Annotated in this window: 95 protein-coding genes and 2 tRNA genes (1 of these 97 cut by a window edge); 42 read left to right on the top strand and 55 right to left on the bottom strand. The window is 52.8% G+C overall.

Translation table 11 applies throughout. The features are described from left to right. The 4 genes from pepA to ACF2G4_RS16855 form a co-directional block, all read left to right on the top strand. Positions 1-522, top strand: the 3' portion of a protein-coding gene (gene pepA / locus ACF2G4_RS16870; protein WP_243078689.1) for a leucyl aminopeptidase. Its footprint begins 990 nt before the window's first position; the window shows 522 of its 1,512 coding nt (coding positions 991-1,512); its start codon lies off the left edge, out of view; the stop codon is at positions 520-522. Positions 523-588: 66 nt separating this feature from the next. Further along, complete coding sequence (locus ACF2G4_RS16865) at positions 589-1,047, top strand: DNA polymerase III subunit chi (RefSeq protein ID WP_215847767.1); 459 nt, start codon at positions 589-591, stop codon at positions 1,045-1,047. 6 nt (positions 1,048-1,053) lie between these two features. Beyond that, on the top strand, positions 1,054-3,909 hold the full coding sequence (locus tag ACF2G4_RS16860; protein WP_332626682.1) for a valine--tRNA ligase: 2,856 nt from the start codon (positions 1,054-1,056) through the stop codon (positions 3,907-3,909). Positions 3,910-3,992: 83 nt separating this feature from the next. Beyond that, positions 3,993-4,499, top strand: a complete 507-nt coding sequence (locus ACF2G4_RS16855) for a GNAT family N-acetyltransferase (protein WP_409075984.1) — start codon at positions 3,993-3,995, stop codon at positions 4,497-4,499. A 40-nt stretch (positions 4,500-4,539) separates the two neighbouring features. Here ACF2G4_RS16855 and miaE read toward each other — a convergent pair whose 3' ends face one another. Beyond that, the gene (gene miaE / locus ACF2G4_RS16850) at positions 4,540-5,301 is read right to left on the bottom strand and encodes a tRNA isopentenyl-2-thiomethyl-A-37 hydroxylase MiaE (protein ID WP_409075182.1); all 762 of its coding nucleotides are present in this window, start codon (positions 5,299-5,301) and stop codon (positions 4,540-4,542) included. Positions 5,302-5,355: 54 nt separating this feature from the next. Then, positions 5,356-5,772, bottom strand: coding sequence for a ribonuclease E inhibitor RraB (gene rraB / locus ACF2G4_RS16845; RefSeq protein ID WP_215847770.1), 417 nt, complete (start codon positions 5,770-5,772; stop codon positions 5,356-5,358). Between the two features lie 162 nt (positions 5,773-5,934). On the opposite strand from rraB, the gene argF reads away from it, so the two are divergent. The 4 genes from argF to ridA all read left to right on the top strand — a co-directional run bounded on the left by argF (position 5,935) and on the right by ridA (position 9,059). Beyond that, entirely contained in the window at positions 5,935-6,942 is a 1,008-nt protein-coding gene (gene argF, locus ACF2G4_RS16840) for an ornithine carbamoyltransferase (protein WP_332626680.1), read from the top strand. A gap of 242 nt (positions 6,943-7,184) precedes the next feature. Beyond that, complete coding sequence (gene pyrB / locus ACF2G4_RS16835; protein WP_409075181.1) at positions 7,185-8,120, top strand: aspartate carbamoyltransferase; 936 nt, start codon at positions 7,185-7,187, stop codon at positions 8,118-8,120. A gap of 12 nt (positions 8,121-8,132) precedes the next feature. Then, on the top strand, positions 8,133-8,597 hold the full coding sequence (gene pyrI, locus ACF2G4_RS16830; protein ID WP_215847772.1) for an aspartate carbamoyltransferase regulatory subunit: 465 nt from the start codon (positions 8,133-8,135) through the stop codon (positions 8,595-8,597). A gap of 75 nt (positions 8,598-8,672) precedes the next feature. After that, positions 8,673-9,059 (top strand): 2-iminobutanoate/2-iminopropanoate deaminase, encoded by a 387-nt coding sequence (gene ridA, locus ACF2G4_RS16825; protein WP_215847773.1) that lies wholly within the window; start codon positions 8,673-8,675, stop codon positions 9,057-9,059. Positions 9,060-9,208: 149 nt separating this feature from the next. On the opposite strand, the gene lplT is transcribed toward ridA, so the two are convergent. From lplT to ACF2G4_RS16770, 11 genes are all read right to left on the bottom strand, one after another. Then, entirely contained in the window at positions 9,209-10,405 is a 1,197-nt protein-coding gene (gene lplT / locus ACF2G4_RS16820) for a lysophospholipid transporter LplT (protein WP_409075180.1), read from the bottom strand. Continuing rightward, positions 10,402-12,552, bottom strand: a complete 2,151-nt coding sequence (aas, locus tag ACF2G4_RS16815) for a bifunctional acyl-ACP--phospholipid O-acyltransferase/long-chain-fatty-acid--ACP ligase (RefSeq protein ID WP_409075179.1) — start codon at positions 12,550-12,552, stop codon at positions 10,402-10,404. Before aas ends, lplT begins: the two co-directional genes overlap by 4 nt. Positions 12,553-12,615: 63 nt before the next feature. Beyond that, complete coding sequence (locus ACF2G4_RS16810) at positions 12,616-14,013, bottom strand: efflux transporter outer membrane subunit (protein WP_215847774.1); 1,398 nt, start codon at positions 14,011-14,013, stop codon at positions 12,616-12,618. Positions 14,014-14,016: 3 nt separating this feature from the next. Next, positions 14,017-17,118 carry an efflux RND transporter permease subunit gene (locus ACF2G4_RS16805; protein ID WP_409075178.1) on the bottom strand — a complete coding sequence of 1,034 codons (3,102 nt, stop codon included), beginning with the start codon at positions 17,116-17,118 and terminating at the stop codon, positions 14,017-14,019. After that, positions 17,115-20,327, bottom strand: a complete 3,213-nt coding sequence (locus ACF2G4_RS16800) for an efflux RND transporter permease subunit (RefSeq protein ID WP_409075177.1) — start codon at positions 20,325-20,327, stop codon at positions 17,115-17,117. Before ACF2G4_RS16800 ends, ACF2G4_RS16805 begins: the two co-directional genes overlap by 4 nt. Next, positions 20,324-21,550 (bottom strand): MdtA/MuxA family multidrug efflux RND transporter periplasmic adaptor subunit, encoded by a 1,227-nt coding sequence (locus tag ACF2G4_RS16795; RefSeq protein ID WP_332626671.1) that lies wholly within the window; start codon positions 21,548-21,550, stop codon positions 20,324-20,326. The genes ACF2G4_RS16800 and ACF2G4_RS16795 overlap by 4 nt, the downstream gene beginning before the upstream one ends. A 436-nt stretch (positions 21,551-21,986) precedes the next feature. Further along, positions 21,987-23,393, bottom strand: coding sequence for an efflux transporter outer membrane subunit (locus tag ACF2G4_RS16790; protein ID WP_409075176.1), 1,407 nt, complete (start codon positions 23,391-23,393; stop codon positions 21,987-21,989). Continuing rightward, the gene (locus tag ACF2G4_RS16785) at positions 23,383-26,511 is read right to left on the bottom strand and encodes an efflux RND transporter permease subunit (RefSeq protein WP_243078699.1); all 3,129 of its coding nucleotides are present in this window, start codon (positions 26,509-26,511) and stop codon (positions 23,383-23,385) included. Before ACF2G4_RS16785 ends, ACF2G4_RS16790 begins: the two co-directional genes overlap by 11 nt. Positions 26,512-26,520: 9 nt before the next feature. After that, entirely contained in the window at positions 26,521-27,657 is a 1,137-nt protein-coding gene (locus ACF2G4_RS16780) for an efflux RND transporter periplasmic adaptor subunit (RefSeq protein WP_243078700.1), read from the bottom strand. A 563-nt stretch (positions 27,658-28,220) separates the two neighbouring features. Next, positions 28,221-29,948 carry a penicillin-binding transpeptidase domain-containing protein gene (locus ACF2G4_RS16775; protein WP_215847777.1) on the bottom strand — a complete coding sequence of 576 codons (1,728 nt, stop codon included), beginning with the start codon at positions 29,946-29,948 and terminating at the stop codon, positions 28,221-28,223. 404 nt (positions 29,949-30,352) lie between these two features. Then, positions 30,353-32,626, bottom strand: a complete 2,274-nt coding sequence (locus ACF2G4_RS16770; protein ID WP_215847778.1) for a molybdopterin guanine dinucleotide-containing S/N-oxide reductase — start codon at positions 32,624-32,626, stop codon at positions 30,353-30,355. A gap of 191 nt (positions 32,627-32,817) precedes the next feature. Here ACF2G4_RS16770 and galR point away from each other — a divergent pair, with 191 nt between their 5' ends. Continuing rightward, the gene (gene galR / locus ACF2G4_RS16765; protein WP_243078701.1) at positions 32,818-33,819 is read left to right on the top strand and encodes an HTH-type transcriptional regulator GalR; all 1,002 of its coding nucleotides are present in this window, start codon (positions 32,818-32,820) and stop codon (positions 33,817-33,819) included. Between the two features lie 114 nt (positions 33,820-33,933). On the opposite strand, the gene ACF2G4_RS16760 is transcribed toward galR, so the two are convergent. Next, positions 33,934-36,309: a beta-N-acetylhexosaminidase gene (locus tag ACF2G4_RS16760; protein ID WP_409075175.1), complete on the bottom strand. Its 2,376-nt coding sequence runs from the start codon at positions 36,307-36,309 to the stop codon at positions 33,934-33,936. Positions 36,310-36,556: 247 nt separating this feature from the next. Here ACF2G4_RS16760 and nrdD point away from each other — a divergent pair, with 247 nt between their 5' ends. After that, positions 36,557-38,695, top strand: coding sequence for an anaerobic ribonucleoside-triphosphate reductase (nrdD, locus tag ACF2G4_RS16755; protein ID WP_215847780.1), 2,139 nt, complete (start codon positions 36,557-36,559; stop codon positions 38,693-38,695). Further along, a complete protein-coding gene (gene nrdG, locus ACF2G4_RS16750; protein ID WP_409075983.1) occupies positions 38,695-39,159 on the top strand; it encodes an anaerobic ribonucleoside-triphosphate reductase-activating protein in 465 nt (154 codons plus the stop codon). Before nrdD ends, nrdG begins: the two co-directional genes overlap by 1 nt. Here the strand turns inward: nrdG and ACF2G4_RS16745 are convergent. Continuing rightward, complete coding sequence (locus ACF2G4_RS16745; RefSeq protein WP_215847782.1) at positions 39,151-39,786, bottom strand: NAD-dependent epimerase/dehydratase family protein; 636 nt, start codon at positions 39,784-39,786, stop codon at positions 39,151-39,153. The genes nrdG and ACF2G4_RS16745 overlap by 9 nt on opposite strands. A gap of 202 nt (positions 39,787-39,988) precedes the next feature. On the opposite strand from ACF2G4_RS16745, the gene ACF2G4_RS16740 reads away from it, so the two are divergent. Next, positions 39,989-40,510: a type 1 glutamine amidotransferase domain-containing protein gene (locus tag ACF2G4_RS16740; protein WP_215847783.1), complete on the top strand. Its 522-nt coding sequence runs from the start codon at positions 39,989-39,991 to the stop codon at positions 40,508-40,510. Positions 40,511-40,545: 35 nt separating this feature from the next. Here the strand turns inward: ACF2G4_RS16740 and ACF2G4_RS16735 are convergent, their stop codons facing one another. Beyond that, positions 40,546-40,986, bottom strand: coding sequence for a YhbP family protein (locus ACF2G4_RS16735; protein WP_332626664.1), 441 nt, complete (start codon positions 40,984-40,986; stop codon positions 40,546-40,548). Positions 40,987-41,079: 93 nt separating this feature from the next. Between ACF2G4_RS16735 and ACF2G4_RS16730 the strand changes: the two genes are divergently transcribed. After that, positions 41,080-41,358 carry a GIY-YIG nuclease family protein gene (locus ACF2G4_RS16730; protein ID WP_215848347.1) on the top strand — a complete coding sequence of 93 codons (279 nt, stop codon included), beginning with the start codon at positions 41,080-41,082 and terminating at the stop codon, positions 41,356-41,358. Here ACF2G4_RS16730 and ACF2G4_RS16725 read toward each other — a convergent pair. Both ACF2G4_RS16725 and ACF2G4_RS16720 read right to left on the bottom strand, forming a co-directional pair. After that, a complete protein-coding gene (locus ACF2G4_RS16725; protein ID WP_409075174.1) occupies positions 41,351-41,857 on the bottom strand; it encodes a GNAT family N-acetyltransferase in 507 nt (168 codons plus the stop codon). The two genes, ACF2G4_RS16730 and ACF2G4_RS16725, sit on opposite strands and share 8 nt — an antisense overlap. Then, complete coding sequence (locus ACF2G4_RS16720) at positions 41,851-42,375, bottom strand: SCP2 domain-containing protein (protein ID WP_332626661.1); 525 nt, start codon at positions 42,373-42,375, stop codon at positions 41,851-41,853. The genes ACF2G4_RS16725 and ACF2G4_RS16720 overlap by 7 nt, the downstream gene beginning before the upstream one ends. A 203-nt stretch (positions 42,376-42,578) precedes the next feature. Here ACF2G4_RS16720 and ACF2G4_RS16715 point away from each other — a divergent pair, with 203 nt between their 5' ends. From ACF2G4_RS16715 to ACF2G4_RS16705, 3 genes are all read left to right on the top strand, one after another. Next, complete coding sequence (locus tag ACF2G4_RS16715; RefSeq protein WP_332626659.1) at positions 42,579-43,574, top strand: peptidase U32 family protein; 996 nt, start codon at positions 42,579-42,581, stop codon at positions 43,572-43,574. A 9-nt stretch (positions 43,575-43,583) separates the two neighbouring features. Continuing rightward, the gene (locus ACF2G4_RS16710) at positions 43,584-44,468 is read left to right on the top strand and encodes a U32 family peptidase (protein ID WP_409075173.1); all 885 of its coding nucleotides are present in this window, start codon (positions 43,584-43,586) and stop codon (positions 44,466-44,468) included. A 113-nt stretch (positions 44,469-44,581) separates the two neighbouring features. Then, positions 44,582-45,592: a luciferase-like monooxygenase gene (locus ACF2G4_RS16705; RefSeq protein ID WP_409075172.1), complete on the top strand. Its 1,011-nt coding sequence runs from the start codon at positions 44,582-44,584 to the stop codon at positions 45,590-45,592. 271 nt (positions 45,593-45,863) lie between these two features. Here the strand turns inward: ACF2G4_RS16705 and ACF2G4_RS16700 are convergent, their stop codons facing one another. From ACF2G4_RS16700 to rlmE, 17 genes are all read right to left on the bottom strand, one after another. Continuing rightward, positions 45,864-47,780 (bottom strand): DEAD/DEAH family ATP-dependent RNA helicase, encoded by a 1,917-nt coding sequence (locus tag ACF2G4_RS16700; RefSeq protein ID WP_409075171.1) that lies wholly within the window; start codon positions 47,778-47,780, stop codon positions 45,864-45,866. Between the two features lie 16 nt (positions 47,781-47,796). Further along, positions 47,797-47,853 (bottom strand): protein YrbN, encoded by a 57-nt coding sequence (gene yrbN, locus ACF2G4_RS16695; protein ID WP_139810663.1) that lies wholly within the window; start codon positions 47,851-47,853, stop codon positions 47,797-47,799. 104 nt (positions 47,854-47,957) lie between these two features. Further along, positions 47,958-48,842, bottom strand: a complete 885-nt coding sequence (nlpI, locus tag ACF2G4_RS16690) for a lipoprotein NlpI (protein WP_409075170.1) — start codon at positions 48,840-48,842, stop codon at positions 47,958-47,960. 129 nt (positions 48,843-48,971) lie between these two features. Next, on the bottom strand, positions 48,972-51,107 hold the full coding sequence (pnp, locus tag ACF2G4_RS16685) for a polyribonucleotide nucleotidyltransferase (RefSeq protein ID WP_243078712.1): 2,136 nt from the start codon (positions 51,105-51,107) through the stop codon (positions 48,972-48,974). Between the two features lie 305 nt (positions 51,108-51,412). Then, positions 51,413-51,682 (bottom strand): 30S ribosomal protein S15, encoded by a 270-nt coding sequence (rpsO, locus tag ACF2G4_RS16680; protein ID WP_006121766.1) that lies wholly within the window; start codon positions 51,680-51,682, stop codon positions 51,413-51,415. Between the two features lie 126 nt (positions 51,683-51,808). Continuing rightward, positions 51,809-52,753 carry a tRNA pseudouridine(55) synthase TruB gene (truB, locus tag ACF2G4_RS16675; RefSeq protein ID WP_243078713.1) on the bottom strand — a complete coding sequence of 315 codons (945 nt, stop codon included), beginning with the start codon at positions 52,751-52,753 and terminating at the stop codon, positions 51,809-51,811. Next, the gene (rbfA, locus tag ACF2G4_RS16670; protein WP_215847791.1) at positions 52,753-53,160 is read right to left on the bottom strand and encodes a 30S ribosome-binding factor RbfA; all 408 of its coding nucleotides are present in this window, start codon (positions 53,158-53,160) and stop codon (positions 52,753-52,755) included. Before rbfA ends, truB begins: the two co-directional genes overlap by 1 nt. 61 nt (positions 53,161-53,221) lie before the next feature. Further along, positions 53,222-55,915 (bottom strand): translation initiation factor IF-2, encoded by a 2,694-nt coding sequence (infB, locus tag ACF2G4_RS16665; RefSeq protein ID WP_215847792.1) that lies wholly within the window; start codon positions 55,913-55,915, stop codon positions 53,222-53,224. Positions 55,916-55,932: 17 nt separating this feature from the next. Continuing rightward, positions 55,933-57,420 carry a transcription termination factor NusA gene (nusA, locus tag ACF2G4_RS16660; RefSeq protein ID WP_243078714.1) on the bottom strand — a complete coding sequence of 496 codons (1,488 nt, stop codon included), beginning with the start codon at positions 57,418-57,420 and terminating at the stop codon, positions 55,933-55,935. 24 nt (positions 57,421-57,444) lie between these two features. Next, positions 57,445-57,897, bottom strand: coding sequence for a ribosome maturation factor RimP (gene rimP / locus ACF2G4_RS16655; RefSeq protein WP_243078715.1), 453 nt, complete (start codon positions 57,895-57,897; stop codon positions 57,445-57,447). A 209-nt stretch (positions 57,898-58,106) separates the two neighbouring features. Further along, a tRNA-Met gene (locus ACF2G4_RS16650) sits at positions 58,107-58,183 on the bottom strand. A 59-nt stretch (positions 58,184-58,242) separates the two neighbouring features. Further along, positions 58,243-58,329, bottom strand: a tRNA-Leu gene (locus ACF2G4_RS16645). A gap of 49 nt (positions 58,330-58,378) precedes the next feature. Next, positions 58,379-58,714 (bottom strand): preprotein translocase subunit SecG, encoded by a 336-nt coding sequence (gene secG, locus ACF2G4_RS16640; protein ID WP_215848349.1) that lies wholly within the window; start codon positions 58,712-58,714, stop codon positions 58,379-58,381. A gap of 217 nt (positions 58,715-58,931) precedes the next feature. After that, positions 58,932-60,266, bottom strand: coding sequence for a phosphoglucosamine mutase (glmM, locus tag ACF2G4_RS16635; protein WP_243078716.1), 1,335 nt, complete (start codon positions 60,264-60,266; stop codon positions 58,932-58,934). 6 nt (positions 60,267-60,272) lie between these two features. Next, complete coding sequence (gene folP / locus ACF2G4_RS16630) at positions 60,273-61,106, bottom strand: dihydropteroate synthase (protein ID WP_409075169.1); 834 nt, start codon at positions 61,104-61,106, stop codon at positions 60,273-60,275. Between the two features lie 80 nt (positions 61,107-61,186). Then, the gene (ftsH, locus tag ACF2G4_RS16625) at positions 61,187-63,115 is read right to left on the bottom strand and encodes an ATP-dependent zinc metalloprotease FtsH (RefSeq protein WP_215847795.1); all 1,929 of its coding nucleotides are present in this window, start codon (positions 63,113-63,115) and stop codon (positions 61,187-61,189) included. Between the two features lie 113 nt (positions 63,116-63,228). Beyond that, the gene (gene rlmE, locus ACF2G4_RS16620) at positions 63,229-63,858 is read right to left on the bottom strand and encodes a 23S rRNA (uridine(2552)-2'-O)-methyltransferase RlmE (protein WP_243078718.1); all 630 of its coding nucleotides are present in this window, start codon (positions 63,856-63,858) and stop codon (positions 63,229-63,231) included. 126 nt (positions 63,859-63,984) lie between these two features. Between rlmE and yhbY the strand changes: the two genes are divergently transcribed. Then, positions 63,985-64,278 carry a ribosome assembly RNA-binding protein YhbY gene (gene yhbY, locus ACF2G4_RS16615; RefSeq protein WP_215847796.1) on the top strand — a complete coding sequence of 98 codons (294 nt, stop codon included), beginning with the start codon at positions 63,985-63,987 and terminating at the stop codon, positions 64,276-64,278. Between the two features lie 106 nt (positions 64,279-64,384). On the opposite strand, the gene greA is transcribed toward yhbY, so the two are convergent. Continuing rightward, positions 64,385-64,861: a transcription elongation factor GreA gene (greA, locus tag ACF2G4_RS16610; RefSeq protein WP_215847797.1), complete on the bottom strand. Its 477-nt coding sequence runs from the start codon at positions 64,859-64,861 to the stop codon at positions 64,385-64,387. A 247-nt stretch (positions 64,862-65,108) separates the two neighbouring features. Between greA and dacB the strand changes: the two genes are divergently transcribed. Next, entirely contained in the window at positions 65,109-66,542 is a 1,434-nt protein-coding gene (gene dacB, locus ACF2G4_RS16605; RefSeq protein ID WP_409075982.1) for a serine-type D-Ala-D-Ala carboxypeptidase, read from the top strand. Positions 66,543-66,602: 60 nt separating this feature from the next. Here dacB and ACF2G4_RS16600 read toward each other — a convergent pair whose 3' ends face one another. Next, complete coding sequence (locus ACF2G4_RS16600; protein WP_409075168.1) at positions 66,603-68,870, bottom strand: TonB-dependent siderophore receptor; 2,268 nt, start codon at positions 68,868-68,870, stop codon at positions 66,603-66,605. A 252-nt stretch (positions 68,871-69,122) separates the two neighbouring features. Between ACF2G4_RS16600 and fes the strand changes: the two genes are divergently transcribed. The 3 genes from fes to ACF2G4_RS16585 are packed head-to-tail and all read left to right on the top strand — an operon-like array spanning position 69,123 to position 74,515. Next, on the top strand, positions 69,123-70,340 hold the full coding sequence (gene fes / locus ACF2G4_RS16595; protein WP_409075981.1) for an enterochelin esterase: 1,218 nt from the start codon (positions 69,123-69,125) through the stop codon (positions 70,338-70,340). A 40-nt stretch (positions 70,341-70,380) separates the two neighbouring features. After that, entirely contained in the window at positions 70,381-70,602 is a 222-nt protein-coding gene (locus ACF2G4_RS16590) for an MbtH family protein (RefSeq protein ID WP_215847799.1), read from the top strand. Beyond that, positions 70,595-74,515: an enterobactin synthase subunit F gene (locus tag ACF2G4_RS16585; RefSeq protein WP_409075167.1), complete on the top strand. Its 3,921-nt coding sequence runs from the start codon at positions 70,595-70,597 to the stop codon at positions 74,513-74,515. The genes ACF2G4_RS16590 and ACF2G4_RS16585 overlap by 8 nt, the downstream gene beginning before the upstream one ends. A 148-nt stretch (positions 74,516-74,663) precedes the next feature. On the opposite strand, the gene ACF2G4_RS16580 is transcribed toward ACF2G4_RS16585, so the two are convergent. The 3 genes from ACF2G4_RS16580 to fepD are packed head-to-tail and all read right to left on the bottom strand — an operon-like array spanning position 74,664 to position 77,424. After that, a complete protein-coding gene (locus tag ACF2G4_RS16580) occupies positions 74,664-75,461 on the bottom strand; it encodes an ATP-binding cassette domain-containing protein (protein WP_409075166.1) in 798 nt (265 codons plus the stop codon). Then, positions 75,458-76,438 (bottom strand): iron-enterobactin ABC transporter permease, encoded by a 981-nt coding sequence (gene fepG, locus ACF2G4_RS16575; RefSeq protein ID WP_332626650.1) that lies wholly within the window; start codon positions 76,436-76,438, stop codon positions 75,458-75,460. Before fepG ends, ACF2G4_RS16580 begins: the two co-directional genes overlap by 4 nt. After that, on the bottom strand, positions 76,435-77,424 hold the full coding sequence (gene fepD, locus ACF2G4_RS16570; RefSeq protein ID WP_243078722.1) for a Fe(3+)-siderophore ABC transporter permease: 990 nt from the start codon (positions 77,422-77,424) through the stop codon (positions 76,435-76,437). Before fepD ends, fepG begins: the two co-directional genes overlap by 4 nt. Positions 77,425-77,569: 145 nt before the next feature. Between fepD and entS the strand changes: the two genes are divergently transcribed. After that, positions 77,570-78,820, top strand: a complete 1,251-nt coding sequence (gene entS, locus ACF2G4_RS16565) for an enterobactin transporter EntS (protein WP_409075165.1) — start codon at positions 77,570-77,572, stop codon at positions 78,818-78,820. Here entS and fepB read toward each other — a convergent pair. Beyond that, on the bottom strand, positions 78,815-79,783 hold the full coding sequence (fepB, locus tag ACF2G4_RS16560) for a Fe2+-enterobactin ABC transporter substrate-binding protein (protein WP_409075164.1): 969 nt from the start codon (positions 79,781-79,783) through the stop codon (positions 78,815-78,817). The genes entS and fepB overlap by 6 nt on opposite strands. Before the next feature lie 177 nt (positions 79,784-79,960). Between fepB and ACF2G4_RS16555 the strand changes: the two genes are divergently transcribed. From ACF2G4_RS16555 to ACF2G4_RS16535, 5 genes are read left to right on the top strand one after another with little or no spacing between them, the layout of a single operon-like run. Further along, positions 79,961-81,139 carry an isochorismate synthase gene (locus tag ACF2G4_RS16555; RefSeq protein WP_243078725.1) on the top strand — a complete coding sequence of 393 codons (1,179 nt, stop codon included), beginning with the start codon at positions 79,961-79,963 and terminating at the stop codon, positions 81,137-81,139. A 10-nt stretch (positions 81,140-81,149) separates the two neighbouring features. Beyond that, positions 81,150-82,766: a (2,3-dihydroxybenzoyl)adenylate synthase gene (locus ACF2G4_RS16550; RefSeq protein WP_409075163.1), complete on the top strand. Its 1,617-nt coding sequence runs from the start codon at positions 81,150-81,152 to the stop codon at positions 82,764-82,766. A gap of 18 nt (positions 82,767-82,784) precedes the next feature. Then, the gene (locus ACF2G4_RS16545) at positions 82,785-83,636 is read left to right on the top strand and encodes an isochorismatase family protein (protein ID WP_243078726.1); all 852 of its coding nucleotides are present in this window, start codon (positions 82,785-82,787) and stop codon (positions 83,634-83,636) included. Further along, on the top strand, positions 83,636-84,394 hold the full coding sequence (gene dhbA, locus ACF2G4_RS16540) for a 2,3-dihydro-2,3-dihydroxybenzoate dehydrogenase (protein WP_215847806.1): 759 nt from the start codon (positions 83,636-83,638) through the stop codon (positions 84,392-84,394). The genes ACF2G4_RS16545 and dhbA overlap by 1 nt, the downstream gene beginning before the upstream one ends. 3 nt (positions 84,395-84,397) lie before the next feature. Next, positions 84,398-84,817, top strand: a complete 420-nt coding sequence (locus tag ACF2G4_RS16535; RefSeq protein WP_215847807.1) for a hotdog fold thioesterase — start codon at positions 84,398-84,400, stop codon at positions 84,815-84,817. 46 nt (positions 84,818-84,863) lie between these two features. Here the strand turns inward: ACF2G4_RS16535 and cgtA are convergent, their stop codons facing one another. The 3 genes from cgtA to rplU form a co-directional block, all read right to left on the bottom strand. After that, positions 84,864-86,036 (bottom strand): Obg family GTPase CgtA, encoded by a 1,173-nt coding sequence (cgtA, locus tag ACF2G4_RS16530; RefSeq protein ID WP_243078728.1) that lies wholly within the window; start codon positions 86,034-86,036, stop codon positions 84,864-84,866. Between the two features lie 243 nt (positions 86,037-86,279). Then, complete coding sequence (rpmA, locus tag ACF2G4_RS16525; RefSeq protein ID WP_243078729.1) at positions 86,280-86,537, bottom strand: 50S ribosomal protein L27; 258 nt, start codon at positions 86,535-86,537, stop codon at positions 86,280-86,282. Positions 86,538-86,552: 15 nt separating this feature from the next. Beyond that, the gene (gene rplU / locus ACF2G4_RS16520; RefSeq protein WP_193405201.1) at positions 86,553-86,864 is read right to left on the bottom strand and encodes a 50S ribosomal protein L21; all 312 of its coding nucleotides are present in this window, start codon (positions 86,862-86,864) and stop codon (positions 86,553-86,555) included. Between the two features lie 257 nt (positions 86,865-87,121). Here rplU and ispB point away from each other — a divergent pair, with 257 nt between their 5' ends. Both ispB and ACF2G4_RS16510 read left to right on the top strand, forming a co-directional pair. Beyond that, positions 87,122-88,093, top strand: a complete 972-nt coding sequence (gene ispB / locus ACF2G4_RS16515) for an octaprenyl diphosphate synthase (RefSeq protein ID WP_215847809.1) — start codon at positions 87,122-87,124, stop codon at positions 88,091-88,093. A gap of 239 nt (positions 88,094-88,332) precedes the next feature. After that, positions 88,333-88,635, top strand: coding sequence for a helix-turn-helix transcriptional regulator (locus ACF2G4_RS16510; RefSeq protein ID WP_243078730.1), 303 nt, complete (start codon positions 88,333-88,335; stop codon positions 88,633-88,635). Positions 88,636-88,710: 75 nt separating this feature from the next. Here ACF2G4_RS16510 and murA read toward each other — a convergent pair whose 3' ends face one another. The 7 genes from murA to mlaF all read right to left on the bottom strand — a co-directional run bounded on the left by murA (position 88,711) and on the right by mlaF (position 93,513). Continuing rightward, positions 88,711-89,970, bottom strand: coding sequence for a UDP-N-acetylglucosamine 1-carboxyvinyltransferase (gene murA / locus ACF2G4_RS16505; RefSeq protein WP_215847810.1), 1,260 nt, complete (start codon positions 89,968-89,970; stop codon positions 88,711-88,713). Between the two features lie 67 nt (positions 89,971-90,037). Next, the gene (gene ibaG, locus ACF2G4_RS16500; RefSeq protein WP_215847811.1) at positions 90,038-90,295 is read right to left on the bottom strand and encodes a BolA family iron metabolism protein IbaG; all 258 of its coding nucleotides are present in this window, start codon (positions 90,293-90,295) and stop codon (positions 90,038-90,040) included. Between the two features lie 113 nt (positions 90,296-90,408). Beyond that, a complete protein-coding gene (mlaB, locus tag ACF2G4_RS16495; protein WP_215847812.1) occupies positions 90,409-90,714 on the bottom strand; it encodes a lipid asymmetry maintenance protein MlaB in 306 nt (101 codons plus the stop codon). Between the two features lie 2 nt (positions 90,715-90,716). After that, positions 90,717-91,346, bottom strand: a complete 630-nt coding sequence (mlaC, locus tag ACF2G4_RS16490; protein ID WP_409075162.1) for a phospholipid-binding protein MlaC — start codon at positions 91,344-91,346, stop codon at positions 90,717-90,719. 17 nt (positions 91,347-91,363) lie between these two features. After that, positions 91,364-91,906 carry an outer membrane lipid asymmetry maintenance protein MlaD gene (gene mlaD / locus ACF2G4_RS16485; protein ID WP_215847814.1) on the bottom strand — a complete coding sequence of 181 codons (543 nt, stop codon included), beginning with the start codon at positions 91,904-91,906 and terminating at the stop codon, positions 91,364-91,366. Between the two features lie 4 nt (positions 91,907-91,910). After that, the gene (gene mlaE, locus ACF2G4_RS16480) at positions 91,911-92,693 is read right to left on the bottom strand and encodes a lipid asymmetry maintenance ABC transporter permease subunit MlaE (RefSeq protein ID WP_215847815.1); all 783 of its coding nucleotides are present in this window, start codon (positions 92,691-92,693) and stop codon (positions 91,911-91,913) included. Positions 92,694-92,697: 4 nt separating this feature from the next. Continuing rightward, positions 92,698-93,513: a phospholipid ABC transporter ATP-binding protein MlaF gene (gene mlaF / locus ACF2G4_RS16475; protein WP_215847816.1), complete on the bottom strand. Its 816-nt coding sequence runs from the start codon at positions 93,511-93,513 to the stop codon at positions 92,698-92,700. 226 nt (positions 93,514-93,739) lie between these two features. Here mlaF and ACF2G4_RS16470 point away from each other — a divergent pair, with 226 nt between their 5' ends. The 11 genes from ACF2G4_RS16470 (at position 93,740) to npr (ending at position 101,724) form a co-directional block, all read left to right on the top strand. Further along, positions 93,740-94,720 carry a calcium/sodium antiporter gene (locus ACF2G4_RS16470; RefSeq protein ID WP_215847817.1) on the top strand — a complete coding sequence of 327 codons (981 nt, stop codon included), beginning with the start codon at positions 93,740-93,742 and terminating at the stop codon, positions 94,718-94,720. Between the two features lie 16 nt (positions 94,721-94,736). Then, complete coding sequence (kdsD, locus tag ACF2G4_RS16465) at positions 94,737-95,723, top strand: arabinose-5-phosphate isomerase KdsD (protein ID WP_215847818.1); 987 nt, start codon at positions 94,737-94,739, stop codon at positions 95,721-95,723. A 13-nt stretch (positions 95,724-95,736) separates the two neighbouring features. After that, the gene (kdsC, locus tag ACF2G4_RS16460; RefSeq protein ID WP_215847819.1) at positions 95,737-96,303 is read left to right on the top strand and encodes a 3-deoxy-manno-octulosonate-8-phosphatase KdsC; all 567 of its coding nucleotides are present in this window, start codon (positions 95,737-95,739) and stop codon (positions 96,301-96,303) included. Next, entirely contained in the window at positions 96,300-96,875 is a 576-nt protein-coding gene (gene lptC, locus ACF2G4_RS16455) for an LPS export ABC transporter periplasmic protein LptC (RefSeq protein WP_215847820.1), read from the top strand. The genes kdsC and lptC overlap by 4 nt, the downstream gene beginning before the upstream one ends. Next, a complete protein-coding gene (gene lptA / locus ACF2G4_RS16450; protein ID WP_243078732.1) occupies positions 96,844-97,398 on the top strand; it encodes a lipopolysaccharide ABC transporter substrate-binding protein LptA in 555 nt (184 codons plus the stop codon). Before lptC ends, lptA begins: the two co-directional genes overlap by 32 nt. A gap of 5 nt (positions 97,399-97,403) precedes the next feature. Beyond that, on the top strand, positions 97,404-98,129 hold the full coding sequence (gene lptB, locus ACF2G4_RS16445) for an LPS export ABC transporter ATP-binding protein (RefSeq protein WP_243078733.1): 726 nt from the start codon (positions 97,404-97,406) through the stop codon (positions 98,127-98,129). 48 nt (positions 98,130-98,177) lie between these two features. Then, positions 98,178-99,611 (top strand): RNA polymerase factor sigma-54, encoded by a 1,434-nt coding sequence (rpoN, locus tag ACF2G4_RS16440; protein WP_332626634.1) that lies wholly within the window; start codon positions 98,178-98,180, stop codon positions 99,609-99,611. 21 nt (positions 99,612-99,632) lie between these two features. Next, positions 99,633-99,920, top strand: coding sequence for a ribosome hibernation promoting factor (gene hpf / locus ACF2G4_RS16435; RefSeq protein WP_215847822.1), 288 nt, complete (start codon positions 99,633-99,635; stop codon positions 99,918-99,920). A gap of 153 nt (positions 99,921-100,073) precedes the next feature. Then, the gene (gene ptsN, locus ACF2G4_RS16430) at positions 100,074-100,553 is read left to right on the top strand and encodes a PTS IIA-like nitrogen regulatory protein PtsN (RefSeq protein WP_215848351.1); all 480 of its coding nucleotides are present in this window, start codon (positions 100,074-100,076) and stop codon (positions 100,551-100,553) included. A 47-nt stretch (positions 100,554-100,600) separates the two neighbouring features. Continuing rightward, a complete protein-coding gene (gene rapZ, locus ACF2G4_RS16425; RefSeq protein ID WP_010251920.1) occupies positions 100,601-101,455 on the top strand; it encodes an RNase adapter RapZ in 855 nt (284 codons plus the stop codon). Next, entirely contained in the window at positions 101,452-101,724 is a 273-nt protein-coding gene (gene npr, locus ACF2G4_RS16420; protein WP_215847823.1) for a PTS phosphocarrier protein NPr, read from the top strand. Before rapZ ends, npr begins: the two co-directional genes overlap by 4 nt. On the opposite strand, the gene mtgA is transcribed toward npr, so the two are convergent. Then, positions 101,725-102,444: a monofunctional biosynthetic peptidoglycan transglycosylase gene (gene mtgA, locus ACF2G4_RS16415; RefSeq protein WP_409075161.1), complete on the bottom strand. Its 720-nt coding sequence runs from the start codon at positions 102,442-102,444 to the stop codon at positions 101,725-101,727. 869 nt (positions 102,445-103,313) lie between these two features. Continuing rightward, positions 103,314-105,665: an aerobic respiration two-component sensor histidine kinase ArcB gene (gene arcB / locus ACF2G4_RS16410; RefSeq protein WP_409075160.1), complete on the bottom strand. Its 2,352-nt coding sequence runs from the start codon at positions 105,663-105,665 to the stop codon at positions 103,314-103,316. Between the two features lie 889 nt (positions 105,666-106,554). Here arcB and ACF2G4_RS16405 point away from each other — a divergent pair. Beyond that, positions 106,555-112,086, top strand: coding sequence for a glutamate synthase-related protein (locus ACF2G4_RS16405; protein WP_409075159.1), 5,532 nt, complete (start codon positions 106,555-106,557; stop codon positions 112,084-112,086). Positions 112,087-112,269: 183 nt separating this feature from the next. Then, complete coding sequence (locus ACF2G4_RS16400; protein ID WP_243078739.1) at positions 112,270-114,027, top strand: sulfite reductase subunit alpha; 1,758 nt, start codon at positions 112,270-112,272, stop codon at positions 114,025-114,027. Between the two features lie 131 nt (positions 114,028-114,158). On the opposite strand, the gene sspB is transcribed toward ACF2G4_RS16400, so the two are convergent. Both sspB and sspA read right to left on the bottom strand, forming a co-directional pair. Further along, positions 114,159-114,644 carry a ClpXP protease specificity-enhancing factor gene (gene sspB / locus ACF2G4_RS16395; RefSeq protein WP_215847827.1) on the bottom strand — a complete coding sequence of 162 codons (486 nt, stop codon included), beginning with the start codon at positions 114,642-114,644 and terminating at the stop codon, positions 114,159-114,161. A 3-nt stretch (positions 114,645-114,647) separates the two neighbouring features. Continuing rightward, positions 114,648-115,289, bottom strand: coding sequence for a stringent starvation protein SspA (gene sspA, locus ACF2G4_RS16390; protein WP_215847828.1), 642 nt, complete (start codon positions 115,287-115,289; stop codon positions 114,648-114,650). Positions 115,290-115,343 lie beyond the last annotated feature (54 nt).

Raw genomic sequence — 115,343 nt, 5'->3', positions numbered from 1 at the left:
TCAATGCGTCCAGGCGACGTGCTGACCACTATGTCTGGCCAAACCGTCGAGGTGTTAAACACCGATGCAGAAGGCCGCTTGGTGCTGTGCGATGCGCTGACCTACGTTGAACGTTTCGAACCGGAAGTGGTGATTGATGTCGCGACGCTGACCGGGGCCTGCGTGGTTGCGCTGGGTCATCACGTCAGCGGTTTGCTGTCTAACCATAATCCGCTGGCGCATGAATTGATTGGTGCTTCTGAGCAATCCGGCGATCGCGCGTGGCGTTTGCCAATGGCGGATGAGTATCAAGAGCAGCTGGAGTCCAATTTTGCTGATATGGCGAATATCGGTGGACGTCCCGGTGGTGCGATCACCGCCGCTTGCTTCCTGGCTCGCTTTGCGCGCAAATATAACTGGGCGCACCTCGATATCGCGGGTACCGCCTGGCGTTCAGGCAAAGCCAAAGGCGCAACCGGACGTCCAGTGCCGATGCTGTCGCAGTTCCTGTTGAATCGCGCGGGACTGAACGGCGACGATTAACAGCTTCTTCTACATTGAAAGCAAGGGCGGAGATTCCGCCCTTTTTATCTTCTGACGAGCATGCCGATGAAAAACGCAACCTTCTACGTGATGGAAACCGATGCACCGAGCGACGGCCTGAGCGCCATTGAAGCGCTGGTGTGCGATCTGGCTGAAACGCGCTGGCGGGCGGGCAAACGGGTGCTGATCGCCTGTGAAGATGAGCAGCAAGCCATTCGTCTCGACGAAGCGCTGTGGCAACGACCGGCAAACGCCTTCGTGCCGCATAATCTTGCCGGCGAAGGCCCGCGCTACGGCGCGCCGGTTGAGCTGGCCTGGCCACAGCGTCGCGGCAGTTCGCCTCGCGATCTGCTCATAAGCCTGCTGCCACAGTTCGCAGATTTTGCCACTGCTTTCCATGAAGTGGTAGACTTCGTCCCTTACGAAGAATCTCTCAAACAGCTGGCGCGTGATCGCTACAAAGCGTATCGCAGCGTTGGTTTCCAATTGAATACGGCAACGCCGCCACAGCCGCAAACGACATAGCAGAACATGGAAAAGACATATAACCCGCAAGATATCGAGCAGCCGCTTTACGAGCATTGGGAAAAGCAGGGCTACTTTAAACCGAATGGCGATACCAGCCAGGAAAGCTTTTGCATCATGATCCCGCCGCCGAACGTCACCGGTAGCTTGCACATGGGTCACGCTTTCCAACAAACCATCATGGATACCATGATTCGCTACCAGCGCATGCAGGGTAAAAATACCTTGTGGCAAGCCGGTACTGACCACGCGGGCATCGCCACGCAGATGGTAGTTGAGCGCAAAATCGCCGCTGAAGAGGGCAAAACACGTCAGGATTACGGACGTGATGCGTTCATCGAAAAAATCTGGCAGTGGAAGGCAGAATCGGGCGGCACCATTACCCGTCAGATGCGCCGTCTGGGCAACTCAGTGGATTGGGAGCGTGAACGTTTCACCATGGATGATGGTTTGTCCAATGCGGTGAAAGAAGTGTTCGTACGTCTCTATAAAGAGAACCTGATTTACCGTGGCAAGCGCCTGGTTAACTGGGATCCGAAATTACGCACCGCTATTTCCGATCTGGAAGTGGAAAACCGCGAGAGCAAAGGCTCGATGTGGCACATCCGCTATCCGCTGGCTGATGGCGCGAAAACCGCAGATGGCAAAGATTATCTGGTGGTAGCCACCACACGTCCAGAAACCCTGTTGGGCGATACGGGCGTGGCGGTCAATCCAGAAGATCCGCGTTATAAAGATTTGATCGGCAAGTTTATTCTGCTGCCGCTGGTAAACCGCCTGATCCCAATCGTTGGCGACGAACACGCCGACATGGAAAAAGGCACCGGCTGCGTGAAAATCACGCCAGCGCATGACTTTAATGACTATGAAGTTGGTCGTCGCCACAAGCTGCCGATGATCAACATTCTGACGTTCGATGGCGATATCCGCGAGCGCGCGGAAGTGTTCGATACCAACGGCGAAGTCAGCGATGCCTGTGCCGATGATATCCCAGCAGAGTTCCAGAAAATGGAGCGTTTTGCTGCACGTAAAGCGATTGTCGCGGCTGTTGATGAACGTGGCCTGCTGGAAGAGATCAAACCCCACGATCTGACCGTTCCTTACGGCGACCGTGGCGGCGTGGTCATCGAACCAATGTTGACCGACCAATGGTACGTGCGTACTGCCCCGCTGGCGAAAGTCGCCGTAGAAGCGGTTGAAAATGGCGACATTGAGTTTGTGCCGAAGCAGTACGAAAACATGTACTTCTCTTGGATGCGCGATATTCAGGATTGGTGTATTTCACGTCAGTTGTGGTGGGGTCATCGCATTCCGGCATGGTACGACAACGACGGCAACGTCTATGTTGGCCGCACCGAAGACGAAGTGCGCAGCGAAAACAACCTGGCCGCCGATGTGGCGCTGCGTCAGGATGATGACGTGCTTGATACCTGGTTCTCCTCCGGCCTGTGGACATTCTCTACGCTGGGCTGGCCGGAAAACACCGAAGCGCTGCGTACCTTCCATCCGACCAGCGTGCTGGTCAGCGGCTTCGACATCATTTTCTTCTGGATTGCCCGCATGATCATGCTGACCATGCACTTCATCAAAGATGAAGACGGCAAGCCGCAGGTTCCGTTCAAAACCGTCTACATGACCGGTTTGATTCGTGACGAAGAAGGCCAGAAGATGTCGAAATCCAAGGGCAACGTGATTGACCCGCTGGATATGGTTGACGGCATTTCACTGGAGTCGCTGCTGGAAAAACGCACCGGCAACATGATGCAGCCGCAGCTGGCTGAGAAGATCCGTAAACGCACCGAGAAACAGTTCCCGAACGGCATTGAGCCGTCAGGTACCGATGCGCTGCGCTTCACCCTGGCAGCTCTGGCTTCAACCGGTCGAGACATTAACTGGGACATGAAGCGCCTGGAAGGCTACCGCAACTTCTGTAACAAGCTGTGGAACGCCAGCCGCTTTGTCTTGATGAACACTGAAGATCAAGATTGCGGCCAAAACGGCGGCGAAATGACGCTGTCGCTGGCGGATCGCTGGATCCTGACCGAGTTCAACAGCACGGTGAAAGCCTACCGTGAAGCGCTGGACAGCTACCGTTTCGACATCGCGGCTAACCTGCTTTACGATTTCACCTGGAACCAGTTCTGCGACTGGTATCTGGAGCTGACTAAGCCGGTGATGACCAGCGGTAGCGAATCTGAGCTGCGCGGCACGCGTCACACGCTGCTGCACGTTCTGGAAGCGTTACTGCGCCTGGCACATCCGATTATTCCGTTCATCACCGAAACCATCTGGCAGCGTGTGAAAGTGCTGAAAAACATCAGCGACGACACCATCATGTTGCAGCCTTTCCCGCACTACGACGCGGCGAAAGAAGATGCTGAAGCGAAAGCGGACATCGACTGGATGAAACAGGCGATTGTCGCGGTACGTAATATTCGTGCAGAAATGAACATTGCGCCAAGCAAACCGCTGGATGTGTTGCTGCGTAACGCCTCGCCTGCTGCGCTGCGTCGCGTTGAAGATAACCGCAACTTCCTGTCACGCCTGGCGCGTCTGGCAAGTTTGACCGTGCTACCTGCGGGCGAGAAAGGTCCCGTTTCCGTCACCAAGATCGTTGAAGGTGCTGAACTGCTGATCCCAATGGCCGATCTGGTTGATAAAACAGCCGAGCTTGAGCGTCTGGCGAAAGAGCTGGTTAAGCTGGATGTCGAAATCGATAAGATCCAGGCCAAACTGGCTAACGAAGGCTTTGTTTCACGCGCCCCGGAAGCGGTGGTAGTGAAAGAACGCGAGCGTGTGGCTGATCTGGAACAATCAAAAACAAAACTGATTGAACAGCAGGCCGTGATTGCGGCATTGTAAGCGTCTTAGTCTGACTGCTTAATTATCAAGCCGGGCTAAGCCCGGCTTTTTTTATTTATTTCGCAATAGATTCGGAAGAGATGATGACTACCACCGCAACGCGACGTGACCTTCAGGTGCGTCCAATCACTGCCGCCGACAATGCGCATATCGCGCAGGTTATTCGAGTTGTTTCTGCGGAGTTCGGCCTGACTGCCGACAAAGGCTATACCGTTTCCGATCCTGACCTTGATCGACTCTCTGAGGTTTACAGCGCCGAACACAGCGCTTATTGGATTGTCGAATATCAAGGCAAAGTAATGGGCGGCGGCGGCATCGCCGCCCTGGCCTGTAGCGCGCCAGATATCTGTGAGTTGCAAAAGATGTATTTCATGCCCGATGTGCGCGGCTTAGGTTTGGCGCGTGAACTGGCAATCTGTGCCATGGAACATGCGCGCCAGCGCGGTTTTCGTCGCTGCTATCTTGAAACCACCGCCAGCCTGACGCGGGCGATCAAACTCTATGAGTCGCTGGGTTTTGAATTAATTGATCGCGCCATGGGCTGCACCGGCCATGTAGATTGTGAAGTGCGGATGTTGAAAGTGCTGTAATCCTGTCCCTCATCCGCTTGCGGATGAGGGAAAAAAACCGTCAAAACGCGGGCAGACCGCTATGAAAACGCAGTTCGTTATCCGGCTCGCTAATTAACCGCCCTTCAGTTTCACCAATCATCTGCACCCTTGGCGCAATATCCTTGGGTGAAATCTGCGCGGCCAGCGTCAAATAATCTTGATAATGACGCGCTTCTGAACGCAACAGCGAAATATAAAAGGCCTCCAGTTCGCTATCCAGATAGGGCGCTAAACTGGCGAACCGTTCGCAGGAGCGCGCTTCAATATAGGCACCACAAATCAGCTTGTCGATCAGCGTATCTGGCTCGTGCGTGGTGACTTCGCGCAGCAGCGATTTTGCATAACGGCTTGAGGTGATTTTTTGATAAACCAACCCGCGCGACTGCATAATTTCCCAAACCTGATAAAAGTGATGCAGCTCTTCTTTAATCAGCAGCACCATCTTCTCAACCAAATCATCCGCCCACGGCAATTCATTGCGAACAATAACGCGTTTGGTCAGGTTTTTATGCGCGTTAATGAAATCGCTGTCGCCATCTTCGCGAAAGATAAAATCTTCATACGGCTTCAACCAGGCACGAATAGCCTCGCCGCTGGGCTTGTCAGCGACATATTTGCGAATCAACCACACCGCGGTTTGTGCCGCCTTGAGCTCGCAAACCAGATGATCGGTCAGTAACAGCGTAAGGTTTTCCGGCTTGCGCGCTTCGTCTATCCAGGCTTGCGGCGTACGGCAATGAAGGAATTGATAGATGGGTTCGAGTAACGGTGCGTAGTTCATCAGATTAAAACGTGGGTTAAAAAAGGAGGCGGAGCATGCTCCGCCCGCTAGAAATTAGTGACGAATACCGTCATCTTCTTCGTCATCGAGGATTTCGTCGTCTTCATCTTCCGCGTCTGGATCTTCGAAATAGGTGCCCCAACCGTCATAATCGACGTTGTATTTACCAATCAGATTCACCAGTTGCTCGACCTGTGCATCAATCAGCTCTGGCTTTAACGCCGCTTCGCTGATGATATCCACGCACATCACCGTGGTGCCATCTTCCAGCTCCAGCTCTTCCGGCTCGGTCACTTCATAGCCCAGCTTGAACGCATCTACAGCGGCTTTTTCAAGTGAGTCAAAGTTGTTGCATGAGAGATGATGCTCAATGGTATAGAGCGCGTCGGGATCGCTGCCATCCTCCAGCAGCTCTTCAATGATCAGGCGCGTCTCTTCACGCTGCTCTTCCAACAATGCTTCATATGCCATGGCGATGTCCTCTCTGAGTTTGGCAATAATCAAGTATTTTCCCACACTGCCCGGCGCGCCACTACACAAAACGAAAAGTTTATTCACGCCGGGGTTGAAAATGCATATTCATACGGTTAGATTGAATTTTAATTCATTTGCATTGGTTACATGGAGCGCTGCATGAGTCAGCTTTATCAACGCCATTTCCTGAGATTACTGGATTTTTCCCCTGCCGAAATCGATTATCTGCTTACCCTTTCAGCTGAATTAAAAAGCACAAAAAAAAGTGCGACTGAAAAGCAGTATCTGAAAGGCAAAAACATTGCGCTCATCTTCGAAAAAGACTCGACCCGTACCCGATGCTCTTTCGAAGTTGCCGCTTACGATCAAGGCGCAAACGTCACCTATCTCGGCCCAAGCGGTAGCCAGATTGGCCATAAAGAATCGATGAAAGATACCGCACGCGTTTTAGGCCGCATGTATGACGGCATACAATATCGCGGCTATGGCCAGGCGTTGGTTGAAACTCTGGCTGAATATGCCGGTGTGCCGGTGTGGAATGGCTTAACCACAGAGTTTCATCCTACGCAGTTACTCGCCGATCTACTGACCATGCAGGAACAGCTGCCGACTAAAAAACTCAGCGAAATGACGTTGGTCTACGTTGGTGATGCGCGTAACAACATGGGGAATACCATGCTGGAAGCCGCCGCGTTGGTAGGGTTAGATCTGCGTTTAGTGGCGCCAAAAGGCTGCTGGCCGGAAGAAGAGCTGGTGGCACATTGTCGCCAGGCGGCACAGCAAACCGGTGGCAAAATCACGCTGACCGAAAACATTGCTGAAGGCGTACAAGGTGCGGACTTTATCTATACCGACGTTTGGGTATCGATGGGCGAACCTAAAGCGGTGTGGGAAGAGCGTATCGCCTTGCTGCGGGGTTATCAGGTTAACAGCGAGATGCTGGCGCTGACCGGCAACCCAGCGGTGAAATTTTTGCATTGTCTACCCGCCTTCCATGATGATCAAACCACCCTGGGACGCCAGATGGCGGAACAATATGGTTTGCACAAGGGTATGGAAGTCAGTGATGAGGTGTTCGAATCCGCGCACAGCGTGGTCTTTGATCAGGCGGAAAACCGTATGCATACCATTAAGGCGGTGATGGTGGCGACGCTCGGCCAGCGATAAATAAGCCGGAGCAAACGTTTTCGTTGTGTGCGATTTACCCTTGAAGCAAATTACTGAATGCGTATAATGCGCCACAATTTGCCGGAGGAAACATGCAACAGCGCAACGAAAAATTTGACGCCCAATCTCGCCTGAATGCAGGCGGCGCATCTGTTTCTTTCCGTCATCGACCCGATCTTAAAAAAGCCCCTTAATCAGGGGCTTTTTTTTGTCTGAAATCCGGCAGCGCAGAGGAGAGAGCTATGGCTAACCCGCTATATCGCAAGCACATTATTTCAATTAACGATCTCAGCCGCGACGAGCTGGAGTTGGTGCTGCATACCGCCGCGCAGCTCAAAGCCAACCCGCAGCCGGAGTTATTAAAACACAACGTGATCGCCAGCTGCTTTTTTGAGGCATCGACGCGAACCCGTTTGTCGTTCGAATCCGCCATGCATCGTTTAGGCGCCTCGGTTGTCGGCTTTTCTGACGGCAGCAATACGTCGCTGGGCAAAAAAGGTGAAACGCTGGCGGACACCATTTCAGTGATCAGCACCTACGTTGATGCGATTGTGATGCGTCATCCGCAAGAAGGCGCAGCGCGTCTGGCAACGGAGTTTTCCGGCGGTATTCCTGTGCTTAACGCCGGTGATGGCGCGAATCAGCACCCGACACAAACCCTGCTGGATCTGTTTACCATTCGCGAAACGCAAAGTCGCCTCGACAACTTCAATGTCGCCATGGTCGGCGACCTGAAATATGGCCGCACCGTGCATTCACTGACGCAGGCGCTGGCCAAATTTGATGGCAACCGCTTCTTCTTCATCGCACCCGATGCGTTGGCGATGCCGGCTTACATCACTGACATGCTGGATGAGCAGAACATTACATGGTCGCGTCACGACAGTTTTGAAGAGGTGATGCCAGAGCTGGATATTCTCTATATGACGCGCGTGCAAAAAGAGCGTCTTGATCCGTCCGAATATGCCAACGTGAAAGCCCAGTTCATTCTTCGCGCCGCCGATTTAGCCGATGCGCGTGACAATATGAAGGTGCTGCATCCGCTGCCGCGCATCGATGAAATTACTACCGATGTGGATAAAACGCCTTACGCCTGGTATTTCCAGCAGGCCGGCAATGGCATTTACGCGCGTCAGGCTTTGCTGGCGTTGGTACTTAACAGCGAACTCGCCCTGTAAGGAGCAAACAGCATGACTCACGACAATAAATTGCAGGTCGAAGCGATCAAACGCGGCACAGTAATCGACCACATTCCCGCTCAGGTTGGCTTTAAGCTGCTGTCGCTGTTTCGCCTGACCGAGACCGATCAGCGCATTACTATCGGCTTGAATTTGCCGTCAGGTGAAATGGGCCGCAAAGATTTGATCAAGATTGAAAACACTTTTCTCACTGATGACCAGATCAACCAGCTGGCAGTTTACGCGCCACATGCGACGGTCAACCGTATCGACGAATATGAAGTGGTCGCAAAGATTGCGCCCACCTTGCCGGACCGCATCGACCGTGTGCTGACTTGCCCGAACAGCAACTGCATTAGCCGCAGCGAGCCGGTGTTCTCCAGCTTTGCGGTGAAAAGTCGTGCCGATGATGTGCATTTGAAGTGCAAATATTGCGAGAAAGAGTTCGCTCGTCATGTGGTGTTGGGTCACTGGTAATCCATTTTCTCGTCCCTATAATGGAACCGTCGGCGGCGCTGTGATGCCGCTATTGCACACAACCCAGGAGCAATAATGTCTCGCGAAATCAGTACGGAAAAAGCCCCGGCAGCAATCGGTCCTTATGTTCAGGGCGTTGATCTTGGCAGCATGATTATCACTTCGGGCCAGATTCCCGTTGATCCGGCAACCGGCACTGTTGCAGACGATGTCTCAGCCCAGGCGCGCCAGTCACTGGAAAATGTGAAGGCGATTGTTGAAGCGGCAGGTTTGAAAGTGGGCGATATCGTGAAAACCACCGTTTTCGTCAAAGACCTGAACGACTTTGCTACCGTGAACGCCACGTATGAAGCGTTTTTCACCGAGCATGACGCCAGTTTCCCAGCCCGTTCATGTGTTGAAGTGGCGCGTTTGCCGAAAGACGTGAAGATTGAGATTGAGGCGATCGCGGTTCGCCGTTGATTTTGTCCTCTGCGCACGCTGGTTAAGCGTGTGCTGTCTCCTGCCTCCTCTGCGCGCTATCCCCCATCCCCGCCTTCCCCCGCGAAGCGGGGGAAGGAGACGCTGCCACATGCAGCTTCAATACTCGCAGGTGGCAGCGCCAGCACAATCTAACCTTTACTCGGACGCCATACCCAAAGCACGGCAATCGACAGCGCAAACAGCGTACCGAAACCAATCCCGGTTGCTACTGCCGGTGCGCCTGCTTTGATCGCCAGCGTGTAAAGTCCTAGCATCAACAGCATCGCGGTGTTTTCGCCAAGGTTCTGCACCGCAATGGCATTGCCCGATCCCACGCTTTGCTTGCCACGCGCCTGCAACAACGCATTCAAAGGAACGACAAAAAAGCCACCCAGCGCGCCAATGACCATCAGCAATAAATAGGCATTCAGCAACGAATGCTGCATTGAGAAGATCACCACCATCACACCAATCAGCACGCCTGCAGGCATACAGCGGCGGACCGTTTCCAGCGTCACCAGCTTCGCCGCAGCCGCCGCACCCAATACAATGCCAATCGCCACCATGGCATTCAGCGTAGTTGGCGTTTTGTTATCAGTGATGCCAAGCGCTACCGGTACCCACAACACCAGCAGAAAGCGCAACGTCACACCCGCGCCCCAAAACAGACTCGTTCCCAGTAAGGAGAAGCGGGTTTCTGCGTCACGCCACAGCACACGGCACGCCGCGATAAAGCTGCGTAACATTGCCGCGAAATGCCAGCTTTGGCCGGGTCGTGCTGCCTGCAGCTTGGGAATAAACAGGTTCGCCACTACCGCAATGCCATACGTCAGCGCACAAACCGCCAGCGCCACCAGCAAATTCCAGTCAGCCAGAATGCCGCCTGCCACCGAACCCAGCAGAATCGCCGCGATGGTCGATCCTTCCATCAGGCCGTTGGCCTTCACCAGTTTTTCGCCTTGGGTAATTTCCCCCAAAATGCCGTATTTCGCTGGAGAATAAGCCGCTGCGCCAATACCCACCAGCGTATAGCCAATGAAAGGACTCAAGCCGAAGCAGATCACCAGCGCGCCCAGCAGCTTCAGGCTGTTGGCAAACATCATGACCCGACCTTTGGCAAAACTGTCTGCCATTTGCCCCACAAACGGTGCCAGCAGGATGTAAGTCGCGACAAACAGCATCTGCAAAATCGGCTGACTCCAGTCGGGATAAAACTGGTTTTTAAGCACCGCCAGCGTGACAAACAGCAGCGCGTTATCGCCAAATGCGGAGAAAAACTGTGCGACAATCACCGCCAACATGCTGCGCGACATCAGCGGCGCATCGCGTTCAGGTCGCGCACTCATGCCTGCTCCTCTTCCGCCATTTTCTTCAGGGTGACGTAATCGGGCTTGCCGCTACCCAGCAGCGGCAGCTGTTTAACCACGCGAATATCACGCGGCAGCGCCAACTCCGGCGCACCCATCTCACGCGCGGCTTTTTGCAGGCGATCGCGTGCCAGTTCGTTATCGGTGGTAAACAGCACCAAGGCTTCACCACGATTTCCATCCGGGCGCAGCGAAGCCGCATGCTGCTTATCCGGTGAAGCTTTCAGCGCGATCTGCTCAACGATCTCCAGCGAAACCATTTCTCCTGCGATTTTAGCGAAGCGCTTGGCGCGACCCTGGATCTGGCAAAAACCGCCTTCATCAAAGCTGACGATATCACCGGTATCGTACCAACCCGCTTCCATTTGCCCTTCGCCATTATCCGCCACCGGCAGTTCCAGCACGCCCGGGTTCTCAACGCGCAAATAGCCTTTCATGATATTCGGCCCACGCAGTTGCAATCGTCCGCCCTTCTCAATGCCCGGCACCGACATCAAACGCGAATCCATGCCCGGCAGAATGCGGCCTACGGTATGCGCCTTCGCCGCCATCGGCACGTTAATCGCCACCACTGGCGCGCATTCAGTCACGCCGTAACCTTCAAGGATGCGTATGCCATATTTTTCCATGTAGACCTGAAGGGTGTTTTCCTGCAATTTTTCCGCCCCAGCCACCACATAGCGCAAGCGAGCAAAATCGTACGGGGCCGCGAAGCGCGCATAGTTGCCAAGGAAGGTTGACGTGCCAAACAGCACGGTGCAGTTTCGGTCGTACACCAGTTCCGGCACGATGCGGTAATGCAGCGGGCTGGGATAAAGAAATACCTGCGCGCCGGTCATCAGCGGCGTAAACAGGCCAACCGTTAAGCCAAAGGCGTGAAACAGCGGCAGCGCCGACATGAAGCGGTCACGCGGGGTAAAATCCGCCACGGTGCGAATCTGCTCAACGTTGGCCAGCAGGCTTTTATGCGAATGCACCACACCTTTGGGATTGCCTTCCGATCCCGAGGTAAACAGCACCATCGCGGCGTCTTCGGGCTGCTGCTTAACCTGCGCCCGGCGCGGCATCAGCAGATGCGCAAGGATCCAGAGCTTGTCCTTGAGCGTTACCGTCTCTTTCAAGTCTTCCAGATAGATCCACTGCACGTCGCTCAAGCCTTGCGGCAGATGCCATAAATCCCCTTTGTCGAGGAACTGGCGAGACGTAAACACCGTTTTCACCTGCGAAGCCGTTAGTGCAGCGCGCATGCCGTTGACGCCCGCAGTGTAGTTCAGCATCGCCGGAACGCGGCCACGCATGGAGGCACCGAGAATCGCCGCAGCCGTTACGGTGGCATTAGGTAGCAGCAGGCCAACAACCTCTTTTGGCTGGCTATAACGCTCAAGGATGCGTCCCACGCCCAGCGTTTTTTTCAGCAAACCGGTGTAGCTGTCGGGTGTGAAATTGACATCTTCAATGCAGCGTTTGAACGCGCCGTAGCGGATACGCGCATTGAGAAACGCGTCAAACAGCGTTTCACGCGGGCGTACCGCCATGCGGGCTTCCATCATGACATGATGCAGATGTTCGCCGGCTAAAATACGGCGCTCGCGTGCCCGTTTTGCGTCGGGCATGGGAATACGTGTCCCAGGCAAAATGCTCAAGGTAATACGCGGGAAAAGGCGGCGTTTAAATACGCCCGCCAGGCGACCAAACGGCGAAAATTCTGCACCGTCGATACGCATCGGCACCACGCTCGCGCCCGATTTCGCCGCCACAAAACCGGCACCGCTGTAGATCTTCATCAGCGATCCGGTAACGGTAATGCGGCCTTCCGGGAAGATCACTACCGGACGACCGCTGTTGACTACCTGAACCAGATGTTTGATCGACATCGGCTTGGTGGGATCCAGCGGCACGAAGTCGATAAACGGTTTGATCACCCGCATGAACCATTTTTCGCTGATCGTCGAATAGACAGCGAAAACCGGTTTGATGGGTAAGAACAGCGCCAATAGCATGCCGTCCAGAAACGACATGTGGTTGGGCGTGATGAGCACCTTGTCTCTATGCAGTTCAGCGACATCACCACGCAGCTCGACACGCCATAACAGGCGGAAAACCAGACGTAAGATTTTGAATAACATGCCAGCTCCATAGCATCGTTAAAATTAGCCCCTCACGATGCAGGATCTGGAAGTATTCGACAACTACTTATTTGGCGCTTGCCAGCCACCGCCCAGCGCGGCAATCAACGCTACGCTGCTGACCCACTGAGTGCTTTGCAGGGACAGAAGATTTTGCTGTTCGCTCAAGCTACTGTTTTCAGTGGTGGCGACGTCGAGGTAGTCGATCATCCCGGCATCATATTGATTGCGCGTTACGCGGGCCGACTCTTGCGCGGCGGCGGTAGCACGCTGCTGGGAAGCCATTTCGCCCTGTAAGGTGTTCAGCTCCACCAGCTCATCTTCCACTTCCTGCAACGCTTCCAGCACGCTTTGACGGTAGCTGGCGACGCTGGCGTCATACGACGCTCGGGCCTGTTCGACCTGCGAAGAAGTGGCGCCAAAATCCAACAGCGTACCGCTGAGTTCAGGCCCCAGCGACCAGATGCGATTCGGTAGCGAGAAGAGATTATGCAGCGTAGAAGCGCTCACGCCGCCGCTGGCGCTTAAGGTTAAATCCGGGAAGTAACCGGCAATGGCCACGCCCACCGCCGCATTCGCTGCTGCCACGTTACGTTCGGCGTAGGCGATGTCAGGACGACGCTGTAACAGTTGCGTCGGCAAGGCGGCAGGAACGGTTGGCAGCGTGGCATCCAGCTTCGCCACCGGTAAGGAGAAATCAGCGGGCGCTTTGCCCACCAGCAACGCGATAGCGTGTTCCATCTGCGCGCGTTGCCATTGATAATCCTGCGCCGAGGCGCGGGCGCTCTCCAGCTGCATCTGCGCCTGCGCTAACGTGGCACGCGATTCGCTGCCGGTTTGGTATTTGTTTTCAATCACCGTGAGATAGCGCTGGTAGGCGTCGATGCTCTGCTGATACAGCGCAATTTTCTGATCCATGATGCGCAGCTGGAAGTAATCCTGCGCCAGTTCAGACTGTGCGCTCAGCGTGATGTTCGCCAGCTCTGCCGCGCTCGCCTGCGCACTGGCTTTGTTCTCCTCCAGCGTACGACGCAGCTTGCCCCATAGATCCAGCTCCCAGCTGGCGCTTAGCTCAGCCTGATGGCTGCTGCTGGTGGTGCGTTGACTGCTGCCGGTGGTGGCATGACTGCCGCTGCGCGTCACGCTGCTGTCATAACCCAACGAGGGAAACAGCTCAGCGCGAGATTGCGACGCCAGCGCCTGCGCCTGACGATACTGCGCAGCGTAGTTGGCAACGTTCTGGTTATTGATGCTTACCTGACTCAGCAGGCTGCTCAGCGTGGCGTCGTGATAAACAGCCCACCATTCGCCTTTGTGCAGATCATCCTGCGGCGTCGCCTGCTGCCAGCCTTTGGCTTCTTTGTAATGTACCGGCACTGACATCTCAGGGCGATGATAATCGGGGCCAAGGGTACAGCCGCTCAACAGCAGCGCCAGCATAATTGGGGTCAATACTTTCATGAATCAGGATTCCGCATGGCGCAAACGGCGCCATTGACGTTGAGTTGCGCGGCTCAAACGATCGAGCCAGAGGTAAATAACGGGCGTGGTGAACAGCGTCAGCAGCTGGCTCAGCGCCAGACCGCCCGCAATCGCGATGCCCAGCGGGCTGCGCAGATCGGCATCGCCGCCACTGCCCAGCGCCAGAGGCAAGGCACCGAAAAAGGCCGCCAGCGTGGTCATCATGATCGGACGAAAGCGCATCAGGCAGGATTGAGTAATCGCCTGCTGCGGCGACATGCCCAACCTGCGTTCTGCGTCGATAGCAAAGTCGATCATCATGATGGCGTTCTTCTTCACGATACCAATCAGCAAAATAATGCCGATCAGGGCGATAACCGTGAGTTGCGTACCGGTGAGCAGCAGCAGCAGCAGCGCGCCTACGCCCGCCGAAGGCAACGTAGAAAGAATGGTCAGTGGATGGATATAACTTTCATACAGCACGCCCAACACGATATAGACCGCCGCCAGCGCCGCCAGGATCAACCACGGCATGGTGGCGGTGAGCTGCGCAAACGCCGCGGCGGTACCCGCAAAACCAGCCTGGATCGTCGAAGGCAAACCGAGTTTCGCCATCGCCTGTTTGATCAGCACCTGCGCCTGTTCCAGCGAAACGCCATCATTGAGGTTAAACGCCACGGTGCTGGTCGCTGACTGGCCCTGATGCGTCACTGACAGCGGCGCATTGCCACCCACAAACGTGGCGAAGGCCGACAGCGGAATGCGGTCGCCATTATCGTTAATGACATAAAGCTGCTTGAGAATTTCTGGGTCGCGCGTGTAGCTATCCTGCAAACTCATCACCACGTGATACTGGTTCAGCGTGTGATACAGCGTTGCGATTTGCCGCTGGCTAAAGGCATTATTCAGCAGCGTGTCGAGCATCTGAACGTCAACGCCAAGCCGGGTGGCGCGGTCGCGATCAATGTTCATCACCACTTCCTGACCGCCCGTTTGCGAGTCGGAATCGACGCTGTTGAACTGCGGAATTGCCGCCAGCGCCGCCTGTACTTTGGGCGTCCATTCGCGCAGCAGATCAAGATCGTCAGCCTGCAAACTGTACTGATACGTCGCGTTGGCGCTGCGTCCGCCGATATGCAGATCCTGCGCTGCCATCAGGAACATCTGTGCGCCAGCGATATGGCTGGTTTTCATGCTCAGGCGGTTCGCCACTTCGGTGGCCGTGGCATCGCGCTGATCAAAATCTTTGAGGCGCACAAAGAAGTTCGCGCTGTTACGCGAGCCGAACATCCCACTGCCCATCGATGACATCACGCTTTCCACCGCCGGATCGGACTGAATGATCTTGGTAAACGCCAACATCTTCGGCTTCATCGCCTGAAACGAGATGTTTTGATCGGCACGCAGCGCGCCCATTAGCAGGCCGGTGTCCTGATTCGGGAAAAAGCCTTTTTCCACCACCGAGAACAGAAACAGGTTGAGCAGCACCGTCAGCAGCAAACTGAACATGGTGAGCTTTTGGTGGCGCATCACCCAATTCAAGCCGCGCGAATAGGCGTCCAACAAGCGATTGAGCCGGTTTTCAATAAACTGATAGAGCGGATGCGGCCGTTTAGTGACCTTGGGCTTGGGTTTGAGCAGTCGCGAGCAGAGCATCGGCGTCAGGCTCAACGACACAAACATTGAGATCAGCAGCGACACGGTGAGCGTCACGGCAAATTCGCGGAACAGACGCCCGACGATGCTGCCCATCAGCAAGATGGGAATGAATACCGCAATCAGCGACATGGTCATGGACAGCACGGTGAAACTCACTTCCTGCGCACCGCGCAGCGAGGCCCGCAGCGGACTTAGCCCCTCTTCAATGTGGCGCGTGATGTTTTCCAGCACCACGATCGCATCATCCACCACGAAGCCGGTGGCGATAATCAGCGCCATCAGCGACAGGTTATCGAGGCTGTAGCCGAGCAGATACATCACAGCGCAGGTGCCAATCAGCGAAACCGGCAAGGCCAACGCGGGAATGATCACCGCCTGCAGATTACGCAGAAAGACAAACACCACCGCAATCACCAGCAGCACTGCTACCAGCAAGGTTTCTTCCGTGTCGTAAAGCGAGGCGCGCACCCCAGGCGAACGGTCCACCACCACTTTCAGCGCGGTATCCGCAGGGAGATTTTTTTCCAGCTCCGGCAGTTGCGCTTTGATCGCATCAATGGTGTCGAGCATATTAGCGCCCGCCTGGCGTTTGATACCCACCATCACCGAAGGCGACGCGTTAAGGAACCCCGCCTGATATTGATCTTCAACCGAGTCATAAACGGTTGCGACATCGTGCAGCCGCACCGCTTTTCCCTCTTTATAGCTAACGATCAAATCGCGATAGCTTTTGGCTTTATCCAGCTGCCCGTTGCTGTCCACCACCCAAGATTGCGTGCTGCCTTGTAACATCCCTTTTGGCAGATTAGTGGTGCTGTTGGCGACCGCGCTGCGCACGGTATCGAGTGAAATGCCATATTGCGTCAGCTTCAGCGGTTGCAGATCGATGCGCACCGCAGGCAAGGCGCTGCCCATCAGCGACACTTCGCCTACCCCTTTCACCTGCCCCATCGCCTGCTCGATTTTGCTTTCAGCAAGATCGTAGAGTTCGCCTGGCGTGCGAGTTGCAGACGTCAACGCCAGCATCACTATCGGCGCATCGGACGGATTGGCTTTACGGTAGGTTGGCAGCGATTCCATGGCGCTCGGCAGCAGACTACGCGAGGCGTTGATTGCCGCCTGAACGTCACGCGCTGCACCGTTGATGTCGCGATCAAGCTCAAACTGCAAAATGATATTGCTGGAACCCTGCGAGCTGCTTGAGGTCATTTCCGTTACGCCCGCGATTTGCCCCAGCGAGCGTTCCAGCGGGGTGGCCACCGTTGCCGCCATGGTTTCCGGGCTGGCACCCGCCAGGCTGGCGCTGACCATAATGGTTGGGAAATCAACCTGCGGCAGCGGCGCAACCGGCAACAAGCGATAGCCCAAGGCGCCCAGCAGCAGGATCGCCATGGTGAGCAGCAAGGTCGTAACCGGACGGAAGATAAACAGCCGGGTCAAATTCATTGCCCACTCCGCGTCTGCTGCTGACGGCGTTTCACCCACGCGTTCCCGCGCTGTGCAATCGCGTCAAACCACAAGTAAATCACCGGCGTAGAGAACAATGTCAGCGCCTGGCTGACGATCAAACCGCCAACAATCACCAGACCCAGCGGCTGACGCAGCTCTGCGCCCGAACCGGACGCCAGCATCAGCGGCAACGCACCCAGCAGCGCCGCCATGGTGGTCATCAGAATCGGGCGGAAACGCAATAAACAGGCTTGATGGATGGCGTCACGCGGGCTGAGGTGCTGCTTATTCTCCGCTTCTAGCGCAAAGTCGATCATCATAATGGCGTTCTTTTTCACGATGCCGATCAGCAGGATCACGCCAATCAACGCGATCAAGCTGAATTCGGTGCCCGCCAGCATCAGCGTCAACAAGGCGCCCACCGCAGCCGACGGCAGCGTGGAAAGGATGGTCACCGGATGAATAAAGCTTTCATACAGAATGCCGAGCACCACGTACATGGTGATCAGCGCCGCCAAAATCAGCCACAGCGTGTTACCCGTCGCGCTCTGGAACGCTGACGTTTCGCCCTGATAACGCAGCGTCACGCTCGATGGCAGTTGCAGCTGTTCACGCACCTCGGCAATCGCTTTCTGCCCATCTTCCAGTGAATAACCGGCATTCAGGTTGAAGGAGATCATCACTGCCGGGAATTGGTTCAAACGCATATGCATCAGCGAACCGGTGCGCTGGTGAAGGGTGGCAATCGACGTCAGTTTCACCATGCCGCTGCTGCTGGTGGTGGAACTGTCGCTACTGCTGGTGGTGGTTGACGTGGTGCTGCTACTGCTCGACGAGGTGCTGCTCGTGCTGCTGTCGCTCTCTTCGTCTGAACTGCTGGAAGGTTGCAGATAAACATCATCAAATGACGCCGGGCCTTGTTGATACGTCGGCGCGACTTCCAGCACCACGCGATACTGATTCGACTGGGTAAAAATAGTCGACACCAAACGCTGACCAAAAGCGTTGTAGAGCGCGGTATCCACATCCGAAGCAGTAATGCCGTAACGCGCCGCTTTATCGCGGTTCAGCTCGACATACGCCACGCGTCCCTGATCCTGAAGATTGCTTACCACGCCATTAAACTCTGGACGCTGCTGCAGTGCCGCCACCATTTTCGGCGACCACTGCACCAGATTTTCGCTGTCTGCATCGTCAAGCGTGAACTGATACTGGCTTGGCGTAACCTGGTCGTTGACTGTCAAATCCTGGGCCGATTGCATATAGAGCTGGATACCAGCCACCTGCGTCGCCGCCTGTTGTAGCTGTTTGATGACTGCATCGGCTTTGTCATTGCGCTCATCAAACGCCTTGAGGTTGATCTGTATACGCCCGCTGTTGAGACTGGTGTTATTGCCATCAATGCCAATCGTAGAGGACAGACTCTCTACCGCAGGATTCTGCAAAATCACTTTCGCCAGCGCCTGTTGACGCTTTGCCATCTCATTAAAAGAGACATCCTGCGACGCCACGGTCACGCCCTGAATCAGACCGGTATCCTGCGTCGGGAAGAAGCCTTTCGGCACCATGACATAGAGCAGCGCGGTCAGCGCGAAGGTGGCCAGCGCCACCAGCAGCGTCAGCTTTTGGTGATTTAACACGACGGTCAGCAAGCGATCATAGCCGCGAATCAGCTTATCGAATAATTCACCGCCCTTGCGTGAAAAGCGCGACTGCTTTTCGACTGGAATGTGGCGCAGCAGATAGGCGCACAGCATTGGCGTTAAGGTTAGCGACACCACCATTGAGACCAGAATCGACACCGCCAGCGTGATAGCAAACTCGCGGAACAAGCGTCCGACCACGTCGCCCATAAACAGCAGCGGAATCAGTACCGCAATCAGCGAAAAGGTTAGTGAAATGATGGTGAAACCAATCTGCTGCGAGCCTTTTAGCGCCGCTTCCATTGGCGGTTCGCCCTCTTCCAGCCGCCGCGAGATGTTTTCAACCACCACAATGGCATCATCAATAACGAAACCGGTAGCGATGGTCAGCGCCATCAACGAGAGGTTATTCAGGCTGAAGTCAGCGAGGTACATCACACCAAAGGTGCCAATCAACGACAGCGGCACCGCCACGCTGGGGATCAGTGTCGCTGCCACATTGCGCAGGAACAGGAAAGTGACCATCACCACCAGCGCAATCGAGAGCATGAGCTCAAACTGCACGTCACTGATCGAGGCGCGAATGGTTTGCGTGCGATCCGAAAGAACCGTCATTTTCACGCCATCTGGCAGCGCGGCCTGCAAAGTCGGCAGCTGCGCCTTAATTCCATCCACGACCTGAATCACGTTCGCACCCGGCTGGCGCTGCACGCTGATGACAATCGCCGGGCTGTTATTCGCCCACGCCGACTGGAAGCTGTTTTCCGGCCCTTGCTCAATATGCGCAATATCTTTCAGACGCAGCGCAGCACCGTTTTGATAAGTAATGATTAAATTGCCGTACTCGTCTGCGGTACGCAGCTGATCGTTGGCGTCGATAGTGACCGAATGGTATTTACCATCAAAGCCGCCTTTCGAACCGTTAACGTTGCTGTTGCTAATCAGGGTGTTGACGTCTTCCAGCGTCAAATTGTGCGCCGCCAGCGCTTTTGGATCCATCTGCACCCGAATCGCCGGTTGATGTCCGCCCGCCAGCGTCACCATGCCGACACCAGAAATTTGCGATAGCTTGAGCGCCACGCGCGTATTCACCAAGTCCTGCACCTGCGTCAGCGGCAAGTTCTCTGAGCTGGCAGCTAAGGTGATCACCGCGCTGTCCGCCGGATTGACCTTTTTGTAGGTTGGCGGGTTTGGCAGATCGCTGGGCAGCAGATTGTTCGCGGCATTTATCGCCGCCTGCACTTCCTGCTCCGCCACATCCAGCGACAGGTCGAGACTGAACTTCAGAGTGATGATCGATGATCCACCGGAACTGGTGGAGGTCATCTGACTCAAACCCGCCATTTGACCGAGTTGACGCTCCAGCGGCGAAGTCACCGATGAAGCCATCACGTCCGGGCTGGCGCCGGGATAGAGCGTGGTGACCTGAATGGTCGGATAATCGACCTGTGGCAGCGCCGAGGTGGAAAGAAACTTATAGGCAAAAATACCGGCGATCAGCACGCCCACCATCAGCAAGATGGTGGCGACCGGACGCTGGATAAACAAGCGTGACGGATTCATTTGGCCTCGGCGGTTGCGGTGGTTTGCGTCTCATCCGCCACCGACACTTTGCTGCCGTTGGTCAGGCGATCAATGCCTTCCGTTACCAGACGATCGCCCGGCTCTACGCCTTTTAAAATCGCTTGCCGATCGTCATCCAATGCCGGCCCGGCGGTCACCGCTTTGCGCGTCACGGTATTGTCTTTGTTGATCACAAAAACAAAGCTGCCGTCGCTGCTCATCTGCAACGCTTGTGTTGGGATCACCGTCGCGCCTTTCAATAGATTGGTCTGCAAACGCAGATTAACGAACTGATTAGCGAACAGCGCTTCGTCCTGGTTGGGAAAAGTGGCCTTTAGCTCAACTGTGCCGGTGGAGGTATCGATCTGGTTACTGATGAACTTCACCTCACCGTTGGCCAACGTGCTGGTATTGTCCTCATCAAACGCCGTAGCGGGCAGACTTTGATTGTTATGCAGCGCTTTGACCAGCGTGGGGATATTACTCTGCGGCACGCTAAACGTGACGGCGGCGGGCTGCATCTGGGTCAGAGTGACTAAACCGGTGCTGCTGGAGCTTTGCACCATGTTGCCCGGATCAACCTGACGCAATCCAACACGGCCGCTAACCGGCGCAGTGATACGAGCGTATTCGATACTGAGTTTAGCGCTGTCGATTTGCGCCTGATCGGTGGCAACCGCACCGCGATACTGCCCTACCGTGGCTATCTGCGTATCCAGATCCTGGCGGGAGAGAGAATCTTGCGCCGCCAGCTTGCGATAGCGCGCCAGCGTCAGTTCTGCGCTTTTCAGCAGTGCCTGGTTCTCATTTAACGCACCTTGATATTGATTCAACGTCGCCTGATAGCTACGCGGATCAATCTGCGCCAGCAGCTGTCCTGCTTCAACTTTCTGCCCTTCAGTGAAGTAAACCTTCTCCAGCTGTCCATCGACACGGCTGGTAACGGTAACGCTGGCGCTGGGGATGACGGTGCCAAGTGCATTGAGATAAACCGGCACATCTGCGGTGCTGGCCACGCCGCTGTGTACCAGCGTTGCGCCGCCGCCCATCATCATGCCAGGACCACCGCGACCTGCATGACCGCCTGGCGGCATACCGCCACTCGATCCTTTGCCAAACGGCAACAAACGCCAGGCAACAGCGGCAATAATCAATACCACGATTAAAAGAAGCAGCCATTTAAGCCAGCGGGAACGAGGGGAACGGGATGCGTTAGTAATCATCGAACTCTTCAGGTAAACAAGGAATAAGGAATTCCCCCTTAAAAACAGGGGATTATTTCGTGGTGCGTACTCTAAATACGTTGCGTTGCATGACGGTAGCACGCTGACGAATCCCGATAGGCGTAGTGAACGACAGGATTCGGGTAAGTGAGCATAGCCAACAAAGAGGCAACGTAAAGTATGACGGGCACAATTATCACGGCACGCATTATCGGCTAAATTTGATGCGATTTTCCATCGCCAAACCGTAAGGTTTTCGTTAAGAAGAATCAGGGTTTCGCTCGGTTCAGCGCGATGACTCTGCTTTAGACCTGGTCTGGTTAAGCTGAGATAAACCTTGATTAACCGGCAAGGTGTGTCGAAAAGCGTTGCCGAATAGGGACGCTTAAAATCGCGACTAGCCGCCTCGCTAAATGCGTGACGAGACGGCTCGTCATTATGATTTCCAGCCGCCGCCCAATGCTTCGTACAGCGTAATTTTTTGATTAAGCTGCCCCAAATGTGCCGCAATCAGCGCCTGCTGTGCCGTATACAGCGAACGCTGTGCGACTAACACATTGAGATAGTTATCAACGCCTTGCTTATAACGCAAATCTGAATAGTCGTAATCGCGCTGGTTGGCCGCGACCTCTTTTTGCAGCGCCATGAGCTGGCTCTGCCAGGTATCCTGCCCAGCCAGCGCATCGTTAACATCTTTAAACGCAGTCTGAATCGCTTTCTCATAGTTGGCGATCTCGATACGTTTTTCGATTTTAGCGATATCCAGATTGGCCTGATTCACTCCGCCGTCGAAGATCGGCAAAGAGATCGAGGGTGCAAACGACCAGGCGCCTGTACCGCCTTCCAGCAGATGCCCCAGCGAGCTGCTGGTTGAGCCGCCCGATGCGGTTAGCGTGATATTCGGGAAGAAGGCCGCGCGCGCAGCGCCGATATTGGCATTAGCGGCTTTAAGAGTGTGCTCAGCAGCGATGATATCCGGGCGGCGCGTCAGCAGATCCGACGGCAATCCCGCTGGCGTCTGCGGAAATTGCCAGTTGCTGTCGAGTGTGGCGTTTTTCAGCAGCGTGGCGGGTAAATCAGTGCCAGCCAACAGCCGCAGCGCATCCACATCCTGTCGTACCTGACGCGTATAGCTCGCCACATCCGCTTCGGCGCTGCGCACGGTGCTTTCTGCTTGTGCCAAATCCTGATCGCTGCTGACGCCGCCGTTGTAGCTTATTTTGGTCAGATCATAGGATTTCTGCTGACTCTGCACAGTTTGTTCGGCGAGATGCAGAAGATCGTTATCGGAACAGAGCGTTAGCCACGCCGATGCCACCTGTGAAATCAGCGAAATGCGCGTTGCGCGTTCGGTGGCTTCAGTGGAGAGATAGGTCTCCTGGGCCTGATCGCGCAGGCTACGCAAGCGTCCCCAGAAATCCAGCTCCCATGAAGTCACGCCTAATCCGGCGTTTAACTCGTGATAAGTCACCGCGCCGGTCGATTGCGTATTGTAGAGGTTCGCGGGTTCATGGGCCGACGTCTGGCTGGCGGTGGCGTTAATCGACGGCAGCAGCGCGGCGCGATCGATCTGCACCGAGGCACGCGCCTGTTCAACATTCAATGCTGCGACGCGCAGGTCGCGGTTGTTTTGCAGCGACAGGTCGATCAGCTGGCGCATCGTGGCATCGTTGAAGAAGTTCTGCCACGGCAGATCGGCGACATTGCCGACCGGCGTATTTTGATCGTAATGCGTATCCACCGGCAGCGTTGGGCGCTGATAGTTGGGCTGTAACGTACAACCGGTTAAGCCAAGGGCGGCCACCAATGGCAGCAGCGGCCAGCACGTTGCTTTAGTTATCATTGTGAACAACCTCAGGCTTTTTCTTACGGGAAAAGAGCTGCGAAACCACCACGTAAAACATCGGTACAAAGAAAATGGCGAGGAATGTCGCGGTAAGCATTCCACCCGCTACCGCCGTACCAATGGAGTGCTGGCTGCCCGCACCCGCCCCGTTTGAGATAGTGAGCGGCAGTACGCCAAGAATAAATGCCATCGACGTCATGATAATGGGTCGAATACGCAAGCGTGCTGCTTCTACCGCAGCGTCCACCAGCGTTCTGCCTTCACGTTCGTGCAGTTCTTTGGCGAACTCCACGATCAAAATGGCATTTTTCGCGGCCAGCCCAACGGTGGTGAGCAATCCGACCTGGAAGAACACATCGTTTTGCAAACCGCGCAGCAGCACCGCACTGATGGTGCCCAGTACGCCAAGCGGCACCACCAATAGCACTGAGAACGGAATCGACCAGCTCTCGTAAAGCGCGGCCAGGCACAGGAACACCACCAGCACGGAAATAGCATAGAGCTGCGCTGTTTGTGAGCCAGACGCCTGCTCTTCATAGGAGATGCCGTACCACTGCACGCGGAAGCCTTTTGGCATTTTCGCGCCAATCTCTTCCACCGCTTTCATCGCTTCACCGCTGCTGTAACCTGAGGCTGGCGAGCCGAGAATCTCTTCTGCCGTCATGCCGTTAAAGCGTTCATAGTGCGGTGAACCGCTGACCCATTCGCCGCTGGCAAAGGCCGAGAACGGCACCATGGTTCCGCTACTGTTACGAAAGTACCATTTGTTGAGATCTTCCGGCGTCACGCGTGAATCGGCTTTACCCATCAGGTAAACCTCTTTAACGCGGCCGTTATACATGAACTGATCGATGTAGCTGGATCCCCAAGCGACCGACAGGGTGTTGTTGATATCAGCCATGCTTAAACCCAACGCGCTGGCGCGTTCATCATTGATCTCCAGCTGATATTGCGGTTCATCTTCCATGCCGTTGAGACGAACGGCGCTCAGGCGTGGATCGTTGTTAGCCAGCGCAAGAAACGTGTGCGTGGCATTCATCATTTCCTGATGCGTATGGCCCGCAGTATCTTGTAGATAGAAGTCAAAACCGGTGGCGTTCCCCAACTCCATGACCGCCGGTGGCACCATGGCAAAGATTTTCGCGTCTTTATAATTGGCGAAGTGCCCCATGATATTCGCCGCCAGCGTTTTCACGCTCTGGCTCGATTGGGTACGTTCACTCCAGTCTTTGAGACGAACAAACGCCATAGCACTGTTTTGCCCACGTCCGGCAAAGTTAAAACCGTTGGCCGCAAATACTGTAGTGACCACCGACGCTTGCTTGTCATGCAGATAGTCGTTGAGATCGTTAATGACTTTTTGGGTGCGCTGCGATGAGGCATTCACCGGCAGTGTGATCTGCACCATCATCAATCCCTGATCTTCATCCGGCAAAAAGGTGGTCGGTACGCGTGTGAACAGATAGCCGGTGACGCCAACAATCACCAGATACACCACCAGAAACAGGCCGCGACGCGAGATGACTTTGCTGACGCCGCGGGTGTAATGCAGCGTGCCGCTGTCGAACTTGCGGTTAAACCAACCGGCCAGCCCGGTAGTTTTGTGCTCGGCGGAAGAGGATTTAAGCAACGTCGCGCACAGCGCCGGTGTAAAGATCAGCGCCATCAGCACCGACAGCGCCATGGCTGACACAATGGTGATGGAGAACTGACGATAGATAACGCCGGTCGATCCCGAGAAGAACGCCATCGGCAGCAGCACCGCCGACAGCACCAAGGCAATACCAAATAGCGCGCCCTGAATCTGCTGCATCGACTTAATGGTGGCGGTTTTGGGATCGAGCTGCTCTTCGTGCATCACGCGCTCGACGTTTTCCACCACCACGATGGCGTCATCCACCAGCAACCCTATCGCCAATACCATGCCGAACATCGTCAGGGTGTTAATGCTGTAGCCAAAAGCAGAAAGAATGCCGAAGGTTCCCAGCAAGACCACTGGCACCACCAGCGTGGTGATAAAGGTTGCGCGCAGGTTTTGCAGAAAAATCAGCATGACGAAGAACACCAGCACCACCGCTTCGAGCAACGTTTTCACGACTTCTTCGATTGACGCGCTGACCACTGGCGAGGTGTCGTAGGGATATTGCACCTCGACGTTATCCGGCAGCGAATCTTTCAGCGCCTCTACCGTGGCGCGCACCGCTTTGGCGGTATCCAGCTCGTTGGCGCCTGTTGCCAGACGCAACGCAATACCGGCAGAAGGTTTGCCATCCATGGTTGAGTCGATGGTGTAACTTTGTGGGCCTAATGCCACGTTACCCACATCTTTAAGGCGGATCTGCGAACCGTTACTGTTTACCTTCAGCAGCACGTTTTCAAACTGCTTCACGCTGGTGAAGCGTGATTTACCCAGAATGGTGGCATTCGTTTTAGCGTCAGGAATGGTCGGCAAGCCGCCGAGCGAACCGGAAGAGACCTGCACGTTCTGGTTATCAATAGCGGTGCTGACGTCGCTCGGCATCAGGCTGTACTTATAGAGTTTGGCCGGATCGAGCCAGATGCGCATCGCATACTCAGAACCCAATACCATGAAGTCGCCAACGCCTTTGGTGCGCGAGATGGGATCTTCCAGCTTCGATACCAACATGTCGGCGAGATCACCGTTACTCAGCTTGCCATCTTTCGACACCAGGCTTATCACCATCATGAAGTTTTTTTGGTATTTACGAATACGGATGCCTTGCTGTGTGACATCAGTGGGCAGCTGAGATTCCGCCAGAGAAACGCGATCCTGTACCTGAACCTGAGCGATATCAGGATCAATGCCCTGATTAAAGGTGGCGATGATTTGCGCACTGCCATCGCTGGCGCTGTTCGATTCCAGATAGCGCAATCCATCCAGGCCATTCAGCTGTTGCTCAATGACCTGCACCACGGTGTTTTGCGTGGTTTCGGCGCTGGCACCCGGATACGTCACCGAAATAGAGACGGCGGGAGGTGAGATGTTGGGATATTGATTAACCGGTAAATTCAGCGTGGCGATAGCGCCTACCAGCATCACAATAATCGCCACAACCCAGGCGAATATTGGACGCTGGATAAAGAACGTAGACATGACGTCTCCTTATTGGGCCGAGGGATCGGTCATTGTCAGGCTGACACTGTCAGCGCTGGGCGTGTCGTTGACGTTAGCCGCCACGGTTTTCACTTTGCTGCCGCTATGCACGCTTTGCAGGCCATTCACCACCACTTTTTCGCCGCTGTTCAGACCGCGGGTGATGAGCCACCTTGCCTGGATCATTTCACCGGTGGTTACGCTGCGCTGCTCAACGCTGTCGTCAGCTTTCACTACGTAGACATAGGGCTGACCTTTGCTGTCATGCATGATCGCTTCTTGCGGCACCATAATTCCCTGCTGCTGTACGCCCTGCGGGAAACTGGCGTGCACGTACATTCCCGGCAGCAGTTCATTGTGCGGATTAGGGAATACCGCTCGCAGCACCACGCTGCCGGTCGCCTCATCAACATTCACTTCCGAGAAGGCTAATTTGCCTTGCTGCTCGTAAGTGCTGCCATCTTCCAGCGTCAGTTTTACCGCGGCCGCGTTATCGCCCACTTTCTCTAGCTTGCCGTCGGCCAAGGCTTTGCGCAGGCGCAAAAGATCGGTGGAGGATTCGCTGACGTCAACATAGACAGGATTGAGCTGTTGAATAGTGGCGAGATAATCGGTTTGTCCGCTAGTGACCAAAGCACCTTCGGTGACCAGTGACCGGCTAATGTGGCCCGTAATCGGCGCTTTAACCAAGGTGTAATCCAGGTTGACCTTCGCGCTTTCGACATCGGCTTTCGCTTCACGCTCGGCCGCGACGGCATCATCATACGTTTGCTGGCTAATGGCATGTGCAGCCGCTAAAGGCTGATAGCGTTTTGCCACCCCCGCATCGTTTTGCCAGGTTGCATGGGCTTTGTCATAGGCTGCTTGATAAGTGGCCGGATCGATTTGATAAAGAGGCTGGCCCGCTTTCACTTCGCCCCCCTCCGTAAACAGCAGTTTTTGAATCACACCGCTCACCTGCGGACGGACTTCCGCAGTTTTCACTGCAGTCGTGCGGCCCGGCAATTGAGTCAGCAAGGTTACCGGCTCGCTTTTGAGTGTGACGATGCCAACTTCCGGCGTGGTTGCAGCAGCAGGCTGCGTCGCTCCCTGGTCACAAGCAGCCAGTAAAAACACCACGCTGGCTGAAATAACTTTCATGCGCATAGTTTTTCTCAACAAGAAGGTAAAAGTAACGAGAGTGACCACTCTCAAAGGCGTTCATTGTAGGGAGGTCAAAAGAAGTACGCTGTTAAGGAAGCGTAAAATATATTTTCGAATCGAAAATCCTAAACTTTCTGTGCGGACCTTTCGCACGTTATGTTCAGAAAGCGCTGTCTCCAGGCGTGTTGTCGCCAGGCTGTCAGCTTACTGCAGCAGATGTTTTTACGTTTGTTGGTAAGCGTAAAGGGCGGGTTAAGAGGTGTGAGCAGCTAATCACAGCATCAGGTCAGCCTCGTTGTCGCCGACCTCGTGAAATGTTTACAACTCGATGTAGCGGGTTAACCGCCACGCGATTAAGGCAAAAAAAAACCCACGCATCTGCGTGGGTCGGTGTAATAACAGGGTTATAACTGCCGGAGCAGCTTTGTTTTCACACCCATCAATACCTCTGGGACTTTTATCCTCGCACCGTTGCGCGCTGAGCGACAGGCGGAAAAAGCAAATGAATACGCGGAAATGAAACGAGGTGTGAAAAACTCACACATCTCACTTACACTTTGATTTTACTAAGATTTATCCGAAGGTTTACTGTAGATAGCATCCGGTGCGACGTTCATATGCTTCAGTACAGGCCCCATGATGTTGCCGAATACCGGTGCCGCCACCGAACCACCGAAGTGGTCGCCTGCGGTTGGATGGTTGATCATTACCACCAGCGCGACTTCAGGATGGCTGGCAGGCGCCAAGCCCGCGGTATAGTTCACATAGCCGCCATCGTATTTGCCGCTGGTGCCCATCTTCTCCGCCGTACCGGTTTTGGTCGCCAGACGATAACCCGGTACCGCCGCTTTTAGCCCGGTACCGCCCGGTAAAACATCGCTTTCTAACATGTGCACCACTTGCTTAACGGTTTCCGGGTTCGCGACCTGCTCGCCGAGCACCGGCGGCGTCACTTTGGTGATCGAGAGCGGACGATAGGTACCGTAAGAACCCAGCGTGGCGTATTCACGGGCGATTTGCAGTGGCGTGACGCGTAAGCCATAACCAAAGGAAAACGTGGCGCGTTCGATATCCGCCCAGCGCGTGCGGTGCAGCGGGAAGTAACCCACGCTTTCACCCGTCAGCCCTAATCCCGTGGGTTTGCCAAGACCAAAAGCGTGATACGTGTTCACCAGCGCTTCAGCTGGCATCGCCAGCGCGATATGCGAAACGCCAATGTCGCTGGATTTCTGCAAGATGCCGGTCATGGTCAAGCGCGGCCAATGGCCAACATCACGGATCAGGTGCCCATTCACACGATACGGCGTGGTGTCGATAACCGAATCAGGCCGCACTAAATGGCGCTCCAGCCCTTCCATCACCACCAGCGGTTTCACGGTAGAACCGGGTTCGTAACTGTCGTTGATCGCGGCGTTACGCATTTGCGCAGGCGTTGCGCCATCGTAATTGTTGGGGTTGAACGATGGATAAGAGGCCATTGCCAGGATCTCGCCGGTGTCGATCTTCACCAATACGGCGGCACCTGAATCGGCTTTATTCAGCAACACACCATCACGCAGCTTGCTGTACAGCGTGTATTGATCGAACTTATCAATGCTGAGCTGCACTGTTGGCGGCTGGGTTGGCGGCTGATAGTTGATCATTGAGATGATGTTACCCATCGCATCTTGCCGATAAACCTCTTTGCCAGGCACGCCCTGCAGAACTTTATCAAAGCCCTTTTCCAGCCCGTTCAGGCCGACATTATCGGCCCCGACAATACCAATCAACGGTGCAGAGGCTTCGCTCATCGGATAAAAGCGGCTGTCGTCATACACTTCGCTGACGCCTTTTAGTCGTAACTGTTTAATGTCTTTGGCGATACCCAGCTCGACTTTACGGCCCAAATAGAGGAAGCGACGTTTAGGGTTGGCAGTGATCTGCGCGGCAATCTGTTCAGGACGCATATTCAATGCGGCAGCAAGATAGGCCCACTTCTCGCTGGTAAAATCGGGGTTGCCCTCCAACACGCGCAGCGGATCGGCAATGATATCGCGCGACGGTACGCTGAGCGCCAGCGCTTCGCCGTTGCGATCCAGCAAGGTGCCGCGGCTGGTTGGCAGCGTAACGGTACGCAGCGAGCGTTGATCGGCTTCGTGCTCCAGCATCGGCTGATTCAGGAACTGCAAATCGGCTACGCGCGCCAATAGCACCACCATGCAGGCCAGCACGCCCAGGCAGATCAAACGAAATCGAAAAGGGTTGAAAGAGGCTTTAATCTGGTCTTTTCCCAGTAGTTTTTTAATCCGGGGCATGGCATTCCGCTGCGCTAAATAATGAAAAGAGGCTTAAGTCAGCAGTTATAAAGAAAGCGCTGCCGGGATAACAGGAAAACTGTGTTTCAGTTCGTAATCCTCGTTAAATTTCAGCTTGCAGATGCGTTGACGGCTCTGGTTCATTCGAATCACTGACTCCGGTAAGCGCATCGAGATTGATTCCTTTGCCGCCTTCCTGCAAGCCGAACGCTCTGGAGAATGTTAATCACTGAATTTTGGGCAAAAAAAACCTGCGCATCTGCGCAGGTTGGTGTAATCAAAAAAAATCTATTGATGTTCACCCATCAATACCTCTGGGACCCTGACTGTAGCAAGGTGGATTGATCGGCTGCTATCACTCAAACGCAACAGTTACCCGCAAAATGTAACCAGCCATGAGATCTCTACGCTATTTTGCAAACGGGATGTTTTTTGATTTCTACCAGGCAACTCATGGCATTAGGACCCTGGGTCAGCGACGAGGTCCCGATGTCCAGCGTCAGCACATTTGGGTTGCCCGCGCGATCCCACGGCTGCCATTTGCCGCCGAAGCCGGGATCAAACCAGGCACCGGTAGACACGATCACCACGCCCGGCGTTAATCCGTCGGTCACACGCACGCCTGCCAGCATCGTGCCGCGCGTATTGCTGACTTCGATCTCATCACCCTCCACGATGCCACGCACGGCGGCATCTTGCGGATGCATGTAGAGCGTTTCATGCCCGGCCGTTTTGTTGCCCTGCACGGTTTCCGTGGCATCCAGCTGACTGTGCAGACGATCAGAAGGTTGAATCGAGATCATGTGCAGCGGATAGTCACGGCTCAACGGCGAACCCAACCACTCTTGCGGCTCACGCCATTCAGGATGTCCGGCAACATCGTCCAGCTGATAATCGGCGATGGTCTGACTAAACAGCTCAATCTTGCCGCTGGCGGTTTGAATCGGATGGGCGACTGGATCGGCGCGGAAATTATCCATAAACACATAAGGCTTGCCGCCTTCTGGAATCTCAACAAAGCCGCGTTGCCAAAATGCGTCAAACTCGGGGAACTCGATGCCTTTATGCGCATGTGCCACCGCACATTGCTGATAAAGGTGCGCGATCCACTCCATCTCATTGCGTCCTTCGGTGAAGGTTTCGCGGTAGCCAAGACGCTCAGCAAGATCAGCAAAAATATCGAAATCATTACGCGCCTGATGCTGCGGTTTAACCGCCTGATGCATCGCAAACACGAAGCGATCGCGAGATGACCCGCCAATGTCGTTGCGCTCCAGCGTAGTGGTGGCGGGTAATACGATATCCGCCATCTGTGCCGCCGGCGTCCAGACAATATCCTGCACCACTACCGTATCGGGCTTCTGCCACCCTTCCACCAGACGGTTGAGCTGCTGGTGATGATGGAATGGATTGCCGCCCGCCCAGTGCACCAGATGGATATCGGGATAGGTCAGCGTTTCGCCCTGGAATGGATAAGGCTGGCCAGGATTCAGCAGCATGTCGCTGATGCGAGCCACAGGAATCGACAGGCCGCCGGGATTGGGTCCAGTACTCATTAATGGCGAAGGCCCTTCCTGACGCGGATTGCCGACGCTGTTCATCGAACCGTGCCCGAAGGAGAAGCCTGCACCCGGTAAGCCTGGCTGACCCAGCATTGAAGAGAGCGCAATCATCATCCAATAGGGCTGCTCGCCACGGTGCGCGCGCTGTACCGAATAGGAACAGGTAATAAAGCTGCGTTTACCGATGAGCTGCTGTGCCAACTGCACAATGCGCTCTGCCGGAATCCCGGTGATACGGCTGGCCCAACCGGCGGTTTTGGCCACGCCGTCACTTTCGCCCAGCAGATAAGCACGCAGCTGCGGCCAGCCGGTGCAATGGCTGGCAAGAAAAGCCTCATCTACCGCGCCGCGCTGCTGAATTTCATAGCCCAACGCCATCATTAATGCGGCATCGGTATTGGGGCGAATCGGGATCCAGTCGGCGTTAACAAAGGCGGGGCAATCGTCACGCATCGGACTGATGTTGATGATCGGCGTACCTTTGGCGACGAGCTGTTCCAGCGCCGGTTTCAACGTGTGCTGACCGGCACCGCCGGAAGCGACCTGCGCATTTTTCAGCGCCAAACCGCCAAAGGCGACAAAAATTTCTGCGTGTTCAACCACTTCTGGCCAATCGGTCACACGACCGGTAAGCGGCATATACGTGCCAATCACATACGGCAGGAAAAACTGTGCTGCGCCCCAACTGTAATTCCCCTGCTGATCAACACCGCCGCCGCCCTTAAAGTAAAAGCGGCGAACCAGCGTGCGCGCATGGTTAACACGGCCCGCAGAAGACCAGCCATACGAACCGGTGAAAATGCCCGATGCGCCGTAGCGCTCGCGGATACGGCGGTTTTCGTCTGCCACTAAATCCAGCGCGGTATCCCAATCCACCGCGACAAAATCTTCCCGGCCACGCAATGTGCGATCGCTGTTTTCGCGCGATTTTAGCCACGAGCGACGCACCATCGGTTGGCGGATACGTTTATCGGAGTAGACCAGTTCAGGAATAGTATTCAGCATCGGTGACGGATCGGCATCGGCGAAAAACGGTTCGCAGCCAATCAGACGATCATTTTCTGTCACGGCGTTAAAGGCGCCCCAGTGCGCCAGATGTGGCACTCTTGTTTTCATCTTTGTTTTTCACAGCAGGTGTTGGGGAAAAACAGCATAACATGCAACGCGTCGCCCTTGTAAGCCGCTGCACAAGGGCTGATTTTGCGCTCTTTTGCGACGACGCTGGCATTCTGTTGGGTTGATGTGAGCCTGCTTTTCCGTAACACTGATGCCATGTGTAAACGTTTTCCCCGGAAGCAGGTAAACGCATGTCGACCATTAAGGATGTTGCCAGACTGGCGGGCGTTTCTGTCGCCACGGTTTCTCGCGTTATCAATAATTCCCCTAAAGCCAGTGAAAGCTCGCGTCAGGCTGTCGGCCAGGCAATGGAGCAACTGCAATATCATCCAAACGCCAATGCACGCGCCCTGGCGCAGCAATCCACTGAAACCTTGGGTTTAGTCGTGGGTGACGTTTCCGATCCCTTTTTCGGCGCAATGGTTAAAGCTGTTGATGAGGTGGCAGGACAAACCGGTAACTTTTTGCTGATTGGTAACGGTTACCACAATGAGCAAAAAGAGCGGCAGGCGATTGAGCAATTAATGCGTCATCGCTGTGCAGCGTTGGTGGTTCACGCCAAAAAAATTCCTGATGCCGAACTGGAAGTGTTAATGAAGCAAGTACCGGGGATGGTGCTGCTCAATCGGCTACTCAAAGGCTTTGAAAAACGCTGCATCGCGCTCGACGACCGCTACGGTGCCTGGCTGGCGACGCGCCATCTGATTCAATTGGGCCATCAAAATATTGCCTTCGTCTGCTCTACTCATACCATTTCCGACGCGGAAGATCGTTTGCAAGGCTATTACGACGCGCTGAAAGAGCACGGTTTGCCATGTAACGACCGCCTGGTGACGTGGGGCGAACCGGATGAAGTCGGCGGCGAACAGGCAATGACTGAGCTGTTAGGACGCGGCAGAAATTTCACCGCCGTCGCCTGCTATAACGACTCGATGGCTGCCGGTGCACTGGCGGTGCTAAGCGACAACGGCGTACGTGTCCCGGAAGAGATGTCACTGATTGGTTTCGATGATGTGTTGGTGTCACGCTATGTACGTCCACGCCTTACCACGGTGCGCTATCCAATTGTCACCATGGCGCAACAGGCAGCAGAACTGGCGTTAGCATTGGCTAACGACCAGCCGCTGCCTGAAGTGACGAATATGTTTAGTCCGACGCTGGTGCGGCGTCATTCTGTCAGCAGGCCCATTTAATCCCGCTGTCTACTCCGAACGACAGATGCGTTGGCTGCGCGTGTTCGCCTCGGCCACTTACCTGCGTAAGCGCCCGGGGATTTACCCGCTTGCCGCCTCAAGCGACGCGCTCTTTTATTTAAAGGCGCGCAACAATTTCTCTAGCGGCCGCACCAGTGCAATCACCGTTTCATCCTGCAATTGCGCCGCTGCATCCAGTTTGGCATGCATGTCGGCCACGTCATTGGCACCAAATGCCTGATTACGCGTATAGGCATTCACCAATTCAATTCCCATTTGGCTCAGCTCATTGACCTGTTTGGCGCTGTTTTCAAGCGGCTGCAACATATAACTGGCGCTTAACAGCGGTTTTAACTGATCGTTGTTATCGTGCCAAATGTGCAACTGCGCACGAATCGCTGCCGCTGCGGATGAATTGGCCCGGTTGGCAATGAGCGCATCCACCTGTTTGTCCAGGGCGCGTACCGCAAGACTTTCTGCTGGCAGCACATCCGCCAGACGATTCAAGGGTTCGTGATAATCATAATGTCCCGCCTGAAATTTCAGATGCTGACGCGTGTAATATTGCGCCGGTTCCAGTGCTTGTGCGAACAGCCGTAGCGGTTGAATATCACTACGATTCGCCAATCGCATCATCTGCTGTTCAGCTTGTGCATGTTGCTGCGTGCCGACTGAGATCGTGGTCCAGCGATCCATAGCTTCAAGGCGTTGATACATATTGTCGGGTTGAGTGACGTCTTTTGCCGACCATAAACGTTCAGCAACCGCAAAAGCACGTGGCCATAATTTGGTATCAATGATGCTGCTGTTAACGTTCTCGGCCCAGAGCGCGGCTTCACCGCCCAACAGGTTTTGTTGCATCTGCTGCATATTCGGCAGCGTTGGGGCGATACCTGCTGGCACTTTCGCCATCCGCTTCCCTTGTGTGGCATAACGCACATTGCCAACCAGCATGTAACCGCTAAGCGCATCTGGCGTGAGCGTCAGGGTCGGTTTAAGAGGCCCCATCCAGGTATCAACCTCGAAGCTCACCTGCTGCGATGAAAGCCAGGTAATGCTCTTCACCATGCGACGCGATTTACCAGCGAAATCGATAAAGCCACGCCAACCCTCTTTGCCCTCGATCAGCGTAAAACTGCCGTCGACGGCCTTGCCTTTGAGGCGTGGCAGAGTAAATGACCAGCTCTGCGCCTGTTCGCCGCTGTGGATCTCATCCTGTGCTTCCAGACCTTGCGGGAAGATTTCATTGCGATAGTGATAATCGGCAGGTTGTGGCTGATCGAGATAAAAACCGGTAGAGAGAATGCCGCGATAATTATCTTTGGCCACCGCGCCCAGCGCATCCTGACCTTGCCACGACTGAATTAAAATACTGCGTGGCAGGTCAGGATGATAAATCTCATCCCAACCCACCATTTGACGATGATGCGCTTCAAGAATCTTCTCGACCCGCAGATTGAAGTAAGCCTGTAACGCATGGGCATCTTTCAGGTTATTGTCGCGCATGAACTGCTGAATTTTGCTGGACGCATTCCATTGAGTGGGATCCACCTCGTCACCACCAATATGCAGGTAGGGATCGGGGAAGATCGCCGTCATTTCGCCCACCAGCGTATCGATCACCTGATAAACCTGCTCATTGCTGGGATCGAGCAGCGGCTTAAATACGCCCCAGCCACGCTCCATTTTGTAAGGTCCCGGCGCGCTCATCAGTTCAGGCATTGCCACCGCGATAGCAGAAGCGTGTCCCGGTACATCCAGTTCCGGCACCACACGCACGCCGCGCTCGGTAGCATAGCGCACCACTTCGCGCATCTCTTCTTGGCTATAAAACAGGCCATCGCTGGCCTTCTGTTGCAGCTGCGGATAATGGCTGGATGCAAAGCGCCAGCCCTGATCGTCAGTCAAATGCCAGTGAAAAACGTTCATACGCGCAGCAGCAAGACCATCGATCTGCCGTTTGATGGTTTCAATCGGCATGAAATGACGCGCGCCGTCGATCAGCAAACCACGCCATGGAAAGCGCGGTTTGTCGTGAATGGTGACGTAAGGTATTGCCGTCTCTTTGTCCCCATTTTCAATCAGCTGTAACAACGTTTCCATACCGCGCATCGCGCCGAACCGGGTATTTGCACTGAGCAGCACACCGTTACCGTTGACCTGCAACTGGTAGCTCTCATCGCTGTCCGGTTTAGGGAGCGGGTCAACGGCGCGCGCAATCACCACGCGAATGGTTGGGTGTTCAACCGGCTGCGCCGCTGGCAGCAATGGCCAGCCCGTTTGCCGGGCAATGCGCGCCAGCCAACGCGACTCAGCGCCAGCCAGATGATCGCCAGAAATATTCAGCGTCAGCTGTGGCGTCAAACGTAATTTCTCTCCGCTGGCAGGCTGCTCAACCTGTTGCGGCCAAGGCATTAAAGACAAGTTTTCGGCAAAAGCGGAGAAGGACAAAGCGCAACAACAGGCAACAAAAGAACGGCGTAACGACATCGGCGGGCATCCTTGTAGAGTCAATGACGAGAAGAGAGCACAAAGGCTTCATTAAAGTTGTTTCGCGGCGTAAATCAAGTGAGTCGCAGAGAAGTGTGAACCTATCCCCGTTTTTAGGCTGCGGACGCCTTTTCAAAACTGGATATCGCTTCTTTGTTTTCGGTCAAATTGAGCAGCATTATTTCAAGGAAATAACTACATGTAGTGCGTATGCTCCTTAAAAACACCTACATATGGATTCAGGAAGATGGCAACGGTGGTGATAAAACGCGACGGGTGTCGCATTGGGTATGATGCGCAGCGCATTCGTGATGCGGTTGCAGCCGCAGCATTAGCAGTAAAAGTTGATGATGCGGCCTGGTGTGCAGCGGTGGCAGATAACGTCAGCGCGCAGCTGGCAGAACAGCATGAAGTCGATATTCGTGATATTCAGTGTGCCGTTGAGGAAACCTTGATGTGTGGGCCTTATCCGCATCTGGCGCGTGCTTATATTGAGTATCGTCATGACCGCGATGTCGCACGTGAACAACGTGGCAAACTGCATCACGCTATTCGCGGTTTGGTCGATCAGACCAATGCGGCCTTGCTCAATGAAAACGCCAATAAAGACAGCAAAGTGATCCCGACGCAGCGCGATTTGCTGGCGGGGATCGTCGCTAAACATTATGCGCAACAGCAAATTCTGCCGCGTGATGTCGTGCTGGCGCACGAACGCGGTGAAATTCATTATCACGATCTCGATTATTCCCCTTTCTTCCCGATGTTTAACTGCATGCTGATCGATTTAACGGGCATGTTGAACAACGGTTTCAAAATGGGCAACGCGGAGATCGCACCGCCGAGATCCATTGCCACTGCAACCGCCGTGACCGCACAAATTATTGCGCAGGTCGCCAGTCATATTTACGGCGGCACCACTATCAACCGCATTGATGAAGTGCTCGCGCCGTTTGTGGCGCTGAGCCTGGCGAAACATCGCGCGGTGGCTGACGAATGGCAGATTGCGGAGCCAGAAGCCTATGCGCGGGCACGCACTGAAAAAGAGTGTTATGACGCTTTTCAGTCGTTGGAATATGAGGTCAACACGTTGCATACCGCCAACGGACAAACGCCGTTTGTGACATTTGGCTTTGGTCTCGGCACCGATTGGGCGTCGCGTTTGATTCAGCAATCCATTTTACGTAACCGACTGGCCGGATTGGGTAAAAATCATAAAACGGCGGTGTTCCCTAAGCTGGTGTTTGCGATTCGTGAAGGCGTTAACCGCCGCGCGGGCGACGTCAATTACGATATCAAGCAGCTGGCGCTTGAATGCGCCAGCAAACGCATGTACCCCGACATTTTGAATTACGATCAGGTGGTTCAGGTCACCGGCTCATTCAAAACGCCCATGGGCTGCCGCAGCTTTCTGGGCGTGTACGAAGAGAACGGCCAGCAGATTCACGAAGGACGCAATAACATTGGCGTAATCAGCCTGAACCTGCCACGCATTGCGCTGGAAGCCCAAGGGGATGATGCGCGTTTTTGGTCGCTGCTGGATACGCGACTGGCGCTGGCGAAACGCGCATTAATGACGCGTGTGGCACGGTTGGAGAAAACCAAAGCGCGCGTCGCGCCGATTCTCTATATGGAAGGCGCATGTGGCGTTCGGCTTAAAGCGGATGATGAGATTGGCCCGATTTTTCGCCATGGTCGCGCATCGCTTTCGCTGGGTTTTATCGGCCTGCATGAAACACTGAATGCACTGAGCGGCGGCGCTCAACATCCTTACGACAGTGCGGCGCTGCGTAACAAAGGCGTTGCCATTATTACGCATATGCGGGCAGCCACAGAAGCCTGGAAAGCCGAAACCGGCTATGGCTTCAGCCTCTACAGCACGCCAAGTGAAAATCTGTGCGATCGTTTTTGCCGCCTTGATGCGGCCGAATTTGGCGTGGTCGCAGGCGTCACCGATAAAGGCTATTACACCAACAGCTTCCACCTTGATGTGGAGAAAAAGGTTAATCCCTACGACAAAATCGACTTCGAAGCGCCCTATCCGGCGTTAGCGAGTGGCGGGTTCATCTGTTACGGCGAATATCCCAACATGCAACACAACTTGAAAGCGCTGGAGGATGTCTGGGATTACAGCTACGACCGCGTGCCTTATTACGGCACCAATACGCCTATCGATGAATGTTACGACTGTGGCTTCAGCGGCGAGTTTAGCTGTACCAGCCGCGGGTTTACTTGTCCGCAATGCGGTAATCACGATCCGGCGCGCGTTTCGGTTACGCGGCGCGTCTGCGGTTATCTCGGCAGCCCGGATGCCCGACCCTTTAACAGCGGCAAGCAGCAGGAAGTACAGCGCCGCGTCAAACATCTCGACAGCGGACCGCTGGGATGATGCATGTTCATCGCTATTACGACGTCGATGTCGTGAATGGACCCGGCACTCGCTGCACGCTGTTTGTGGCAGGCTGCGAGCATCAGTGTCGCGGCTGTTACAACCAAAGCACCTGGCGGCTCGATTCTGGCGTGCCCTTTAGCCTGGAAATGGAGGAGCGTCTGTTGGCAGATTTAATGGATACGCGCATTCCGCGCCAGGGGTTGTCGCTAAGCGGTGGCGATCCGCTGCATCCGCATAACGTGCCGCACATTCGCCGTCTGGTTAAGCGAGTACGCAAAGAGTGCGCGGAGAAAGATATTTGGCTGTGGACCGGCTATCAAATTGACGAACTGAATGCGTCACAGCGCGAAGTGCTGGATTTTATCGATGTGTTAATTGATGGGCGTTTCATTGAGGCAGAGAAAGATGCCACGCTGCAATGGCGCGGCAGCCGCAATCAACAACTCTGGTATTTACGTTAAGTTGCGCGGAATGTCACCGGATTCAATGACGGTGACGCGCGCTTTTCCCGGTAAAAATGCCTGATCGTGCAGGCATTGCGCGACATCGCGTGCCTGCACCGAACGCCAGTTGCCAGGCAACATAGTGAACAGCGGGGCCATCAGACTTTCACCGCCACGTTTCTTCGACCGCTCACCCAGCAGCAGTGAAGGTCGCACCAGCGTAAGATGCGGCCAGCCTTGATGACGCAGCGCGTTTTCCATCTCACCTTTTACCCGGTTATAGAAAAACGGCGAGCTACGATTAGCGCCGTGTGCGCTGACCACCAGCATCTGTTTTGCTCCGAGCCGTAAGCCGCTTAATCCGCTATCTACCACCAACGTGTAATCAACGTGTACAAACGCTTCTTTACTGCCCGCCTGCTTGCGCGTGGTACCCAGACAGCAAAATACCGTATCCAGCGAGGCTTCTAGCGGGCCCAAAACATCTGTGAGATCCGCTTCAACGGGATTCACCACTTTACGCATCGCGGGTAATGGCCGCCGCGTGGGCGCGATGATTTCGTCGATGCGTGAATCCTCAATCAACAGGCGTAGCAGATATGACCCCACCAACCCGGTTGCACCAGTCAGTAATACGCGATTCATCGCATCCCCTTATACATTATTCTACTTAATGACAAAAAGAGTGCTCATATCCCCGGCTTGGCTTGCATTTTCATCATTGCCGACCAGGCTTAATGGGTATGAATATCCTGAGTTATTCAGATTGCAGCAGTGCTGCTGCAGCGTGAAGCACGATGGGTAGAGAATAGCGTAAGTCGCGCTACACACTATTAAGGAGGAATAAATGAGCAAGAAAGTTGCGGTTTTGATCACCGATGAATTCGAAGACTCAGAATTTACCTCACCTGCAGATGCTTATAAGCAAGCAGGTTTTGACGTTGTAACCATTGAGATGCAGGCCGGGAAAACCGTTAAAGGCAAAAAAGGCGAAGCAGAAGTGACAATCGATCGCAGCATCGATGATGTCAGCCCTGCTGAATTTGATGCGCTGCTGCTACCAGGCGGACACTCCCCAGATTCACTGCGCGGCGATGATCGTTTTGTCACGTTCACGAAAGATTTTGTCGCCACCGGCAAGCCGATCTTTGCTATCTGTCACGGTCCGCAGTTGCTGATTAGCGCTAACGGCGTGCGTGGACGCAAAATGACCTCGGTCAAGGCTATCGCCATCGACCTGATTAATGCCGGGGCGGATTTCCATGACAAAGAAGTCGTTGTGGATAATGACAAGCTTGTTACCAGCCGTACGCCTGATGACTTACCGGCGTTTAACCGCGAGTCAGTGCGGATTCTGCAAGCGCTGTAAGCTTATTTCCCTTTCCCGCCAGGGAAAGGGAATTTTCAGTCCAGATTGGCTCGCTGCCAGATAATCTTCTTACCGAATCCCAAGGCATTATCAGTCATTTTCAATTCGTCTAAACGGATCTCCCAAAGCGGTGCGGAAACTTTGCGCGCAATAGGGAAGCGCTTCTGATAAGCCTGACGCGCTATCGATTCAGTCTCATCTTCACTGTTTAATAACGCGATTCGCCCGCGATACTGTACGCCTTTTATCAATAACACCGTTTTGGGTTGACCATTGACGGTGCCCGCCACTTGCGTATTTTTCATTAACAACAAGCCGTGGCGCGTATCTGTCTCCGTCATGATCCAAAAGGCCATGCGCGTTTCATCAAAAACATAAAAACAGTTGGCGCACCATAATTCACTGTCCGCAGCACAGCAGAGAGAAAGAACGTGTTGCTTTTTCAGGTAACGAACCAGATGAGGACGGTCGGACACAAGGCGCTCCATTCAATGCGCAATTCGCCAGATAGCCGCCACGCCACAAGCGCGCTACACTGTCCGACAGGCATTATTGAGAGAAAATGGGTTATGAATCAGAGCTGGCAGCTCTACATTGTGCGTACTGCCGCAGGCATCCTTTACACAGGAATTACCACTGACGTCATTCGTCGCGTTAATCAGCATCAAAATGGACGCGGTGCTCGCGCCCTGCGCGGCAAAGGTCCTCTTGATTTAGTGTTCCACTGCGAAGCTGGCGATCGTGCCCGAGCATCGCAACTGGAGTATCAGGTTAAGCAGCTGACGCGTCAGCAAAAACTGCTGTTAGTCGCCAGCCAACCTGCCAGCCTTGAGGACTGGTTTAGTTGAAGCGATTAAAGGGTTCGCCGAACTCGACTTGTCCTTCTGCGCCCTCAAAAGCGTCCTCCGCCAGACGGTAGATCTGGAAAGCTGCTTCTGCGCCCTGCCAGCGGCAATGTAGGCCGTGTCGCGCCGCCGGTTCAAAACCAAAGCGATTAAAAAATGCCGGATCGCCTAGCACCACGACCGCGCTGTAGCCGAACTCGTTGAGCGTATCCAGCCCTTCATAAATCAGCTGCTTGGCAATACCTTGACCGCGCAAGCTTTCATCCACCGCCAACGGGGCTAAGGCTACCCAGCCACGATCTTCACCTTGCAACGTCACCGGACTGAAAGCCGCGTAACCTAAAACCTGACCTTCATCGTCCGTGGCCACTACGCCAAGCGTGAGTAAACTATCTTCGCGTAATGACTGTGTTAATTCCGCTTCGGCGGCGCTCTTGAAACAGCGTTTCAGTAAACTGTCGATACCTGCTGCATCGACACCAATCTCGGTTCGAATCAACATGTGTCACCTGCGCGTGCCTGAGCGGCTTTTGAGTCCAGTGTCATACCAGCTTCCACAAAAGCAGCAAGCTGCTGCAATCCCGTGCGTAACGGCGTGGGCATGGCGTCAAGTTCAATTGCATCCATTACGTTCTTCACCTCCAGTCCCAATTCTGTATCGCCTTCAATAACCAGTCGGCGTTGAAAAAATAACATATCGGGGTCTGCTTTACGTGCTGCCACCAGCAATAAATCGTTGGCATTGCCCCGAAACCAGACATCCGCTTCGGCATCCTGCAATACCGCCAGTTGGCCATTCTGAATCGTGGTGACCCATGTTAAATTCACATCACCAATTTCGATACCCAGAAAGCGCCCTTCCAGAAAGTTTAACTCACCTTCAGCCAAAGAATGACGAAATTGCCAGTTTAAGAGTTGTTGCAGTAACAACTTTTTAACGAAAAACGGGGTGAGTGATGCAGGTAACCCTAAGATTTTTGGTCCTTTTTTGACACAATGCGCATGCAGCTGGCTAAACACACTCTTTACTCCCTTAAAAAAATTTTACGTATAGTGCCACATCATGTTGCCCGTGCGTCCGCTCAGATCAATAAAACCCGACTAATAATGCTCAAAAAAACAGCAGCCACGTTGATGATTTAGGGTTTCACTGCCTTAAATCAACATTTTCTTCCGCACGTATGCCTAGACTCAATGCCCATTGCATATCGTGAGGATTGACCATGGAGCTGCTTTGCCCAGCAGGGAATCTGCCGGCAGTACGCACTGCGGTAGAAAATGGGGCTGACGCGGTCTACGTTGGCCTGAAAGATGACACCAATGCACGCCATTTTGCCGGGCTGAATTTCACCGATAAGAAGCTAGCGGAAGCGGCGCGCTATCTTCATCAGCATCGCCGTAAATTGCATGTGGCGATCAACACTTTCGCACATCCCGATGGCGCAGGACGTTGGCAGCGAGCCATTGATGTCGCGGCACAAAACGGCGCAGATGCGTTAATCCTTGCTGACATCGCGACGCTGGAATATGCCACTCAACATTATCCGCAGATTGAACGTCATCTGTCGGTGCAGGCTTCAGCAACCAACCTTGAAGCGATTCGTTTTTATCATCGCCACTTTAATTTGCATCGTGTGGTGCTACCGCGCGTGCTATCGATTCATCAGGTTAAACAACTGGCACGCAGCACGCCGGTGCCGCTGGAAGTCTTCGCCTTTGGCAGTTTATGCATTATGGCTGAAGGCCGTTGTTATCTTTCATCCTGGTTGACGGGTGAATCTCCCAACAGCGCAGGCGCCTGTTCGCCAGCAAAATTTGTCCGTTGGCAGCAAACTCCTGCAGGCATGGAATCCCGGCTGAATGAAGTGTTGATTGATCGCTATGCGCCTAATGAAAGCGCCGGTTATCCCACGCTGTGTAAAGGCCGCTACCAAGTTGATGAGCAGCTTTATCACGTGCTGGAAGAGCCGACCAGTCTGAACACGCTGGAACTGCTACCAGAACTGCTTAAGGCTGGCGTGGCATCGGTGAAGATTGAAGGACGCCAACGCAGCCCCGCGTATGTGGCTGACGTTGCCCGTGTCTGGCGGCAGGCGATTGACCGTTGTATCGCACAACCCGAACAGTTTGTGGTGGCACCACAATGGATGAATTCGCTGGGTGCACTTTCTGAAGGTACGCAGACCACGCTAGGTGCGTATCACCGCGAGTGGCAATAAGGAGTCGTTATGAAATATGCCCTTGGGCCGGTGCTCTGGTATTGGCCCACCGATCAGCTGGAGGCGTTTTATCATCAAGCCGCGAACAGCAGCGCAGAAATCATTTACCTGGGCGAAGCCGTCTGTAGCAAACGCCGGGCCACCTCTTTTTCGGGTTGGATGACGCTGGCGCGCGCGTTGGCAGCAAGTGGTAAACAGGTGGTTATCAGCACGCTGGCGCTGCTGCAATCCCCTTCTGAATTGAAAGAGTTGCAGCGTTATGTCGAAAATGGCGAATTTCTCATTGAAGCGAATGACTTCGGCACGGTGAATATGGCGGCGGAACGCAATCTTCCCTTTGTTGCCGGGCCAACACTCAATATTTATAACGCCGACACGCTGCAACTGTTGGTGAAAGAGGGAATGACGCGCTGGTGCATGCCGGTTGAGATGTCGCGTGACTGGCTTTTACTGCTGCTTCAGCAGTGTGATGAGCGCGGTATTCGTCAGCAGTTTGAAGTAGAGATTCTTGGCTACGGCAATCTGCCGCTGGCGCTATCGGCGCGCTGCTTTACTGCACGTTCAGAAAATCGCGCCAAGGATGCCTGCGAAACCTGTTGTATCAATTATCCCAATGGCCGTCGCGTGATGTCACAAGAACGCCAGCAGGTGTTTGTGCTTAACGGCATTCAGACCATGAGCGGCTACTGCTATAACCTCGGCAACGATCTGGTTGGCATGCATAATTGGGTTGATATCGTGCGCTTATCGCCGCAAAACGTCGGTACGCTTTCAGAAATTAAGCGCTTTCGCGCTAATGAAGAGGGCCAGAGTCCATTGCTGCTAGCAAAAGGCAATGACTGTAACGGTTACTGGCGCAAGCTCGCCGGTATGGCATTAACGCCGCAACCCTGAAAGGCACATAGAGGCTATATTTCGGTCAGTGTTAACAGTTTTAATATGGGTAATGATGCGTAATACTGGTTGGAGAAGGGTTTAACGCCTGCGCCATACACTTTGGAGTACCCATGTCTGAGAAAAAAAACGTCCGCCTTTCCGTATTGGATCTGGCCCCAATTCCGCAAGACGCCACGGCGCGTGACGCTTTCCATAATTCGCTGGCGCTGGCCCGCCAGGCTGAAGCTTTAGGCTTCCAGCGTTACTGGCTGGCTGAGCACCACAATATGACCGGCATTGCCAGCGCAGCAACCGCTGTGCTGATTGGCTATCTTGCCGCGAATACCGAAACACTGCAGTTAGGTTCCGGTGGCATCATGTTACCTAACCATGCGCCATTGGTGATCGCTGAGCAGTTCGGTACGCTCGCTTCACTTTATCCTGGCCGTATAGATTTGGGACTGGGCCGAGCGCCAGGTTCGGATCAGCGGACCATGATGGCGCTGCGTCGCCACCTTTCGGGGATTCATGCTGATACCTTCCCGGAAGATGTACAGGAATTGATCAACTGGTTCGATGCTGAAGAAGGCGAACATCCCGCTGTACAGCCCGTACCCGGTTTAGGGATGAAGATTCCCGTCTGGTTACTCGGTTCCAGCCTGTATAGCGCGCAGCTTTCTGCCAAAATGGGTTTGCCGTTTGCTTTTGCCTCGCATTTTGCGCCCGATCAGTTATTCCAGGCTTTGCATGTTTATCGCGAAAACTTCCAACCTTCTGCGCGACTGGCCAAACCTTACGCGACAGTGTGCATTAACATCGTCGCTGCTGATAGCGACAGCGACGCACGCTTCCTGTTTACGTCACAACAGCAGCAGTTTATAAATCTGCGTCGCGGTAAACCAGGTCCGCTGCCTGCTCCGGTTAAGAACATGGATAATCTGTGGTCGCCTTCTGAACAGTATGGCGTGCAACAAGCACTGAGCATGTCTTTGGTGGGTGACGTTGACAAAATACGTCACGGATTAGCAGCCTTGCAGCGTGAAACGCAGGCAGATGAAATTATGGTTAATGGCCAGATTCATGATCCTCAAGCACGTTTGCGGTCGTTTGCCATTGCCATGGAAGCCGCTCGAACCCTGTAATTATTCTGGTCGTGGCGCTTTTTATCGCCGCTTACTGACGAAAGTTCGGACCGGAATTTTCTCGTTGAAACGCTTGAAGACTGCTGATGTGCAATACGCTTTGTTTGCTGGGGAATGAAGCGCTGATCAGAATGATGCTGGATTTTAAAAAGGTCCGCGTCGTCAGCAGGCGACCAGCGCTATTCCGGACGGGTTAAATGCATAAAAAAAGGAAGCCACATGGGCTTCCTTTTTTATGGCAACTCAGTGGGCGTTCCCGCCCAGCAAAGTCTTATGCATCACGACGACGTGGTGCTACTGCGGCACCGTCTTCACGACGTGGGCCACGGCTACCTTCACGGTTGAAAGTGCGTCCGCCTGCTTCACGACCGCCAGCTGGGCGCTCGGAAGAGAAACGACGACCGCCTTCACGACCTTCACGGTTTGCGCCGGCTGGACCGCCACGACGCTCGCCACCGCCATCACGACCGCCTGGACGACGTTCGCCGCCACGACCTTCGTTTGGCTGTGCATCACCCAGCAACTGCATATTCATCGGCTTGTTCAGAATACGCGTACGAGTGAAGTGCTGAAGCACATCGCCAGGCATGCCTTTCGGCAGCTCGATTGTTGAGTGCGTACCAAACAGCTTGATGTTACCGATGTAACGACTGCTGATATCGCCTTCATTAGCAATAGCACCAACGATGTGACGAACTTCAACACCATCATCACGGCCTACTTCGATACGATACAGCTGCATCTCACCGACATCACGACGCTCGCGACGTGGACGATCGCCACCTTCACGGTTTTCACGTGGACCACGGCTGTCACGGCGGCCATCACGCTCATCACGATCGCGGAACTCACGACGTGCTGGACGCGGTGCTTCTGGTGGCAGAATCAGTGGACGTTCACCCTGTGCCATTTTCAGCAGCGCAGCAGCCAACGTTTCTAAATCCATCTCATCTTCCGGCTGCATCTTAGCCAGCAGCGCGCGATACAGATCCAGATCGCTGCTTTCCAGCTGCTGCTGAACTTTAGCAGCAAATTTAGCCAGACGACGTTCACCCAGCAGCTCTGCGTTAGGCAGCTCAACTTCTGGAATAGTCAACTTCATGGTGCGTTCGATGTTGCGCAGCAGACGACGCTCGCGGTTCTCAACGAACAGCAGCGCGCGGCCAGCACGACCCGCACGACCGGTACGGCCGATACGGTGAACGTAAGATTCTGCGTCCATCGGGATGTCATAGTTGACAACCAGGCTGATGCGCTCAACATCCAGACCACGTGCAGCAACGTCGGTTGCAATCAGGATATCCAGACGACCATCTTTCAGGCGCTCCAGAGTCTGCTCACGCAGCGCCTGGTTCATGTCACCGTTCAATGCAGCACTGTTGTAACCGCTACGCTCCAGCGCTTCGGCCACTTCCAGTGTTGCGTTTTTGGTGCGCACAAAGATGATAGCGGCATCAAAATCTTCAGACTCAAGGAAACGAACCAGCGCGTCGGTTTTACGACCGTAAGCGGTCCAGTAAGACTGGCTGATGTCCGGGCGCGTGGTCAGGCTTGACTGAATACGCACTTCCTGAGGATCTTTCATGAAGCGTTTAGTAATACGACGAATCGCTTCTGGCATGGTTGCAGAGAACAGAGCGGTCTGATGACCGGCTGGAATCTGAGCCATGATGGTTTCAACGTCTTCGATGAAGCCCATACGCAGCATTTCGTCAGCTTCGTCCAACACCAGACCGCGCAGGTTAGAAAGATCTAACGTGCCGCGTTTCAGGTGGTCCAGCAGACGGCCAGGTGTACCCACAACGACTTGTGGTCCCTGACGCAAAGCGCGCAGCTGTACGTCATAACGTTGGCCGCCGTAAAGGGCCACAACGTTCAGTCCACGCATGTGTTTAGCAAAATCAGTTACAGCTTCAGCAACCTGAACCGCCAATTCGCGGGTCGGTGCCAGCACCAGAATTTGTGGTGCTTTGACGGTTGGATCAATGTTGTTTAACAGCGGCAGAGAAAAGGCCGCGGTTTTACCACTCCCGGTCTGCGCCATGCCTAACACGTCACGGCCCGCCAGCAGGTGAGGAATACACTCAGCCTGGATTGGAGATGGCTTAACATAGCCCATACCGTTCAGTGATTCGAGGATGTCGGCGTTCAGGCCAAGGTCAGCAAAAGTGGTTTGAATATCAGTCATGTAGTACACGTGCCTCTTAGATTGCGGCGGCCAGTCTACATAACTCGTCGTGAAAACTTTCAGTTATTTTCATCAAAAAGTGTGAACCGGCTCAAATTAGAAGTTTTGACGAACAGGAAAGCCCTCACCTATCAAGATGATGACTTTACAGGTTTTTAGGCAATAAAAGTTCGTCAGCTATTGCTGGTCAGATTCTGATAAATCGTCTTGTGCCTGGCCGAGTTGCGCCAGTTCCAACAATGCGTATCGGTGTTCAACAAAGTTATTTACATTGTTGGCCACCGCCAGTTTGAACAACGCTTTCGCGTCGTCCTTCTCCCCCAGACTTAGGTAGTACTTACCTAAATAGAAGTTGGTTTCACTGAGATGTTCAGCGAGCGAGGTGTTATCCGTTGCGTCCATCTTGAGACGTTCCATCAGCGTTTTTTCGCTGATATCGCCCAAGTAGAACTCGACAATGTTCCATCCCCATTGATCTCGAACCGCTTTGTCGTAACGCTGTTGCAAAGTTACTTTTGCTTTGTCGGCATCCATCTCGCGTTCAACGAGATAAAGCCACAAACTGCGGAAAGGATCGTTAGGATCGTCTTGATAAAACGCCAGCAGATCATCTTGCGCTAACTTGTATCGACCGCCGTAATAGAGGGCGATACCACGGTTTAAATGCGCATAGTTGTAAGTTGGATCAAGCTCAAGTACAGAATCAAACGCTTCATAGGCGGCATCAAAGTTGCCAGCCTGCGTTAAGTATATGCCGAGGTAATTAAATACTTCTGGCATATCCGGTCTTATAGACAGCGCTTGCGAAAAATCGTTTCGCGCTAATGCCCGCAGACCTAAACTATCATACAACACTCCGCGCTCATATAACAGCTGTGCGCGTTCATCATCGGTGAGGGCTCGACTGGCAAGAATTTGTTCCATGCGCGCCAGAATCACTTCTTGCTGCAGTGTGGGCTGTAAAGGTACTGCAAGAACTTCGTTCTTACGCCAATTGGAGTTGCTGCATCCTGCCAGCGTCAAAGCTGTCGCAACAAAACACCAGCGCAAAAAAGGCTTCATTTCCCACTCCCGAATACAAACATTAGGATAACCGTCCTGTCATCCGCCTGCTGCGCACAAGGATTCCCGCCCTCGCGATAACACAAACGCCTCTCCCTGCTAAGCAAGGAGAGGCAAATCAGGAACGTCTTACTCTGCGTCAGGTGTGCTCACAGCTGCAGCTTCTTCAACCTGCGGTTTTGTCTCTGTGGCTTCTTTGATGCTCAGACGTACGCGGCCTTGGCGATCAACTTCCATCACTTTAACGGGCACTTCTTGACCCATCTGCAGATAATCGGTGACTTTCTCAACGCGCTTGTCAGCAATTTGAGAAATATGCACCAGACCTTCTTTACCACCACCGATAGCGACGAAGGCACCAAAATCTACGATGCGGGTGACTTTACCGCTGTAGATACGGCCTACTTCGATTTCAGCTGTAATCTCTTCGATACGGCGAATCGCTTCTTTCGCTTTCAGACCGTCGGTTGCCGCGATTTTCACGGTGCCGTCGTCTTCAATTTCAATGGTAGTGCCGGTTTCTTCAGTCAACGCACGAATTACTGAGCCGCCTTTACCGATGACATCTTTGATCTTGTCTGAACTGATCTTGATGGTGTAAATGCGTGGCGCAAATTCAGAGATTTCAGTACGCGGCGTGCTGATAGCCTGTTCCATCACGCCCAGAATGTGCAGACGCGCACCCTTAGCTTGATTCAAAGCCACTTGCATGATTTCGCGCGTGATACCTTCGATTTTGATATCCATTTGCAGCGCAGTGATACCTTCACGGCTACCCGCTACTTTGAAGTCCATGTCGCCAAGGTGATCTTCGTCACCCAGGATGTCTGACAGCACGACAAATTTTTCGTCTTCTTTAACCAAGCCCATCGCGATACCCGCAACGGCCGCTTTGATCGGTACACCCGCATCCATCAGGGCCAGCGATGCACCACATACAGAAGCCATTGAAGATGAACCGTTAGATTCGGTAATTTCAGACACAACGCGAACGGTGTAAGGGAAATCTTCCGCTTTTGGCATAACTGCCAACACACCGCGTTTTGCCAGACGACCGTGACCAATTTCACGACGCTTAGGCGATCCCACCATACCGGTTTCACCTACGGAGTACGGAGGGAAGTTATAGTGGAACAGGAAGCTGTCGGTACGTTCACCCATCAGCTCATCCAGATTCTGCGCATCACGTGTCGTACCCAGCGTGGCTGTTACCAGCGCCTGAGTTTCACCACGGGTAAACAGAGAGGAGCCATGAGTACGCGGCAGTACGCCAGTGCGCACATCCAGACCACGAATCATATCTTTTTCGCGACCATCGATACGCAATTCACCGTTCAGGATGCGAGTACGTACAACGTTTTTCTCGATAGCGTGCAGCAGATCGCTGATTTCACCTTCATCCAGCGTTTCTTCTTCAGCGAGCAGAGCAGCCGTAGTTTCGCTCTTGATCAGATTAACCTGCTCATAACGCTGCTGTTTTTCAGTGATGCGATAAGCATCGCTCAGGCGAGTTTCAGCCAGAGCTGCAATGCGTGCATTCAGTGAAACGTTTGGCGCTTCTGGCTGCCAATCCCAACGTGGTTTACCTGCTTCAGCAACCAGGGAGTTAATGTTTTCGATAACGATTTGCTGCTGATCGTGGCCAAATACTACGGCACCCAGCATTTGCTCTTCAGACAGGATCTCTGCTTCAGATTCAACCATCAGTACAGCATTCTGCGTACCTGCAACCACCAGATCCAGACGAGATTCTTTGAGCTCATCTGCAGTTGGGTTCAGCACATACTGATCGTTAATGTAACCTACGCGTGCAGAACCGATCGGGCCGTTGAAAGGCAGACCAGACAGCGACAGCGCTGCTGACGCACCGATCATCGCAACGATGTCAGGGTGAACTTGTGGGTTTACAGAAACAACAGTCGCGATAACCTGAACTTCGTTAACGAAACCTTCTGGGAACAGCGGGCGAATCGGACGGTCAATCAGACGCGCGATCAGCGTTTCGCCTTCGCTTGGACGGCCTTCACGACGGAAGAAACTGCCCGGGATGCGACCTGCTGCATAGGTACGTTCTTGATAGTTTACAGTCAGCGGGAAGAAATCCTGGCCTGGTTTAGATTTTTTCTGGCCTACAACGGTAACAAATACCGCAGTGTCATCCATGCTTACCATAACAGCTGCAGTGGCCTGGCGTGCCATCATGCCAGTTTCCAGCGTGACGGTATGCTGACCATATTGGAATTTGCGTACGATCGGGTTCAGCAAAATTAAAATCCTTAACTTCGGGGCAAGCCATCTTTAGCCTGCCATTGATTACCGATCTTCTGTTGCATCCTCGCGACTAATGACAACCTTAACCGCCCATGCGGTAAAGCCTCTCATTAGCCGCGCGAACCTCTGCAATCGAAGATCACTCTAAGCAACAATACATGAGTTTGGCCCGGATTGCTGCGGATTGCTCGAAAAAAGGGGCCATAAAGGCCCCCTTTTCGCGAAACTCGCACAAATCTGATCGTATGGGATGTTCTTTGCAAATTACTGCGCAGCACCTTCGATCAGATTCTTCAGACTTAGCGACGCAGACCGAGACTTTCGATCAGGCTGCTGTAGCGTGCAACGTCTTTACGCTTCAGGTAATCCAGCAGCTTACGACGCTGTGATACCATACGCAGCAGACCGCGACGGCTGTGGTGGTCTTTTTTGTGCTCAGAGAAGTGGCCCTGCAGATGGCTGATCTGCGCGGTCAACAGAGCAACCTGAACTTCAGTTGAACCGCTGTCGTTAGCACCACGACCATATTTAGCAACGATCTCTGCTTTAGCTTCTACGCTTAGAGACATAATAAACTCCAGTTAAATGAATGTATGGGTGCCGATCTCTAATTCAGCATCCCGCTTTAAAGCCGCACCATTCTACTCTTCGTCCGATAGCAACGCAAATCCCCTCAGACAAAAACAGGGCGTGGCTTAATCTTGATACTCAACCACCAAACGACGTGGCGCCACGCGCCCGTCATCGGCAATTTCAGCCATGCCGATGAATTTGCGCTCATCACCTTCGTAGACGCGAACCAATCCCGAGGCAGGCGAATTGCTGGCGTGCACAGGCTGGCCCTGCTTGAAATAGGCTGCGGCAGCCAGGGGCAAATTCACTTCAGGAAAATCAGATGCCGGGCTGTCCATCGGTAACAACAGAGGATCAAGCTGTTCTTCTAAAGAAAGACCGGATTCTGTTGCTGCGGTAGCCAGCGCAGTGAGCTGCTCCAGCGTGACCATTTTCTCAAAGGGATAACGCGCAACCTGTACACGACGCAGCATGATGACATGCGCACCACAGCCAAGCTTTTCACCTAAATCGTCGATAATGGTGCGAATATAAGTGCCTTTAGAACAGTGGATTTCCAGCTCAAGCTCATCATCTTGCCAGCGAATAAACTGCAGTTCGTAAACAGTGATGGGACGTGCTTCACGCTCAATCTCAATGCCTTGACGTGCATATTCATAGAGCGGGCGACCTTGATGCTTCAATGCTGAAAACATTGAAGGTACCTGCAAAGTATCACCGCGGAAACTCTCTAGCGCGCTATCGAGTTCAGACTGACTAAATTCTACTGGGCGCGTTTGCACTACGCTTCCGTCAGCATCCGACGTGTCTGTTCGCTCACCAAGACGAGCAATAACACGATAACGCTTATCGGAATCCAACAGGTATTGAGAAAACTTGGTGGCTTCGCCCAAGCAAATCGGCAGCATACCGGTTGCCAGTGGATCAAGCGCGCCTGTGTGTCCTGCGCGGTTGGCGTTGAAGATACGCTTCACTTTTTGCAAGACATCATTGGAAGAGGCACCTTGCGGCTTGTCCAGTAACAGAACGCCATGGACATCGCGGCCGCGACGACGAGGACGACTCATTACGCTTCCTCGTCCTCATCCTTTGCATCTGTACCACGACGTTCAACGTCGCTTTTCACTACGCTGCTGACGAGATTCGACATGCGCATCCCTTCGATCAACGAGTTGTCGTAGAAGAAAGTCAGTTCAGGCACGATTCGCAGGCGCATGGCTTTGCCCAGCAGAATACGAATATAGCCAGAGGCTTCTTTTAATGCCTTCAGGCCATTCTTGACCGCTTCTTCATCTTTATCATTGAGGAAGGTAACAAACACTTTGGCATAAGCGAGATCGCGGGAGACCTCAACGCCGGAGACAGTAACCATCATGCCCAGACGTGGATCTTTAATTTCGCGTTGCAAAATCATCGCGATCTCTTTTTGCAGCTCTTGTGACACGCGCTGCGGGCGACCAAATTCTTTCGCCATAATTATTTCTCCCAAATAATTCGGGAGGCCAGCGGCCTCCCAAATTGCATCACATCGTCTATTACTCGATGGTGCGTTTAACTTCAATCACTTCAAAGACTTCAATCATGTCGCCGGTACGTACGTCATTGTAGTTCTTAACGCCGATACCACACTCCATGCCGTTACGTACTTCGTTAACGTCATCTTTAAAGCGACGCAGTGATTCGAGCTCACCCTCGTAAATCACCACGTTGTCACGCAGAACGCGAATTGGATTGTGACGTTTAATGTTACCTTCCGTCACCATACAACCTGCGATAGCGCCAAATTTCGGTGATTTGAACACGTCACGTACTTCAGCCAGACCAATAATCTGCTGTTTGTACTCAGGTGCCAACATGCCGCTCATCGCTGCTTTAACTTCATCGATCAAGCTATAGATGACCGAGTAGTAACGCAGATCTACGCTTTCAGCGTCGATGACACGACGTGCTGATGCATCGGCACGTACGTTAAAGCCAAGGATGATTGCGTTAGAAGCTGCAGCCAGCGTTGCGTCGGTTTCGGTGATACCACCCACGCCAGAGCCAACAATCTTCACCTTCACTTCGTCGGTGGAGAGTTTCAGCAAGGAGTCGGAGATCGCTTCCACTGAACCCTGTACATCGGCTTTCAGCACGATGTTCAGTTCGGACACTTCGCCTTCGGTCATGTTGGCGAACATGTTCTCCAACTTCGACTTCTGCTGACGCGCCAGTTTCACTTCGCGGAATTTACCCTGACGATACAGTGCAACTTCACGCGCTTTCTTCTCGTCACGTACAACGGTTGCTTCGTCACCCGCTGCCGGCACACCAGAAAGGCCCAGAATCTCAACAGGAATCGAAGGACCAGCTTCCATCACTTCGCGGCCCAGTTCGTCACGCATCGCACGTACGCGGCCATATTCAAAGCCACACAGTACGATATCGCCTTTGTTCAGCGTACCTTCACGTACCAGCACGGTTGCAACCGGACCACGACCTTTGTCGAGGAACGATTCGATAACCACGCCGCTCGCCATACCTTCACGGATAGCGGTTAATTCCAGTACTTCTGCCTGCAGCAGAATCGCATTCAACAGATCATCAATGCCGGTACCTGCTTTAGCAGAGACATTAACAAACATGTTTTCGCCGCCCCACTCTTCCGGAATGATTCCGTACTGAGTCAGTTCGTTTTTAACGCGATCTGGATCGGCTTCTGGCTTATCAACCTTGTTCACCGCAACAACAACCGGCACTTTCGCTGCTTTGGCGTGCTGGATTGCTTCGATGGTCTGTGGCATTACGCCATCATCGGCTGCAACAACCAGGATGACGATATCCGTAGCCTGAGCACCACGTGCACGCATTGCGGTAAACGCGGCGTGTCCCGGGGTATCAAGGAAGGTCACCATACCGTTGTCAGTTTCGACGTGATAAGCACCGATATGCTGAGTAATGCCGCCCGCTTCGCCAGAGGCGATTTTGGTAGAGCGGATGTAATCCAGCAAAGAGGTTTTACCGTGGTCAACGTGGCCCATGATAGTCACAACCGGTGCACGAGATTCCTGTGCAGCATCGGTGTCACGATCGTCCATTACCGCTTCTTCCAGCTCGTTCTCACGACGAAGGGTAACTTTATGGCCCATTTCTTCAGCAACCAGCTGAGCGGTTTCCTGATCGATAACCTGGTTGATGGTCGCCATAGCGCCCATTCGCATCATCGCTTTGATGACCAGAGAACCTTTCACCGCCATTTTGTTAGCCAGTTCAGCTACAGTAATGGTTTCACCGATGACAACATCGCGGTTCACGGCCTGAGCTGGCTTGTTAAAGCCCTGCTGCAGAGCACTTGGCTTGCGATGTTTTCCGCCTTTACCACCACGAATAGCGGCACGCGCTTCTTCACGGTCAGTTTTGGCTTCAGAATGCTTGTTGCCTTTTTTAGCCGGACGCGTTGCTTTAGCAGTAGTACGCGCACGTGCACGACCCGCTTCAACCTGACGATCATTCTCGTCTTCCGCCTGACGGGCGTGAGTCGAGGTGGTGACGTGATAGTCGCCTTTATCCTCTTCTTCTGGTTTCTCCCATTCGGCCGATTTCTCTTCGGCCAGACGGCGGGCTTCTTCTGCTACGAGGCGGGCAGCCTCTTCGAGTTTACGACGTGCTTCTTCTTCAGCTTTACGCTTAAGTTCGGCAGCTTCTGCTTCGCGACGGGCTTTGTCAGATTGCGCAGCCTTGGTCACGTCATCGGTAGGTTGATTATTCACTTTCTCATTTTCCGCTGCTGCACGTTTGGCCTTGTCAGCGGCTTCGCGCTTGGCTTTTTCTTCGGCTTCACGTTGCGCTTTCTGTTCAGCATCGCGACGGGCTTTTTCTTCAGCCTCGCGTTGCGCCTGCTCTTCCGCTACACGCTGTGCCTCGGCTTCAGCTTCTGCCTGAGCTTGCTCAGCATCTGCATCGCCTTTCACGTATGTACGCTTTTTGCGGACTTCAATTTGCACCGACTTACTTTTACCCCCGGTGCCAGGAATATTCAAGGTGCTACGCGTTTTACGCTGCAACGTCAGCTTGCTTGAACCGGCCTGACCATGCTCACGATTCAAGTGAGACAGTAAGGTTTCTTTCTCGTGCTGGGATACGGCGTCATTTTCAGACTTAGGGATCCCCGCATCAGCAAATTGCTGTACCAGGCGATCGACCGGAGTCTGAATTTCTGCGGCCAGCGATTTTACGGTTACATCTGTCATGCTGTTCCTTCCTGTTATTACGCGTCATCGCCGAACCAGCAGATATTTCGTGCGGCCATAATTAGCGAGCCTGCTTGCTCATCAGTCATGCCTTCAATATCCGTCAGATCGTCAACACCTTGCTCAGCGAGATCTTCCAGCGTGCAAACGCCTTTTGCTGCCAGGCGATAAGCCAGCGCACGATCCAAGCCCTCAAGATTCAGAAGATCCTCAGCGGGCTCCTGATTACCAAGGCTCTCTTCTTTCGCTAATGCCAGGGTGGTTAACGCATTTTTTGCTCGTTCACGCAGGGCTTCAATGGTCTCTTCGTCGAGGCCGTCAATTTCCAACAGCTCGTCGATAGGCACATAAGCCAATTCTTCCAGCGAAGAGAATCCTTCTTCCACCAGAATGGTAGCGAATTCTTCATCAACGTCGAGATGTTTGGTGAACATATCGATAGCTGCATGTGCTTCAGCCTGATGCTTAGCTTGCAGATCATCGACGGTCATCACGTTCAGTTCCCAACCACTTAATTGGGAAGCCAGACGCACGTTTTGGCCGTTACGGCCGATCGCCTGAGCCAGATTTCCAGCTTCTACAGCGATATCCATGGTGTGATTATCTTCATCAACCACGATTGATGCCACATCAGCCGGAGCCATGGCATTAATAACAAACTGTGCTGGATTGTCATCCCACAGCACGATATCGATACGCTCGCCACCCAGTTCGCTGGATACAGCCTGAACACGCGCACCGCGCATACCCACACAAGCACCTACCGGATCGATACGTTTGTCATTGGTTTTTACAGCAATTTTGGCACGCGAGCCCGGATCACGAGCGGCGGCTTTAATTTCAATCACTTCTTCGCCAATTTCTGGCACTTCGATGCGGAACAGTTCGATCAACATTTCCGGTTTGGAACGCGTCACAAACAGCTGCGCGCCACGCGCTTCAGGTCGTACTGAATAGAGTACGCCACGAATGCGGTCGCCTGGGCGGAAGTTTTCACGCGGCAGCATATCTTCACGCAGAATCACCGCTTCGGCATTGCTGCCTAAGTCTAACGAAATATTGTCGCGGTTAACTTTTTTTACCACGCCAGTAATGATTTCGCCTTCCTGCTCGCGGAATTGATCAACCACCATCGCACGCTCAGCTTCACGTACTTTTTGTACGATAACCTGCTTCGCGGTTTGAGTAGTAATGCGGTCAAAAGTAACCGATTCAATCTGATCTTCAACATATTCGCCCAGATTGAATGCTTCGTCTTCGAAGCGGGCCGCATCCAGTGTGATCTCGCGCGTTGGCTGTGTAACCTCGTTTACGATCTCCCAACGGCGGAAAGTATCGAAATCGCCACTTCTGCGATCAATGCTTACGCGCACCTCAATTTCTTGCTCGTACTTTTTCTTGGTCGCAGTAGCCAGCGCGCTCTCCAGCGCTTCGAAGATTTTCTCACGCGGCAGGGCTTTTTCGTTAGAAACGGCTTCTACAACAGCTAAGATCTCTTTATTCATCCTGGTTAGCCTCAATCCGGACTTTTAAAAGTGGGGGACCAGGTTCGCTTTCTGAATATTACTCAGCGCGAACACTTCATCTTTACCCTCAACGTTTACCGTGATCATCTCGCCTTCTACAGACTTGATGATTCCCTGCCATTTACGGCGGTTTTGAACGGCCATACGCAGCACCAGAGTCACTTCATCACCTGCATAGCGCTCATAATGTTCAGCGGTAAACAGCGGACGATCGAGTCCCGGTGAGGACACCTCAAGGTTGTAAGGCACGGTAATGGGATCTTCAACATCCATTACTGCGCTCACCTGGTGGCTGACATCCGCGCAATCATCGACATTGATGCCATCTTCACTATCAATATAGATGCGCAGGATTGATGTGCGACTCCGAACGAATTCAATTCCCACCAGTTCGTAGCCCAGTGCTTCTACCGGAGCCGATATCAAATCTGTCAATTTTTGCTCTAATGTGGACAAGCCCACCCCCAAGACATAAAAAAAGGGCCTAAAGCCCAGTATTACGATTCGCTAATAACAAAAAACCCCGAAAATTCGGGGCTTTTTATCACTGGACCCTGTATGCCGCGAAGCGGCTCGGACCCAATCCAAAAGAATTTTTTTAAAATTCGCTGCGAATGCGCCCGTGGATGCATACAGTATATTTGAAAAAGAACTCTAAGGGAAAGTGGTTGCGGGGGCCGGATTTGAACCGACGACCTTCGGGTTATGAGCCCGACGAGCTACCAGGCTGCTCCACCCCGCGTCCGAAAACGTGGCGAATATTACGCCGAACATGCATTAAATGCAAGTAATACTAAGATTTGGTACCGAGGACGGGACTTGAACCCGTAAGCCCAATCGGGCACTACCACCTCAAGGTAGCGTGTCTACCAATTCCACCACCTCGGCACTTTTCAGACCGCAACGTGAATCAGTTGCGTCGCAAGCGTTGACGAATTTACTTAGGAATATCGTTACCCGGCGTTGCCGGTTGCGCTGGCTGTTCAGTCTGCTGAGACTGCGCTGGCGCAGAAAGATTTTCCCACTCGCTTCCTTTCGAAGTTTTATTGCTGTTCAAATTACCCAGAACCAAGCTGATGATGAAGAACAATGCCGCTAAGATGCCAGTCATACGAGTCATGAAGTTTCCTGACCCATTTGAACCAAACAGCGTACCGGATGCGCCTGCACCGAATGAGGCTCCCATATCAGCGCCTTTGCCTTGCTGCAGCATGATCATACCCACGAGGGCGATAGCCACAATAAGGAAAACAACTAAAAGAGCTTCGTACATATTCAACCTGTTCCTTGCACGGTAATCGTACAGTTAAAGCTTCAACCAGTATTGATGGGATATCTCGTCATCACCCATCAGAAGCGGGTGTGAATACTAACCAAAGGCGCATACCTCTGCAAGTGCAATTTGCAACAGACACGCTGATTGCAGAAAAAAGCGCCATCCCGGTGATTTTACAGGCGGTTCGGCCTATTGCCTACCGCCTTTAAACAGCTTAAACAGCCTTCACTTGATCGGCGATACGATTGGCTAATTCAATGACCTGTGCCTCGTTTTCACCTTCAACCATGACGCGAATCAGAGGTTCAGTTCCTGATTTACGGAGCAATACGCGACCACGTCCAGCCAGGGCTTTTTCCACTTCTACGGTTACCGCTTTCACTGCTTCGCTTTCCAGCGGATCGTGTTCACCCGTAAAGCGTACATTGACTAATACCTGAGGCAGCATTTTCATACCGCTGCACAAATCGTGCAGGCTCATATGGTTACGCACCATTGCAGTGAGTACTTGCAAACTTGCTACGATACCATCACCCGTCGTGGTTTTATCCAGCAAAATGACATGACCAGAGTTCTCTGCTCCTAAGCGCCAGCCTTTTTCCTGCATTTTTTCCAGCACATAGCGGTCACCGACTTTAGCCCGAACAAAAGGAATGCCTAACTGCTTAAGCGCCAACTCTAAGCCCATATTACTCATCAGCGTGCCGACTACACCGCCGCGCAATTGGCCTTGACGCAAGCCTTCACGCGCGATGATGTAGAGAATCTGGTCGCCATCCACTTTTTCGCCAAGATGATCAACCATCATGATGCGATCGCCGTCGCCGTCATAGGCTAAGCCGATGTCCGCTTTTTCGGCGAGTACACGCTGCTGAAGCATTTTCAGATCGGTCGCGCCGCACTCTTTGTTGATGTTCATCCCATCCGGCTGGGTGGCAATAGCAATAACCGTCGCACCCAATTCGCGCAATACGTTAGGAGCAATGTGATACGTCGCGCCATTCGCGCAATCCACCACAATTTTCAGTCCGTTGAGATTGAGTTCGCTTGGAAAGGTGCCTTTGCAAAATTCAATGTAACGTCCGGCAGCATCGACAATACGGCTAGCGCGCCCCAATGCAGCTGACTCGACACAGGTAATCGGCTTTTCCATTTCTAATTCAATGGCTTCCTCTACTTCGTCAGGCAATTTAGTGCCCTCAGATGAGAAAAATTTAATGCCATTATCGTCAAAGGGATTATGCGACGCGGAGATCACAATGCCAGCTTCGGCACGAAAAGTGCGAGTCAGATAAGCAATGGCGGGCGTAGGCATTGGCCCCGTAAAGGCTGCGGATAATCCTGCCGCGGCTAAACCCGCTTCTAATGCTGATTCCAGCATGTAACCAGAAATACGTGTATCTTTGCCGATAATAATTTTTTTTGAGCCATGTCGCGCCAGCACTTTACCGGCCGCCCAGCCCAATTTCAGTACAAAATCAGGTGTAATAGGTGCTTCACCCACTTTGCCGCGAATGCCATCTGTACCGAAATATTTACGATTACTCATGCCTAATTATCCTTTTGCTCTACGCGTTGCTTCAACTACGCGCATCGCTTCGACAGTTTCTTTGACGTCATGTACGCGAATGATTTGTGCACCTTGCATAGCAGCAATGACCGCACAGGCGAGGCTGCCCGTTAAACGTTGGCCAGGACCGACATTTAATAATTGGCCAATCATCGATTTACGCGACATACCCACCAATAGCGGTAAACCAAAATGGTGATAATCGCTAAGGTGAGCCAGCAGCTCATAGTTGTGGCTCAGATTTTTACCGAAACCAAAGCCTGGGTCGAGTATCAGATTCTCTTTTTTAATCCCTGCGGCTTCACAGCGTGCGATCTGATTAACGAAGTAAGCGTCTACTTCGCTTAAAATGTTTTCATATTCTGGTGCCTGCTGCATAGTACGCGGCTCGCCCTGCATGTGCATCAGACACACAGGTAGTCCCGTTTCAGCCGCCGCTTCAAGTGCACCCGGTTCAGATAATGAACGAATGTCATTGATGATGTGAGCCCCTACACGTGCAGATTCACGAATAACTTCAGGTTTTGAGGTATCGACTGAAATCCAAACTTCAAAACGCTGGGCAATCGCTTCAACAACCGGAATAACGCGCTCCAGCTCTTCTTCAACACTGACTTCATCTGCGCCGGGACGTGTCGATTCTCCACCAACATCAATAATGGTGGCACCTGCATTGACCATTTCGTTGGTATGCGTGAGCGCATCAACCAAGGCGTTATGTTTACCGCCATCTGAAAAGGAATCCGGCGTGACATTTAAAATACCCATCACATGGGGAAAAGATAAATCGAGATGGGAATCACGAGCGAACAACTTCATGGCGAAAAACTCCTTGAGTAACAATTTCAGGATATAAAAAACCCCGGACCAGCCGGGGTTTTATTTGACGACGTTACAGCTTATTTGTCGAGCTGCTCTGACATAGTATTGCCAGGATTTGGCGTACGCGGTTCATCAACCGGACGTGGCGCCTTTGGCGTACCGTTGCTGTCAGAATTGCTGCTGCCTGGATCTTCCCAGCCCGCTGGTGGACGCACTTCGCGGCGTGCCATCAGGTCGTCGATCTGTGGTGCATCAATGGTTTCATACTTCATCAGCGCGTCTTTCATCGCATGAAGGATGTCCATGTTTTCACCCAGAATGCGGCGAGCACGTTGGTAGTTGCTGTCAATCAGGTGCTTAACTTCCTGATCAATGATGCGCGCGGTTTCATCAGACATGTGTTTCGCTTTGGCAACTGAACGCCCAAGGAACACTTCACCCTCTTCTTCCGCATACAGCAATGGACCGAGTTTCTCCGAGAAGCCCCACTGTGTAACCATGTTGCGTGCCAGATTTGTCGCGACTTTGATGTCATTCGACGCACCGGTAGAAACACGTTCAGCACCGTAGATAATCTCTTCAGCCAAACGACCGCCGTATAGCGTAGAGATCTGACTTTCCAGTTTCTGACGGCTGGCGCTGATTGCATCGCCTTCCGGTAAGAAGAAGGTCACACCCAACGCGCGGCCACGTGGAATAATTGTTACTTTGTGAACCGGATCGTGTTCTGGAACCAGACGACCAATAATTGCATGGCCTGCTTCGTGATATGCGGTTGATTCTTTCTGCGATTCCGTCATCACCATAGAGCGACGTTCCGCACCCATCATGATTTTGTCTTTCGCTTTTTCGAACTCAACCATCGACACAACACGTTTGTTAGAGCGAGCAGCAAACAGCGCAGCTTCGTTCACAAGGTTAGCAAGATCCGCACCGGAGAAGCCTGGCGTACCACGAGCAATGATCGCAGCATCAATATCGGTCGCTAATGGAACGCGACGCATATGTACTTTCAGAATCTGCTCACGTCCACGTACGTCTGGCAAACCAACCACAACCTGACGGTCAAAGCGACCCGGACGCAGCAGCGCTGGGTCAAGCACATCAGGACGGTTAGTTGCTGCGATAACGATAATGCCTTCATTACCTTCGAAACCATCCATCTCAACCAACATCTGGTTAAGTGTCTGCTCACGCTCATCGTGACCGCCGCCTAAACCGGCACCACGTTGACGACCTACAGCATCGATCTCATCGATAAAGATGATGCAAGGTGCAGCTTTCTTCGCTTGCTCAAACATGTCGCGCACACGAGATGCACCCACACCTACGAACATTTCTACGAAGTCAGAACCTGAGATAGTAAAGAAAGGTACTTTAGCTTCACCGGCAATCGCTTTTGCCAACAACGTTTTACCTGTACCTGGCGGGCCAACCATCAAAACGCCTTTCGGAATTTTACCACCCAGTTTTTGGAAGCGGCTTGGTTCGCGCAGGTATTCCACCAGTTCAGCAACTTCTTCCTTCGCTTCATCACAACCAGCGACGTCAGAGAACGTGGTTTTGATCTGATCTTCTGTCAACATGCGGGCTTTGCTTTTTCCAAAGGACATCGCGCCTTTGCCACCGCCGCCCTGCATCTGCCGCATAAAGAAGATCCACACGCCAATCAGTAGCAGCATCGGGAACCACGAAATGAAGATTGAAGCCAACAGGCTCGGTTCTTCCGGCGGTTCGCCAACCACTTTGACGTTTTTGGTCAAGAGGTTATCGAGCAACTTGGGATCATTGACAGGAATGTAAGTGGTGTATTTATTGCTGTCTTTTTTAACTACGTTAATTTCACGCCCGTTAATACGTGCCTCGCGGACCTGATCCTGGTTCACTTCCGACAGGAAGGTTGAATAATCAACCCTTCGGCCATTCGACTCGCTGGGCCCAAAGCTCTGGAATACAGACATCAGCACGACCGCGATGACTAACCAGAGAATCAGGTTTTTCGCCATGTCACTCAAGGGATTAACCTCATATTACAACGGTGTTAACAGATAGCGTAGGGTACTATATATCCTTCATACATGGAATCGCAGCGATCTAGCCTACTTCTCCAGCAATTTGGTTATAGTTTGCGCCCAGTCGCCACAATGTACACTTCACGCGAACGTGAACGCGAAGCGTCTGGCTTCCGAATTTTCACTTTCGTAAAAAGGGAGCGAATTTCCCGTAGGTATTCATCGAAGCCATCTCCCTGAAACACTTTCACTACAAAGCTGCCGCCGGGTGCCAGGATATCCCGACTCATTTCCAGCGCCAGTTCCACTAAATACATCGACCGGGGAATATCTACGGCAGGTGTACCACTCATGTTAGGTGCCATATCGGACATGACAACCTGGACTTTCTGATCACCAACGCGTTCAAGCAGCGCTTTGATCACCGATTCTTCACGAAAATCACCTTGAAGGAAATCGACACCGACAATCGGATCCATCGGCAGAATATCACAAGCGATGACCCGACCTTTTGCACCTATCTGCTGTACAACGTATTGCGACCAGCCACCGGGTGCTGCACCCAGATCTACCACGGTCATACCGGGTTTGAAAAGCTTGTCACCCTGCTGTATTTCCTCAAGTTTAAACCAGGCGCGCGAGCGCAACCCTTTTTTCTGTGCCTGAAGCACATATTTATCGCTAAAGTGTTCCTGGAGCCAGCGGCTAGAACTGGCTGAACGCTTTTTACCCGTCATAATTTTTCCAACTAAATCGTCATCGTAGCGATAAACCTGCACGCAATGGGTTGCGTCGATTTGGCGATATACCCGAGATGGCGGTAGAATGAACCGTTTTCAATCCCTGAGTAAGTAAAAAATACGATGAATCTAAGTACCAAACAAAAACAGCACCTGAAAGGTCTTGCCCATCCGCTCAAGCCGGTCGTGATGATCGGTGGAAATGGCCTTACCGAAGGCGTGCTGGCCGAAATCGAATACGCATTAGGACATCACGAATTGATCAAGGTGAAAATTGCCTCGGAAGATCGTGAAACCAAACTGCTGATCGTTGAAGCAATCGTGCGTGAAACACGCGCCAACAACGTTCAGGTGATCGGCAAAACGCTGGTGCTGTATCGCCCTGCTAAAGAGAGCAAAATTTCTCTGCCACGATAATCGGGCAGTGAAAGTGCCATGCTCTCACATAGGATAAAAGGCCGCAGTGCGGCCTTTTTCCTTTCTTTACATTGTGCTTCTGTGCTTTTCAAAGCGTAGCAACATCTTAAAGGTATTCCACCTTCAGGATTTCATATTCCACATCGCCGCCAGGCGTTTTGATGATAGCAACATCATCGGCCTCTTTACCCACCAGCCCGCGTGCCATTGGCGAGTTTACCGAAATCAGATTTTGTTTAAAATCCGCTTCGTCATCGCCCACAATGCGATAGGTTGACTCTTCATCGGTATCAAGGTTCAGCACGCTAACCGTTGAACCAAAAATCACGCGACCGGTTTTAGGCATTTGGGTGATGTCGATCACCTGTGCATTGGAGAGTTTTGCTTCGATCTCCTGAATGCGGCCTTCACAAAAGCCCTGCTCTTCACGCGCAGCGTGATATTCAGCATTTTCTTTCAAATCGCCATGCTCGCGAGCATCAGCAATCGAGGCGATGATGCGCGGGCGCTTCACGGTTTTCAGCTCGTTCAGCTCTTCGCGCAATCTTTCAGCGCCTCTTAACGTCATCGGAATCTGATTCATTTAAGCTCCTCGTCATCTTTCCTGTTTAACGGTGTCATCCTGACCGGTGATTGCAGAAAAAAGCGTTCTGCGACACGTTGTGCCGTTTTGAAAACAAAAGAATCCTGACCCAGATAAGTTTCCAGGCCAGAAAAGGTTTTGCAATTTGATACGTATTTTACCCCAGAGTTCCCTGCGGGTCATCGTTTACTTTGCACCGTCCAGGGACGTAGTATTGACGTCCTCACATGCCAGTTACCGCGAGATTATGCGATTTTCACGACTTGTTACCGGATTAACCTGTGCATTTATGCTGCAGGCACAAGCAGCCCCCGTTGATGAATATATGCAATATTTGCCCGACGGCGCTAATTTGGCGTTGATGGTGCAGAAAATCGGCGCATCAACTCCGATCATCGATTACCACGGCAAGCAAATGGCGTTGCCCGCGAGTACCATGAAAGTGATCACTGCGCTGGCGGCCTTGCTGGAATTAGGCGGCGACTACCGTTTTCAAACCACGTTTGAAACCAAAGGAGCCATTGTTGATGGCACGCTGAACGGCGATTTAGTGGCACGTTTTGCGGGCGATCCTACGCTGAGCCGTCAGGATCTGCGCAACATGGTCGCTGCGTTAAAAAAGCAGGGCGTGACGCATATCAAAGGCAATCTGGTGATTGATACTTCGGTGTTTGCCAGCCATGACATGGCGCCCGGCTGGCCGTGGAACGATCTCACACAGTGCTTTAGTGCGCCTCCTGCGGCGGCAATAGTGGATAAAAACTGTTTCTCAGTTTCACTTTATAGCGCCAATACGCCAGGCGAGAACGCCTTTGTACGCATCGCTTCTTATTATCCTGCACACATGTTTAGCCAAGTTCGCACCCTTGGCCGCAACAGCGGTGAAGGTCAATATTGTGAACTGGATGTGGTGCCGGGTGAATTGAACCGCTATACCTTAACCGGTTGTATGCGACAGCGCGCAGAACCCCTGCCCCTTGCGTTTGCAGTACAGGATGGTGCAGCCTGGGCTGGCGAAATCTTAAAATCGGAACTGCGTGCAGCGGATATCGATTACAGCGGCCATCTGGTTCGTCAAGCGCAAGCCACGTCGCCAGGCACCGTATTAGCCTCGACGCAATCCGCGCCGCTGCATACGCTGTTGCGCATGATGTTGAAAAAGTCTGACAACATGATTGCCGACACCGTTTTCCGTACCATCGGCCATCACTATTTCAACGTGCCGGGCACTTTCCGTGCGGGTTCAGATGCGATCCGCCGCATCCTGAAGCAGAAAGCCAATATTGATCTGGGCAACAGCATTCAGGTCGACGGATCGGGCTTATCACGCCACGATTTGATTTCGCCAGAAACCATGATGCAGGTGCTGCAATACATCGCCAAGAACGACAATACGTTGGATTACATCTCTATGCTGCCGTTAGCGGGCTACGATGGCACATTGCAATATCGCGGCGGATTACATGAAGCGGGACTGGATGGCAAAGTTTCAGCGAAAACCGGTTCACTGCAAGGCGTGTATAACCTGGCAGGCTTTATAACGACCTCAAGCGGTACGCGTGTGGCTTTCGTGCAGTTCCTTTCTGGTTATGCTGTTCCGCCAGAGAATCAACGCCAACGCCGAATCCCGCTGGTGCGTTTCGAGAGCAGGCTATATAGCGATATCAATAAGAACAACTGAGTGAAGTAATACGATCAACGCAGCGGGCTTGCTACCCGCTGCGTTTTTTATTGCGGCTTATTAGAAGTGAGTATTAACACTCACGTAGTACGTACGACCTGACTCGTTATAAGTATTCGCGCCTGCGCCATACATATACGCGCCGGTTGTTTCGTTACCGGTTGTCTGCGCATTCCCTTCGCGGAAATGACGTTTATCGAACAGGTTTTCAATACCCAGCGTCACGCTGGCGTACTTATTGATGTCGTAGGTGCCGCTCATACCAACGATTGAATAAGGACTAACCTGATCCTTCTCACTGCCGGTCACCGCTTCCCCTTTGTAGTTATATTTCTTCGGCGTTTGCGAGCCGTACCACGTTAGGGTTGTTTCCAGCGACAGATCCTGTGTGGCCTGCCAGCTTAGGGAAGAGTTCAAGGTGTATTCAGGAATGATCGACAAGCGATCGCCTGTTTCCTTGTTTTTACTCTGCAGCATATAAGTCAGATTGTTGTTCCACGCCACCGTGTCGGAGAACGGAATATTCAGCGTGCCCTCTAAACCTTCAACGACCGCTTTCGGTACGTTTTCCCACTTATAGACATCCGTGGTGCCGGAAGTGGACGTTCCGGTCGGCAAATAACCCGCTTCGATTTTGTTGCGATAGTCATTGCGGAACCAAGTCACGCCCGCTTGATAACCGTCATGTTTCCACTCCAGCCCAACTTCTTTATTGATGCTGGTTTCGGCACTAAGGTCATCATTCCCCATCAGATAACAGGCACCCGCGCTGGCCGCACAGCCTTGGCCACGGCTATAAAGCACATAATTCGGGTTGGTCTGATACAGGCTTGGCGCTTTATACGCACGCGCAATCCCTAACTTCAGCGTGAAGTCATCACCCAAACCTTGCGACAGATTCAGCGATGGGCTCCAGTTGTCACCCACAATCGAGTGATGATCAAAGCGCAATGCTGGCGTCAGCATCGTGCTGTCTGTCACTTCGATATTATCTTCGGCAAACAGTGAAAAGATTTCAGCCTGCGAATAAGGACTGCGCGTGCCGGTAGATAAACCGTCAATATTGCCACCCGATAGCGCCTGGCTGTTAGAGGAACCATCTTTCATGCGCTGCTGGTTCCACTCGGTACCGAAGGTCGCCGTTTGATTAACCAGCAACTCAAACGGCACACTGATCTCACTGTGCAGCATCACGTCATCTAACTGAATGGTTGAGAAGCCGTCATCAGAGAAAATGCCCTCTGTTCCGCCCGCCAAACCTTCGTCCATGCGCGAGTTGCGGGTATTTTCATACCGCGCATAGCTGCGGGTGCTGATGCCGTTATCCCACGCGCCGGTCCAGGTCACCGCAAAGTTCTGGCGATATAACCGGTTGGTTTCTTCACCGTATTTGCTCTGCACCAAGGCACTGGTATTGGTGTTTTGCGTATCGCCTGCATACAGGTTGCCCTGACGGCTATAGCCCGCTTCAAATTCAAGCGCCTGCATGGGAGCGAAAGCCCAGCGCAGCAACGCATTGATATCTTTATTTTCTACGCCTTCACGCCCTGCAGGCACGGTATCTGCATAAGAGCCGGTGCGAAGCGACTGATGTCCTTCGTTAATAAACTGGGCATCAGCCTGAGTTTTCGCGAGTCCGCCATAAAGACGAAAGCTAAAGTCATCGCCTAACGGTCCCATCAAACTGAAGTTGGTGCGTTTGGTCGAGCCTTCTTCTTTATGCTCTGGCGCATTGAAGTAGGTATTCCAGGAGCCGTGCCACGCACTGCTCTCTTTCTTGGTGATGATATTCACCACGCCGCCCGCCGCACCGTTGCCGTAACGTGCCGCAGCCGGACCGCGAATCACTTCAATGTGATCGATCATCTCAGGGGGAACCCAGCTGGTATCGCCGCGCGTATCACGTTCGCCACGCCAGCCAAGGCGTACCGAGTTGCGGCTGGAAACCGGCATGCCATCAACCAAAATCAAAGTATTTTCCGGGCCCATACCGCGAATATCTATCTGGCGGTTGTTGCCGCGCTGGCCGCTGGTAGAGTTCCCGGTGAGGTTAACGCCAGGCATGGTACGGATGATCTCAGAGACATCACGTGCCGGCGGGCGTTTTTTGATTTCGTCAGCGGTAATAGTCGAAACACCTGGGGCTTGCAGCGTCTGTTCTGCTGCATTGACCACCAGCGTGCCATTACTACCGTCAGTGGATGCGTTATCTTCGCTGGATGTGTTTGATTCAGAGGTGGTTTCCGCGGCAATCGCTGCGGGAACAAAAGATGCGGCTAAACCGATTTCAAGCAAAATGGCTAATGAAAGCCGTGATAATTTCTTCATTTTTTATTTCCTGGATTGCCAACAGCATTGCAACTGCTGGCGCGCCGGTGAAAGGTATTTACCTTGCCTGCAACGCATTCCAGATCTAACCGGGCCGTCCTTTGGAGAACATCGTCTCTTCATTAGAGCAGATGCGGTAGACGGAACGCGCGCGCTCCCCGTAGAGCGGAAACACCCTATTGCAAATGCAAATAATTATCAATAGTATTATTCATAACATTCATGAAAGTAACAACGTGCAGTGATCGGCTGATGGTGTATATGACGTGGTTAAATGAAATGACCGGAAGTGAAGGCTGGTGGCAAGAACAACAACAACGTGGTATTCCCTTCGTTGAGGCCAGTGAAACCGGTGATTGCAACGTCACGTTTTTTTGGCGCGACCCGCAAGGTGATGAATCACAGTCATCAACTCAGCGGGTCTGGATCAATATTACCGGCGTGACCGATCACCATCAGCAAGCTGCTCCCCCCTCTTTAGCGCGCATTCCTGAGACCGATGTCTGGTTCTGGCAAACCACCTTGCCTGCAACCTGGCGCGGCAGCTATTGCCTGATGCCCGATGATCAGGCTGATGCCTTTCAGGGGCAGCCCGACATGCATACGCTACGCAACTGGTGGCGCGATAAATTCCCTACGGCACAAATCGATTCGCTCAATCCTTTGCGAGGTTGGTCAGGTGGACGCGGCATGGGCGTTTCTCCGCTGCATCTGCCGCACTCACCGAATCAGGATGTCTGGCGCGCCGTTGATGAAGGCCTTGCGCCAATACTGCCGTTGCAGCATCACATCTGGCGCAGTGAACGGCTGGGCAATGAACGCTCAATTTGGCTCTACACCACAGGCGATACGTCTGTTGAACACCGTCCGTTGGCGCTGCTTTTAGATGGCCAGTTTTGGGCACATACCATGCCTGTTGCGGGCCCGTTACAGCAGCTTACCGATGCGGGCGAGTTGCCTGCTGCGGTCTATGTGATGATTGATATCATTGATCGCGAGCACCGCACCCAGGAACTCCCTTGTAACGCCGACTTTTGGCTGGCGATTCAAGAGGAGCTGCTGCCCCAAATACAGCAATGGGCCGCCTATTCTCATGAAGCGGCTGACACGGTTATTGTCGGACAAAGCTTCGGCGGCCTCTCATCGGTTTACGCCACGTTGAGCTGGCCAGAAACCTTTGGTGCCGCCGTCAGCTTATCGGGTTCCTTTTGGTGGCCAGAACGCGGTAAGGCCAACGGCTGGCTGCCACAGCAATTGCAGCAAGGTTTATTGGCTGCGCCACCGCGCCGTTTTTACCTGGAAGCGGGCAAGCGCGAGCGCCTGATATTGGCAGCAAATCAACAACTTCAAAGTGACCTGACTCAATGTGGACATCAGGTCGACTATCACCCGGTCGAAGGCGGTCACGATGCGCTGTGCTGGCGCGGTGGCCTGCTGAATGGACTGAAAGCAATGTGGCAACACCGGTAATCCGCTTATCTCGCTCGCCTTTTATGAGCAGGAGACAGACATGCAACATCTCAACCCATTTGACGATCCCCAGCAGGATTGTCATGTGCTAAAAAATGCGCAGCAACAATACAGTTTATGGCCCGCCTTCAATGCGATTCCCGCAGGATGGCAAACCGTATTCGGCCCGCAACCGCAAGCAGCCTGCCTGCATTGGTTAAACGAAAACTGGCACGACATCCGTCCGGTTACCGAAAACCCAAACCGGAGCGACGATGTCTGAAACCTTGATGAGCCGAAATCTTACTGAACATATCACTCTGCCGCTGGTCGCTGCGCAGCCTGGCATCTGGATTGCCGATCAGCTGTCGAAACACCACAACGCTTACGCGGTCGCACATTTTGTTGAGCTGCGCGGCGAGCTAAACAGTGCCATGCTGGCCAAGGCCATTGTCGCTGGCATGAAAGAAGCGGATACGCTGAATATGGCGTTTGGCGAGCAAGATGGCGAGCCACAGCAGTGGTCTTCTCCACAGACCTTTAGTGAACCCAATGTCATCGATTTACGTCACGAAACCGATCCCGCAGCAGCGGCTCGCGCCTTGATGCATCAGGATATGTCTGGCGATTTGCGTGTGTTAAGCGGTGCGCCCTTGTGGCATCACAGCCTGATGCGTATTGGCGATCAGCATTGGTATTGGTATCAGCGCTATCATCATCTGGTTGTTGATGGTTTTAGCTTTACCGCTTTGACGCGTCGTATCGCCAATCTTTATACCGCTGGGCAACGTAACGAAGCGCCGGAACCCACGCCGTTTGTGCCATTCAGTGAAGTGGTTGAGGAGTATCAGCGTTACCAGCAATCGGCGACCTGGCAGCGCGACCGTGAATTCTGGCGGGAAAAAGGGGCTCAGCTTCCGCCACCCGCCTCGCTGGCCGCACAGCCGCTGGCAGGGCAAAGTGCCAGCACCGATCTGCTGCGTCTGGAACTGGCGCTGGATCGCCCTTCTTTCCAGACGTTGTTGTCACATACGCAGCAACATAATCTCAACGCCGCGGATACCGCTTTTGCGCTGGTCGCGCTCTGGCTGGCACGCCTGAGCGGACAACATGATTTTGCCGCTGGCTTTATTTTTATGCGCCGTATCGGATCGGCCGCGCTGTGCGCCACCGGCCCGGTGATCAATGTGCTGCCGATGGCAGTGCATTACGATCCGACACAACCTTTGATCACACTGGCGACGCAGCTCGCGAAAGAAGTAAAAAAGATGCGCCGTCACCAACGCTTTGATGCTGAGCAGGTGCAGCGCGATCTGGGTCGCCTTGGCGATACCGATCCGCTTTATGGCCCGGTGATCAATCTCAAAATGTTCGATTACCAGCTGGATTTCGCTGGCATTGAAGGCGTCACGCATCAGCTCGCTTCTGGCCCGGTTCGCGATCTTGAGATCGCCATTTACATCAGCGAGAAAGGTGACTTAACCCTTGAACTGTTGGCAAATGCTGAACGCTACAGTGAAAACACGCTGAAACAGCACCTCAATCGCTTCACTTTACTGTTGAACCAACTCGCTACGCAGCCAGATCGCGCCTGCGGTGAACTGAATCTGCTCACACCCGATGAACATCTTCAGTTGGCAGAGATCAATCAAACTACTGTGACGCTGCCCGCTGAAACCTTAAGCAGCCTGCTGATCAAGCAGGCACAGCGTACGCCGCATGCACCCGCGCTGGCCGATAACCTGCACAACCTAAATTATCAGGAGATGCAGCAACAGGTTCAGGCGCTGGCCAGTGAACTGATCGCTAAAGGCGTTCAGCGCGGTGACATCGTCGCCGTGGCGTTGCCGCGCTCTGTGTTTCTATCACTGGCGCTACAGGCAATTGTTAGCGTTGGCGCCGCGTATTTGCCGCTGGATACCGGCTATCCAGACGATCGTTTGCAGATGATGTTAGAAGATGCCGCACCGAAGACGCTGCTAACCAGCCGCGATCTGGCCCAGCGCCTGGCCGCGATTTCTCCCGTGGAACCGATGTTCTACGATGCACTTTTGGCTCCGGTTGCTGAAATCACCTCTCTCTTGCCGCATCCGCAAGATGGCGCTTACATCATCTATACCTCCGGTTCTACCGGTCGTCCGAAAGGGGTTTTGGTCGGGCATGAAGCGATCGTCAACCGCCTGCTATGGATGCAGGATCACTATCCGCTGACCGCTGACGACGTGGTGTTACAAAAAACCCCGAGCAGCTTTGATGTTTCCGTGTGGGAGTTTTTCTGGCCGCTGCTGGTGGGCGCGCAATTAGTGATGGCCCCACCCGATGCGCATCGCGATCCCGAAGCGCTACAACACCTGTTCGCACGCCACCGCGTTACCACCACGCACTTCGTTCCTTCAATGTTAGCGGCCTTTGTCGCTTCGCTGCAGGATGATAAAGCGGTAGCGCAATGTGCCAGCCTGCGGCGTGTTTTTTGCAGTGGCGAGGCGCTGCCTGCGGAGCTGTCGCGCCAATGGCAAGCGCTTACTCAGGTTGAGCTGCATAACTTATACGGTCCAACCGAAGCCGCCGTTGATGTCAGTTACTATCCTGCTTTTGGCGCAGAACTGGCGGCAGTCCAGGATGCCAGCGTGCCGATTGGCTTCCCGGTGTGGAACACCGGTTTACGCATTCTCGATGCGCGCTTGCAACCGGTGCCGCCAGGCGTAGCCGGTGATCTTTACCTGACTGGCGTGCAGTTGGCGCACGGTTATCTTGATCGCCCTGATCTTACTGCCAGCCGTTTTGTCGCCGATCCTTACGGCAACGGCACGCGGATGTATCGCACCGGCGACGTAGCACGCTGGCTGGAAAACGGCGCGGTGGAATATCTGGGCCGCAGCGACGATCAGCTAAAGATTCGTGGTCAACGTATTGAACTGAATGAGATCGATCATGCGATGGCGGCATTACCCGGCGTGGAGCAAGCGGTGACACATGCCGTGGTGCTGGGCAATGCCATTCAGCAAGGCGATGCGCGACAGTTGGTGGGATATGTCGTTGCGGATCACCCGATTGACAGCGAGGCGATGCGCGCCGCCCTCGCCGCTCATCTGCCCACGTACATGGTGCCGGTGGCAATGGTTCAACTTGACGCTTTCCCGCTGAGTAGCAACGGCAAGCTCGATCGCAAAGCGCTGCCAATGCCGCAAAGCCAGGCTGCAGCCGCAGGTCGTGCGCCGCATCCCGGCCTGGAAACCACGTTGGCCGCTGCATTCTCCGCCTTGCTTGAGCGTGACAATATCAGCGCACAAGATGACTTTTTTGCTCTGGGCGGCCATTCACTGCTGGCGATGCGCCTTGCAGCGCAACTGCGCCGTAGCCTGAACCTGCCGGTTTCGGTTGGGCAAGTGATGGTGGCTTCAACGGTAGAAAAACTCGCTGCGCTGTTAAGCAGTGAGGAAGATGCGGGTCGCGCCGGATTTGAAGCCGTATTGCCGTTACGTAAAGGCGATGGCCCAACGCTGTTCTGCTTCCATCCCGCTTCCGGTTTTGCCTGGCAGTTCAGCGTGCTGCAACGCTATCTGGATGCGCGCTGGTCGTTGATGGGCATTCAATCGCCGGATATCGATAGTCCGTTGAATCAGGCTCAGCATCTTGATGCGGTCTGCGATGCACATCTGGCCACGCTTCGTCAGCAGCAACCGCACGGCCCTTACTATTTCATCGGTTATTCGCTAGGTGGCACGCTGGCGCAAGGCATTGCTGCGCGTCTCGAAGCGCTTGGCGAAAAAGTGGCGTTCCTTGGCCTGCTCGATACCTGGCCACCCGAAACGCAGAACTGGGATGAGAAGCGCGGTGAAAATGTCCTGGATCCGGCGGTGCTGGAGGAAGTAAACCGCGAGCGTGAACAGTTTATCGCTGCGCAGCGTCAGCAGGCAGGCGAAGGGATGGAAGCGATGTTTAACACTATCGAAGCCAACTACGCCAGTTCAGTACGTTTGCTGGCGACGGCACGCAGCATCCGTTTCAATGGTCGCGCCACGCTGTTCCTCGCAGAACAAACGCAGCAGCCGGGACAAGATGCCACTCGTGCCTGGTCGCCGTATGTTGCGGAGCTGGAGATCTGGCCGATGGATTGTGCGCACGTTGATATCATCTCGCCACGCATGTTTGAGCAGATTGGGCCGCGCTTGCAGCGGTTACTGGCGACGCTCTGACAATGACGTATAACAACACAGGGCAGCATCACCGCCCTGTGTTGTTTCTGGCGTGTTGTTTTTGTTTTTTTCTCTGGGTCATTGCTTCTGGTTTTTTTTGGCCTGAATACGTCAGTGACCAACACGCACACTGTCCGTTGAAATCTGTTTACGTGCGTGACCGACCCAGCGGTACAATCATTGGCGTATGCGCGACCGGATCATCAACAATCATGCAGCGCAGTCCATAAATCGATTCAATCAACGCAGGTGTAATGATTTCGCTGGGTTTGCCTTCCGCGATAATGCGCCCATGGCGCATCGCAATCAGATGGGTGGCGTAACGGCACGCCTGATTAAGATCGTGCAGTACCACCACCAGCGTGCGGCCATGCTGCTGATTCAAATCCTGCATTAACTCTAATAATTCAATTTGATGGGTGATATCCAACCAGGTTGTCGGCTCATCCAGCAGCAGCAGCGGCGTTTGCTGGGCCAGCACCATCGCAATCCACACGCGCTGCCGCTGACCGCCAGAAAGTGTATCAACCTGCTGATTAGCCAAATCTGCGACACCGGTTGCCAGCATCGCTTGCTGCACCGCAGCTTCATCTTCGTCACGCCAGCGACCAAATAAGGCTTGATGTGGATAACGCCCGCGCGCCACCAGCTCATTGACGCTGATCCCGGCGGGTGCATTAGAGCTTTGCGGCAACAAGCCCAACCGTCGCGCGACCTCTTTAGTGGCATAACGCGCAATGGCTTCGCCATCCAGCATGACCTGCCCTTTCAGCGGCGCAGTCAAACGACTTAAGGTACGTAACAGCGTGGATTTACCGCAGGCGTTGGGGCCAATAATCACTGTTAATTCGCCATCAGGAATGGCTACCGAGAGATTTTCGGCCACGATTTTCTTATCGTAGCCCAGCGTGAGTGTATCACCTTGTAACCTGGATGTGCCTGTCATTGGCGTCGCGCCTCCCGTATCAGTAAGGCAATCAGATAAAGTCCGCCAAGGCTGACGGTAATCACGCCAACCGGCAACTGGTAAGGCAAGAAAAAGTGCTGTGCGGCGTAATCTGCTGCCGTCAGCAATAGCGCGCCACACAATGCCGCCAGCGGCAAAGCGCCTTTCACGCCGCCCGACAAACGGCGGGCAATTTGCGGTGCCAACAGGGCGATAAACGAGATAGGTCCCACCAATGCAGTAGACGCGGCCGTTAGCACTACGCCGATCAACATCAGCCAGATGCGGCTGCGTTCGACCGGCACGCCCAGCGCACAAGCGGTATCGTCACCCATTTCCAGCAGGCGCATGCGCCGTGCTAATAAGGCGGTTGCTACCATTGCCAACAGCAATACGAGGATAACAGGCGTCGTTTTGGCCCAGGTAATGCCGTTGAGCGATCCGGCGCTCCATAAACCGGCGCTGAGTGCGGCTTCCAGCGAAGCGCTGATGATCAGCCAGCTGTTCAGCGCCATTAATAGGGCGCGCACGCTGATTCCGACAATGATTAACCGAAAGGTATCAACACCGTTTCGCCAGGCAAACAGATACACCACGCCAGCAGTGATCAAGCCACCCAGCAGCGCGGCCAACGTCATGCCTTCGATGTTCTGTTGAAACAGCACCAGCGCCACCAATACGCCGCTGTAAGCGCCAGTGTTAAAGCCGAGAATATCGGGACTGCCCAGCGGATTGCGCAGAAGAGACTGGAAAATCGCGCCGCTGACGCCAAGTGCCGCGCCAATCAACAGCGCCATCAACACGCGTGGCATGCGCCATTCGATCACGATTAACTGGATATTGCGTGCTGCATCGCCATTAATCACTTGCCACAGCTGCTCAGCGGAAATCGGTAAGGTCCCGCGCGTTACGCCTAAAAAGGCCAGCAACAGGCACGCGACCAGCAGGACAATGCTGTTGATCATCATCCGACTCATATTTGCCCTCTTCCCAGTTTGCGTCGTACTAACACAATCAACATGGGTGCGCCAAGAATCGCGGTAACAATCGAAACACGCAGTTCACCCGGTACCGCTATGCGGCCCAGAATATCGGCAGCGAGCAGCAGGCAAGGCGTCATCAATAAAGTAGCCGGCAGCAGCCAGCGGTGATCGTTGCCCACCAGCCAGCGCGCTAAATGAGGCGTCATCAATCCAACGAACGCAATCGGCCCAACGGCAGCGGTTGCTGCCCCGCTGAGCAGCGCAATTGCCAGCAGTCCAAACAGTTGCGTGCGTGCCACGCGCGTGCCCAGCGCGGTCGCCATATCACCGCCCATGCTCAGGCTATTTAAGGATCGTGCCAGAAGCAGCGCCACGGCACAGCCAATCACAACCGCAGGAAAGGTGGTTTTCAGGACAGAGAAGTTGCGGATATCGAGCGAGCCGCTGTGCCAAAAGCGCAGATGATCGTAGATTTCAGGATTCAGCAGCGATAAGCCGGAGGTCAAGCCTTCAAGCACTGCGCCGAGCGCCACGCCCGCCAGCGTCAGGCGAACCGGGTTCACGCGGCCGCCGCCGAGCGCGCCCGTTAAGGCCACCAGCAAAGAGGCGATCAGCGCACCGGCAAAAGCAAAGCCGAGCCAGTCCAGCGGTGAATCTGCGCCAAACAGCGCTATGCCAATCACCACGGCAAAGCCCGCGCCAGCGTTGACCCCCAGAATACCGGGATCGGCGAGCGGATTACGCGTCAGGCTCTGCATCAAAGCGCCAGCAATGCCCAGCGCAATTCCCGCTAATAAGCCCGCCAGGGTTCGCGGCAAGCGCGCATCACGTACTATTACGCAGTCGGCGCTGGTGCAGCTTGAAAACAGCGCGTGCGTGACATCATGTAAAGCAATAGATTTTGCTCCCAGCATTAAACTGAGCGCAAGAAGCAGCAACAGCAGCATCCCTGAACCTGCTATCGCACGGAGTTGGCGCATAACGTTTTAAACCTTCACTGATCAACGACACTGCGGGCAAGCCACTTTGATAATGATACTTATTATCGTTATTACTCGTATTTTTGTATGTTACCATGACTTATTCACTCAATGACGAGGAAAATCGGCGTTTATAGGCGATGAAATGAACAAACCCTCCTACTTTATCGATCTCAGCCTGCTTAAAACACATCCCGCTTTTCGCGCCGTGTTTATTGCTCGCTTTATCTCCATTGTTTCGCTCGGCATGCTAGCCGTTGCCGTTCCGGTACAAATTCAACAACTCACCCATTCGCCGCTGTTGGTCGGGTTATCCGTCACGTTGGCAGGCGCGGGAATGTTTATCGGCCTGCTTACCGGTGGCGTATTAGCCGATCGCTATGAACGTCGTCGTCTTATTCTGTTTGCCCGCTCCACCTGCGGCTTGGGTTTTGTCGCGCTGTGCATTAATGCGCTGCTGCCTGAACCTTCGGTAATCGCGGTCTTTGCGCTGGGATTGTGGGACGGCTTTTTTGGCGCGATTGGCGTAACGGCGCTGCTGGCCGCCACGCCCGCGCTGGTAGGCCGTGAAAACATCATGAAAGCGGGCGCGATTACTATGTTAACAGTGCGCTTTGGCTCTATTCTTTCGCCAGCCATTGCAGGATTAGTGATTGCCCACGGCAGCGTCGCCTGGAATTATGGGTTAGCCGCTTTCGGTACGCTACTGACGGTGTTAACGCTGTTGAGATTACCGGCGTTATCTCCGCCGCCTCAGCCGCGAGAACATCCGCTTAAAGCCTTAGCCACCGGCGTGCAATTTCTGTTTGCCAGCCCGATTGTCGGCATGGTTGCGCTGATTGGGGCGTTGGTCACGTTAGCCAGCGCGGTACGGGTGCTTTATCCATCGTTGGCACCGCATTGGCAGGTTGACCTTGATCAGCTCGGGCTGATGTATGCCGCCGTGCCGCTCGGCGCTGCCGTAGGCGCGCTAACCAGCGGGCGACTGACCCATTCGTCGCGTCCGGGTCTCTTAGTATTAGCCAGCGCGATTGCAGCCTTTATCGCCCTCGGCTTGTTTAGCCTGATGCCACGCTTTGAATTGGGGTTGGTTTGTTTGGTGGCGTTTGGCTACTTCAGCGCGATCAACAGCCTGGTACAGTACGCGATGATCCAAACCTTGACGCCGGATGCGCTGTTAGGTCGCATTAATAGCTTGTGGACGGCGCAGAACGTCACAGGCGATGCAATAGGCGCTGCCATCCTTGGTTCAATGGGTTCTTTGCTGCTGCCGCAACAGGCGGCAAGCCTGTTTGGTTTTGCTGCCGCGCTGTTGGGTGTGCTGATGTGGTTGGTAATGGGACAGTTGCGACGTTATCAACCGCCAGCGCCAAAGCTGGCGGAACAAAGCTTATGATTTAACAAACAGCTGCTCAAGACGCGTCAGCAGGTTGCTGGCGCTGTAATAATCGAGGCGAAACGTGTCCAGACCTAGCGCATAGACCTGCTTTTTTTCTACCGCAGGCGTTTGCTTCAGGAACGGATTATTCATCACCGCATGGGCGGTTTTATCCTCGGCGGCAAACAGCATGTAACTGTTGCCGTTTAGGCCAGCCGCCAGGTTTTCACCCGATAACTGAATAATGTCTTTGCGCTGCCCCATGCTGTGCCCTTGCTGAATATTGACTGGCGGCGTCGCCAGCGTGAAACCCAACTGTTGCAGCAATTTGCCCTGCGCAGATTCAGCAGTCCACAGATTTACCGCGCGCCCATCTCCGTTCCACACCATGGCAGAAACAGGTTGTGGTGGCAGCGTTAATTTACTTTTCAGCGCGTTTTCATGATCGTCAAAAGCTTTGACGCGCGCCGCTGCCTGGGCTTCGTGCCCGGTCGCTTCACCCAAAACACCCACCAGCTGCTGCCAGCTTTTATCGTCATAATTCACCACCAACACCGGCGCGATGGCTGAAAGCTGATCAACCAGCTTGATGGCTGAATCATTGCCTGTTGCACTGACGACGATCAGATCAGGCGCTTCAGCGGCGATCGCTTCTGCACTGGGTTCGCCAATGTATAAACGTTTTACCCCGCGCTGTTTTGCGACATCGCCCCACTGACGAAAGAAACCTTGTGCATCAGCGAGTCGACTATTAGGTGCTGTCGCGCCGCTGGCGATCACTGGTGCATCAATCGCCAATAAAGAACCGGTGAGCGTGACGCTGGTGGAAACAATGCGCGTGGGCGCCTGCTGCAAAGTAATACTGTTTTTGGCGCCCTGCACCGTGCGCGGCCAGCCATTTTCAGCGTGAGCAACGCCACTGAGAACCAGCATGCTGGCGAAAAAGAGGGCGATCATCGCCCAAAAATCCCGTTTATACATAAGATCCAATCCACCTTTAGCTGTGACAAAAACCCTGCTCAATATGCTGATTTAGCATGAAAACGCAGTCGAAACCCCGCGAATTTATTGACACTCCAAACTAATCAACGTAGCTTACAGAGCCACAATACAAATGATAATCATTATTAATTATCTTATCATTTATAGGTGAAAATTATGGTGGAAACGTTGACGTTTGAAAATCCCTTGTTGCAGGATTTCTCGGCGCTGTGCCGTGGCTTTCTGTTTACTTCCCCGTGGCGCAGTCTGACAACCCAAGGCTGTTTCACTACCATTACCACGCCGGTAAAAGATGGCGCGGCGTTGGGCGGGGATTTTCAACAACAATTGCAGCAGCACTTTGCATCTGCAAGAAAACAGGGCATTGCGAATCCGATTCTGGTGGGCGCAATCCCGTTTGACGTCAATCAGCCTTCTGCGCTGTTTATTCCTGAGTCTTATCAAACCTTCAATCGTGCAGATTTAAACGTGCCGCAAACGGCGCCCGAAGAGACGTTGCCGCATGTGCGCCGTCGTACTGCGGTGCCAGATCACGACGCTTTTACTTCGATGGTGGCGCAAGCTGTTGCGGCAACGCAGCGCGGCGATCTGGATAAAGTGGTGCTGTCGCGCTTGATGGATATCGCTACCGAACAGCCCGTTGATACGGCGGCGTTGATGCAACGTATTGTCGCGCAAAACCCTAACAGCTATCACTTCCACCTGCCGCTGCCGGAAGGCGGCGCGTTGGTCGGCGCGAGCCCGGAATTGATGCTGCGTAAACAGGGCCGCGATTTCAGCTCTTGTCCGCTGGCGGGTTCTGCCCGCCGTGAGAATGATAGCCAACGCGACCGCGCCGCCGGCGAAACCTTGATGAACTCTGATAAAGATCGTCATGAACACAAGTTAGTGACCGATGCGATGCGCGAAACGCTGCAACCGCGTAGCCGTTTGCTTTCAGTGCCCACTGTTCCCTCATTAATCACCACATCGACCTTATGGCACCTTGCCACGCAGATTGATGGCGAAGTGCTGGATGAGCAGGAAAATGCGTTGTCGCTGGCGTGCCTGCTGCATCCAACCCCGGCGTTAAGTGGCTTCCCGCACCAGCGCGCTCAGCGCCTGATTCAGGCATTGGAGCCGTTCGAACGCCAGCTGTTTGGCGGTATCGTCGGTTGGTGTGACGATCAAGGCAACGGTGAGTGGGTTGTCACGATTCGTTGCGGCACGGTTAAAGGTGCACGCGTTCAACTTTTTGCTGGCGCAGGTATTGTTGCCGATTCACAACCTGAATCAGAATGGCGTGAAACTGGCGTTAAACTCGATACCATGCTTCGCGCATTTGGACTGCAATAAAGGGTATTCCATGACAATTTCATACAGCCGCTGGCCTGAAGATCTCGCCGCGCGCTACCGCGAAAAAGGTTACTGGCTTGATGTGCCGATGACCGACATTCTGGCACGACATAAAAACAGCGATGCCGTGGCAGTCATTGATGGCGATCGTCAGTTCAGCTATCGTCAGCTCGCTGAACTCAGCGATAACCTGGCTGCTGCGCTGCAAAGACGCGGCCTGAAAAATGGTGATACTGCGCTGGTTCAACTCGGCAACGTGGCGGAGTTTTACCTGACACTGTTTGCCCTGTTTAAAATTGGCGTTGCGCCCGTGAATGCGCTGTTCAGTCATCAACGCACCGAACTCAGCGCCTATGCGAGTCAGATCGAACCGAAACTGTTGATCGCCGATCGCAGCCACGCGCTGTTCGCTGATGACCGCTTTATTGAACAGCTTTGCCGTGAACACGCTTCACTGCAACAGGTTATTCTGCGCAACGATAATCAACCGGAAAATACCCTGGAATCCTTGCTGGCAGAAGCGGCAGGTGAATTCAACGCGACGCCAACTGCAGGCGATGAAGTGGCATTTTTCCAGCTCTCCGGCGGCAGTACCGGTACGCCAAAACTGATTCCGCGCACCCATAACGACTACTATTACAGCATCCGCGACAGCAATGTGATTTGCCACGTTACGGCAGAAACGCGTTATCTGATCGCCCTGCCCGCTGCACATAATTTCCCAATGAGTTCGCCGGGCGCGCTTGGCGTATTTGACGCAGGCGGGCAAGTGATTTTAGCGGCCGACCCTAGCGCGACGCTCTGCTTCCCCTTGATCGAAAAGCATCACATTACTGACACCGGATTAGTGCCGCCCGCGGTGAGTCTGTGGTTACAGGCCATCCAGGAATGGGGAACCAACAAGTCGTTGGCATCTCTGCAACGCATTCAGGTTGGTGGTGCCAAGCTAGGCGAAACCTTAGCCGCGCGCATTCAGTCTGAGATTGGCTGCAAGCTGCAACAGGTGTTTGGCATGGCCGAAGGCTTAGTCAACTACACCCGACTGGACGATGATGAGAAAACCATTCTCACCACTCAAGGCCGCCCGATCTCTCCTGATGATGAAGTCTGGGTGGCTGATGAGAACGGTAATCCGCTGCCCGTTGGCGCAGTTGGCCGCCTGATGACGCGTGGCCCTTATACCTTCCGCGGCTACTACAACAGCCCGGAACACAATGCCGCCAGCTTTGATGAAAATGGATTTTATTGCTCCGGCGATCTGATCGAAATGACGCCAGACGGCAACATTATTGTGCAGGGGCGTGAAAAAGATCAGATCAACCGTGGCGGCGAAAAAATCGCGGCGGAAGAGATAGAGAACTTGCTGCAACGCCATCCAGATGTGATCCATGCGGCATTGGTTTCAATGAACGATGAGCTGATGGGCGAGAAAAGCTGTGCCTTTATTGTCGCCAGCCAACCGATCAAACCGGTGGTGCTGCGTCGCCACCTGCGTGAGCTGGGCGTTGCCGAATTTAAACTGCCCGATCGTATTACCTGCGTAGATGCCCTGCCGCTGACCCCCGTCGGCAAGGTGGACAAAAAACGTCTGCGCCAACAACTTGCTGATCAACAAGCGCAAGCCTGATTTGTTCTGGAGATTTTAATGGCTATTCCAAAATTGACCTCATATTCGCTGCCAACTGCCACCGAGTTGCCAAACAACAAAGTGAAATGGACGCTGGAGCCTCAGCGCGCAGCTTTACTGATTCACGATATGCAGGCCTATTTCCTTAACTTCTGGGGCGAAAACAGCCCGCTCGTCAATCAAGTGGTCGAGAACATCGCCCGACTGCGCCGCTACTGTAAAGCTCAGGGTATTCCGGTGTTTTATACCGCACAGCCCAACGAACAAAGCGATGAAGATCGCGCCCTGCTCAATGATATGTGGGGACCGGGACTGAACAAGCATCCCGATCAGCAGAAAATCGTTGAGGCGCTAGCCCCGGATGCAGATGACCATGTGCTGACGAAGTGGCGTTACAGCGCTTTTCATCGTTCGCCACTGGAAGCAACGCTGAAAGAGATGGGCCGCGATCAGTTGATCATCACGGGTGTCTACGCGCACATTGGCTGCCTGACGACCGCAACGGATGCCTTTATGCGTAATATTCAGCCCTTTATGGTGGCGGATGCGCTGGCAGATTTTACCCGCGACGAACACATGATGGCGCTGACTTATACAGCAGGCCGCAGCGGAAAAGTGGTAATGACCGCCGACCTAATGCCCTTGCCGCTCAGTAAAGATGATCTGCGTGCGCTGATCCTGCCGCTGCTGGAAGATGATGACGTGCCAGAAGATGACGAAAACCTGATCGATTACGGTCTGGATTCAGTGCGCGTAATGTCGCTGGCGGCACGCTGGCGTCAGGTTCATAGCGATATTGATTTCGTCAGCCTGGCAAAAAATCCGAGCATAGATGGCTGGTGGGCGCTGCTTTCACGGGAGCCAGCGTAATGAATAACACGTTTGATTTCAGCGGGAAGATTGTGTGGGTAACCGGTGCCGGACAAGGCATTGGTTATCATACTGCGTTGGCTTTTCACCAGGCTGGGGCGAAGGTAGAAGCATTCGATCTGCGTTTTCACGAGCATGATTATCCGTTTCCTTGCCACACCATGGATGTCGCCAATCCTGACCAGGTGAAAACAGTTTGCCAGCGTGTTCTGACCGCGCAGCCGCGTATTGATGTGTTGGTCAATGCAGCGGGAATTTTACGCGTTGGTGCAACCGATGAACTGACCTTCGCTGACTGGCAAGCGTGCCTGGCGGTGAATGCTGGCGGCGCATTTAACCTGTTCCAGCAAACCTTGCCGGTGTTCCGTGAACAACGTGCGGGCGCTATTGTCACCATTGCCTCTAACGCAGCACATGCGCCGCGCATCGGTATGTCTGCTTACGGCGCATCGAAAGCTGCGCTACGCAGCCTGTGTTTAACCGTTGGGCTAGAAATGGCACCATACGGTGTGCGTTGTAATATCGTTTCGCCAGGATCGACCGATACCGATATGCAGCGCAGCCTGTGGCACACGCCAACCGGCGAGCAGGAGATGATTGAGGGCTTCCCGGAGCAATTCAAGCTGGGTATTCCGTTGCGTAAAATCGCTAAGCCACAAGAAGTTGCGGCTAACGTGCTATTTCTCGCCTCTGATCTGGCCAGCCATGTGGTGCTGCAAGATATTGTGGTCGACGGCGGCGCAACGTTAGGAGCGTAATGCATGGCAGCGATCTGGAAACGATCCATCGGTTTAGACGCATTGAATGCGCTGGGTGAAAATTCACTGGTGGCGCATGTGGGGATCGTTTTCACCGTGATCGGTGATGACTATCTCGAGGCCACCATGCCAGTAGACGCGCGTACTCATCAACCTTTTGGTCTGTTACACGGCGGTGCGTCTGTGGTATTGGCTGAATCAATGGGGTCGATTGCGGGGTACATGTGCGTGGATGAAGGCAGCAGCGTGGTGGGCGTTGAAGTCAATGCCAGCCATCATCGTGCGGTTTCCAGCGGCGAGGTGCGCGGCATTTGTCGTCCACTGCATTTGGGTTCGCGTAGTCAGGTATGGCAGATTGAAATTCGTAACAAGCGGGATCAATTGTGCTGTAGCGCGCGGCTCAGTGTGGCGGTACTAGGATAAAACGAAACTTGCCCCGATGGGGCAAGTTTTGATGAGACGTAAATGCTTAACGCTGGTAGACAGTTTCGACGCCTTCGTCGTCTTCTTCATCCCAGTCGTCCCACTCTTCGTCATCTTCTTCTTCAACCGTATTCTCAATGGTTTCACGGTGGTAATCATCCCACATGAACTCCACTTTCTCCGGCTGTTTCTCTTCGACATCGGCTTCTTTTGGATTGGCGTTGATGAAGCTCATCACGTCCCAACACAAATCAGTAACGCCATTGCGGCTGGCAGCAGAGATCAGGTAATACTTATCTTCCCACCCCAGCGCTTCAGCAATCGCTTTAGCACGCGACTGCGCCTCTTCTTCGCTCAGCAGGTCAGTTTTGTTGAACACTAACCAACGTGGCTTGTTGAAGAGCTTCTCGCTGTATTTTTCCAGCTCACCAAGAATAATGCGCGCGTTTTCAACCGGATCGCTTTCATCGATTGGCGCGATATCGATCAGATGCAGTAATACGCGGCAGCGCTCGAGGTGCTTCAGGAAGCGAATGCCTAAGCCTGCGCCTTCCGCTGCGCCTTCGATCAGACCCGGGATATCAGCGACCACGAAACTCTGCTCGCTATCCATACGCACGACGCCAAGGCTTGGTACCAGCGTAGTAAACGGATAATCCGCAACTTTAGGTTTAGCGGCAGAAACAGCACGGATAAATGTCGATTTACCGGCATTCGGTAAGCCAAGCATACCGACGTCTGCCAGCAGCATCAGCTCCAGCTGCAAGTCGCGCTTCTCACCAGGCGTACCCATGGTTTTTTGGCGTGGACTGCGGTTTACCGAGGATTTGAAGCGGGTATTGCCTAAACCGTGCCAGCCACCTTTGCCGACCATCAGCTTCTGCTCATGGCGCGTCATGTCGCCCAGCGTTTCACCGGTGCCTTGGTCAATTACTCGCGTCCCCACAGGGACTTTAATAACGATGTCTTTGCCGCGTTTACCGGTACAGTCACGGCTTTGGCCGTTCTGTCCACGTTCCGCGCGGAAGGATTTTTCGAAGCGATAGTCGATCAGCGTGTTCAGGTTTTCATCAGCGAGCAGATAAACATCGCCGCCATCGCCACCATCACCGCCGTCTGGACCCCCTTTCGGGATATATTTTTCGCGGCGGAAGCTGACGCAACCATTACCGCCATCGCCTGCAACAACCAAAATTGTTGCTTCATCAACAAACTTCATTTTCTCTCTCCGTCACACAATCGTCTGCAACATAGTTGCAAACGGGTCCGCCAGGGTCTTCTGCGCTGACCAGCGGCGGATAAATCAGGATTGGCTTTCGCCAGTGCGTACATAAAGTGTACAGCAAACTTTTGTGATGCGTCGCCTTTAAGGCAACCAAGCGCAGAATGTAAAAAGCCCCGCATGAGTTGCGGGGCCTTCAATTCGTGCGTTCAGACGTTAAACGTCTGCGTCACGACAACCTTACTCAGCAACGATGCTGATGTATTTACGGTTGTTCGGACCTTTGATTTCGAATTGTACTTTGCCGTCTGCGGTAGCAAACAGGGTATGGTCACGACCACAACCTACGTTGTTACCTGCGTGGAATTTGGTTCCACGTTGACGAACGATGATGCTACCTGCCAGAACAGATTCACCACCGAAACGCTTAACACCCAGACGTTTTGCATTGGAGTCACGACCATTTCGAGTCGAGCCACCAGCCTTTTTATGTGCCATTTCTCAGATCTCCTGTTAGGCAGTGATGCCAGTGATTTTCACGTCAGTGAACCACTGACGGTGGCCTTGCTGCTTACGGTAGTGCTTACGACGACGAAACTTAACGATCTTAATTTTCTCGCCACGACCATGAGCAACGATTTCAGCCTTGATAACACCGCCTGAAACCAGTGGCGCGCCGATTTTCACGTCTTCGCCATTTGCAATCATCAGAACCTGGTCAAACTCAATGGTTTCACCGGTTGCGATGTCCAGCTTTTCCAGGCGAACGGTCTGACCTTCGCTTACTCGGTGTTGTTTACCACCACTTTGGAAAACCGCGTACATATAAAACTCCGCTTCTGCGCTTGCCTTTTTAGTTGATCAGGCGGCGCGCTAAATATTCACAATAGGGCGCGAATTCTACGCAAAACTCCAGGAGAAGACAAGAGCACTTTGCACTCTCTTGCAGAAAAAAAACACAGGCTGAACGCAAACGTTTATCAACCTGAAAATTCAAGTACAATCAGTAACAGATAACCTGAACGCTGGCTGGGTAAAAGCAATTACCATGGCAGAGAAACGAGTCATAGCTGAAAAGACGAATGAACTTAGAACAGATAAATGAATTAACCGCGCAGGATATGGCTGCCGTTAACCAGACCATCCTCGACCAGCTCGATTCAGATGTCTCGCTCATCAATCAGCTGGGATATTACATCATCAGTGGCGGCGGAAAGCGCATCCGTCCGATGATTGCCGTGCTTTCCGCTCGCGCAATGGGCTATCAGGGTGACCTGCATGTGACCAATGCGGCGCTGATCGAATTTATCCATACCGCCACGCTGTTGCATGATGATGTGGTGGATGAATCCGATATGCGCCGTGGCAAAGCGACAGCGAATGCTGCATTCGGTAATGCAGCAAGCGTGCTGGTAGGCGATTTTATTTACACTCGCGCCTTTCAGATGATGACCAGCATGGGCTCGCTGCGCATACTGGCATTGATGTCTGAAGCGGTGAATGTGATTGCAGAAGGTGAAGTCTTACAGTTGATGAACGTCAACGATCCCGACATCACCGAAGAGAGTTACATGCGCGTGATTTACAGTAAAACCGCGCGCCTGTTCGAAGCTGCATCTCAGGCATCCGCGATTCTTGCTGAAGCCACACCTGCAGAGGAAAAAGCGTTGCAGGATTATGGCCGTTTTCTTGGTACCGCTTTCCAGTTAATTGATGATTTACTGGATTACAGTGCCGACGGTGAAACGCTAGGCAAAAACACAGGCGACGATCTCAGCGAAGGCAAGCCAACTCTGCCACTGCTTCATGCCATGCAGCACGGCACACCGGAACAGGCGAAGATGATCCGCGAAGCGATTGAGCAAGGCAACGGACGTCATTTGCTGGAGCCGGTGCTAGAAGCAATGCATCAATGCGGTTCATTAGAATGGACGCGCTCGCGCGCAGAGCAAGAAGCGGATAAAGCGATTGCTGCGTTGAAAATCCTGCCGGAAACACCGTGGCGTCGCGCGCTGGAATCGCTCGCGCACATGTCAGTACAACGCGACTTCTAATCCTCACGGAGCCTTAAACGGCTCCGTTTCTTTGATTTCCCCCCTTCTTCTGTCTGGCTTACATCTTTTGCAAGGCTTTTGCGCCAGGCCGCGCAGTTCTATGCGTTCGATCCGAATATTACTGGAACTTAATGGAAATTATTTGCTATAAAGACCCAGAACTTTCCAGTTATGATATTCAAAGAGAATGAGGATCGCCCTCAGGGTGACGCATTAACAAGGACAAGGAGAACAGGTTTATGCAAAAAAGGAATGAAGACTGGCACCCCGCCGACATTATCGCGGCACTACGTAAACGTGGTACGACTTTGGCCGCGCTTTCCCGCGAAGCAGGGTTGAGTTCATCAACGTTGGCAAATGCGTTATCGCGCCCTTGGCCCAAAGGCGAATGGCTGATCGCGGATGCGATCAAGGTCCATCCTGCAGAAATTTGGCCAAGTCGCTATTACGATCCCATCACCCAATGTTTATTGGATCGGAAAAAACGTATCCGGCCCTTGGCCGATAGCGCAGCACTAAAAGCCGAATCGGACTCAGAATAGATTGTTGGATAGTGCACAAAAAAAACCAGCCGCGGAAACCGAGGCTGGCTTGTTCAACCAAAGCTTTAGGCGTGCTTATTCGCCACTGACGCGCTCAATATCCGCACCCATCGCTTTCAGTTTGTCTTCAATGTGTTCGTAGCCGCGATCGATGTGATAAATACGATCAACAAACGTCGTGCCTTCAGCAATACAGCCTGCCAGCACCAGGCTTGCAGAAGCACGCAAATCGGTGGCCATAACCTGCGCACCCGATAACGTCTCTACACCATGACAAATCGCCGTGTTGCTTTCTATCTCGGCATGACCGCCCATACGAATCAATTCTGGGATATGCATAAAGCGGTTTTCAAAAATGGTTTCGGTAATAACACCGGTACCTTCTGCAACCATGTTCAACAACGTGAACTGTGCCTGCATATCGGTTGGGAAACCTGGATGTGGCGCGGTACGCACGTTAACCGCTTTCGGGCGGTTGCCATGCATGTCGAGACTGATCCAGTCTTCACCGATTTCGATATCGGCACCAGCATCACGCAATTTCGCTAACACCGCATCCAGGGTGTCAGGTTTCGTGTTACGGCACAGTACCTTCCCGCCAGAGATGGCCGCTGCTACCAGGAACGTACCGGTTTCAATACGATCGGGCAGAACACGGTAAACACCGCCACCTAAGCGTTCAACGCCTTCGATGGTAATTTTATCACTGCCCGCTCCACTGATTTTTGCGCCCAGCGTGTTCAGGAAGTTCGCGGTATCGACGATTTCCGGCTCGCGAGCGGCATTTTCAATCACGGTGGTGCCGGTTGCCAATGTTGCAGCACTCATGATGGTCACGGTTGCGCCAACGCTGACTTTATCCATGACAATAAGCGCGCCTTTCAGGCGGCCATTCACAGAGGCTTTAACATAGCCCTCTTCCAGCTTGATCTCTGCACCCAGTTGCTCAAGACCGGTAATGTGCAAATCAACTGGGCGCGCGCCAATTGCGCAGCCGCCTGGCAGTGAAACCTGTCCTTGACCAAAACGTGCAACCAGTGGGCCAAGCGCCCAGATAGAAGCACGCATGGTTTTAACCAAATCGTAAGGCGCACAGAAAATATCAACTGCACTGGCGTCGACGTGTACGGAACCGTTGCGCTCAACCTTTGCACCCAGCTGGGTCAGCAGCTTCATGGTGGTATCAATGTCCCGCAGCTTTGGCACATTTTGAATTTCAACCGGCTCTTCAGCCAACAACGCGGCAAACAGGATAGGCAGCGCGGCATTCTTCGCCCCAGAGATGGTTACTTCACCACTTAAGCGGGTGGGGCCTTGCACACGAAATTTGTCCATTAACACGGCTCTCAATTAACTAGCTAAAGATTGGGCTCGCCAGTGGCGAGCTCGCCACGCTGACGACTCAGAAACCGTTGAGTTTACGGTCACGTGCCCATTCAGCGGGAGTATAGGTTTTGATGGAGACAGCATGGATGCGATTATCCGCAATATATTCCATCAGCGGCGCGTAGACAGCCTGCTGTTTCTTTACGCGGCTAAGATCGCCAAACAGCTCGCCCACCGCGATAACCTGGAAGTGGCTGCCATCATTGCTCATCACATGGACTTCGTCCAAAGGCAGTGCTTGCATTAGCACAGCCTGAATTTCACTGTTTTCCATTGCTTTTAACTTCACTTGATAATAATAAGGATGACATCTTAGAGGAAAGCGCCTGACTCTTAAATACGCAAAAGCCCCTGTACAAAACAGGGGCTTAGCTTAACAGAAGGAAATCAGGCGTTTTTATCCGCAGAAACAATAATCTGCTGCAGATTGTAAAGGGTAATCAAAGATTGCAGTTTATCGCTGATCCCACTGAAACATGGCGTGATGCCTTGAGCGCGGGCAATTTCTCGTAGATGCACCAACAAAGCTAATCCTGCCGTATCTACGCGCTCCAGCGCGGCAACATTGATGGTTTGAACATCCTTGATCAATGTATCTCGCTGCTGCCAAAGGGACAGCAACGTATCGCGATCAAGCTCGCCGCTGAGCAACAGCGTGCTGGCATCACGCTGCCAGCGAAGTGATTCGCCCATTGTTACTGTTTATCCAGCGTGATCGGCTGAGCAGCAGAACGCTTCAGTTGCGCCGTCAGACCGTCAATACCTTTGGTGCGCAGCAGATCGCTCCATTCATTTTGCTTAGTCGTAATCATGCTAACGCCTTCAGCAATCATATCGTAAGCCTGCCAGTTTCCTGTTTGGCTATTTTTACGCCACTGGAAATCCAGGCGAACCGGTGGGCGGCCATTGGGATCAATAATCGACACACGGATCGCCACGATATTGGTATCGCCAATCGGCTGCTCTGGTTGAATTTGATAGGATTGGCCGTTATACAACGCCAACGCCTGACCATAAGCCTGCGCCAGATAATCACCAAATGCACTGAAATAGGCATCACGCTGCGCTGGAGTCGAATCACGATAGTAGCGACCCAGCACTAATGCGCCGGCATATTTAATCTGCACATACGGCAGAAGCTCCTGACGCACGATTTCACGTAAATAATTGGGGTCCTGCTTGATCTTCGGCTGCTCTACTTTCAAGCGCGTAAAGGTTTTCTGCGCCGCCTCATTCATCATTTTATAAGGATTGCTCTGATCGGCGGCATTCGCTGCTAACGGTGTTACCACCAACATGGCAATCATCAGTAAACGTTTAAACATCGTGTGTGACCTCTTTCTTAAGGTTGAACCGGTGCCGCAGCAGCATTGGTACTGCCCTGCGCATCCTTATTATCGTTATTGTCTTTATTATCGCCGCTCTTATACAGGAATTGACCAATCAGGTCCTCCAGCACCAGCGCCGACTTAGTATCGCGTAATGTGTCGCCATCTTTCAGCATCGCCGAGCCCAGCTCGGGATCGTCAAACCCTAGATTCAACGACAGAAATTGCTCACCCAACAAGCCTTGCGTACGAATCGCCAGTGAACTGGTATCGGAGATTTTATCCGCGTACTGGTCGCTGATATCCATGGTGACACGCGGCAGCAGCGTTTTCGGTTCAAGAGAAATATCTGTAACGCGACCAATAACCACGCCACCCACTTTGACGGGTGAGCTGACTTTCAAGCCACCAATGTTGTCGAAGGTCGCGAACAGCTTCCATGTGGGATCGGTCCCCATAGATTTAAGATCTGCTACGCGCAGGCAGAGAAATAGCATGGCCAGTAACGCCATGATCATGAATACGCCAACCCAGATTTCGCTTTTTTTGCTTTGCATTGCATCAATTCCCAAACATCAGTGCTGTCAGCACAAAATCCAAACCGAGCACCGCCAGTGAAGCGTGCACTACGGTGCGCGTCGTCGCGCGACTGATTCCTTCAGAAGTCGGAATCGCATCATATCCATTAAATAAGGCAATCCAGGTTACCGTCACGGCAAACACGGCGCTTTTAATGATGCAGTTGACCACGTCGGTACGAAAGTCGACGGCGTTCTGCATCGCAGACCAGAAGAAACCCGGATCGATGCCTTTCCAGCTCACGCCAACCAAGGCACCACCCGCGATTCCCACCGCCGTAAAGATTAGCGCTAACAACGGCATACTGATAAAGCCGGCCCAGAAACGCGGTGAAACCACGCGACGTAACGGGTCTACCGCCATCATTTCCATGCTGGAGAGCTGTTCTGTGGCTTTCATTAACCCGATTTCAGCGGTCAATGCTGAACCCGCACGACCGGCAAAAAGCAACGCGGTAACCACCGGCCCCAGTTCACGCAGCAGCGACAAAGCCACCAGCATGCCGAGGCTGGTTTCTGCACCGTACGTAGTGAGCACCAGATATCCTTGCAGCCCAAGGACCATGCCGATGAATAAACCGGAAACCACGATAATGAGCAATGACAGGACGCCGACGCTATAAAGCTGCTTTATCAGCAGCGGCGCGTGTTTGCGAAACGCTGGCTTACCCACCAGTGCGTGAAACAGCATTAAGCCTGCGCGGCCAAAGCTGGCACAGGTTTCAATTCCCTGACGTCCAAATGACGCCAGTGCCTTCAATAGCATCAGCTTAAATTCTCCCTGAGCCGGTTAAATCGGCAAGATAATCGCCGGCCGGAAAACGAAATGGGACAGGTCCATCCGCAATCCCATCAATAAACTGGCGCACGCGTGGGTCGGGATTTGCCCGCAGGTCCGGCGTGCTACCCTGTGCAATAATTTTTTGTCCTGCCACGATATAAGCGTAATCCGCAATACTTAACACTTCTGGCACATCATGCGACACGACAATGCAGGTCAGACCTAAGGCGTGATTCAATTCATCGATCAATTTAACCAGCACGCCCATAGTGATGGGATCCTGGCCGACAAAAGGTTCGTCAAACATGATTAATTCAGGTTCAAGCGCAATTGCACGCGCCAGGGCCACGCGACGCGCCATACCGCCAGAAAGCTCGGCGGGTTTCAGCTGGGCCGCGCCGCGCAAACCCACCGCTTCTAGTTTCATTAGCACCGTGCTGTGTAGCAGAGCCGGCGGCAATTGGGTATGTTCACGCAGCGGCCAGGCCACGTTTTCATAGACGGTAAGATCGGTGAACAACGCGCCAGACTGAAACAACATGCTCATTTTTTTACGCGCTTCGTACAATTTAGCGCGTGAAAGCGTGGGGATATTTTCGCCACGGAACCAGATTTCTCCGCCATCAGGCTGAAGCTGGCCGCCAATCAAGCGTAGCAACGTAGTTTTACCTATCCCCGATGGCCCCATTATCGCCGTCACTTTACCTTTCGGCACCGTGAGCGAAATGTCATCAAAGATTTTGCGATCTCCGCGCGAAAAACTCACGCCACGAACCTCTACCAGATTCGTTTGCTGCTGGATCATTCTTACCTCTTATGCAGATCGGGCGTAAACATGGGGTACGATGGTAGCCTGTTCAACCTTGTTGCACGATAGCTTTACAGAAACTTACCGCTAAGATTTAGCGAAAACGGGCATAAAATTTACTTTTGTCGTTTAGGCGGTCAAAATCAGCGCCTGTTTCAGCACACAGAATCTTAAATCAGTCGGACAAGGCGTGCCGACCCCGATTTACACGCAAGGATTTTTAATGTTCGTAGCTACCGCACTGCTGATTATCGGTCTGCTTTTACTGGCTTATGGTGCCGATCGTCTGGTGTTTAGCGCCTCGATTCTCTGCCGCTCATTTGGCATACCACCGTTGATTATAGGCATGACGGTGGTCGGCATGGGTACGTCGTTGCCAGAAATCATTCTCTCCTTCTCAGCGGCGCAGCATGGTCAAATGGATCTCGCTGTTGGCACCGCGCTGGGCTCGAACATTACTAATATATTGCTGATCTTGGGAGGAGCGGCTTTACTGCACCCGCTGACTGTCCATTCAAATCTGATTCGCCGCGAACTGCCGCTAATGCTGCTGGTCTCATTACTGAGCGGTATTATGCTGTTTGATAATCATCTTAGTCGACTTGATGGTCTGGGATTGATTGCCATTGCCGCCCTCTATTTGATCGTGGTGATCCGCATTGCTCGTAAAGCCGAACTTAATAACAATGACACGTTAACGCGTGAACAATTGGCTGAACTGCCACGCGAAGAGGGCAATAACACGGTAGCCTTTCTCTGGCTGGCCGTTGCGCTGATTATTTTACCGATGTCGACACGTATGGTGATCGATAACGCCACGGTATTTGCAGACTATTTCGGCGTCAGTGAACTCGTCATGGGCCTGACGATAATTGCAGTCGGCACCAGTTTGCCAGAGCTGGCCACTGTCATCGCGGGTGCGCTGAAAGGTGAAGATGATATCGCTATCGGTAATCTGATCGGTGCCAACATTTATAATATTGCCATTGTGCTGGGCCTGCCGGCATTGATGCATCCTGGCAGCGTAGATTATCACGCCTTCGCACGTGATTATTGGGTCATGCTCGGCGTAAGCGCCCTCTTTGCTCTGCTTTGCCTACTGCGCCGCCGCCGTATAGGCCGCACCGCAGGTACACTTTTACTCTGTGGGTTCATCGTCTGGGTTACGCTGCTGTGGTTACAGCCGGCGTTTATAGACGGATAAAAAGGACAGATTTGCCATGTCACATCAGCAATCGATCGGTGATTTTGATTTCCAGCAAGCAGGAAAAGCGGTGCTGCGCATTGAGCGTGAAGGACTGGAACAACTCGACCAATATATCAATGAGGATTTCGCGCGTGCTTGCGCCATGATTTTCGCCTGTAAAGGCAAAGTTGTGGTCATGGGAATGGGCAAATCGGGTCATATCGGTAAAAAGATGGCAGCAACGTTTGCCAGCACCGGCACCCCAGCATTTTTTGTTCATCCTGGCGAAGCCAGTCATGGCGATCTTGGCATGGTGAGCAGCAATGATGTTGTCATTGCCATTTCAAACAGCGGTGAGTCTAACGAAATTCTGGCGTTGATCCCGGTGATCAAGCGTCAAAAAATCAAACTCATTTGCATGACTAGCCGCGCTGAAAGCGCCATGGGACGCGTGGCTGATGTGCATTTATGTATTAAGGTGCCGCAGGAAGCTTGTCCGCTCGGCCTTGCGCCCACCACCAGTACTACCGCCACCCTGGTCATGGGTGATGCATTAGCCGTTGCGCTATTAGAAGCACGCGGTTTCACGCCTGAAGATTTCGCCCTTTCACACCCAGGCGGCGCGTTGGGTCGCAAACTGCTGCTGCATGTCAGTGATATTATGCACAGCGGTGATGAAATGCCGCATGTCACGCACGACGCTTCTCTGCGTGATGCGCTGCTGGAAATTACGCGTAAAAACCTCGGGTTAACCGTTATCGTTAACGATCTGATGAAAATTGAAGGCATCTTTACCGATGGTGATTTACGCCGCATCTTCGACATGGGCATCGATTTCCAGCGGGCAACCATTGCAGAAGTAATGACGCGCGGCGGCATTCGCGTTCGCCCTAATGTCCTGGCGGTGGATGCCTTGAATTTGATGCAAACTAAAAACATCACCGCGCTACTGGTGGCCGATGACGATCGTCTGCTCGGTGTGGTACATATGCATGACATGCTGCGCGCAGGCGTGGTCTGAACAGGAAAAGAGAATGCCGTTAGAAAGTGCCACCGTTGAAACGTGTTACGGACCGGTTAGTGCCGCGGTGATGGCGCGCGCCAGTAAGATTCGTTTGCTGATTTGTGATGTTGATGGCGTGATGTCAGATGGCGTCATTTACATGGGAAATAACGGTGAAGAGCTGAAGGCTTTCAATGTCCGCGACGGTTACGGCATTCGCTGCCTGCTGACCTCCGATGTAGAAGTGGCTATTATAACCGGCCGCAACGCTCGACTGATGGAAGATCGCTGCAAAACCCTCGGCATACGTCATCTTTATCAGGGCCAGTCGGATAAGCTTTTGGCCTATCGTGAACTTCTGGATAAACTGTCTCTTTCTGATGAACAGGTTGCCTACATCGGTGACGATCTCATCGACTGGCCGGTTATGGCCAAAGTAGGTCTGAGTGTTGCTGTTGCAGATGCGCATCCTGTTTTACTGCCACGCGCCAATTACGTGACGCGTATCGCCGGTGGACGCGGTGCGGTACGTGAATTATGCGATCTGATCTTAATGGCGCAAGATAAATTTGAGGATGCCAAAGGGCAATCGGTATGAGTAAAAGCAGGCGTTGGATAACGCTGATTCTGACTTTGATTGCACTGGTTCTTATCGGCTGGAATCTGACTAATCAGGACGACACTAGCGCGCCCGTTGCTAACGATCAGGCGCCAACTTACACCAGCGCAGACTCCAATACGGTGGTGTATAACCCGCAAGGTGCCCTGACGTACAAGCTGGTTTCAGACAAGGTGACCTACTTTTCAGTCGATGAGTTGAGCTGGTTCGATAATCCAGTGATGACCACTTACGATGAAAACAAAGTGCCAACCTGGTCGGTACGCGCAGATAAAGCAAAGCTGACCAAAGATCGTATGCTTTATCTGTATGGACATGTTGAGCTCACTACGCTGACGCAGGATTCTCAGCTTCAGCGTATCAAAACTGACAACGCTCAAGTGAACCTTGTCAGTCAGGACGTGACGTCTGACGACCAAGTAACGCTCTATGGCCGCAGCTTTAACTCTACCGGCATGAAAATGCGCGGTAATTTACGGACAAAAAACGCCGAGTTAATCGAAAAGGTCAAAACTTCTTATGAAATTCAAAATGAACAAAAACAGCCTTAAGTATTTACTGGCCAGCGTGCTGCTTGCGACCAGTGTTCCAGCGCTGGCCTTGACCGGTGACTCGGATAAACCCGTGAATATCGATTCGCAGAACCAGGCGCTGGATCTGCAAGGCAACGTGGCCACCTTTACCGGCAATGTTATCGTGACGCAAGGCTCGATCAAAATCACTGCGGACAAAGTGGTGGTTACGCGTCCTGGCGGCGACAGCAAGAAAACCATTGTTGATGCTTACGGTAACCCCGCCACTTTCTACCAAATGCAGGACAGCGGCAAACCGGTTCAGGGCCATGCCTCAAAATTGCATTACGAACTGGCCAACGATTTTGTTGAGTTGACTGGCAATGCGTACATCGAACAGCAAGACAGCAACATCAAAGGCGATCGCATAACGTATCTGGTTAAAGAACAAAAAATGCAGGCGTACAGTCAGGGTCAAAGTAAACGAGTGACCACCGTGCTGGTGCCATCGCAGTTGCAAGATAAGCAAGGTTCGTCCAACAGCGGAAAAAAGAGTAACTGATAGCTATGGCCACATTAATCGCAGAAAACCTGGCGAAGGCATATAAAGGCCGTCGCGTGGTAGAAGACGTTAGTCTGCAAGTGAAGTCCGGCGAGATTGTCGGCCTGCTGGGCCCCAATGGTGCGGGCAAGACCACGACTTTTTATATGGTCGTGGGCATTGTGCCGCGCGATGCGGGCCGCATTATCATTGATGATGAAGATATCAGTATCCTGCCGCTGCATGCGCGCGCGCGTCGTGGCATCGGGTATCTTCCTCAGGAAGCGTCCATTTTTCGCCGCCTGAGCGTGTTCGACAATCTCATGGCGGTGTTACAGATCCGTGATGATCTGACTGAAGAGCAACGTCAGGATCGTGCTAACGAGCTGATGGAAGAGTTCCACATCGAACACCTGCGTGACAGCATGGGACAGGCATTGTCTGGGGGTGAACGTCGTCGCGTCGAAATTGCGCGTGCCCTGGCCGCAAATCCAAAATTTATTCTGTTAGATGAACCGTTTGCCGGTGTTGACCCCATCTCAGTTATCGACATCAAAAAGATCATTGAACACTTGCGTGATAGCGGCCTTGGCGTGCTAATCACCGACCACAACGTTCGTGAAACGCTGGCGGTATGTGAACGCGCCTATATCGTGAGCCAAGGTCACTTGATTGCCCACGGCACGCCTACAGAAATTCTTGCAGATGAGCAAGTTAAGCGGGTTTATTTGGGCGAAGAGTTCAGACTCTGATAAGGTGTCGCTAACACTGACGTTTGCTGAGGAAAATCAATCCTGTCTATGAAGCAAGGTTTACAACTCAGGCTCAGCCAACAGCTGGCGATGACACCACAGCTGCAACAGGCCATTCGTCTGCTGCAGCTTTCAACGCTTGAACTTCAGCAAGAGCTACAACTCGCGCTGGAAAGTAATCCGCTGCTTGAACAAACCGATCTGCACGACGAAGTTGATTCCCGCGAATATCAAGAAGCCGAAGCGCTGGATACACGTGAAGCGTTAGAGCAGAAAGATATGCCGGAAGAGCTGCCGCTTGATGCAACCTGGGACGAGATTTATACCGCAGGCACGCCTTCAGGCACCGGAACCGATTATCAAGATGATGAATTGCCTATTTATCAAGGCGAAACAACACAATCATTGCAAGATTATTTGATGTGGCAGGTGGGATTAACACCTTTTACCGATAACGATCGCGCGATTGCGACCTCCATTGTCGATGCCATCGATGATACCGGGTATCTTACCGTTTCGCTTGAAGAGATCCTCGACAGCATCGGCAATGAAGAGCTTGAGCTTGATGAGGTTGAGGCCGTATTAAAACGTATCCAACGTTTTGATCCCATCGGCGTTGGCGCTCGTGACTTGCGTGATTGCTTACTGGTGCAGCTTTCACAATATGCTCCTGATACGCTGATGCTGGCAGAGGCGCGACTGATCGTTAGCAACCACCTCGACTTATTGGCTAATCACGATTTCCGCAGTCTGATGCGCGTAACGCGTTTAAAAGAAGATGTGTTGAAAGAGGCCATGCAGCTGATCCAATCACTGGATCCGCGTCCTGGCCAATCGGTGAATACCGGCGAACCTGAGTATGTGATTCCCGACGTGCTGGTACGTAAAGTCGGCACACGCTGGACAGTGGATCTCAACGCTGACAGCGTGCCACGTTTAAAGATCAACCAGCAATATGCTGCGATGGGGGGTTCATCGCGCAACGACAGCGATAATCAATTTATTCGTAGTAATTTGCAGGAAGCAAAGTGGCTCATTAAAAGCCTGGAAAGCCGCAACGATACGTTGCTAAAAGTGACTCGTTGTATTGTTGAACAACAACACGCTTTTTTTGAACAAGGCGAAGAGTTTATGCGTCCAATGGTATTGGCAGATATTGCGCAAGCCGTTGAAATGCATGAATCGACAATTTCCCGCGTTACCACGCAAAAATATTTACATAGCCCGCGTGGCATCTTTGAATTGAAGTATTTTTTCTCCAGTCACGTGAATACCGAAGGTGGCGGCGAAGCATCGTCTACTGCGATTCGTGCATTGGTCAAAAAATTAATTTCGGCGGAAAATCCTGCCAAGCCCTTGAGCGACAGTAAGCTCACCTCCATGTTATCTGAACAAGGGATCATGGTGGCGCGTCGAACCGTCGCTAAGTACCGCGAGTCTTTATCCATCCCGCCATCGAACCAGCGTAAACAGCTGGTTTGACAGAAATGAGAAGGAAGACCTATGCAGCTGAACCTCACTGGGCAACATGTCGAAATCACCGAACCTCTGCGTGAATTCGTTAACGGTAAGTTTGCCAAACTGGAACACTACTTTGATCGTATCAATCAGGTTTATATTATTCTGAAAGTCGAGAAGGTCAATCAAATTGCCGAGGCGACTTTACACGTCAGCGGTGGCGAACTGCACGCCACGTCGGAAGCGGAAGATATGTATGCGGCTATTGACGGTTTGATTGATAAACTCACCCGTCAACTGACCAAACACAAAGACAAACTGAAAAAACACTAACCTTCACGCTGGTTAAGCGCTTAACGCGCTAGAGCGCACAGGATGGGGCGGATTAACCGCCCCGTTTTGTCATCTAAGCCAGCGCCATCTGACGTCAACATAGCGGTTATATGCGAACGTGAGTGGCTAAGTGAACTCGCAAGTGAAACGATGATGAACAACGATCTGACACTGGAATTGAGCTCCGTACTTTCGCTGGACTGCACCCGCAGTAGCGTACATTGCCAGAGCAAAAAACGGGCGCTGGAAATTATCAGCGAACTGGCCGCCAAGCAGCTCAACCTGCCGCACCAAACGCTTTTCGAAGCAATTCTTACCCGTGAGCGCATGGGAAGCACCGGTATTGGCAATGGAATTGCAATTCCTCACGGCAAGCTGGATGAAGATACATTGCGCGCTGTAGGCGTGTTCATTAGTCTTGAACAGCCCATCGCCTTTGACGCGGTGGATAATCAGCCGGTCGATCTGTTGTTTGCCCTTCTGGTTCCCGCAGATCAATGCAAAACGCACTTGCATACTCTTTCACTGGTGGCGAAAAGACTGGCAGATAAAACCGTCTGTCGTCGCCTGCGAGCGGCGCAAAGTAATGAAGAGCTCTACGCGATTATTACAGAAGGCCAGTCAGAACAGTAAAGCGTCTTTACCGGCCCGGTGCCGGTTTTAAAACGGGAGAGAAGGTCATGGTGCTGATGATCGTTAGCGGTCGGTCAGGCTCAGGAAAATCAGTGGCGTTGCGCGCACTGGAAGACATGGGGTTTTACTGCGTCGATAATCTGCCGGTAGTCTTGCTGCCGGAGTTAGCAAACTCGTTGGCAGAACGCAACATCTCCGCTGCTGTCAGCATTGATGTGCGTAACATGCCAGAATCGCCGGAAATCTTCGAAACCGCTCTGAATAATCTGCCTGATACGTTTTCACCGCAGCTGCTGTTTCTCGACGCTGATCGTAATACGTTGATTCGCCGCTACAGCGATACGCGTCGTTTGCACCCTCTTTCCAGCAAAAACTTGTCGCTGGAAAGTGCCATTGACGAAGAGAGCGATCTGCTGGAGCCGCTACGCTCGCGTGCCGATTTAATTATCGATACGTCAGAAATGTCCGTGCATGAACTGGCTGAAATGCTGCGTACCCGTCTGCTGGGCAAGCGCGAACGCGAACTGACCATGGTATTTGAGTCGTTTGGCTTCAAGCATGGTATTCCGATAGATGCTGATTATGTCTTTGATGTTCGGTTCTTACCGAACCCGCATTGGGATCCCAAATTACGCCCGATGACCGGTCTTGACCGTCCGGTAGCGGCTTTTTTAGATCGCCACACTGAAGTGCACAACTTTATCTATCAGACGCGTAGCTATCTTGAATTGTGGCTACCGATGCTGGAAACCAACAACCGCAGTTACCTAACCGTAGCCATCGGTTGTACCGGGGGAAAACACCGTTCAGTTTATATTGCTGAACAGCTAGCAGATTATTTCCGCTCCCGCGGTAAAAATGTACAGTCTCGTCATCGTACGTTGGAAAAACGCAAATCATGACCGTCAAACAAACTGTAGAAATCAAAAATAAGCTGGGCATGCATGCGCGCCCGGCAATGAAGCTGTTTGAGTTGGTACAAAGTTTTGACGCAGAAGTACTATTACGCAATGAAGCGGGTACTGAGGCCGAAGCCAGTAGCGTTATTGCGTTACTGATGCTGGACTCTGCCAAAGGCGGCCATATCGAAATTGAAGCCAGCGGCCCGGAAGAAATTCAGGCGCTGGCTGCTGTCATTGAGCTGTTTGAAGCGGGTTTTGACGAAGACTGATCAATCCAGCTTATTGCGTTGCAGGAATCCCTCGCCGCCCAGCTGGCGCATTTGGCGCATGATCCATTGCTGGCGTTGCCGGATATAACCTGAAGGCGCATCGGCACGAAAACGAATAGGATTAGGCAACACAGCAGCCAGCAGCGCGGCTTCCGACATACTGAGGCGGCTGGCGGGTTTATGAAAGAAACGCTGCGATGCCGCTTCAATGCCAAAGACTCCGTCCCCAAACTCAGCAATATTCAGGTAAACCGTCAGAATGCGGCGTTTGGTCCACACGGTTTCAATTCCCACGGTCAAACCGGCTTCCAGACCTTTACGCACCCAACTGCGTCCATCCCACAGAAACAGATTTTTGGCCGTTTGCTGTGACAGTGTAGATGCACCGCGCATTTTTTCATTGCTGTTATCCAACACAGACTCTATAGCTGCTACATCAAATCCCCAGTGCACCGGAAATTTTTGATCTTCTGATGCAATCACGGCTAATGCCATCCATGGTGAGATTTCGTCGTGCCCTACCCAATCCGAATGCGCCACATAATCGAACCGGCCATTTATCCAGGCGACCAGTTGTCGCTCAACCATCACGGCGGAAAAAGGAACCGGCAAAAATGTAAAAAGCACAATACCTGCTACCCAAATCCCTAACCATGCCAACAGCATGCGGACAACAATGCGCTTAATACGTTGTCCGAGGCTTCCTTTATACTTACTCATGCAATCTTCTCTTACTTGTTTTAAGCATTAATCAATTGCTGTAGAAATCACAGGCTTAAAATGGATTTATCAGGCAATAAAGACAAACGATACGGGTTATTTTACAGACAGGTTACGCAGTAAAATTGCAAATCAGCGTTAACAGATCCAGTTACTTCAAGCACTTCCAGCAAAAAGGAATCGGTTCCATTACCCTGCTTCAGTTAGACTTTTTTCAAAAAAACACTTAACAATTTGTGATATACGCCATCATAAATGTTTCACTACACTTAACTATCGCAAAATGATTAGTTCGTTACTCTTCATTGATTGATCGATAAATTCTAAAGAATGTGCAAATTCCGATCTTTAATCCTTTTACTTTAAACAAAAAAAATTAAAGTTTTCACCTAACGTTAGACGGAAATCAATTGGTAGAACCTTTAACTGGAAATTTCTCTTTAAGGTTTCCAAAACGTTTTGGATAACCCACGTCCGATGGAACATTTAGCTTTATTTTTTATAAAGTTAACTAAGAAAATATCCCAATTTGCTGTGTGAGCGTTAAATTGCCGTTTGGCTTTATCTTTTAAGCTTCTCAAGTGACGCAAAAGCGTGCAAAAAACCCCACATCTGGTTAAAAATAAAGCAATGCATCGCAGAAATTAATTCCTTACTTGACTGTGTTGCCAAATTAATGTTTTCTGTATTTAAACGCTGCTCAACATCACACATTTTAATGAATCTTGTCACAAGTTAAGATGAATTTGCTAAGGTGATGACAGTGTTAACCAATACCACGCTGTTGCGCTCAAATACTCTAAGCATAGCAGCAGCGCCTTTTTCCCTGGTGTTGGCGCAGTATTCGCGCACCCCGGCCTCGGCTGGGGTCATTTTTTTCTAGCGATCTGCTTTTCTTTCTCAGCTACCCATTCGCGTAGCACCTGTACATCATGACGCCATTCATGTTTCAGCTCTTCAATCCACTCAGCCACGTTATCCCACCATGCAGGAAGCTCAGGGCTTTGAATCTGCTTCGCCAGCATCTGTAAATGCTGTAAACCCACCGAACCCGCCGCACCTTTAATTTTATGCCCTTCTTCAGCAATACCTTTCTGGTCGCGCGCCATCAAATTGGACTCTAAAATATCTACATATCCCGGCATCATTTTTTCGAACATGTCGAGGCTTTGCGTGATCAAGCTGGGGCCAACCAGCTCGATATATTGCTCAAGCATCGGCACATCAAGCAGCGTAAGCGTTGTCTCTTGCGCGGATTCGGTTTCTTCTTCATCAGTCTCGGCTTGATAATCCCAGAACTTTTTGATGATTGCCGTTAACGCGGGTACGGCCAACGGTTTGCTCAGCACATCATCCATACCGGCATCGAAATATTCTTTCTTGTCTTTGAGCACATTGGCGGTGAGCGCGACCAGCGGCGGCAGGTCGCTGTTTTGATAACGCTGATGAATGGCGCGTGAAACGTCCAGGCCAGTCATGTCAGGTAGTTGGATATCCAGCAGGACTAAATCAAATTCCAGTGGATCAAACATGGCCAGCGCCTCGCCGCCCGTCATGGCTACTTCAACGCTACAGCCTAATTTCTCAAGGACCGAACGCGCGACAATCACGTTGAGCTCAATATCCTCAACCAGCAATACGTGTAACGCAGGCAGCGGCATGTTGTCATCAACGCCATCATCTTCCACCTCTTCAGCGACACGCGGCGCTTTGATCTTCACGGTAAAGCAAGAACCTTGGCCTGGTGCGCTGCTAACGGTGATATCCCCGCCCATTGCCTGTGCCAGCCGACGTGAAACGGCCAGACCAATACCGGTACCGGTTGCAGGTTTACCGCCATGCTGATCTTTCACCTGATAATACATCGCAAAAATCTTGTCCTGCTCTTCCTGGCGAATACCTAAGCCAGAATCCTGAACCTCGAAGCGCAACGTTTCATCCTGCTCGTAAGCAACGCGCACGACAATTTCACCTTGTTGGGTAAACTTCACGGCATTACCAATAAGGTTCCAAAGAATTTGGCGCAGACGCGTGCCATCAGTGGCGATTTTATGCGGTAAAGGCAACTGCGGCGCCATGACAAACTTCAGCCCCTTTGGCTGAGCCAGCAAGCCAGAAAGATTTTCTAAATCGGCAAGGAAACTGGTGAAGTCGATCGGCTGATTATCAAGTTGCACTTTGCGCCGCTCAATTTTGTCGACTTCAATAACATCGTTGAAGATATTGCCGAGCGTGATGGCGGAAACATGGATGGTTTTGAGGTATTTGAGCTGTTCTTGATTGAGATCGGTATCCAGCAAAATGCGGCTGAGACCGACAATGCCATTAAGCGGCGTACGCAGCTCGTGGCTGATCGTAGAGATAAAGGTCGTCTTCTCCCGGCTGGCGTTCTCTAAAGCGTCCTGGTAGCGCTTACGCTCCGTTATATCGCGTCCAAAACCCATTAGCCCACTACGCTTACCTACGCGGTCATAATAAGGCACTTTTCGAATTTCAAAACAGGCCTTGCGACCATCAGGATATTGCAGCCATTGTTCGTAAGTCAGAGAAACATTATGACGGAAGACCTTCTCATCGGTTTCCAGCACTTTTGTCGCCGCATCGTCATCATAAATATCGCGTGGCGTCAGACCAATCAGCTGCTTCTCGCTTTTTCCGGTTAACAATTCCATTGCCCGATTACAGCCAGAAAATTGCTTATCAATATTGCGGTAAAAAACCAAATCGGGAGAGGCATCCAGGAAAGAACGCAGGAAGGAGGATTGTTGCTCAAGCTCAATTTGTGCCTGCTCACGTCGCGCCACTTCTTCACGCAGCTTATCCATGACCTGCTCGCGCGCCAGTTCAGCTTTTTTACGGTCAGCGATCTCTTGATTCAACTGTGAAATGGTCTCTTTCATCTGCTGATTGAGTTCAAGATCGCGGGTACGCATCTCTTCCAGTTTATCAACCAGCCGTGCCAGTCGCTGCCGGGATTCTTCCAGTTGATCGACCACCACCGATAAGAAATAGACCGCCCAAGGTGTAATGAGCAGGCCAAAAAATACCGATCGCACCATGTCGATACTTTCGACATGCCCACGCAGCACCATCGTGACTGCCATTTGGACAATCATCGCCAATACCACCAGCGCTGAGGCCAAAAGCAGCGAAAAGCGTATCAAGCCAAGCTTAACCATCAAATCAACGTAATATTGCGCCAGCAGGCGAATTTGTTTCATAAAGACTCCCTGAAAGAGAAACAGGCACATGATAGCGTAATTACGCTTCTGGCGGCGTCATGCATCAGCGGGTTAAAGACGTGATTGCTCTATTTTGGTGCATCAGCCGCATCAATCGCCGACGTTTATGACATTAAGCTTAAAACCCTTGACTAATTGTGCTAACTGAATAATCTGTAGGGCCGCCTGAACGATGGCGACCGATTAGCATTCCCCTTTTTCAATATCCTGGCAGCGTTCTGTTGCACAGGCTTACTTATCTATTTGCATACTCATTCATCTTAAGCACTGTTTTAAGCATATTCGGCTTAATTAATTTTACTTATAACATCGCCATATTTCATTCAAATATACCCATATAAGAAAAACAGATACATCCTGTGCATGAAATGGCCGTAACAGCATTTCATGCTGTTAAAGACCCTATCACCAGCATGGTGCAGAGATTTGATCGCTGCACCACAGTGAGACAGTTCACATTTATGGGCCATTAACGTACCGGCTAACAGCGATAAATTTAGCTGTTTAATACTTTAAAATCATGTAGTTAATGACAAAAAGACTCAAATAACCCTGACAAGTATCGTTATTTGACCTGTTTCCGCTTTCCCGATAAGTTGGAAATCCGCTGAAAGCTTTCCTGACGGGCCAGTGTCTCGGCATATCTATGCAATCAGAAGACTCCCGCGTGGTGTAAGTCATCTCCTTTAAGAGACCGGAAATCTAAGAGCAGCTCAATCAAGGACGTTTTAAACCTGTCTGGAGTGAACTGCTCGGAGCAATAATGCCCGCTCGACAGCGTGTGGCAATGAAAATGAAACTGCGCTCATTGGCGCTTAGTGTTTGAAATAATGCAGGTAATGTCTAAAGCAGTTTAAGGAGACCCTCAATGTCCAATAAAAAACCTAATCCCTATGGCTTGTATGACCCAGCAGCAGGGAGTGATAGCTGTGGTGTAGGTTTCATTACGCGTAAGGACGGCGAGCAGACCCATGAGATCCTGCAGATGGCGCACAGCGCCCTTTGTACTGTACCTCACCGCGGGGGCATGTCGGCTGAAGGCGTCGGTGACGGTGCTGGGGTAAACGTTGACCTTTCATTGCACTTCTTCCGTAAGATTACGGGCCAGGCGCTGGAAGCGGGCCGTTTTGGCGTCGGTAATTTCTTTGTGCCAAAAGATGCCGAGCTGCGTGCAAATGCTGAACGTCTGGTAGAAGAAGCGTTGAACAGCTTTGGCCTGTCTATCATCATGAAACGTGACATGCCGCTAGACAGCAGCGTGACGCGTCCGGCCGCTGTGCAATTCCAGTTACCGATTATGCAGTGGATTTTCACTGCACCGCAGGATGTCGTCGATCAAAACGACTTTGAACAACGCATCTATCGCGCCCTGCTGGCTATCGAAGCGCGTGCCTTTACTGAAAGCGAATTTGGTGGGCTTTATCCCCTTTCGCTCTCATCACGGACGCAGGTATTCAAGGCGCGTCTGAACTCAAACGAAGTGATTCCTTACTTCAAAGACCTGACCGATCCCGATCATCAGGTACGTGGATTATTCTTCCATACCCGTTTCTCTACCAATACCGATCCGCATACCACCATGGCGCAGCCGTTCCGCCTGATGGCGCATAACGGCGAGTTAAACACCGACCGTAAAAACCGCATTGCGGAGTCGGCTCTGGCGCTGGCGCGGGGTAAGAAGATTGTGCGTCCAAAAGGCCAATCTGACAGCTCGCGTCTCGACCAAAGTATTCACAGCCGCTTGATGGAAGACAGCCTCGATCTGATCACCGCCGTTGTTTCCATGATGCCGCCAGCCTGGGAAAACGACACCTCCTTATCCAATGAGGTGCGTGACATGCTGGAGTACTTCTCGCTGTATGAAGAGAAGAACGATGGCCCGGCTGCGTTGATTTTTGGTAATGGTGAAGTCATCGGTGCACGCCTCGACCGTCTTGGCCTGCGTCCACTGCGTTCTGTTGAAACAGTAGATTATATTGGCGCGATGTCCGAAGCGGGCCAAATTGCTTTCCCACCGGAAAGTGTTCTGCGTCGCGGCCGTATCGAAGCAGGCGGTATGCTCTATTTCGATCATCGCGAAAAACGCAGCTACACCACGCATCAGGCGCTGGAAAAACTGGCAGCTGAAAAAGATTATTCTGCCCTGCTGGCTACAGCCCGTGTCGATCTGCAAGATCTGCCGGTGATCCCAGCAGAGCAGCAAGGCTCGCCGCTGCGCTATCGTGGCGACCTGAAAGCCTATCAACGCTTCGTGGCGTACTATTACAACCAAGAAAGCTTCAAATTCATGATGGATCCCATGCTGGCAACCGGCGCAGAGAAAATCTCCGCGATGGGTTACGGCAACGCCATTAACGGCTTATCCGATCATGAAGGTGGGATGGCGCACTACTTCTCTCAACGTTTTGCGCAGGTTACTAACCCGCCGCTGGACTCGATCCGTGAAGTAGATGGCATGACGCTGCGCGTAGCGCTGGGTGCGAAACCGCATCTGGGCCGCAGCAAAGGCCGTCAAATCATCGTGCCAACGCCGATTCTTAGCCATCTCGATATGCTGCAGTTGCGTGAGCAAGACGTTGCACCTTACGCACGCTTTGAGATGCTGTACGAGCCAGTCGTTGGCAAAGATCTGCTGAGCCGCACAGCAAATGCCAATGCGCTAGAAAAAGCCATTGACGATTTGGCGCAACAGGTCGTTGATTTTGCCCGCACCCAAGGCGGCATCGCGGTGCTTACCGATCGCCACATTTCTTCAACTCAAGCTGCGATTCCAATGCTGCTGCTGGTTTCTGCTATCAATCAGCGTCTGGTGCAGGAAGGTTTGCGTCTTGATGTTTCGCTGGTGGTTGAAAGTGGCCAGAGCATCTCTTCACACCATATCGCGGCAGCCTTGGGCTTTGGTGCCTCCGCTATTTATCCGCTTGGCGTGCAGATGCGTGCCGAAGAGAAATATGGCGAAGGTGAAGAAGGCAATAAAGCGTTCAAACGCTATGCCAAAGCGGCTGAAAAAGCGCTGATGAAAACCATGGGTAAAGTTGGCCTGTGCACCGTAGAAAGTTACAGCTGCGGTGAGTTCTTTGAGCCGAACTTCCTTAATACTGACGATCCAGTACTGAAAAAATATTTTCCAAATATCCGCACCCCGGTCGGTGGCGCAGGTTTTGCCACTATCGCGCAGATGGCGGTTGACTGGCATCAGAGCGCCCTGAAAATTCAGGGCGAGTCCGAAGTGCCGTTGCTTGGCCTGTTTAAAGAGCGTGCTGAAGGTGCCGGTCACTCTTATGGCACCATCGCTGTTCGCACCTTTATCGACATGACTGAAGAGCCTATTCGCTTTGCCGACAAAGCGCGTGAAGAAGATAACTTCATCCGTTTGATGACGCTGGCCAAGCTGGATAACGCATTTGGAATCAAAGCGGAATCCTTTAAGGACAGCAGCTTTGAGCGTATCCCAAATGAAGTGATCAACAACTTCGCCATCACTTCAGATTATCGTCAGTTCTCTAGTCTGATGTATGAAGAACGTAAGCGTCGTCCAGCTGCACTGCGCGATATTCTGGCCTTTCCGGCGGATTTGACGCACATCGACAGTGAAGCAGAATTCCGTCGTAAGCTGGGACGTTACTCGTTGACCAACAACGGTTTTGCTATACGTGGTTTGGTCTGTGAAGCCGTTGACGGCAGCCTTAACCACTTTACGCTGCGTTTAACGGATGCGATCAACGGCCTGAAGCCGGAAAGCGAACGCCTCGCAGCGCTATCACGTGCGTTGAAATCACGCTTCAATGATGAAATTGAAAGCACCGAAGTGGTGAGCAATGGCTTGAATGTCACCGCTTATGGCAAGGCCGCAGATTATCTGTCACGGATTTTCACCACGCTGCCTTCACTGCCACTGAACGAAATCCAGCCAGCCTGTGAAATCACCCGCACCTTTGCTTCCGGTGCGATGAGCCACGGCGCGCTGGTCGCTCCGGCCCATGAAGCGGTTGCACACGGCACCAATATGGTTGGCGGCATGAGCAACTGCGGTGAAGGTGGTGAACACTATTCACGTCATGGCACCATCCGTGCATCACGTATCAAACAGCTGGCCTCGGGCCGTTTCGGCGTATGGGCGGCTTATTTAGCTGACCCGATGCTGGAAGAGCTGGAGATCAAAATTGGCCAAGGTGCGAAGCCAGGCGAAGGGGGTCAGTTACCTGCGCCTAAAGTCACCGTGGAAATCGCAGCAGCCCGTGGCGGTACGCCGGGTGTCGAGCTGGTTTCACCGCCACCTCACCACGACACCTATTCTATCGAGGATTTAGCGCAGCTGATCCACGACTGTAAAGCCGCTCGCGTTCGCGTCATCGTTAAACTGGTTTCATCGGAAGGCATCGGTACGATTGCGGTTGGCGTAGCGAAAGCAGGCGCAGACGTTATCAACGTTGCAGGGAATACTGGCGGCACCGGCGCAGCTTCCGTTACTAGTTTGAAATACACTGGACGCGTGGCGGAAATCGGCATCGCGGAAGTACATCAGGCGCTTTGTGCTAACGGCCTGCGTGAGAAAGTCTTGCTGCGTTGCTCTGGCGCACAGCAGACCGGCAGCGATGTCGTGAAATCGGCGCTGCTGGGTGGCGACAGCTTTGAATTTGGTACCACCGCACTGATGATGTTGAAATGTGTGATGGCGAAAAACTGTAACGTTAAGTGCCCGGCAGGTTTAACCACTAATGCCGAAGCCTTTGATGGCGATCCCCGTCAGCTGGCACAGTATTTCATGAACGTTGCGCATGAGGTGCGTGAAATCCTGGCGCGCATGGGCCTGCATTCGTTGCGTGAAGCACGTGGACGCTCTGATCTGCTGCACTTAATGGATCACCCACTGGAAGTCGGTAAACTCGATTTCCGCGCCATGTTAACCGTGGTGCCCGAGCTGAAAATCGATCGTCCCGTGTATCTGGAAAAAGATTTCGAACTGGATGATGCCTGGATTGAGCAGCTGAACACTGAACTGGTCACGCAAGGCAAGAATGACATTTCGTTGGGCAATAACATCACGTTGAACAACCGCAACAAGAGTGTCGGCGGCCAGCTAGCGATTGATATTGAACGCAAGCTCAATCATCAACTGACGGCTGAGCAATTGAGCGCAATGCCAGCGGTGTTGCAGGATGATCGTGGTCGTCGCTATCTGGCACCTGAAACGGTGAAGATCAGCACTTCTGGCTCTGCGGGCCAATCTTTCGGTGCCTTCTGCAATGACGGTATGCAAATAAAGCATTACGGCACCTGTAATGATGGTGTTGGTAAAGGTCAATGTGGTGGCGAGCTGGTGGTAATGTCTCCGGGCGGCGGCGCACAAGACAGCGATGGCAACGTGCTGATCGGTAACTTTGCGCTGTTTGGCGCAACGGGTGGACGCCTGTTTGTTCAAGGTCAGGCGGGTGACCGTTTTGCCGTACGTAATTCAGGCGCAACCGCAGTAGTTGAAGGTGTGGGTGACTTCTGTTGCGAATACATGACTAATGGCGCAATCCTGAACCTGGGTACATTTGGTACAGGCTTCGGCAATGGCATGAGCGGCGGTTTTGCTTACCAGTATGACCCGTATGGATCACTCGCCAGCCATGCCGCAGGTGACTCAGTACTGTTCGGTTCTATCGCCGATCAGGACGAGATGGCGCAAACGCACAAGCAAGCGGTGCTGACGATGCTGAACTGGCATTTGGAAGCGACCCACTCACCACGCGCTGCCTGGCTGTTAGAGAATTGGGAAACAGAGTGTCACCACTTTGTTTACGTGATGCCGCGCTCACTGCTGCTGTATCAAGATGGTGGCGAAATCCTGAAGGCGAAATCACGTAAAGATTTGCTGGAAGAGTTATCAACTGCGCTGGCTGGACATCAGGTTGCTAAGTTCAAATCAGCCTGGCGTGAAGGCAAAACTATCGCTAATGGCGCGGTGCCGGCTTATGGCGCAACCGATACGCTGGAGATGTTCGTACTGCTGAACAACTACACCGTGTTGAGCTTTGCACAACAGCTGGCGCTGGGTAAATTACCTAAAGGCACTTCTGTGGAAGATCCTGCGGTAGAGAAAGCGGTACGTAACCTGTTGATGACTGAAGACTTCTCGTTGATCAGCAAACTTCAACGCCACGCACGTGCGGCGATTGAGAGCTACACCGACGATGAGCTGGCTAGCCTGATCGGCACTAAACGTATGACGGATTACAAGGCTGCGCTGACGCAACGCAACATTCGCTCAATGGACAGCCTGGCAACCTATGGCTGGATCATGTATCAGGACGCCTGCAACCGTGAGGTGTTAGGTCATCTGCCTGATTTCGAAGAGCTGTTCGCACGCGCTGCTTTGCCAGAAATTGCTGCTGCTGTCGGGAAACTGTCCTAACAGCAACACTGACGAAAACGAATATGAACATTAATAATTGCCTTAAATAGTTTGTGTTACAGGCAGTTGGCTAACGACGAACCCCCAGCAACAGTAATCATGTTGTAACTGGGGAAACGACGCAGCCCACACCTCTGCAACACAAAATAGGATGGGTAAGAACGGGATTGAGTAAAAGTATCCATGAAAATTCCTTACATTCCTGAAGATGCGCCATTTAATGGCGACCAGAAGTATTGGCTGGCGGGCTTTCTCGCCGGTCTCCACTCCCGTCTGTTAGTGTTAGAAGATAAACAGCAGGTCGCAGCGGGTACTGGTGCAGCCGCGACAACTCAGCTGCATGTTCTGTACGGTTCCCAAACCGGTAATGCAGAAGCGCTGGCACAAACTGCAGCTAAATCTGCACGCGCTAAAGGTTTGGTGCCGGTGGTTCAGGCATTGGGTGAAGTCGATCTCGATGTGTTCGCGACAATGCGTCACGTGCTGATTGTTACCTCCACTTATGGTGAAGGTGAGATGCCAGATAACGCACAGCTGTTTTGGAATGCAATTTCTGCCAGCACCGCGCCGCGTCTGGAGCAGATGCATTTTGCCGTGTTGGCCATTGGCGATACTGGCTACGATGGTTTCTGCCAGGCCGGTAAATTTATTGATATGCGTCTTGAGCAGCTGGGTGCGAAGCGTGTCTATGATCGTATTGATTGTGACATCGACTACGAAGAGCCCTCTAACGCGTGGTTAAACAGCTCAATGCCGCAGTTTGCGTCAAGTGCTGGCAGCAGCGGTACCGTGCTGGATAGCGCACCAGAAGCACCGGTCATTCCAGGTAGCAATAAATCCAACCCGTATGCCGCCGCGCTGGTTACCAATAAGCGTCTGTCAGGCGAACAATCCGCTAAGGACATCCGTCACTTCGAGTTTGATTTGACCGACAGCGGCCTGAAATATGAAGCGGGCGATGCGCTGGGTGTGATTCCTGTAAACGAACCTTCACTGGTTAGCCTGCTGTTAACGCAGTTAAATGCGGATTACCAAACGCCTGTTTCCGGCTTCGACAGAAGCTTGGGCGATCTGCTGACTTATCAATTTGAGATTTCAGAACCGTCGCGCAAACTCATTGAGTGGGTAGGACAAAATACCACTAACCAAGAACTGCGCCACGTACTGCAACATGATGACAAAGATGCGCTGGGCGTTTGGTTGTGGGGCAAGGACACGTTAGATCTGCTGCAACTTGAACTGACACGTTCGCTGTCAGTATCAGAATTTGTTGCCTTGCTGCGCCCTTTACAGCATCGCGCCTATTCCATCTCCTCCAGCTCCAAAGCGCATCCGAATCAGGTGCACTTAACGATAGCTTCTGTGCGTTATCACAGCGGTGGACGTAATCGCAGCGGTGTTTGCTCAACCTACCTAGCCGAACGCGTCCGTCGTGGTGAAAAGCCAGCTATCTTCATTTCGCCTAACAAAGCGTTTCGCGTACCGTCGAATACTAATGCGCCGCTGATCATGGTGGGTCCAGGTACCGGTATCGCGCCGTTCCGTGCTTTCCTGCAGGAACGTCAGGTTGCCGGTGCGCAGGGTAAAAACTGGTTATTCTTCGGCGATCAGCATCAGGAACATGACTTTATTTATCGTGAAGAGCTGACGGCATGGCAGGAAAGCGGCTTACTGACTCGTCTTGATCTGGCGTTTTCACGCGATCAAGACAAAAAAGTCTATGTGCAAAGCCGTATGTTAGAGCAAGGTGCAGAGTTATACGCCTGGCTGCAGGAAGGTGCCTACTTCTACGTATGTGGCGATGCTTCGCGCATGGCCAAAGATGTGGACAGTGCGCTGTATGAAATTGTTCGTCAATATGGCGGACTTTCCAGCGAGCGTGCCGCTGATTACATCGATCAGTTGAAGAAAGAGAAGCGCTATCTGCGTGACGTTTATTAATCGTCACCGCGATGACTAGCGAATAAAAAATCCGGGTAACGTGCGCGTTCCCGGATTTTTTTTGCCGTTATTATCTTTAGCGCAAAAAAAAGCCCATCAGCGAGTGACAGGCATTTATCATATTGCTTTGCTTACTTCACTACACGCAGTGAAGGTCTACCACCACGCGGCGGCGGCTCATCATCAGGCGGCGTTTCATTATCGTTGGCATCATCAGGACGATCACCATCAATCACTGACATCACAGTCTCTTCCTGCGCTTCTGACTCTTCCGGTGCGGAATGTTCGTAAGCGGGTTCAGGTTCGAACATGGTGCCTGCGCCGTTTTCACGGGCATAAATTGCCAGAATTGCCACCATTGGCACGTTTACCTGACGTGGAACGCCACCAAAACGTGCATTAAATGACACCTGATCATTGGCCAGATCCAAGTTACCGACTGCACGCGGCGCGATGTTCAAGACAATCTGTCCATCGCGCGCATACTCTAACGGAACCTGCACACCGGGCAAATTGATGTCGACCACCAAATGCGGCGTTAACTGGTTATCGAGCAACCAATCATAGAAAGCACGTAACAGATAGGGACGACGTGCAGTGAGTTGCGACATTTCCATAAATTAGCCCCGGACTTGCAGGCGCATTTCACGTTCGGCTTCAGTCAATGAAGCAAGGAAAGAGTCACGCTCAAATACGCGATTCATGTAGCCTTTCAGATCTTTAGAACCTGAACCAATCAGATCGATACCCATTGAAGGTAAACGCCACAGCAAAGGAGCCAGGTAGCAATCAACCAGGCTGAACTCCTCGCTCATGAAGAACGGCGTACGACCAAACAACGGTGCAATGGCCAGCAACTCTTCACGCAACTGCTTACGTGCTGCTTCAGCTTCCTGACCGCTGCTGTTCTCAACCTTTCTCATCAGGCTGTACCAGTCCTGCTCGATGCGATGCATCATCAGGCGGCTTTCACCACGCGCAACCGGATAAACCGGCATCAACGGTGGATGTGGAAAACGCTCATCAAGATATTCCATGATGATACGTGATTCATAAAGCGTCAGTTCACGATCTACCAGCGTCGGCACGGTGCGATACGGGTTGAGGTCAATCAGATCCTGCGGCAGGTTATCCATTTCGACCTGCTCGATCTCTACGCTGACACCCTTCTCCGCCAGGACAATACGTACCTGATGGCTGAAAATGTCAGTAGGACCAGAAAACAGCGTCATTACCGAACGTTTGTTGGCAGCGACAGCCATGAAAACCTCCAAGTTTGTTCACAAAAAGTTACTGCGAATAGCCAACCACTCGGC

Origin of the sequence: Pantoea phytostimulans, assembly GCF_046118715.1 — a bacterium.
Classification (GTDB): domain Bacteria; phylum Pseudomonadota; class Gammaproteobacteria; order Enterobacterales; family Enterobacteriaceae; genus Pantoea; species Pantoea phytostimulans.
The sequence above is the reverse complement of the archived record's forward strand: the minus strand, read 5'-3'. Positions and strand labels throughout refer to the sequence as shown.

Excerpts from the sequence above, each read along its gene's own strand:
- ACF2G4_RS16865 (WP_215847767.1), top strand. The coding sequence starts at position 589 with ATGAAAAACGCAACCTTCTACGTGATGGAAACCGATGCACCGAGCGAC.
- ACF2G4_RS16860 (WP_332626682.1), top strand. The coding sequence starts at position 1,054 with ATGGAAAAGACATATAACCCGCAAGATATCGAGCAGCCGCTTTACGAG.
- ACF2G4_RS16855 (WP_409075984.1), top strand. The coding sequence starts at position 3,993 with ATGACTACCACCGCAACGCGACGTGACCTTCAGGTGCGTCCAATCACT.
- miaE (WP_409075182.1), bottom strand. The coding sequence starts at position 5,301 with ATGAACTACGCACCGTTACTCGAACCCATCTATCAATTCCTTCATTGC.
- rraB (WP_215847770.1), bottom strand. The coding sequence starts at position 5,772 with ATGGCATATGAAGCATTGTTGGAAGAGCAGCGTGAAGAGACGCGCCTG.
- argF (WP_332626680.1), top strand. The coding sequence starts at position 5,935 with ATGAGTCAGCTTTATCAACGCCATTTCCTGAGATTACTGGATTTTTCC.
- pyrB (WP_409075181.1), top strand. The coding sequence starts at position 7,185 with ATGGCTAACCCGCTATATCGCAAGCACATTATTTCAATTAACGATCTC.
- pyrI (WP_215847772.1), top strand. The coding sequence starts at position 8,133 with ATGACTCACGACAATAAATTGCAGGTCGAAGCGATCAAACGCGGCACA.
- ridA (WP_215847773.1), top strand. The coding sequence starts at position 8,673 with ATGTCTCGCGAAATCAGTACGGAAAAAGCCCCGGCAGCAATCGGTCCT.
- lplT (WP_409075180.1), bottom strand. The coding sequence starts at position 10,405 with ATGAGTGCGCGACCTGAACGCGATGCGCCGCTGATGTCGCGCAGCATG.
- aas (WP_409075179.1), bottom strand. The coding sequence starts at position 12,552 with ATGTTATTCAAAATCTTACGTCTGGTTTTCCGCCTGTTATGGCGTGTC.
- ACF2G4_RS16810 (WP_215847774.1), bottom strand. The coding sequence starts at position 14,013 with ATGAAAGTATTGACCCCAATTATGCTGGCGCTGCTGTTGAGCGGCTGT.
- ACF2G4_RS16805 (WP_409075178.1), bottom strand. The coding sequence starts at position 17,118 with ATGAATTTGACCCGGCTGTTTATCTTCCGTCCGGTTACGACCTTGCTG.
- ACF2G4_RS16800 (WP_409075177.1), bottom strand. The coding sequence starts at position 20,327 with ATGAATCCGTCACGCTTGTTTATCCAGCGTCCGGTCGCCACCATCTTG.
- ACF2G4_RS16795 (WP_332626671.1), bottom strand. The coding sequence starts at position 21,550 with ATGATTACTAACGCATCCCGTTCCCCTCGTTCCCGCTGGCTTAAATGG.
- ACF2G4_RS16790 (WP_409075176.1), bottom strand. The coding sequence starts at position 23,393 with ATGATAACTAAAGCAACGTGCTGGCCGCTGCTGCCATTGGTGGCCGCC.
- ACF2G4_RS16785 (WP_243078699.1), bottom strand. The coding sequence starts at position 26,511 with ATGTCTACGTTCTTTATCCAGCGTCCAATATTCGCCTGGGTTGTGGCG.
- ACF2G4_RS16780 (WP_243078700.1), bottom strand. The coding sequence starts at position 27,657 with ATGCGCATGAAAGTTATTTCAGCCAGCGTGGTGTTTTTACTGGCTGCT.
- ACF2G4_RS16775 (WP_215847777.1), bottom strand. The coding sequence starts at position 29,948 with ATGCCCCGGATTAAAAAACTACTGGGAAAAGACCAGATTAAAGCCTCT.
- ACF2G4_RS16770 (WP_215847778.1), bottom strand. The coding sequence starts at position 32,626 with ATGAAAACAAGAGTGCCACATCTGGCGCACTGGGGCGCCTTTAACGCC.
- galR (WP_243078701.1), top strand. The coding sequence starts at position 32,818 with ATGTCGACCATTAAGGATGTTGCCAGACTGGCGGGCGTTTCTGTCGCC.
- ACF2G4_RS16760 (WP_409075175.1), bottom strand. The coding sequence starts at position 36,309 with ATGTCGTTACGCCGTTCTTTTGTTGCCTGTTGTTGCGCTTTGTCCTTC.
- nrdD (WP_215847780.1), top strand. The coding sequence starts at position 36,557 with ATGGCAACGGTGGTGATAAAACGCGACGGGTGTCGCATTGGGTATGAT.
- nrdG (WP_409075983.1), top strand. The coding sequence starts at position 38,695 with ATGCATGTTCATCGCTATTACGACGTCGATGTCGTGAATGGACCCGGC.
- ACF2G4_RS16745 (WP_215847782.1), bottom strand. The coding sequence starts at position 39,786 with ATGAATCGCGTATTACTGACTGGTGCAACCGGGTTGGTGGGGTCATAT.
- ACF2G4_RS16740 (WP_215847783.1), top strand. The coding sequence starts at position 39,989 with ATGAGCAAGAAAGTTGCGGTTTTGATCACCGATGAATTCGAAGACTCA.
- ACF2G4_RS16730 (WP_215848347.1), top strand. The coding sequence starts at position 41,080 with ATGAATCAGAGCTGGCAGCTCTACATTGTGCGTACTGCCGCAGGCATC.
- ACF2G4_RS16725 (WP_409075174.1), bottom strand. The coding sequence starts at position 41,857 with ATGTTGATTCGAACCGAGATTGGTGTCGATGCAGCAGGTATCGACAGT.
- ACF2G4_RS16715 (WP_332626659.1), top strand. The coding sequence starts at position 42,579 with ATGGAGCTGCTTTGCCCAGCAGGGAATCTGCCGGCAGTACGCACTGCG.
- ACF2G4_RS16710 (WP_409075173.1), top strand. The coding sequence starts at position 43,584 with ATGAAATATGCCCTTGGGCCGGTGCTCTGGTATTGGCCCACCGATCAG.
- ACF2G4_RS16705 (WP_409075172.1), top strand. The coding sequence starts at position 44,582 with ATGTCTGAGAAAAAAAACGTCCGCCTTTCCGTATTGGATCTGGCCCCA.
- ACF2G4_RS16700 (WP_409075171.1), bottom strand. The coding sequence starts at position 47,780 with ATGACTGATATTCAAACCACTTTTGCTGACCTTGGCCTGAACGCCGAC.
- nlpI (WP_409075170.1), bottom strand. The coding sequence starts at position 48,842 with ATGAAGCCTTTTTTGCGCTGGTGTTTTGTTGCGACAGCTTTGACGCTG.
- rpsO (WP_006121766.1), bottom strand. The coding sequence starts at position 51,682 with ATGTCTCTAAGCGTAGAAGCTAAAGCAGAGATCGTTGCTAAATATGGT.
- truB (WP_243078713.1), bottom strand. The coding sequence starts at position 52,753 with ATGAGTCGTCCTCGTCGTCGCGGCCGCGATGTCCATGGCGTTCTGTTA.
- rbfA (WP_215847791.1), bottom strand. The coding sequence starts at position 53,160 with ATGGCGAAAGAATTTGGTCGCCCGCAGCGCGTGTCACAAGAGCTGCAA.
- infB (WP_215847792.1), bottom strand. The coding sequence starts at position 55,915 with ATGACAGATGTAACCGTAAAATCGCTGGCCGCAGAAATTCAGACTCCG.
- nusA (WP_243078714.1), bottom strand. The coding sequence starts at position 57,420 with ATGAATAAAGAGATCTTAGCTGTTGTAGAAGCCGTTTCTAACGAAAAA.
- secG (WP_215848349.1), bottom strand. The coding sequence starts at position 58,714 with ATGTACGAAGCTCTTTTAGTTGTTTTCCTTATTGTGGCTATCGCCCTC.
- glmM (WP_243078716.1), bottom strand. The coding sequence starts at position 60,266 with ATGAGTAATCGTAAATATTTCGGTACAGATGGCATTCGCGGCAAAGTG.
- folP (WP_409075169.1), bottom strand. The coding sequence starts at position 61,106 with ATGAAGTTGTTCGCTCGTGATTCCCATCTCGATTTATCTTTTCCCCAT.
- ftsH (WP_215847795.1), bottom strand. The coding sequence starts at position 63,115 with ATGGCGAAAAACCTGATTCTCTGGTTAGTCATCGCGGTCGTGCTGATG.
- rlmE (WP_243078718.1), bottom strand. The coding sequence starts at position 63,858 with ATGACGGGTAAAAAGCGTTCAGCCAGTTCTAGCCGCTGGCTCCAGGAA.
- yhbY (WP_215847796.1), top strand. The coding sequence starts at position 63,985 with ATGAATCTAAGTACCAAACAAAAACAGCACCTGAAAGGTCTTGCCCAT.
- greA (WP_215847797.1), bottom strand. The coding sequence starts at position 64,861 with ATGAATCAGATTCCGATGACGTTAAGAGGCGCTGAAAGATTGCGCGAA.
- dacB (WP_409075982.1), top strand. The coding sequence starts at position 65,109 with ATGCGATTTTCACGACTTGTTACCGGATTAACCTGTGCATTTATGCTG.
- ACF2G4_RS16600 (WP_409075168.1), bottom strand. The coding sequence starts at position 68,870 with ATGAAGAAATTATCACGGCTTTCATTAGCCATTTTGCTTGAAATCGGT.
- fes (WP_409075981.1), top strand. The coding sequence starts at position 69,123 with ATGGTGTATATGACGTGGTTAAATGAAATGACCGGAAGTGAAGGCTGG.
- ACF2G4_RS16590 (WP_215847799.1), top strand. The coding sequence starts at position 70,381 with ATGCAACATCTCAACCCATTTGACGATCCCCAGCAGGATTGTCATGTG.
- ACF2G4_RS16585 (WP_409075167.1), top strand. The coding sequence starts at position 70,595 with ATGTCTGAAACCTTGATGAGCCGAAATCTTACTGAACATATCACTCTG.
- ACF2G4_RS16580 (WP_409075166.1), bottom strand. The coding sequence starts at position 75,461 with ATGACAGGCACATCCAGGTTACAAGGTGATACACTCACGCTGGGCTAC.
- fepG (WP_332626650.1), bottom strand. The coding sequence starts at position 76,438 with ATGAGTCGGATGATGATCAACAGCATTGTCCTGCTGGTCGCGTGCCTG.
- fepD (WP_243078722.1), bottom strand. The coding sequence starts at position 77,424 with ATGCGCCAACTCCGTGCGATAGCAGGTTCAGGGATGCTGCTGTTGCTG.
- entS (WP_409075165.1), top strand. The coding sequence starts at position 77,570 with ATGAACAAACCCTCCTACTTTATCGATCTCAGCCTGCTTAAAACACAT.
- fepB (WP_409075164.1), bottom strand. The coding sequence starts at position 79,783 with ATGTATAAACGGGATTTTTGGGCGATGATCGCCCTCTTTTTCGCCAGC.
- ACF2G4_RS16555 (WP_243078725.1), top strand. The coding sequence starts at position 79,961 with ATGGTGGAAACGTTGACGTTTGAAAATCCCTTGTTGCAGGATTTCTCG.
- ACF2G4_RS16550 (WP_409075163.1), top strand. The coding sequence starts at position 81,150 with ATGACAATTTCATACAGCCGCTGGCCTGAAGATCTCGCCGCGCGCTAC.
- ACF2G4_RS16545 (WP_243078726.1), top strand. The coding sequence starts at position 82,785 with ATGGCTATTCCAAAATTGACCTCATATTCGCTGCCAACTGCCACCGAG.
- dhbA (WP_215847806.1), top strand. The coding sequence starts at position 83,636 with ATGAATAACACGTTTGATTTCAGCGGGAAGATTGTGTGGGTAACCGGT.
- ACF2G4_RS16535 (WP_215847807.1), top strand. The coding sequence starts at position 84,398 with ATGGCAGCGATCTGGAAACGATCCATCGGTTTAGACGCATTGAATGCG.
- cgtA (WP_243078728.1), bottom strand. The coding sequence starts at position 86,036 with ATGAAGTTTGTTGATGAAGCAACAATTTTGGTTGTTGCAGGCGATGGC.
- rpmA (WP_243078729.1), bottom strand. The coding sequence starts at position 86,537 with ATGGCACATAAAAAGGCTGGTGGCTCGACTCGAAATGGTCGTGACTCC.
- rplU (WP_193405201.1), bottom strand. The coding sequence starts at position 86,864 with ATGTACGCGGTTTTCCAAAGTGGTGGTAAACAACACCGAGTAAGCGAA.
- ispB (WP_215847809.1), top strand. The coding sequence starts at position 87,122 with ATGAACTTAGAACAGATAAATGAATTAACCGCGCAGGATATGGCTGCC.
- ACF2G4_RS16510 (WP_243078730.1), top strand. The coding sequence starts at position 88,333 with ATGCAAAAAAGGAATGAAGACTGGCACCCCGCCGACATTATCGCGGCA.
- murA (WP_215847810.1), bottom strand. The coding sequence starts at position 89,970 with ATGGACAAATTTCGTGTGCAAGGCCCCACCCGCTTAAGTGGTGAAGTA.
- ibaG (WP_215847811.1), bottom strand. The coding sequence starts at position 90,295 with ATGGAAAACAGTGAAATTCAGGCTGTGCTAATGCAAGCACTGCCTTTG.
- mlaB (WP_215847812.1), bottom strand. The coding sequence starts at position 90,714 with ATGGGCGAATCACTTCGCTGGCAGCGTGATGCCAGCACGCTGTTGCTC.
- mlaC (WP_409075162.1), bottom strand. The coding sequence starts at position 91,346 with ATGTTTAAACGTTTACTGATGATTGCCATGTTGGTGGTAACACCGTTA.
- mlaD (WP_215847814.1), bottom strand. The coding sequence starts at position 91,906 with ATGCAAAGCAAAAAAAGCGAAATCTGGGTTGGCGTATTCATGATCATG.
- mlaE (WP_215847815.1), bottom strand. The coding sequence starts at position 92,693 with ATGCTATTGAAGGCACTGGCGTCATTTGGACGTCAGGGAATTGAAACC.
- mlaF (WP_215847816.1), bottom strand. The coding sequence starts at position 93,513 with ATGATCCAGCAGCAAACGAATCTGGTAGAGGTTCGTGGCGTGAGTTTT.
- ACF2G4_RS16470 (WP_215847817.1), top strand. The coding sequence starts at position 93,740 with ATGTTCGTAGCTACCGCACTGCTGATTATCGGTCTGCTTTTACTGGCT.
- kdsD (WP_215847818.1), top strand. The coding sequence starts at position 94,737 with ATGTCACATCAGCAATCGATCGGTGATTTTGATTTCCAGCAAGCAGGA.
- kdsC (WP_215847819.1), top strand. The coding sequence starts at position 95,737 with ATGCCGTTAGAAAGTGCCACCGTTGAAACGTGTTACGGACCGGTTAGT.
- lptC (WP_215847820.1), top strand. The coding sequence starts at position 96,300 with ATGAGTAAAAGCAGGCGTTGGATAACGCTGATTCTGACTTTGATTGCA.
- lptA (WP_243078732.1), top strand. The coding sequence starts at position 96,844 with ATGAAATTCAAAATGAACAAAAACAGCCTTAAGTATTTACTGGCCAGC.
- lptB (WP_243078733.1), top strand. The coding sequence starts at position 97,404 with ATGGCCACATTAATCGCAGAAAACCTGGCGAAGGCATATAAAGGCCGT.
- rpoN (WP_332626634.1), top strand. The coding sequence starts at position 98,178 with ATGAAGCAAGGTTTACAACTCAGGCTCAGCCAACAGCTGGCGATGACA.
- hpf (WP_215847822.1), top strand. The coding sequence starts at position 99,633 with ATGCAGCTGAACCTCACTGGGCAACATGTCGAAATCACCGAACCTCTG.
- ptsN (WP_215848351.1), top strand. The coding sequence starts at position 100,074 with ATGAACAACGATCTGACACTGGAATTGAGCTCCGTACTTTCGCTGGAC.
- rapZ (WP_010251920.1), top strand. The coding sequence starts at position 100,601 with ATGGTGCTGATGATCGTTAGCGGTCGGTCAGGCTCAGGAAAATCAGTG.
- npr (WP_215847823.1), top strand. The coding sequence starts at position 101,452 with ATGACCGTCAAACAAACTGTAGAAATCAAAAATAAGCTGGGCATGCAT.
- mtgA (WP_409075161.1), bottom strand. The coding sequence starts at position 102,444 with ATGAGTAAGTATAAAGGAAGCCTCGGACAACGTATTAAGCGCATTGTT.
- arcB (WP_409075160.1), bottom strand. The coding sequence starts at position 105,665 with ATGAAACAAATTCGCCTGCTGGCGCAATATTACGTTGATTTGATGGTT.
- ACF2G4_RS16405 (WP_409075159.1), top strand. The coding sequence starts at position 106,555 with ATGTCCAATAAAAAACCTAATCCCTATGGCTTGTATGACCCAGCAGCA.
- ACF2G4_RS16400 (WP_243078739.1), top strand. The coding sequence starts at position 112,270 with ATGAAAATTCCTTACATTCCTGAAGATGCGCCATTTAATGGCGACCAG.
- sspB (WP_215847827.1), bottom strand. The coding sequence starts at position 114,644 with ATGGAAATGTCGCAACTCACTGCACGTCGTCCCTATCTGTTACGTGCT.
- sspA (WP_215847828.1), bottom strand. The coding sequence starts at position 115,289 with ATGGCTGTCGCTGCCAACAAACGTTCGGTAATGACGCTGTTTTCTGGT.